Consider the following 115,343-nt stretch of genomic DNA (forward strand, 5'->3'; position numbering starts at 1 on the left):
GAGGATGGCGAGCTTTGTGATTCCAATCATCTCTGCACGGGTGAGGTCGTTTGCGACTTCGCCGTCCGTGACGGTAGCGATGCTCCGGGCGTGGCTGCGCAGGTTCCACGAAACGAACACGGCCAGGGCACGGTCGGAGTCTGTGGATGATTGGACCGTGTAGCCGTATCGCAGTTCTGGCTCATCTAGTGCCATGTAATGAGCGGTGTCCTTCTTGCCGCTGTTGGGTTCGGTTGGCATTGTGTCTCCTTGTGTGTGATGTCCGGTGTTGCACGTGGGTGGGTCCACGCTGCAGGCGCATAGCCCAGTTACGGCACCGGCTGACCTGGCCGGATGTGCCTGCATCGTTCCCCTGGCCGCGCCTGGCTATCTCGCCGCGGCAGGGGTGGCGTTGACGTGGACCTAGTGGACGGCGAGGGGTTCGCACCTTCCGTCCGGCCTTTCAGGTCCGTCCCCGGGAGAAGAAGAGCAGGGGTGGAAGCCATGTGGGGCCAGGGCATCTATGGCGCCGTCCGTGCGCGCCGCCGGCAGAACAGGTATGGGGCCGGCGACGCGAGTCATCATCTTCAGTTATGGCGGTTTTCACGGCTTTTCCTTGCCGCCGCCGACTCCCGGAGGGGTCGGCAAGTCTTTTAGAGATCCAGCGCGCGGATGGCGAGCAGGACGCCGCCGGCGGCAGCGGCGAGCGCGATGGTCTGGGGCCAGGGGGCGGCGTAGAAGCCGGGCCCGCAGGCCAGGTAGAGGAAGGATGGGATGAGGAGGATGGCGGCGAGGATGCCGGCGATGCGCTGTCGGGTCATGGTGTGGGGTCCTTTTCGTGTGGTGGACGGATGGTGGTTAGTCGCCGGGGAGGGTACCGACTCGGGGCTCATAGGCGTAGCGTTGCCACATGCGCAGCTTGGCGACGGGGTAGAGCACCCGACGGCCTTGCTTGATGTAGGCGGGGCCGACCTGGTGGCGCTCGTCGGACAGGGAGCGCCAGTTGGCGAGGGTGCGTGGGTGCACGTGCAGCAGGTCGGCCACCTGGCGTGGGGTGAGGGTGGTCACCAGGTCGCTCACCGTGTCTCCTTGGCGTGGGCTCGGATGGTGTCCAGGACGATGGTGGCGATGGCGGTAGTGTCGATCTCGACGGCCAGGCCGGTTTCGGCGTAGCCGTCCGCGCGGCGGAGCCTGAGGTCGAGCAGGTCGCCGTCGAGGGAGTTGATCCAGGAGGCGGCGGTGCGGATGAGCTGGTCGCGGATGGCCAGCTCGAGGTCGGCCCGGTCGGTGTCCTCGCCTGCCGTGGCTGGCATGTCGGCGAGCGCACCCAGCCAGTCGGCGGCCTGGTCGGTTTCACATGGATCCTCGTCGAGAGGCCTCAGCCCGGCGAGGACCATGGTGATGTGGCTGATGCGTTCGGCGGCCCCGGTGGCCGCCTCGTGGGCGGCGATGAGCCGGTCCTCGATGGCCTGGCAAGCCAGTCGTGCATCATGCCCCGCGGGGGTGGCGGCAGCGAGGGCGTCCTGGTGGATGGCGCGGTAGGCTTCCAGCTCGTCCCTGTATTCGGCGACTGCCTTGTCGAGCTGGGGGAGGCGCTCCTGGAGGGCGTCTCGCTCGGCTTCGAGGGTTTCACGCTGAACTTCGGTGAGGTTGGTCATGTCTTCTTCTCCTTGGCGGTCGATCAGTGTCGGATGGGCTTCATGAGCTTGGTTACCGGGGCTCCGGTGGCTATGGACAGCTGGGCCAGCTGCCGCACGTTGAAGGGGTAGGCGTCCGGATGTTCCAGCTGTCTGATCAGCGTGGTGCGGGGGATGCCGGACCGGGTCGCCGCCCCTGCCTTGGTCAGGCCGGCCTTCTCTATGGCCTGGGCGACATTGTCGGCTACCTGCTCTGCGTATCTCGTGATGTCCATGCTTGACATTGTACTGCCCAATTGGGCAGTAAGTCAAGACGGCGTGTTGCCCATTTGGGCAGCATGTTTGGAGAGAAGGGCGTCTATACTGACCATATGGACATTAATGAAGCGACGGCCATGGCTCTCTCGGCAGAGAGATCAGCGGCCCACATGACAATCAAGAGACTCGCAGAAGAATCCGGAATACCGGAAAGGACGCTGATTCGCATACTCAAAGGGGAGCGGGATATCAACGTCATCCAGATAGCCCGAGCCTGCGCCGTCCTGGGCCTTTACCCCCACGAGCTCATAGAGGAGGCAGAGAAGTACATGGAGCGCAGCGGCAGGGAAGAGCGGGCCGCCTGGATTGCCGCCCACCCCGAACTCGTCACCAAGGCCGCCAAGAAGGGCGACACCGAGGTGGAGCAGGAAGCATACGAGGAGCAGCCGTAAGTGGGTGCCATCGAGATTGAGGCATTGCGATGGGCCGACCTATGGGACCTGCCCATAGCAGACGAGCACATCCAAGGCATGTGGATACCGGACGACCGGATGATCATCCTCGACAACCGCCTCACCGATACCGAGCGCAAATGCGTCCTCGCCCATGAGGTCAGCCACGCCCGACACGGAGACGGCGGATGCCAGGAGGACAAATGGGCCGAGCGCAGGGCCGACATGGAGGCCGCCGGCATGCTCATCGACCCCACGCACTACGCAGCCCTCGAGACCATCTGCGACAACCCCGTCTGGCTCGCCCACGAGCTCGACGTCATGCCCTGGGTCATCCACGCATTCCGCGAGCGCCTCCACCACAACCCGGCGCTCGCCATCCAATAAGCAAAAAGCCCCGACCATGAGGCCGGGGCAAGAGACGGAGGGGGGTTAGCGGTGGGCGTTGATGATGTCGACGAGCGCGCGGATATCCTTTTTGGAGCCGCCGATGCGCTGCAGGCGCAGGGTGCCCATGTGCACGGTGATGCTGCGGGTGGCGACGTCCACGTCCTGGATAGCCGAGTAAAAGATCGTGTCGGTCCTGTGGGTCAGACCCAGAGTGAGGACCTTGGGGTGGCGGATCTCGATACGGTTCTCGTAGGCGCTGACTCGCTCGTTTCCGACGCGGTATTGCAGCAGCGGCTCTTCCTTGGTCTTGGCCATGGCGTTGCTCCTTCTCCTAGTGCCTACTTTGGCTGGTCCCCAGTATACCCATAAAAAGACAGCGAGCGCGTCGGCCGGATACCTGATGGCGCTCGCTGGCATCGATAGAGATGCGCGTCTCATCGTAGCAGGCGCGCGGGAAGGTGGTCGTCATGGCCAGTATCACACAGTACAAGACCTCCAGTGGCGTCAAGCGGTGGAGGGTGGATTATCGCAAGCCGGGAGGCGGCGGGCAGTACACGAAGCGGGGCTTTGCGCGGAGGAAGGATGCGGAGGCGTGGGCGGCCGAGCATGTGGTGACGGCGATCGCGCAGGGCTCGTATGTGGATCCGGTGGACTCGAGGACGACGGTGGGTGCGCTCCTGCCCGCCTGGCTGGAGAAGAAGCGGTTGGCGTGCAAGCCGAGCTATCTGGATGACCTGGAGGACTCGGCCCGCGTCTACGTGCTGCCCGCCTGGGGGCATGTGGCGTTGAGGGATGTGACCAGGTCGGGCGTGCAGCGGTGGGTGTCGGACATCGCCTCCGGGCGCTTCGAATCGGCGGAGCGGCAGGGGAGTGCGGCGCGCCTGGAGGGCAAGCCGAAGAGCGCGAGCGTGGTCAAGCGCGCCTACGGGGTCCTCGCCGGGGTACTGGATGACGCGGTTGCCGACCGCCTGGTCGCAACTAATGCCGCCCGGGGCGTGACCCTGCCGCGCAAGGAGAGGAGCCGGCACGTGTACCTGAGTGCGCCCGAGCTGTTCCGTCTCGCGTCTGAGTGCGGGGAGCGTCGCAGCCTGGTGCTCACGCTGGGGTTGACGGGGATGCGGTGGGGCGAGGCCACGGCCCTGCTGGTCGAGGACGTCGACCGGGCACGCCGCAGGATCTCGGTCACCAAGTCAGCCACGCAGGTGCGCGGCAAGGTCGTCATCGGTTCGCCGAAGACCTCGGAGGTGCGGTCGGTGTTCTACCCGGCGATGCTAGACGACATCCTGCCCCTGGCCGGGCGGCACGACGACAGCCTCCTGTTTTTCGATCCTGATGGCCTGCCGGGCGGCTATGTGCGCCAGCTCAAGAGCCCGAAGGCGGAAGGCTGGTTCGCCAGGGCGTGCGACGCGGCCGGGCTGCCCAGGATGACGCTGCACGACCTGCGGCACACGGCGGCGAGCCTCATGGTCTCCACCGGCGCCTCCGTCAAGAGCGTGCAGCGGCAGTTGGGACACGCCAGCGCGGCGATGACCCTGGACGTCTACGCCGACCTTTTCGACGCGGATCTGGAGTCCGCGGCGGCCGGGATGGAGGAGCTGCTGCGCTCCCTGGATGTTGGCGCTTTGTTGGCGCCCCGACCGGGTGCGGCGGCCTAGATTGGCGTGATTCCGCCCCTGCGGGCGCAACGGCGTGCGGGTTCAAGTCCCGCTCCGGACACCGCCAAAGGGCCGGTCCCAATCGGGGCCGGCCCTTTTCGTTGTCCGTCAGGAATAGTGGCGCCCGTACCGCGGTTTATCCTGATGGATGCCTAGCATGAAGGGCATGGCCGACCGAAAGGAGAGTGGCATGAAGGATACGGAGTGCCTGTTCTGCAAGATCGTGGATTGCGAAGTTCCCAGCGAGAAGGTATACGAGGACGCCACCACGTATGCATTCAAGGACATCAACCCCAAGGCGAAGGTCCATGTACTGGTGGTGCCCCGAGAGCATTACCGTAACGTGGATGAACTGGCCAAGGCCGACGCCCAGCTGCTTGCCCACATGGTCGAGGTCGCGCAGACCATTGCGGACCGTGAATATGACGGCGCGTACCGGCTCATCTTCAACACCGGCGAAGAGGCGGGCCAGACGGTGTTCCACGTCCATGCCCACGTGCTGACCGGCGAGCCGCTCGACGAGTGAACCCGACACGGACGGACGGGCGGCAAGACCGACAGAGCATGAATCACGACGACGAAGAGGTGCGGTGGCGACTACAACACGAACGGTGAGGATTCCCGAGACGCTGGACTCCCTACGGGTATTCGGGCCTTACGACGAGAACATCCGCGAACTCGAACGCGAGTTCCCGGACATCACGATCCACATCCGCGGCAACGAAGTGACCATCCGCTCGACGACTCGGCGTGGCGAGGAACAGGCCAGCGAAGCGCAGGACATCGTCAACCTGCTGGTCGATGCCGCCTATGACGCACCGCTGGACGCCCATGCGCTGCGACGCATGCTCGACCAGCGCGTCCTGACCCACGACATCAGGGATGAGGCTCCGGGCACGGGCCGCCAAAGCGAAGCCATCCGCCGGGCCAGGCGCGAACACAACGGCACCGCACGGGATGCTCACGCCACCTACCGCAAGCCCCGTGACGGCAATGCGATCGCCTACGCCAACGGCTACCCGGTACGCCCCAAGACCGCCGGACAGGCAGCCTACGTCCACGACATCGCCACCCACACCATCACTTTCGGCATCGGACCTGCCGGCACGGGCAAGACCTACCTGGCGGTCGCCAAGGCCGTGCAGGCCTTCGAAGAAGGCAAGGTACGCCGCATCATCCTGACGCGTCCGGCCGTGGAGGCGGGGGAGAACCTCGGCTTCCTGCCGGGCACCCTCAACGAGAAGGTCGACCCGTACCTGCGCCCCCTCTACGACGCCCTGTCGGACATGCTGGGCGCCGAACGCATGAAGCACTGCCTGGACGACGGCACCATCGAGGTCGCACCCTTGGCCTATATGCGCGGACGCACCCTCAACGATGCCTTCGTCATCCTCGACGAAGCACAGAACACCACCGTCCAGCAGATGAAGATGTTCCTCACCCGCCTGGGCTTCAACACGACCATGGTCGTCACCGGAGACGTCACCCAGGTCGACCTGGCCCAGGGCCAGTCGGGCCTGGTCTCCATCGAACGCATCCTGGGCGCGATCGACGACATCGCCTTCGTCCACCTGGACGCGCAGGACGTGGTCCGCCACGAATTGGTCGGACGCATCGTCGCCGCATACGAACGCCACGACCAACACCGCCAACAGGACCAGCACACAGTAGGGAACCACACAGCATGAGCGTCGAAGTCACCAACGAAACCGAATGGGTCATCGACCCGAAGACCTTCTCCGACCTGGGCATCTGGGTCATGGACCAGATGAGGGTGAGCACCCAGTCCGACCTCGCCATCATGTTCGTGGACCCAGAACCCATCGCGCAACTGCACGACAAATGGATGGGACTGCTGGGCCCCACCGACGTCATGAGCTTCCCCATGGACGAACTGCGCCCCGGCGACCAGGGCACCGTACCGGTAGGCATCCTCGGCGACATCGTCATCTGCCCCTGGGTCGCCGCACAGCAGGCCGCCGCCGCGGGACACAGCACCATGGAGGAGATGATGCTCCTGACAATCCATGGCATCCTGCACCTGATCGGCTACGACCACCGCACCGCCGAACAGGAACGCCAGATGTTCGGCCTGCAGCGACAGCTGCTCCTGACCTTCTTCGCGATGCATCAGGGTACCGCCTGGAACGCCACCCTGCCTGAGGATGCCGTCGACGCGCTCGCGGCATACGAGGAACGCTTCGGCAGCGACCGGCAGCTGGGACATTGAAAGACAACCTTCACGGAAACGAGGCATGACGTCGATGAGTGAACAAGCCGCCATAGTCACGGCTGTCGTCCTGGGGGCCATGGCCATCGTACTGGCATGGCTGGCCCTGATGATGGCGGGACTGGAGAGCGCAGTGGCCCGGGTCACCCGGGCAAGCCTGAACAACCTCATGATCGAGGCGCAGACCGACCCCGAACTGTCCGCCTTCAACCGCAACAAGCGCGTCAGGAAGATCCACACGGTGCAGCGCGTCATCGCCAACCGCAATGTCGCAGCCAATTCATGTGCCTTCTTCCGCATCTTCGCGAATGTGCTCATCGGCGTGCTGGTGACCGTGGTCATGAGCCTGTTCTCCCAGCCTGTCTGGCTGGACCTCCTGGTGGGTTTCACGGGAGCACTGCTGGTGGCGCTCGTCTCGGTGCTCGTACGGCCAAGGACCGCCGGCTCGAACCGTCCCATGGAGCTCATGCTCAGGCATGCCTCCCTCGTGTCGGCGGCCACCAAGGTCACCCCCTTCACCCGCCGTCGCCATCACGAGGGCGCATCACGCCGACAGGCGGAACCCTCCGACGACGAGGAACTGGAGAAAATCCAGCTGGAACAGGGCAAGGCCGCCATCGACCGACTCGTCGAGAGCAACCGCTTCGACCCGGAGGTGTCGGAGATGCTGCGCAACGTACTCATGCTGTCGGATACCCTGACCCGTGAGATCATGGTGCCGCGCACGGACATGATCTGCATCGAGCGCGACGAGGACCTGCAGGACTTCCTCAAGTTGTGTTCCCGCTCCGGCTTCTCACGGGTTCCCGTCATCGGTGCCGACCTCGACGATTTGCTCGGCGTGGCCTACCTCAAAGACGCGGTCCGCGCCACCTCCTTCAACCACGAGGCGTTCGCTCGAAGCGTGGAATCCATCATGCGCAAACCCATGCTGGTGCCCGAATCCAAACCCGCCGACGACCTCTTCCACGAAATGCAGCAGACACGCAACCACGTGGCCATGGTGTGCGACGAATACGGCGGCATCGCCGGCATGGTCACCATCGAGGACGCCATCGAGCAGATCGTGGGTGAACTGGACGACGAGCACGACCGGGCGCAGCATGCCGACCCCGAGCAGATCGGCTATCGCACCTGGAGCATGCCGGCACGCACGTCCATCGCCGAGCTCGAGGAGATCTTCGAGGTCGACCTGGACGAGAACGACGTCGACACCGTCTACGGGCTCCTGACCAAGCTCCTGGGACGCGTGCCCATCGTGGGATCCAGCGCCGTCACCCACGGATTGCAGCTGACCGCCGTGGACTCGGCAGGCCGGCGCAAGAAGGTGTCCACCATCGTGGCCGAACCCGTCCCGGCACGGCAGGATAATGACGGACAGGCCGGCGACCAAGCGCCGGAAGAGGACGGCAAGGACCAGGAACGGAACGAATCATGAACGACACACAGCAACAGGCCGGCGACGCCACCCCCTACAAGTCCGGATTCGTGGCAGTCGTGGGACGCCCGAACGTCGGCAAGTCCACCCTCATCAACGCCCTCATCGGCACGCGCATCGCCATCGCATCCTCACGCCCGGAAACCACCCGCAAGGCCATCCGTGGGGTGTTGACCGAGGAACACGCGCAGATGGTGCTCGTGGACACCCCCGGCATCCACCGGCCTCGCACCCTGCTCGGCCAACGGCTCAACGACGTCGTGGACGAATCCCTCGCCGACGCCGACGAAATCGCCTTCCTGCTGCCCGCCGACCAGGAGATCGGCCCCGGCGACAAGCGCATCCTGAGCCGTTTGCGCTCCCAGTTCGCCACCAAGCGCGAGGACGGCACCTTCCAGTGGAAAGTGCCCCTGATCGCCATCGTCACCAAGATCGACGAACTGACCCGCGAACAGCTCATCGACAAGCTCATCGCCATCAACGAGTTCGCCGACTTCGCCGACATCGTGCCCGTCAGCGCCCTCAAGGACGACAACCTGGAGGAAGTGCGCAACGTGCTGTTCGAGCACCTGCCCGAAGGACCCCAGATGTACCCAGCGGACCAGCTCACGGAGGAACGCCCCGAGGACACGATCGCGGAGCTCATCCGCGGCGCCTTTCTCGAGGAACTGCATGACGAGCTGCCGCATTCCCTGGCGGTGGTCGTCGACGGGATCGAATACCCGCAGGACAACGAGTCGGGGGAGCAGTACGCCGGCAAGGCGCGCGTCATGGTCTCCATCTACGTGGAACGCGACTCGCAGAAGGCCATCATCATCGGACACAAGGCCGAACACCTCGTCTACGTCAAGAAGAAGCTGCGCACCGCCGTCAACCGCCTGGTCGGGCAGAAGGCACAGCTCGACATGCACGTCAAGGTCGCCAAGAACTGGCAGTCCGACCCCAAGAAGCTCGACCGCCTCGGCTTCTGAAAGATTCGGGCCCCGGACGAACCGTGAAGTTCGTCCGGGGCCCGACCCGTTACGGGGACTGGGATCCCGGCCGGATCAGTGCTGGGCTGCTGCCTCCGGCTTGCGGGTGGTGTACATCTGCGTGTTGAGCAGGGTGGCGTAGCGCTTGAGGACCTTCGGGCGGATCACCTTCATGGATGCGGTCATCAGGCCGTTCTCCTGGGTGAACTGCTCGGGCAGGATGATGAACTTGCGCACGGACTCCGCACGGGAGACGCCCTCGTTGGCCTTGTCGACCCACTTCTGCACCTCGGCGCGTACGGCCGCGTTGTCGGCGGCCTCCTGCATGGTCATGTCCGGGTTGAGGCCCTTGGAGCTCAGCCAGGGGCGCACGGCCTCGTCGTCCAGGGTGATGAGGGCGGAGATGAACGGGCGCTTGTCGCCCAGCACCAGGGCCTGGGAGACCAACGGGCAGCGCTGGATGACTTCCTCGATGGGGCCGGGGGAGACGTTCTTGCCGCCGGCGGTGATGATGAGGTCCTTCTTGCGGCCCGTGATGTACAGGAAGCCGTCGTCGTCGAGACGTCCCAGGTCGCCGGTGATGTACCAGTCGTCCTTGGCGAAGGAGGTCTCGGTGGCCTCGTCGTTCTTGTGGTAGCGCGGGAAGACCGCGGTGCCCTTGACCTCGATCTCGTTGCCTTCGCCGATGCGCACCTGGAAGCCGGGGAAGGGAATGCCGACCGAACCCTGGTGGTACGGCACGCTCAGGGGGTTGAAGGCGCAGGGCGCGGTGGTCTCGGTCAGGCCGTAGCCTTCGTACACCGGGATGCCTGCGCCGCGGAAGAAGGCCATGAGGTCCGGGTCGAGGGGAGCGCCGCCGGTCACGATCCACTTGGCGCAGCCGCCGAGGGCGTCACGCACCTGGGCGTACACCAGCGGGTCGAAGGCGTTGCGGCGCATCGTGGCGAAGCGGGAGGCGTGGCCCTTGTCGCTGAGCTCCTCCATGTACTTCTGCGCGGCGACGACGGAGGCGGCGAACACGCGGCCCTTGGGACCTTCGCCGGCCTTCTGCGAGGCGGCGTTGTAGACCTTCTCGAGCACGCGGGGGACCACGATCATGATATGCGGGCGTGCCACGCGCAGGTCGGCGGTCAGCGTCTTGATGCCGTTGGCGATGTACAGGTGGATGTCCGAGGCCACGCAGATGTAGTTGATGGCGCGGGCGAAGGAGTGCGCCTGCGGCAGGAACAGCAGCACGCGGTTGCGCTTGTCGTGCAGCAGGTCGGGCATGTACGTGGGCAGGTTCGTGGCGGTGGCGCAGTAATGCTCGTGCGTCATCTCCACGCCCTTGGGGGCGGAAGTGGAACCGGAGGTGTACACGATGGAGCACATGTCGGTCTTCCTGATCGAGTCGATGCGTTCGTCGAGCTGCTTGTCGGTGACGTTGCGGCCGTATTCCTTCAGTTCGTCCATGGCGCCGGTCTCCATGCACATGATGTGCTTGAGCGTGGGGCATTCGCGTTCGGCGAGCTTCGCCTTGACGCGCATGTCCTTCGTCTCGACCATGAGCAGGATGGCGTCGGAGTTGTTCACGATGTTGCGGATCTGCTCGTCCGAATCGGTGTCGTAGACGGTGGCGAGCACGCCGCCGATGGCGACCACGGCCGCGTCGAACACGTCCCACTCGTAGGAGGTGTGGCACATGAAGGCCACGCCGTCACCCTTCCTCAGCCCCAGGTGCATGAGGCCCTTGGCCACGGCGCGGATGTCCGCCAGGGTCTCGTTGCCCGTCTTGGACACCCAGTCGCCGTTGCGCTTGAACGTGTAGAGCGGTTCGTTGCCCATGCGGTTGGCACGGTCCTCGTAGATGCGGTAGATCGTGTAGTTGTCCGGCAGGGGGCCGTTGCCCTCGGTGCTGGCGGTGATGAAGCCGGAGTCGGCGTCGATGTAGGTGGTCGTCGGACGGTCCGGACCCCAGAAGTCCACGCGGGGCAGCTCCTCGTAGTTGTGATGCTGGAGCATGGCCTCCGGATCGACGTAATCCGGCTCGTCGGCCGCGTCGCTGATGGGGTGCTTGAAGTCCCCGCCGAGGCGCAGCATGCGTTGCGTGGCGTCCGATGCTTGTTGTCGGACCTTGTTGAAAATGGACATGAAGTGCTCCTTGTGACTTGCCGAACAGCCGGAAAAATCCTTGTGCTTCCTTGCATATTAATGGGTCGGGGACGTTCCGTCACCTTACGGTTGCGTAGGAAAACCGCGGTTTTCGCAGGGTTTCGGGATGTTGGGCGCCAAAAATACTCGGTGGGCTAAAACGTTCCAGCCCGGTGAAAACGTGCGCAACCCATTCGAAAGGTGGACGGCCGGCGCTGTCACGCAGGCGTTTCGTTACACTGGTGGGCGTATGTTCACCATCCCGCATTGGGCGGGATGCATAGAAAGGGTTCACATGGCCGAACAAGCAGAAGGCACCGTGGTCTTCGGTGTGTTCAACGAGACCTCCGGGACCGAATCCCGCGTCGCGTTGACACCGGACATCGTGGCACGGCTGCGCAAGTCAGGCGTCACATGCCTGGTCGAGCACGGCGCGGGCGATGCCGCCGAATACACCGATGCCGACTACATCGCCGCAGGCGCGCAGGTATGCGACGCCGAAACCATCCTCGAGGACGCACAGGCCCTGGGCTTCGTCGACCGTCCGGGCGAGGCGCTCATCTCCCGCATGAAGCCGGGCACCTGGGTCATCGGCATGCTCGGCTCGTTCACCGACAACGAGTACGTCGAGACCTTGGAGAAGGCGGGCGTGACCGCAGTGGCAATCGAACGCCTCCCGCGACAGCTCAGCTCCGCCCAGTCGATGGACGAGATGACCTCGCAGAATTCCGTCATGGGCTACAAGGCCGCCCTCGTGGCCGCCAACGCCTATGGCTCCTTCCTGCCGATGATGACCACCGCGGCCGGCACCATCCGCCCCGCGAAGGTCCTCATCCTCGGCGCGGGCATCGCCGGCCTGCAGGCCATCGGCACCGCCAAGCGCCTCGGCGCGGTCGTCACCGCCTACGACGTGCGTCCCGCATCCAAGGACGAAGTCGAGTCCCTGGGCGCCAAGTTCCTCGACCTGGGACTGGACCTGTCCGCCGGCCAGGGCGAAGGCGGCTACGCGCGTGCCCTGTCCGCCGAGGAGCAGGCCGCGCAGCAGGCCGCGGTCGACGAGAAGGCAGCCGGTTTCGACATCATCATCACCACCGCGAAGGTGCCGGGGCGCAAGCCCCCCCGTCCTGCTCACCGAGCGCGGCGTGGCGGGACTGCACCGCGGTGCCGTGGTCGTCGACTGCGCGGCCAGCGACCTGGGCGGCAACGTCGAGGGCTCCACCGTCGGCCAGATCGTCACCGAAGATGGCGTCAAGGTCATCGGTGCGCCGTACCTGGCCAGCGAGGTCGCCACCACGGCGTCCAACCTCCTGAGCCGCAACGTGGCCGACATCCTCACCCACTTCATCGTCGACGGCGCGCTCGCGGTGCGTCCGGACGAGGAGCTCGACCAGGCCATGATCGTCGCGGGACACAAGCCGCTCAACGCGCAGAAGGAGGCGTAACGCATGCCGTCGCTCGTCATTTCCGTCACCCTGTTCATCCTCGCCCTGCTCATCGGCATCGAGGTCATCGGCAAGGTGCCCGCCACCCTGCACACCCCGCTCATGTCGGGCGCCAACTCCATCCACGGCATCGTCATCGTCGGCGTCGTCATCGTCGCCGCGGAGGCCGACACGCCGCTGAGCTTCGTGTTCATCTTCCTGGCCGCCGTGCTGGGCACCATGAACGTCGTCGGCGGCTACGTGGTCACCGACCGCATGCTCGAGATGTTCAAGTCCGACAAGAAGAACGAAGGAGGAGCCAAGTAATGCAGGCAACCACTACCGCCAGCGCCATCGACATCGTCGCATGGTTCGTGTACCTGCTCGCGGCCGTCATGTTCGTGATGGGCCTGCACTACATGAACTCGCCCAAGACCGCCCGCAAGGGCAACTTCATCTCCGCGGCCGGCATGGTGATCGCCGTCGTCATGGCCTTCGTCAAGCTGTTCGTCCAGCATGACCTCATCCACAGCTGGGTCGCCATCGGCCTGCTCGTCGCCGGCATCGCGGTCGGCGCCGTCGCCGGCGTCTGGTCCGCCAAGAAGGTCAAGATGACGGACATGCCGCAGCTCGTCTCCGTGTTCAACACGGTGGGTGGCGGCGCGGCCGCGCTCGTGGCCCTCAACGACATCCTCGCCGCCGAGGGCACCCCGGCCCTGGTGGTGCTCATCACCGCAGGCCTGGGCGTCATGATCGGTTCCGTGACCTTCACCGGCTCGCTCATCGCGGCGGGCAAGCTGCAGGGCATCGGCTGGGTCAAGAAGCTCAGCCTGCCCGGCAAGAGCGTGTGGAACGTGCTGTTCGCCCTGCTGACCGTCGCCTCCCTGGTGATGCTGTGCGTCATGCCGGGCCAGCGCCTGCTGTGGTCCGTGCTGACCACCGTGTTCGCTCTATGCTACGGCCTGGTCTTCGTCATCCCGATCGGCGGCGCGGACATGCCCGTCGTCATCTCCATCCTCAACGCCTGCACCGGCACCGCGGTCGCGATGTCCGGCCTGGCGATCGACAACGTGGCGCTCATCGTGGCCGGCGCGCTCGTCGGTTCCGCCGGCGTGACGCTGTCCGTGCTCATGAGCAAGGCCATGAACCGTCCGCTGCTGAGCGTGCTCGCCGGCGGCTTCGGCGGCTCCGACGGCGCCGCCGGTTCCGCCGACGGCCCCGAAGGCACCATGAAGGAAACCTCGGCGGACGACCTGGCCGTCCAGCTCGTCTACGCCGACAAGGTCATCTTCGTGCCCGGCTTCGGCCTGGCGCAGGCGCAGGCACAGCGTGAGCTGGCCGACCTGGGCGAGCTGCTCAAGGAGCACGGCGTCGAGGTCGAGTACGCCATCCACCCGGTGGCGGGCCGCATGCCCGGCCACATGAACGTGCTGCTCGCCGAGGCGAACGTGCCGTACGAGGAGCTCGTGGACCTCGACGACATCAACCCGCAGTTCCCGTCCGCGAACGTCTCCCTGGTGGTCGGCGCCAACGACGTGACCAACCCGGCCGCCCGCAAGCCGGGCACGCCGGTGTCGGGCATGCCGATCCTCGACGTCGACAAGTCGCAGAACGTCGTCGTGATGAAGCGCGGCCGCGGCAAGGGCTACGCCGGCATCGAGAACGAGCTGTACTTCGAGCCGAACACGCAGATGCTCTTCGGTGACGCGAAGGCCGGCCTGCAGGCCGTCATCGCCGCCGTCAAGGAGCTGCTCGCCTGAGACCCGGCGAACCTGCACACCACGGAAGGGCCCCTGTCGGTGACCATGGTCACCGACAGGGGCCCTTCCGTAAATATCTATCTCTTGGCTTGTTGTGCGATGGGGAAGTGACGTGCCAGGAAGCGGTCGATGGCCTGCCAGTAGGCGTGCGGGTCGGTCTCGACCTGCGCGGTGTGCACGGCGCCGTCGACGACCAGGCATTCGCCGTCCGTGCCGCGGTACGCCTGCCGCAACCGCCGGGCACTGCGCGGGTCGACGATGACGTCGGCGCCGCCCTGGGTGAAGAACGCCGGCACCGTCATGCGACGGACCGCGGCCAGCACGTCGGCGTCATGCAGGTCGGCGCCGGCACGCAGGCGCAGCAGCAGGTCCGCGCACCATGCCATGGGGCCGGTGCTCCATTGGGGGATGCGCAGGGCGGATGCCAGCGAACGGCACAGCTGGCGGGTGGCGTCCACGTAGGCGCTGTCGGCCACCACTGCCGCGATATGGGGCGCGATGTGGCGGTCGCCGACCGCCAGCAGCACGGTGGCCGCCCCGAGCGAGTTGCCGTGCAGCAGGATGCGTGCCTGGGGGTCGTGGGCCACGATTCGGTTCACCCACTGCATGAGGTCGCGCCGTTCCAGCGCGCCCATGGTCACGTAGCGTCCCTCGCTCAGTTCGTGGGCGCGCTGCGCCGGGCAGACCACGGTGAAGCCGAGCCGGGCGTAGTGCAGTGCCCAGGGTGCCGTCTCCTCGGGACTGCCGGTGTACCCGTGCATCACGATGGCGTAGCAGTGGGGCAGGGGATGGGCGGTGTCCGGGTCGAGCCGCCAGGCGTGCAGCATGAGCCCGTCGTAGCTGCGCAGCCGCATGGCCTGGCGCGTCTGCAGGAACCAGGAGGTGGCGGCGCCGTCACTGTGCCGCCAGCTGTCGTCGAAGCGCGTGAACCGCGGATCGCTCTTGTGTGCGAAGGTCGACAGGGGAGAGCGGCTGTCGAGGGCGATGGAGAACAACGCCACGCCGGCGGCGGCCGTGTAGGAGGCGACGCCGAGCGCACCGAGCGCCAGGGCCGTGGCGGCCTTCCCGGCCGGATGGCGCCGGTCGTGTCCGTGTGCCTGAGCCTGATGTCGCATATGCCGGTTCCCTGCCTTTCCGCCGTCGGTATGTCTTCCCTGATTGTACCCGGGAAGGGGCCGTCGGCATTGTCCGAGCAGGCTACTACGGTAGAGACGTTGCTTTGGCGAGGGAAGGCACCGACCGGTGCGCTTCCGTCATCGACTCGGCATTCAGGACCTGCCCTTGGCATGCCCTTCGGTCCGACGATGCGCCGAAGCGGAACATACTACCAAGGAGAACACACCCATGGCCAACAACACCATCGTCCTCGAAGGCGAACTGCGCACCGAGTTCGGCAAGGGCCCGGCCCGCCGCATGCGCGTCGCCCAGCAGATTCCCGCCACCATCTACGCCGGTGGCGAGCAGCCGCTCTACGTGAAGCTGCCGATGAAGGACACCACCCTGGCCCTGCGCCACACCAACGCCCTGATCACCGTCAAGTTCGGTGACGAGTCCCGTCTGGTGGTCGTCAAGGAAGTGCAGCGCAACCCCGTCAAGCGCATCGTCGAGCACGTCGACTTCTACGAGGTCAAGGCCGGCGAGAAGATCGACGTCGAGGTCCCCGTGTTCGTCGAGGGCACCCCGAAGGGCGGCGCCGTGGCCTTCGTGGACATCCAGCAGCTCAAGGTGCGCGCCGATGTCGCCAACCTGCCGGAGCGCATCGTGGTCGACGTCGACGACCTGGAGGCCGGTTCCCGCATCTTCCTCAAGGACCTCGCCCTGCCGGAGGGCGTGGAGCTGGACATGGCGGACACGGACGAGTCCGTCGTGACCGTCGAGGTCCCGGAGGAGGCCCCGGCTTCCGAGGAGACAGAGGTCGCTCCCGACGCCGTGCCGGCCACCGCCGAGAAGGACGACACAGCCAACGCGTGATCCCGGGCCGCCTCGCGGCGGCCTGTCCGACATGCGGAAGGGGGCCCGGACACCTTGCAGGTGTCCGGGCCCCTTCCATGTGGATGCACCGCACCCGTTGGCACGCCGTCGCCGGCCGGGCGCCCGATGCCGTCTCCGGACCGCACGACGGACCAGGACACGGTTCAGTATGTGAACGCAACCGGCGTATTGGTAAGGGGGTCGTGCCAAAGTAGTGAGCCAAGTCAGGCGCCAAAAGTGCTGGTGACCAACCAAACCATAGGAACACCGATATTCAACTGAAGAAGCAAGCATCATGACCACGCAATCCCATCACGACCCCGCATACCTCGATTCCCTCGCCGAGCGCTTCACCGTCCTGCCGAACGACAATCCGGCATCCGACGCCAAGCGCGAGGGGCTCATCGACAAGCCGGCGTTCGGACAGGTCTTCTCCGACAGCATGGCGCACATGAGCTGGACGAAGGGGGAGGGCTGGTCCGACCGGCGCATCGAACCGTACGCCCCGATCAAGCTCGATCCGGGCGCCTCCGTGCTGCACTACGCACAGGAGGTCTTCGAAGGCCTCAAGGCATACCGTCATGCCGACGGCTCCACCTGGCTGTTCCGCCCCGACGCGAACGCCGAACGCATGCAGAATTCCGCGAAGCGCCTCTACCTGCCGGAAGTGTCCGTGGACGACTTCCTGGCATCCTGCGCCGCACTGGTCCTCCAGGACCGCAAGTGGGTGCCGACGCGCCGCGAGTACACGCTGTACCTGCGTCCCTTCCTCTTCGCTTCCGAACCCTTCCTGGGCGTGCGCGCCCCGCAGGAGGTCGACTACTGCGTGATCGCCTCCCCGTCCGGCCCGTACTTCCCGGGCGGCGTCAAGCCGGTGAGCATCTGGGTGGAGGACAAGTTCTTCCGCACCGGCCCCGGCGGCACCGGCTTCGCCAAGTGCGGCGGCAACTATGCCGCCTCCCTGGTGGGCGAGTACCGTGGCATCGACCAGGGCTGCGAGCAGGTGTGCTTCGTGGATGCCGCCACCAAGACCTACCTGGAGGAGCTGGGCGGCATGAACATGATGGTCGCGCACAAGGACGGCCACGTGGAGACCCCGAGCCTCAACGGCAACATCCTGCCGGGCGTCACCCGCCGCTCCATCATCCAGCTGCTCGAGGATTCCGGCCATGACGTCGTCGAGAAGATGATCGTGCTCCAGGAGCTGCTCGACGACATCCGCTCCGGCGAGGTCACCGAGGTCTTCGCCTGCGGCACCGCTGCCATCATCACGCCGATCGGCCGCTTCAAGAGCGAGGACTTCGACGTGACCGTCGGCGACGGCGAGCCGGGCGAGCTGACCATGAAGCTGCGCGACGAGCTGCTGGGCATCCAGATGGGCGAGATCGAGGATCCGCACGACTGGATGTGGAAGGTGTGCTGAGTACACTTCGTAACCATGCGACAGGGGATGGCCATCCGCAGGCGCGGACGGCCATCCCCTGTCCCGTATTGCAGCCCCGAGCAGAAAGCGCATGGCATGGAAACAGCACTCCAGACCTCACCGTTCATCCAGGGCGTGGAATACCTGGCCATCTTCTTCTGCGGCATGGGCGGTGGACTGGCCGCGGTACGCAAGCAGTACGACATGTTCACCATCATCATCACCGCCTGGCTGACCGCTTTGGGCGGCGGCATCATCCGTGACGTCCTGCTGGGCGCGGTGCCCCCGGTGGGCATCTCCGACCGGGTCAGCGTGCTCACCGCACTGGCCGCGGGCTGCGCGGTGGCGGTCTTCCATCCGGAAGTCGACAAGATGAAATGGTCCATGCTCGCCATCGACGCGCTCGCCTTGGGACTGTTCGCCGTCAACGGCACCAGCAAGGGCCTCATGTACAACACCAGCGGCATGACGGCGGTGTTCCTGGGCACTTTCACCGCAATGGGAGGCGGCCTGATCCGCGACATCCTGCTCAACGAGGTCCCGATGGTGATCCGCGACCGCCACTGGTACATCATGCCCGCGGTGCTGGGCAGCATGCTCACGGTGCTGGCGTGGCGCTGGCAGGCACGGGGCGCCATATCCCTGCAGGTGGAGATGGTGTTGGACATAGTGATCGTGTTGCTGGTGGTGGCGATGCGCATCTGCTCGGTCGCCTTCGACTGGCAGCTGCCCGGCGCGGTGCCGCGCAGCCGGGTGCACCTGCCGGCCGTGAGGTTCCGCCAGGTGCATCACCGCGACGGGACGCACACCATCCAGAAGGCGTCACCGGACGGGGAGCGCCACGAGGGGACACGATGAGCGTTGCAACGCAAACGGGTCGGCCCCGTCCACGGTACCGTGGACGGGGCCGACCCGTTTGCGTCCAAGCCGATGGGGCCGGAATCACATGGCGTTGATCTGCACCGCGAGGCTGGACTTGCGGTTGGCGGCGTTGTTCTTGTGGATGACGCCCTTGCCGGCAGCCTGGTCGAGCTTGCGGGAAGCGATCGCGAACATGGCCTGCGCCTTCTCCTTGTCACCGGAGGCGATGGCCTCGCGGGTGTGACGGATGGCGGTCTTGAGCGCCGACTTGACGGCGACGTTGCGCTTGTGCGCCTTCTCGTTGGTCAGGACGCGCTTCTTCTGCGACTTGATGTTTGCCACTCTGTATTCTCCAAACGACGATTACTATAAGGACATACAGCAGAAAAGAGTAACATGGCGTGCGGATAAAACGCGCGCGCCGTCCCGCGGCCCACTTGCCTTGCGGTATGGATAGAATACAACGGCATCGCGGAACAGACGAAGCGGGAAGGACCATCGTGAGCGAACAACACAACCAGCCTGGATTCACCGACCAGTCACTGATCCGCAATTTCTGCATCATCGCGCACATCGACCACGGCAAGTCCACCGTCGCCGACCGCATCCTGCAGCTGAGCGGCATCGTGCCCGAACGCGAGATGCGCGACCGGTTCCTCGACCGCATGGACATTGAGCAGGAACGCGGCATCACCATCAAGAGCCAGGCGGTGCGCGTGCCCTGGACCTTCGACGGCACCGAATACACGCTGGGCATGATCGACACCCCCGGCCACGTGGACTTCACCTACGAGGTGTCCCGCGCCCTGGCCGCCTGCGAGGGCGCCGTGCTGCTCGTGGACGCCGCGCAGGGCATCGAGGCGCAGACCCTGAGCAACCTGTACATGGCGATCGACCATGACCTGACCATCATCCCGGTGCTCAACAAGATCGACCTGCCCAGTGCGGAACCGGACAAGCACGCCGAGGAGATCGCCGGCCTGATCGGCTGCGACCCGTCCGAGGTGCTGCGCGTCTCCGGCAAGACCGGCGAAGGCGTCAAGGAGCTGCTCGACCGCATCGTGGTGGACGTGCCCGCCCCGCACGGTGACCCCAAGGCGCCGGCGCGCGCCCTGATCTTCGACTCCGTCTACGACTCGTACCGCGGCATCGTCACCTACATCCGCATGGTCGACGGCGAACTGCGCAGCCGCGAGAAGCTGCACATGATGGGCGTGGGCTCCACCTACGACCCGATCGAGATCGGCGTGATCAGCCCGGACATGGTGCCCACGCGCGCCCTGGGCGCCGGCGAGGTCGGCTACGTAATCACCGGAGCGAAGGACGTCAGCCAGTCCAAGGTGGGCGACACCATCACCTCCGCCAAGGACGGCGCCACCGAGCCACTGCCCGACTACCGCGACCCGCAGCCCATGGTGTACGCAGGGCTGTTCCCGATCGACAACGCCCAGTTCCCCGAACTGCGCGAGGCGCTGGACAAGCTCAAGCTCAACGACGCGGCGCTCGTCTACGAGCCGGAGACCTCCGTGGCCCTCGGCTTCGGCTTCCGCTGCGGCTTCCTGGGGCTGCTGCACATGGAGATCGTCTCCGAACGCCTCAGCCGCGAGTTCGGACTCGACTTGATCTCCACCGCGCCCAACGTGCCCTACGAGGTGACGGCCGAGGACGGCACCGTGCACCGCGTGACCAACCCGAGCGAGTTCCCCGAAGGCAAGATCAAGAAGATCGTGGAGCCGATGGTCGCCGCGGACATCATCACGCCCAAGGAGTTCATCGGCGCCGTCATGGACCTGTGCCAGGACCACCGCGGCATCATGGGCACCATGGAGTACATCTCCACCGACCGCGTGGAGATGCACTACCGCATCCCCCTGGCCGAGATCGTCTTCGACTTCTTCGACCAGCTCAAGAGCCGCACCAAGGGCTACGCAAGCCTCGACTACCACGAGGACGGCGAGCAGGCCGCGGACCTGGTCAAGGTGGACATCCTCATCCAGGGCGAGAAGGTGGATGCGTTCAGCGCCATCGTGCACCGCGACAAGGCATACAGCTACGGTGTGATGATGACCAAGAAGCTGCGCGAGCTCATTCCCCGCCAGCAGTTCGAGATTCCCATCCAGGCAGCCATCGGCGCGCGCATCATCGCCCGCGAGAACATCCGCGCGCTTCGCAAGGACGTGCTCGCCAAGTGCTACGGCGGTGACATCACCCGCAAGCGCAAGCTCCTGGAGAAGCAGAAGGCCGGCAAGAAGCGCATGAAGATGCTCGGCCACGTGGAAGTGCCCCAGGAAGCCTTCGTCGCCGCCCTGGCAACGGGGGAGAGCGCCAACGACCGCGACACCAAGGACAAGATCCGCGCGGCGCAGAAGTCGGAGGGGTGAACCCAAGACGAACTCGCGCGAGCCAGTTTGCTGACATGTTCTTGGAATCAAAGACAGGCATGGTTCTTGCTGTTGGGTGTGCAAGCCAGACAACAAGGACCATGCCTCCTTTTGCCCCCAGAGAAGCATGAAGAATCCAGGGGTTATAGGCCAAAAGTGCGTCCGAAGATTGGTTGTGGCATGGTCCCAGGTGATGTCAGTCCTGAAGCATGCGGACACGTCGAGGTCTCACGTCCCTCTTCTTCGTTGAGAGATATCTTTTGAGGCTGCATGGCACGGTATAGGTATCGACAAAAGGGCGGAATTCCGCCCTTTTGTCGAAAGCGGATACTGGGTGCATCCCTGATTTTGGTATCTCTCAACGCCGTGGGGGTCGTTGTCGTCGGCATGTCGCATCGGATATGCGTCAGGACGTTGCCCGGCGACTACGAGCATGCCAGAAGACCGATGGGTCCGATGCCTCAAGGTGGTTTTGAAACACACTTTTTATCTATTATCCCGACTTTTGAATACAGTTCTGCGTTACATCCTTGTGATGCCTCTCGGATACCCTCCGGATACCTTGCCGGACGGTGCGCCTAATGCGAATCAGGCCAGTTAGCAAACAAGGTGGCTTGCACTATCTAATTGGCAGCAAACCCTCACCCTCACCGGGCATGCCAATCGTTCGGATGATGGAATCACAGCCGTTGTCCGGCTGAGGGCATGGGGGTGGCTCAGGCACGGGAGGGACGATCGTAGTAGATGTCTGTGCATCCGGATTGTGCACAATTCGCGTTGTGTCAATCGCTACGGTCCACCAACCGGCCAATGAATTCCTTCGCCGGCAAGGAGCAGGACTTCAATTGCTAGATGAACGGCATCGGGGAGGGTCGGGGAACGGTTCTGTTGATCGCTGCTTTTAGAGGTGGTCTTAATTGGCAGGGGAAGTTTGGAATTCTGCTTGGCGATATTTGGAAGTGTAAGTTTGCACTAGGCGCTTTGCTCAGGTCATCGCCGGACGGTACCGTTCGAAACTGTTTCGAAAGGTACCGTCCTGCAGACGATACGGACCGCTGTCAGTGCAGTGTCCGCAACAGCAGTTCGTCGTGGGTGACGATCACCAGTGCACCCCGATATTGGCTGAGCAGTGCGGCAAGCGCCTGCTTGCTCGACAGGTCCAGATGGTTCGTCGGTTCGTCGAACACCATGATCTGCGGACGGTTGACCAGCCCCATCGCGAGCATCAGCTTGCGCCGTTCGCCGGCAGACAAATCCGCTGCCGACAGCAGTGTTTCCGGCTTGCCGTTCAGTGCGGCGAAATGCCGGATGATGTGCTGCCGTTCGTTCGCCGCATGCTCGTCGAACCGGCGGAGCAACGTTTCGGCGTCCGGCGTATGCTGCGTGCAGACCAGCTGCGGGACGTCGGCATCCAGTGAACGCAGCAGCGCGGTGAGCACGGTGGTCTTGCCGGCGCCGTTCGCGCCGGTGATGGCCAAGCGGTCCTGCGGGCCGACGCTGAGTTGCGGAATCTCGACTCCGGCGGCGTCCGTGACGGTTTCGATATGCAGACGGGAACCGTCCGGCATCGCACGGTTGACCGGCACGATGGTCGTGGCATGATCGTCGGCCGGGTCGAACGGCAGGATCTGCGCGTCCAGATGCAGCAGTTCCCGTCGACTGCTCGGCTCGATATCGACGGCAAGGTCGCCGTCGTATCGTTTCGCGGCAACGCTGATGCCCTGCGCAGCTTGCCGGGCCTCGGCAATCCGGCCGGCCAATTGCCCGGCGCTGCGCCCTACGCCGCCATCCAAGCCCCCTCTCGCGAATTTCTTCGCCTTGCAGGCGTCATGGTCCTTGCGATCCGGCGTGCGCAGGATCTTTGCGGACACCTGCCGCACCTTCTCCTGACGTCGCCTCTGTTCGTCAGTGAGCCGCCGCACCTCCTGCCGGCGTTGCCGCAGTTGTTGCTGTCGTGCGGCGTTCCGTACGTCGAGCTGCCGGGAGATGTCATCCCAGTTTCCTTCGAACAAGTCGATCACCGTATGGTTGCCGTGATCGGTATGCACGCGGTGCAGCAGATAGCTGTGGGAAGCAAGCCGGTCGATGACGGTGACGTCGTGCGTGATGACGATGCCGATGCCGCCGAACCGCCGCAACGCCTCGATGACGGCATCGCGGACAGGCGCATCGAGATGGTTCGTCGGCTCGTCGGCAATCAGCAGTTCAGGATCGACCGCCAGAGCGCATGCCACCTGCAGTTTCTTGCGCTCGCCACCGGAGAGCGACTCCCAGCGGTACGGCCAGTCGTCGGCAATGGCGAGCAGCGTGCGCAGCCGCATCGTTTCCGGCGACCAGTCGGCGGCGAAATCATCGAGGTTGGGCGGTCGCCGATCGGTCTGCTGTTCGATCCAGGCAGCACGCAGCGAAGCGGGGGAGATGCCGCCGGTTTCCGGCTTGAGTTCGCCGGCAGCCAGACGGCACAGCGTCGTCTTGCCGATGCCGTTGTCTCCGAGCAGCGCCGTCCAGCTGGTCGAAAACGTTGCGGAGAGCCCGGTGAACAGCGGTTCTGCCGCTGTCGGCGGCGTATAGGAAAGGTCAGTGATGTGAATATGCTGCAACATAAGCACCTCGTGGGATACTCAAGGCGCACCGCTTGGGCCGGCCTTTCCGCAGCGGGATACGGTTGTCTGCGAAAAACAGGGAAAAGGAGGAACCGATGCAAGAGGCAGGCTGACGCGAAGCGGTGCGCACGGTGACGCGCACGGTTCCGGCAGTCAGCTCTTCAAGATCCTTGTGTTCCTTTCGGGAGGGACTTCCTGGCATATCGGAAATCCTGTTTTCTTCGCACCACTATACCTATACCATTGGTCGTGGCAGAAGGCTACGACTCGGCCATCTGCCGTTTGGCCGATATCGCGAAGTAGGTGTGGCTGTACAGCGGCATTTTGATCTCGCGGGTATTCCAAAGTGCCAGGAAATCCTCGGCGCGGACGGTACGGTTATGGGTGGGTTCGCTGCAGTTCACCAGTTCCGGCAACGATTCGGCGAGGAACAGATGATCGGCATCATAGCCGACTACCGGCACGTAATGCAGCCATTTGCGCTCGGAACGCACCCGAATCAAGACGATGACCGGATCGCCTTTCGCCACTTCCGCCTTCAGCACGTTGAGGTCGCCGCGACAATACCGCACGCCGTAGCCGAGGCCTTCAAAAAACCGTACGATGCCTTTCGGATACACGTATCCGCCGGTCATTTTCCCGGGAAGCCGCCGGTAGATTTCCGCCCCATTCGCTGACGTATCGCCATGATGGCGCAGCAGATAGGCGCTCGCATATCCGGAACAGTTCAGCGCATCCTGCGAATCAATGCGGTTGGGCGTGTCAATCAGAAAACTCGACGGCGGCGTCGACCGGGACCGTACGCGGTGCAGGCGACCCATCAGCCGGATATCGACGATCGTCGTGATGGCGAACCACATTAGGAACCCGGCGACCACGAACGCAAAGACAACAAGGATGAACATCAATACCGGATGCATTGGTATCCTTTCGATTTCCGCTCTCTGCCGTGCCAGTATGGGTACGTTTTCAGTCTAGCAAACCGTAATCGTGGTGCTTTGGCCACTGATCACGGAAGTGGGGTCCCGGGTTGTGCAATCGGCGCAAGGATGCGGATGCCAGGGCGAAATGGGAAATAACGAGGATCATGACTTCCTCTCGACTCTCCAGCCACCGTCGGCGGATGCATGCGTGGCTTGTGGCATTGATCGGCTTGTCGTTTTTCGCCATCGGACTTCCCGAAGCACTGCTGGGGGCGTCGTGGCCGGCGATGGGAGGCGGCTTGCACGCGCAGCTGGCCTCCGTGTCGTTCATCGCGATCGTCATCTGCGCGGCCAGCGTGGCGAGTGCCCTGTTCGCACGGCGGATCGTGCGGCGTCTCGGCATGGGGAACACCGTCGTCTGTTCCGTTGTCGTGGCCGCGATCGGTTGTGCGGGGTTCGCGTTCGCCGATGGCCTGTCGTGGCTGCTCGTATTCGCCGTTCCCTATGGGGCTGCGGCGGGTCTGCTCACGGCTTCGTTGAATGCGTACATCGCCCCGCGCTATGCGGCTCGGCACATCGACTGGCTGCATGCAACCACGGCGGCCGGTGCGACGGGCGGCCATGCAATCCTGGGAGCCGTCATCGCGCTGATTGTCACGCTCGTGCCATTCCCCGGATCATGGAAGCATGCCGCCGGGCCGATCCTGCTCGGACTCGGCTGCGCCCCGATCAACCCGGCCGTCGTCCATCTGGTGCCGCGCATCTACGGCGTTGCGAATACCGCGACGGTCATCGGTCTGCAGACGGCGGCCATCTACGGCGGCACGCTGATCACGCCTTCGGCATTCGGCATCATCGCACACTACCATTCGACGTCGTTCCTGCCATGGTATCTGGCGATCTTCACCGCGTCGACGATCATGGCCGGACTGGCCACGCGACGCCAGCTGCACGTCGACGGCACCGACGGTGGCAGCCAAGGTGCCGGTCGATAGGCGGGGACCGTGCCGCGACTGGTGCCAGCCGTGCCGACGTGATCGGGAAGGTGTGGTGCGGCGAGCATTTCCGGCAGTAGACGGTATCATGGGGATCTTGACACCGGTGCAGGGCATGGCAGGATGCCACCCATTGTCCGGAGGAAGGATGACCATGGCGGACTCAAAGGAGAAGATGCTGCGGATTGCGCTGCTGCAGCTTTTGCCGGAAGGCGACACGGCACGCAACCTGGCCAAGGGGATTGCGGCATGCCATACGGCCAAACAGCAGGGAGCGGATATCGCACTGTTCCCGGAAATGTGGAGCAGCGGGTACCGGATTCCGGAAGACATCGGCGAACTCAAGGACCTGGCCGTCGACGGCAACGGCGCGTTCGTGCAGGCGTTCGCCGAACTGGCTCGCGAACTCGACATGGCCATCGGCATCACGCTGCTCGAACGCTTCGAACCACTGCCGCGCAACACGATCGTGCTCTTTGATCGGCACGGCAACGAAGTGCTGCGATACAGCAAGGTACACACCTGCGACTTCTCCGATGAAATCCGCCTGACTCCCGGCGATGTGTTCCATACGGCCGACCTCGACACGCACGTCGGACCGGTGCGCGTGGGTTCGATGATCTGCTTCGACCGCGAGTTCCCCGAAAGCGCACGACTGCTCATGCTGCAGGGCGCGGAAGTCGTGCTCGCGCCGAACGCCTGCCCGATGGACATCAACCGGCTCTCCTGCCTGCGCACACGCGCCTACGAGAACATGATGGCCATCGCCACATGCAACTACCCGGCATCCCACCCGGATTGCAACGGCCACTCCACGGTATTCGACGGCGTGCCATGGGTGGAGGGTGAGCCGGGCAGTCGGGACATGTGCGTGCTCGAAGCGGCCGCGGAGGAGGGGATTTACATGGGTGTGGTCGATTTGGGGATGCTGCGCTCGCATCGGTCCCGTGACGTGATGGGGGATTCCTACCGGCATCCGAGGTTGTATGCTGCGCTGGTGGATGGGCATACGCGCGAGCCGTTCGTCAGGGGTGACGCGCGTCGCTGAGTGTGTGGGCTCGATGTCCCTTCAGCAACTGGAAACACGAATGGTTTTGGGACGTTGATTGTGGGACGTGGAAACAGTTCGCAATACGCTTTGCGGCGGCGTGTTAGGAATATGCCGTAAACGGCACCATGCGGTTTACAGGCGTCGTTTCTTTAGGGGCTAACTATCCAATGCGACAGGCTACTTTCCGGAGATTACTCAATGTGCGAACAAATGTTCCATACTGATTGTACCGAAGAGATTGTGAAAGTCGGATTACTGGTATCCGAACCGGAGGGTTTGAAGATGGTTCCCAACAAGCAAAATAATTATAAGAATGGATCCAATAAGTCAAAATGCTGCTATAATAGTGATTTCAATTGCAGTAATTGAAGTATTTGTTTTATTTCCTATTATGTGTCAAGCTGGTTCCGGGAAAGCGCTCCTCGAATGGCCTAACTGGCTAAGTTTCGGCACTTTTGTTCTTGCTGTATTGGCGGGAGTAGTCGCCCTTAAGGAGTATCGGCGGCACGATGAAGAGAAGTGGCAACAGGACCGTGCTTATGTGCAGGTAAGTTACATGTACTATAACCGGATTCTGTGTGTTTGTGTCGGAAACACGGGCAAGACCATCGCGAAAGATATCCACGTAACATTTGATCCACGGTTGACACCTCCAGACGCCGACGGGATTGACGATTTTCCTCGAAGCTATTTCGAGAGGGGCTTACACGGAAGAAACATATCTCTTCTTGTTCTAGGACAGCGTTACCTGTTCTACGTGGACTTAAGCAAGGATGTAGTGCGTCATGTGGAAGAAAGAAAACTCCCCAAGACAACTACCGCACTGGCAACATATTACGATTTACGAGGATATAGCCAGTCGGAGCCTTGTACTCTGGATCTGGATGATTCGAGATACAGCCTCGAAGAGGATACGGTTCTTCATCAACTGACTCGAATGGCCCAATATCAAAAAGAGCTGCTCCAATACGTTAAAAACTTAGTCGCGCGAAGAGGCTCCGCTGATAATGGTACCGATGCTGTCGAAGGATGCCTTGCCGTTTCAGTCCTAGTGCTCTTTAACCCAGTCCATGAGTTCAGGTGTCTTGGACCAGTAGTTGACACCCCAGTTGTCGAAGTTCCATTCGTCCATATAGTCGTTGCATTCGAAGTCGATGTAATAGATCAGATCGTCATGCACGATGAAGTTCGTCGGGAAATAGTCGATGTTCAAACCCGCATCCTTGAGGATCGCAGCCATCTGCCGGACTTGCTCGACATATTCGGGGCGCATGCGGTCGGCGAGTACCAAGTCGAGGATGGTAGGACCGTCCACATACTCCTTGACCAGCCGCTCTGCGTCAACGTCCACGTCAATCATGGCAGGAATTCGGATACCGGTCGACTTGAGACGCTCGTAATCGTGGATCTCGGCTTGGATCTTGTCGCCGAACGAATAGTAGGAGCACGGCTCGTGGTGGATTTGCTTGAGGGTCACCTGGGTGGCAGGATCGTCTTGCCGATGGGCCAAGTACGAATAGCCTCCCTTGCCGTGCCCCAACAGCTTGGTGATGATGTAGGGGATGCCGTTCACGATGTGTGTTTCAGGTAACTCCATGTTGGCTCTTTTCGTCCAGGAAGTGCTGGAAGCAAGTATAGGGCATCGGTGGGTTATAGGACAAAAGTGTGTCTGGCTAGTGTTCGTGGAATGCGTTCCGGTCAATGCCGGTCCCGTAGCGTGCAGGCATGCTGTCGGGGTCGCGTAGGTCTTGCGGTGCGTATTGCCACGCATGCTGGTACCAGTCGGCCAGTTCCTGCTGGCCGAGCTCGTGCGCGGCCAGCCACGCGTCCGATTTCGGGTGTGCGATCTGCTGGTGGCACCACCAGCAGATCGCCTTGATCCTACGGGCCAGTGACAGGCCTCGATGGTCACGCAGCATCTGGCGGATACGCCCGTTGAGGGACTCGACGCGGTTGTTTGTTTGTGTTCAATAGATGTTGGACAGCGTGATCACTGGATTTGAACAGTATCGGCGTTCATTTTGGTCGGTGGCGTCAGTGCCTGAAAGGCACATCGGTGCCGCCGGTTTCCTGAATGGATTCCCGAGTGCTAGCAACCGTCTTCGAGGTTCCCGGGAGGAAAGGAATGACGACACCGATGTGTGTGCAACAGCGTATCAGGCAACTTGACCGGCAGGGCAGGACCCATACCGGCATCGCCCAGGAACTGGGCATCTCGCGTATGACCGTGGTCAAGTACGCCAATCGTGAGGACTGGTCACCCAAGCCTTCCGCACGTAAGGATCGACGGGCCACGAAGATGGACGGTTACGAGGAAGTAGTGGACTCGTGGCTACGTGCCGACCTGTCGCGTCGTCCCAAGCAGCGGCGCATACCGCCGTGCGCATCCATGAGCGCCTGGTCGCGGAATATGGGTTCGAAGGCTCGTATCCGTGCGTGCAACGCTGGGTCAAGCGCTGGCACGAGGAACATCGTGCCGAGCGGGACGGTTTCGCCGAACTGGTATGGCCGCCCGCATCGGCGCAGGTTGATTTCGGTCAGGCCGACGCGTCGGTTGCCGGCGTGGAGCGCGTGGTGCATTTCCTGGTCGTGAGTCTGCCGTATTCGAATATGCGCTTCGTGGTCGCGTTGCCTGGCGAGGGAGCTGAATGCGTGTGTGCCGGCTTGCAGCAGGTCTTCGAGCATATCGGCGCAGTGCCCTCGCTGTTGGTGTCCGGTCAATGCCACGGGCGTGGGCAGGCGCAAGGCGGACGGCAGTGTCACGCTCACGCGTCTGTTTGCGATGATGATGGCTCATTACGGGTTCGAGGCAAGGTTCTGCAACCCGTATTCGGGCAACGAGAAAGGCAGTGTGGCCAACGCGGTCGGGTTCGTGCGCCGCCACCTGATGGTTCCCTTGCCGGCGGCCGAGAGCTACCATGCGCTGGGCGAGGCATGGCTCGCACAATGCGACGCGTTGGCCAGCCGGGTTCATTATCGCAAGGACCAGCACCTGTCCGATTTGTTCGCCACCGACCTGGAACACATGCTCGCCCTGGCCGCCAGTCCGTTCGACCCGTGCGACTGGCGCTGGTTGCGCGCCGACCGTACCGGCACCGTCACGGTGGGCCGTGACCGGTTCCTGGCCGGCCCGAAATGGCATGGCATGCGCCTTGAGGTCGGGGTGCGTGCCATGCCATGTCGAACTGCGCGGCCCCGTGGGCGAACCGATCCACACGTTCGACCGACCTTGGGGTACGGGCGAAAAGACCCAGATCGAACCGGCCAGCCTCTTGGAGCTGCTGGCGCGCAAGCCACGTTCCTGGCAGCAAAGCCTGATCAGGAATCGCTTCCCGGATGCGTTGTTCCCTGCTTGACCACATGGCCGACGCGGACCGGCGGGCCCTGATGGACGACTTGCACCATGTCGTCACTGTCTTCCGGGTTCGATGCGACCGTGCAGGCCGCGGACGAGATCATCACCGCGGGACGCGTGCCCGAGCGCGCCAGCCTGGAGACCTATGCCCGGCGCATACGGCAGGGGGCGGCCAGCGGTGGCATTGATCCTCGTGCGGCTACGACCGATTCATGAAGGAGTAGAAGGACATGAACAGCACCACCACGGCAACATCGCACGCGCGCGGTGGACGCATTCTGGTCAAGGCCAAGTCCGAAACCGTGCTCGAATTGGCCCGTGGCCTGCCACTGACCCGGGCCGTCCTGGTCCGGGCGGTCGAGGATGCCGCACCAGGCCAGCTTGGTTTCCTCGCGCAGGTACTGGCTGCCGAACACGCCGCACGTGCCGTTGCCAAGCGCCAACGACTGGACCGGCAGGCCGGGTTCTCGCAACGCAAAAGCCTGGACGGTTATGACCGGGGCATGGCCAGTTTCCCGCCCGACTGGGGACGCGCGCAGTTGACCAGCCTTGAGTTCATCGACCACGCCGAGGACCTCGTGCTCTACGGGGACGTGGGATGCGGCAAGACCCACCTGGCTATCGCCCTGGGCATCCAAGCCTGCCAGCAAGGCATCCCCATCAGGTTCTTCACTGCTTCTTCGCTGATCATGCAACTGCGCCAGGCCAAGGCCCGCGACAGGCTCGAGCGCGAGCTGACCGCCATCGGCAAGGCCCGACTGGTCATCATCGACGAACTGGGCTACCTACCCATCGATATCGAAGGGGCCAGACTGCTGTTCCAGGTCATCGCAGACTCCTACGAGAAGCGCAGCCTGGTGTTCACATCCAACCTCGGGTTCTCCAGGTGGGCGGACGTGTTCGGTGACGGTGACATGGCAGCGGCCGTGATCGACCGCATCGTGCACCATGGCCGTATCATCCGTTTCCACGGTGATTCGTATCGCAACACCCACGCCCTGATGAAGTAAACCCAACCAACATGACAAGGAAACCGGCAAGACGATCGAAACGTCCAGAACAGACGACGAGAGTGTTCAATTCTCGTGATTACGCCGACCACACCAATTTGACAAAACACACCGGTACGTGCCGTCGGGGATGCAACGCACTTCCGCGTGCCGGCGATGCCGGTCAACAGCGCGCGTGAAGACCTTCTCCTTGCTCTCCCTGGACAAGGGCGGATGGACCTGGGTGCCCTCGAAGGCGGCGAGCAACTGCTTGGCCAGGTCGACGTCCAGGGCGAACAGTTCGCCGGTGCCTACCCGGGCCTTGGCGAAGATCTCATCGATGCGCTGTTCCTTGGCGTCGTAGTCCTCGACCTCAATGGCGAACTCACGCTTGAGGCCGGTCGCGTTCGCATACCCGTTGCCCTCAAGGAAGCGCATGCGCTCCCGGTAGTTGCCGGTGCCGGTCTTGCCAATCTTGACCAGGCCTGAAACCGCGGTCGACATCAGATGGATGATTCCCTGGCCATGCGCATCTCCCTGCTTGACGACCTGTACCCGGTCTCTACGCTAGCATCGGCTAACTTACCCTCACCTGTTTCGGGTGGATTTCCCTACTGCTGTCATGACCTTGAATCGGCCCTGACTCGCGAGCGGCATCGCCGGTAGTTGCCACTGTGCAGGGCGGGCTGCCGGTCAAGTCGGTTGATTCTCTTCTTCGGTCCGCACGATGCCGGGCCGTAGTGTTTCAGGCCGTCGAAGGTTGTGGGGCCATCTTGTATACGGGCCACGCATACCGGTCAGGTACCACGGCAAGTGTGCCGTGTTTGGCGGGGAAGGGGAGGAAGCGGGGTACGCTCCGGTGCCGTCTGCATGCGGCAGGCTAGCTCGGAGCGTACCCATTGCGGGATCCGATTCGTGACGCTCAGGCCATCCCGATGCTCCAGCATGGGGTTCCTGCCAGGTAAGGGGTCAGGAGATGCTCCAGCGTATCGCGTTGCGAGACTGCCCGCTGCTCCAGGAACGTGGAATCAAGCTGGTCGTCCTCGAGGTACTGGTTGACGACCCACCCGTAAGGGGTGATGCCGGCACGGGCAAGGTCGTCGGCAAGTTCACGCGCTTCCAGGATGGGTGTGGATTCGGGCAGTGTCACCAACAGGGGGACGGTGAGCTCGTGGTCGCGCAGGCGGTTCAAGGCAGTCAGTTGCCCGTTGCCGTCTTCCCGGTATCCCGATTGGCGCATCAGTTCCCGGTGGTAGGAACTGGTCGCGTCCAGCAGCAGCAGCGTATGTCCTGTGGGCGCCGTATCCACCACTACCCATTTGCGGTCGGATTTCTCCAGCACCTCGGAGAAGGCACGGAACACGGCCACCTCCTCGGTGCAGGGGCTGGCGAGGTCCTCCTTCAGTTGCGCAAGCGCGACAGGATCGAGTCCCTTGCCGGTGTGTTCGAGTACTTCCTGGCGGTAGTCCTCGACAACCCGGACCGGATCGATGCTGCGTATTTCCAGGGTGTCGTACTCGTCGGCCAGGGATGCGTTGAGATGCGATGCGGGGTCGGTGGTGGCGAGAAGGACGGGTAGTCCACGGCGTGCCAGGGATACCGCGATGGCCTGGGCGACGGTTGTCTTGCCTACGCCGCCCTTGCCCATCGCCAGGACGATACGAGGCTTGTTGGAGGCAATGTCGTCCACCAGCGTCTGCAATCGTGCGGACGCTGCAAGGGTGATGTCCCTGTCAAGGAGGCTTGCCCCGGCTCGCGGCCCTTCGACATGAGGGGGCGTCCGAAGGGGCTGCGGTTGGATTGCGCCAAGTTCCCTGGCTCCCATGACGGGAGACGCGCACATCTCGATTCCCATCACAGGCAGTCCGCGCAGCGAGGGGAACTCGTCTGCCATGCCGGCGAGCATGGCCTGCTCGCGGTCATGCATCCGCTTGAGGAGGGAATCCTGCCCGGTGTCTGGAAGCAATCCATTGACGACCAAAGCCGTAGCCTTCACTCCCAGGCGGGAGAGCTCGTTCGCGGACCGGTCGGCCTCCGCCAGGGTGGAATGGCTGGACCGAGTGACCAGCGTCAGCGTGGTCTGGTCTGGATCCGCCAAAATCCTGACGGCCTGCTCGTAATCGCTGCGTTTCTTGTCGAGGCCCGACAGAGGGCCGAGGCATGACGCGTCCCCGGCGCCGCGCTGGATGAACGACGACCAGTCACCGGGAAGAGCCAGCAGGCGCAGCGTATGTCCTGTGGGAGCCGTGTCGAAGACGATATGGTCGTATCGTTGACGATAGTCGGGATCGGCCAGGAAATCCACGAAACGGTTGAAAGCCGCGACCTCGACCGTACAAGACCCTGACAGGGTCTCGGCAGCCTCGGCAAGGACGTCGGCGGGAAGCAGGCCCCGTACGGGAGCGAGGACGGACTCACGATACGCCTCGGCCTCTGCTTGGGGATCTATCTCGATGGCATCGAGTAACACGGATTCCGTGTCACTCGCAATCAGGTCACCCAAGGGGGTGATGGCGGAACCGATGGGCCGACCGAATACCTGTGCAACATTCGATGCCGGGTCGGTGGACACGAGTAGCACGCGTTTGCCCGAGCGTGCCAGACTGATGGCAGTCGCACAGGAAACCGTGGTCTTGCCCACGCCTCCCTTGCCGGTGAACATCAGGAAAGGCGTATGTGGCGGCCATTCGTTCAGCAGCATGACGCACCCCCGCAGCGGCACTGGCGAGAGGCGGCCGGAGTCTCGGTTGCGTTCGCGTCCGCACCATCCCTGTTCCAGGCGCGAACCTGGGAAATGGTCGGATAGGAGCCGTACTGGACCAGTGTTCCGTCGACCACCACTGCAGGCAATGCCTGCGTTCCCTTGGTCTCGAGCAGTTTCGCTATTGCCGGCTCCTGCGCGAAGTCCAGGGGAGCGGTGGAAGGATTGTGGCGCGTGATCTCGATGCCTTCCTCCTGGGCTGCTGCGATCATGGCACGCGCGTCGACCAAGGCCGGGTCGACCTCTTCTCCGCACACGCCCGAGGAACAGCACAGGGACGGGTCATAGATATGGATTCGGGACATGGTGTACCTCGTCTTTCTTTACATATCGACAAACGTCGATATGAAAGAGAGTAAACTTCGTATCGAAGTTTGTCAATATGTGATAAGGTGGTGGGCATGTCGCCAGAAAACAAGAACCGGAAAATGGATGATTGGATTGTCGCTCGTGCCTCCCAGTACAAGGCGTTGGGGGACTCTACCCGGCTGCGCCTCGTGCTCATGGTGCGCGATGCGGCACCTTCCCCGGTATGCACCTGCGACCTTCCGGAAATCTTCGGGATGGGCCAGTCGACGCTTTCGCACCATCTGGGCAAATTGGTGGATGCCGGGATACTCGACCGTGAACAGCGCGGACGGTGGGCATATTTCACGCTCGATGAACAATTCGATGCCTCCATGCTGGGGCATAGCGGGTTCATCCACCCAGCGGATGCCTCTCGGGGGGATTGTTGTTCATCTCGCAAGGACGCCGATGGGACCGTCACCGTACTCTTTGCGTGCCGTCGCAATTCCGGGCGCTCCCAGATCGCTGCCGCTATCGCGCAGTCGATGGCACCCTCCGGGATGCGCGTGCTGTCAGCAGGCAGCGAACCGGCGCACGAGGTCGACCCCCTGGTGGTGCAGGCCCTTGGCGAAATCGGGTTGAAGCCATTGTCGTCCCCCAGCAAGCTCGATCCGACCGTGGTGAAAAACGCCGACTGGGTGGTGACGATGGGGTGTGGGGAAAGCTGCCCCTATTTCCCGGGAACCCATCGCGAGGACTGGGCTGTTCCCGACCCCCACACGCGCGACATCGACGAGGTGCGAGACATCGTGGCCCGAATGCAAGGGAAGGTAGCTGACTTGATGGCGCGAATCGAGAAAAACCAGGAAAACCGGGAAGGCCAAAACGGTCAGGAAGAATAGGGGCTGCGAGAACCACTACGCGCAGCCATCGCCTCTGTCTCGCCGACTTCGCGGAGCAAAAGGAAGTCCCGGCCCGCGCCATTTTCCCCGGCTGGTGGCGAAACGAGCTGTCCTGTGCCGGTCCCTTGAAGGCAGGGGGCGGGCTGCGGACCTGGTCTATGTCCCGGAAGACGGGAAGCCGGTCAAGGACATCCAGTCTTAAGGATTACCGGTAGTTCGGGTAATAGCGCATTAAAATGAACCCAATAAATATAAGCGTCATCCTAACAATTATCTCGAAAAACTCAAAGGCGACCTAGCTGGTCGCTACAGCATCAGGGTGCCGCCAATACCGTTTGATATGCACTTGGAGCGACATAGAACAGGAGGCACAGGACTGCGACGACTGCCACGACGAGCACGTTCCTCGTCACCCCGGGCGAGATCCTCCAGGAGGCGTTCATGGAGCCCCATGGCATCACCGCCTACCGGCTCGCCAAGGCCACGGGCCTGAGCGAGACCGCCATTGGCCAGATTGTCAAGGGCAAGCGTGCCATCGCCGTGCGCCCCGCCTGCCGTTTTCACCCGAGAAACCAACAGGTGACGCACGGGCCAACACGCCGCCCATTTGCACGTGACGCCGCGTCATATGGTGTGCTGAGAGTCTTGAAAGGAGGCAAGCCATTGTCCGAATCCACCACCTACACCACGGGCCAGGTCGCCCAACGCTGCGCCGTCTCCGTGCGCACCGTCCAGTACTACGACCGCAAGGGGCTGCTCAGCCCCACCTCGGTCACGTCCACCGGGCGGCGCCTGTACGACGAGACTGCCGTGCGCACGCTCGAGTACATCCTCATGCTCAAGGAAACCGGGCTCAGCCTCGCCGCGATCCACACGGTCCTGGAAAGCCCCTACAGCATGAACATGCTGCAAGACATCCTGGGACGGCAACGCGACGAACTGGCCGGAGACATCGAGGAAGCGAGTCGCAAGATCGCGGCGATCGACGCCCTGAACGCCGACCTCGCCCTGCACGGCACGCTCACGATGGCGGACCGAACGGACATGGCAGACTATATGGCCAATACATCATCATCCCGTCGTTTCTTCATGCGCATGCTTCTCGTCGGCATCCTGGCCGACGTCGCATGGATCGGCACCCTCGTGTGGGCCATCCGCACCCACATGTGGTTCATCTTCGTCATCGGTGTCGTAGTGGCGCTCGCCATGGTGGTACCGATGACCCTGAGCTACTACCGCCACGTCGTCTACTGGGATCCGGCCAGCGGCACGGAGTTCAAGCCGCGCTTCTGGCCATGGTTCTTCGCCAGCCACACCTTGCATACCCGTAAGCTCAAGGCGCCGGGCAGCAGCGAGAAAACCTGGTGCGTCGAACACTTCCGTGCCACGCCGCACGCAGGCGAACGGTAAAGATTCGGGCGTGCGCCCATCAGGACGATCGTGCCTCCGACTCGAGGACTTCCACCCGCTGCTCCACCTGCCGAAGCCGGTTGCGCAGCGCGTTCTCCACGTCGATGCCGGCGCCGTCCGCCTCGCGCACGAGTGCGAGCATCGCGTCGGCGATCCGTTCGGTATCGTCGGCCGGTGCGGGCAGTGCGAACGCGTCGGCGAGCGCGTCCGCGTCCGGCGCCTTGCGGATGCGGGAGGCGACCTTGGCGGCGCGGGGGAGTGCGCCCTGGGCGTGGGAGATGCCGTCGAGCACGCTGTCGCGCTGCTTTTCCTGCTGCTTCATCTTCTCCCACAGTGCCAGCGTCTCCTCGCCGGTCAGCTCCCCGCCGTCCGTGTCGTCGGCGAACAGGTGCGGGTGGCGGGTGATGAGCTTGTCGACAAGCCGGTCGCATACCTCGTCGAGTGTGAACGGGTCGTCCGGGTCCTCGGAGCACACCTGTGCCTGGAAGACGGACTGCAGGAGCATGTCGCCGAGTTCCTCGCGCATGTTGTCCCGGTCGTCGGTCTCCAGCGCCTCGATGTATTCGTAGGTTTCCTCGAGCAGCGGCTTGATGAGGGAGCGGTTCGTCTGTTCGCCGTCCCAGGGGCAGCCGCCCGGCCCGTGCAGGACCTGCACGATCGCCTGGACGCGCTCCAACGGGCCGGCCGCGTCCAGTACCGGCTTCAGCTTGGGGGAGTTGCGGAAGCCTTCGGGCAGTTCGTAGGTGTCATGTGTTGTTGTGTCGTTCATGCCCACGATTGTCGCGCAGCGCGCTGACGTGCCGTGGTCATCGCCGCGGATTTGGATTGCTGTCGTATGGCCTAAGAAGTTCTAAAAGGTTCTAGGGCGAATTTGCGCTACGGTTGTTGTGGCTGCTGGTAGCGTTCGGGCAGCAGGTGGGGCAGGATGCGCTGGTCGTCACTGGCATGTCGACGCAAGCGCAGACACACTGTGTCTTGAAGGGCATGGGCCCCTGATATCTGTGGACTGAACGCCCCACACAACAAGAACCGTGCCCGTCCCTTGAAGACAGGCACACAAAACCAGTGAGCGTAAGTTCGCCCTGACAGGTCCAAGCGCTTCTCGGAACTTCCCATGGGTTCCGACGGCACCGGTCATGCACCCGGTACGCTAGATTGGGACCCATGTTCGAGGTCTACGTCCATGTTCCCTTCTGCCTGCGCCGCTGCGGCTACTGCGATTTCAACACCTACACCGCCACCGACCTCGGCCAGGGCGCCTCGCGCGGCAACTACGCCACGCAGGCCATACGCGAAATGCGCCTGGTACGCGACTGGCAGACAGCACACGGCATCCACGAACCACCAGCCTCCTCCGTCTTCCTCGGCGGCGGCACCCCCACCATCCTGCCCGCCGCCGACCTGGCACGCATGGTCGACGCCGTCCGCGACCTATGGGGCCTGACGACGGACGCGGAAATCACCACCGAAGCCAACCCCGACACCGTCGACGCCGACTACGTACGCGCGCTCGCCGACGCCGGCTTCACCCGCATCTCCTTCGGCATGCAATCCGCCGTCCCGCACGTGCTGCGCATCCTGGAGCGCACGCACACGCCGGCCAACGTCGCAGCCGGCGTACGCGCCGCACAGGCGGCCGGCCTGCGCGTGAGCGTCGACCTCATCTACGGGGCACCGGGGGAGAGCCTCGACGACTGGCACACCAGCGTCGAAACCGCACTCGCCCTGGGCGTCGAACACCTGTCCGCGTACGCGCTGACCGTCGAACCGGAGACGAAGATGGGCAGGAAGATCGCCGCTGGCACGCTGCGCGCCCCCGATGACGACGACGAAGCAGCCAAGTACCAGATCGTCGACGAACTGTGCCGCAAGGCCGGCCTGGCATGGTACGAGATCTCCAACTGGGCGGTGCCCGGCCAGGAAAGCCGACACAACCTCGGCTACTGGAGGAACATCGACTGGGCCGGCATCGGCCCCGGCGCACACAGCCACTACGCCCAGACGGGCGAGGACGGGGTACGCGCCTGGGACACCCTGCACCCGCGCGCCTGGAGCGCCGCCATCAACGACGGCCGCATCCCCTGGGCAGGCAGCGAACGCATCGACAAGGCCGCCGACCTCGAAGAGCGCATCATGCTCGGCCTGCGCCTGCACGAAGGCCTCGACCTGGCCGACATCGAACACCGCGCCGGCCGCGACCTGCACGCGCTCGCCGACGCTCTCGAACGGGAAGGACTGGCAGCCATGACGCCCTCGGGGCGCATGGTCGCCACGCTGCGCGGCCGCCTGCTCAACGACACGGTCATCGAACGCATCTTCGACGCCGTGCTCTGAGCACGCCGAACGCCACCCGTCTCACATTGTGAGTGAAATGCCCACGGACGGCCGTCCCGACATATGGCGGTAACACCCCGCCCCCTACAATGCTCGAGACGCAGCTTGCCCTGTCATGCCCGAAACGGCGCGCCATTCCACGGTTTTCGCGATGTGGACCCGTGTGCCGCCGTGAAAGGCGCGACTGGTAACCTGTGCTGGCAAACTTCAACAGGGGATGGGCTCTCCCCGCGACGAGAGAGGTGATTGCGGTGACACACACTCCGCTAGACTTGACGATCCATCGCCCGGAAGGCATGTACGACCCGGCCTCCGAGCATGATGCCTGCGGCGTGGGCATGGTCACCACCCTCAACGGCAAGCCCGAACGCAAGATCGTCGACGACGCCATCGAAGTGCTCGTCAACCTCAACCACCGTGGCGCCGTCGGCGCCGAGGAGAACACCGGCGACGGCGCGGGCATCCTCATGGCCATGCCCGACGAGTTCATGCGCGCCACCGTCGACGCCGACCTGCCCGCAGCCGGCCACTACGCCGCCGGCATCGCCTTCCTCGACCGTGACATCGCCGTCTGCGGCCAGCAGGAACAGGCCATCGCACGCATCGCCGCCGAGGAAGGCCTGGCCGTGCTCGCCTGGCGCCAGGTCCCCACCGACCCCAACGGCCTGGGCCTGCAGGCACTTGCCAGCATGCCCGCGTTCAAGACGCTGGTGCTGGCCGACCCGGACGGCCGTCTGGGCGGCATCGAGCTGGACCGGCGTGTCTACCATGTGCGCAAGCGCGCCGAGCATGAGGTCGGCATCTACTTCGCCTCGCTGTCCTCGCGCACCATCACCTACAAGGGCATGCTCACCACCATGCAGCTCAAGCCCTTCTTCCCGGACCTGTCCGACGAACGCATGAAGACGACCATCGCGATCGTGCATTCGCGCTTCTCCACGAACACCTTCCCTTCCTGGCCGCTGGCACAGCCCTTCCGTATGCTCGCCCACAACGGCGAGATCAACACCATCCAGGGCAACCGCAACTGGTTCACCGCCCGTCAGGGACGACTCAAGTCCGAACTGCTGGGCGACATGGCGGACCTCCTGCCGATCCTGACGCCCGGCTACTCCGATTCGGGCACCTTCGACGAGGTGCTGGAACTGCTCAACCTGGCAGGCCGTTCCCTGCCGCATGCCGTGCTCATGATGGTGCCGCCGGCCTGGGAGAAGGACCCGGGTCTCGACCCCGACGTGCGCGCCTTCTACGAGTACAACAACTCCCTGATCGAACCGTGGGACGGACCGGCCGACATCGTCTTCACGGACGGCACGCTGGTCGGCGCCGTCCTCGACCGCAACGGCTTCCGTCCCGGGCGCTGGCAGGTCGACGACGCCGGCTACGTGGTCCTGGCCTCCGAGGCGGGCGTGCTGCCCCAGGTGCCCGACGGTTGCGTCGTGGCCAAGGGCCGCCTGGAACCCGGCAGGATGTTCCTCATCGACACCGCCGCCGGCCGCATCATCCCCGATGCCGAGATCAAGCACGACCTGGCCACGCAGCACCCCTACCGTGAGTGGGTCGAGGACAACTCCGTGGACATGGCCGACCTGCCGCGCCGTGAGCACATCAGCTACTCCGACCAGTCGGTGCACCGCCGCCAGCGCGCCTTCGGCTATACGCAGGAGGAGCTCAAGCTGGTGCTCACTCCCATGGCCAACACCGGCAAGGAGCCGCTGGGCTCCATGGGCAACGACACGCCCCTGTCGGTGCTGTCGGGCCGCAGCCGCATGCTCTTCGACTACTTCACCCAGAAATTCGCACAGGTCACCAACCCGCCCCTGGACTGGGAACGCGAGAAGATCGTCACGTCCATCGAATCCGCGATCGGCCCGGAGCCGAACCTGCTGGAGGACTGCGCGACCCACGCCAAGAAGATCGTGATCGCGCAGCCGGTGATCGACAACGACGAGATGGCCAAGCTCAAGCGCATCAACCGTGCCCGCCAGCTCGACGGCTACTACCAGCCGTACGTGGTCAAGGGCCTGTATGAGGTGACCGGCGGCGGCGACGCCCTGGCGCGCCGCCTCGAGGAGATCTTCGCGGAGGTCGACGAAGCCATCGCGCAGGGCTGCAACTTCCTGGTGCTCTCCGACCGTGACTCCGACCACATGATGGCGCCGATCCCGTCGCTGCTGCTCACCTCGGCGGTGCAGCACCACCTGCTGCGCCGCCAGACGCGCACTCAGATCTCCATGGTCGTGGAGGCCGGCGACGTGCGCGAGATCCACCACGTGGCGTTGCTCATCGCCTACGGTGCGGCCGCCGTCAACCCCTACCTGGCCTTCGAGTCGGTCGAGGAACTGGCGCGTACCGGCTTCCTGGCGGTGGACGGCGAGCGCGGCATCGCGAACCTGCGCCAGGCGCTGTCGACCGGCGTGCTCAAGATCATGAGCAAGATGGGCGTCTCCACCATCATGAGCTACCGCGGCGCCCAGCTGTTCGAGGCGGTCGGCCTCAACAGCGACGTCATCGACGCCTACTTCACCGGCACCGTCTCCCGCGTGGACGGCTGCGGCCTGGACGAGCTTGCCGAGGAGGTGGCGATCCGCCACCGCGAGGCGTACCCGAACCAGTGGTCCGCGCGTCCGCACCGCGAACTGCCCACCGGCGGCGACTACAAGTGGCGGCGCACCGGCGAGGAGCATCTCAACGACCCGGAGGCCATCTTCCTGCTGCAGCAGTCCACGCAGCGCGGCGACTACGCCATGTTCAAGCAGTATTCCGCACACGTCAACGACACGTCGAACCGTCTGATGACGCTGCGTGGCCTCATGAAGTTCAACCATGTGCGTCCCGCGGTCGACATCAGCGAGGTCGAACCGGCCAGCGAGATCGTCAAGCGGTTCTCCACGGGTGCGATGAGCTACGGCTCGATCTCCAAGGAGGCGCATGAGACGCTCGCCATCGCCATGAACTCCATCGGCGCACGCTCCAACTCGGGTGAGGGCGGCGAGTCGACCGAACGGCTCAACGACCCGCTGCTGTGCTCGAAGATCAAGCAGATCGCCTCGGCGCGCTTCGGTGTGACCAGCGACTACCTGGTGCATGCCACGGACCTGCAGATCAAGCTCGCCCAGGGCGCCAAGCCCGGCGAGGGCGGCCACCTACCCGGCGCCAAGGTGCCGCCGTGGATCGCCAAGGTGCGCCATGCGACCCCCGGCACGGAGCTCATCTCCCCGCCGCCGCACCATGACATCTACTCCATCGAGGACTTGAAGCAGCTGATCAACGATGCGAAGATGAGCAACCCGAAGGCCCGCATCCACGTCAAGCTCGTCTCCGAGTTCGGCGTGGGCACCATCGCCGCCGGCGTCGCCAAGTGCCATGCGGACGTGGTGCTCATCTCCGGCTATGACGGCGGTACCGGCGCGGCGCCGCTCAACGCGATCCGCCATGCGGGCACGCCGTGGGAGATCGGCCTGTCCGAAACGCAGCAGACGCTCATCTTGAACGGTCTGCGTTCGCGCATCACCGTGCAGTGCGACGGCGAGCTCAAGACGGGCCGTGACGTGATCGTCGCGGCGTTGCTGGGCGCGGAGGAGTTCGGCTTCGCGACGACCGCGCTCATGGTGGAGGGCTGCGTGATGATGCGCGCATGCCAGAAGAACACCTGCCCGCAGGGCATCGCCACCCAGGATCCGGAGCTGCGCGCCCGCTACACCGGCAAGCCGGAGCATGTGATCAACTTCATGATGTTCATTGCCGAGGAGGTGCGTGAACTGCTCGCCGAACTGGGCTTCCGCACCCTCGAGGAGGCGGTCGGCCACGTGGAGTGCCTCGACCAGGACGAGGCCATCAAGCGGTGGAAGTCCGCCGGCGTGGACCTGGCCAACGTGCTCATGCAGCCCGGCCCGGTGCCCGGCACGGTCCTGCACCAGACCATCGAGCAGAACCACGAACTGGACAAGGCGCTCGACAACGAGCTCATCGCCCAGGCAGCCCCGGCGCTGGAGCGTGGCGAGCACGTGGACATCGCCATGGACATCCGCAACGTGAACCGTACGCTGGGCACCATGCTCGGCTACGAGATCACGCGCCGTACCGGCGAGGCGGGCCTGCCCGACGACACGGTCGAACTGACCCTGCACGGTACCGGCGGCCAGTCCATCGGCGCCTTCATCCCACGCGGCGAGACCCTGCACATCGTCGGCGAGGTCAACGACTACGCCGGCAAGGGCCTGTCGGGCGGCTCCATCGACATCCGCGCCCCGCACGACGTGACCTACGACCCGCACGAGAACGTGATCGCCGGCAACGTGCTCGGCTTCGGCGCCACCTCCGGCACCATGTTCGTGGCCGGCCGTGCCGGCGAACGCTTCGGCGTGCGCAACGGCGGCGCCACCTTCGTGGTGGAGGGAGTCGGAGACCACGGCTGCGAATACATGACGGGCGGCACCGTGGTGATCCTGGGGCCCACGGGACGCAACCTGGGTGCCGGCTTCTCCGGCGGCCACGTGTACGCGCTCGACCTGGACATGGACAAGGTCAACCCGCAGGCCGCGGCAGGATCGCTCCTGTTCGAACCCTTGGACGACGAGTCCGCCGACACGGTGCGCACCCTGGTCCAGGAGCACGTGGCGCGCACCGGTTCCGCCTTCGCCCAAGGATTGCTGGACGACTGGGAGCAGGCGAGGGGACGCTTCACGCACATGGTGCCGCGCATGTTCGTCGCCATGACCGAGGCCATGGCGCAGGCCAAGGCCGAGCATATCGATTTCAATGAGCCCGGGGTGTGGGAACACACCTACGAGCAGGTTATGGAAGGAGCGCGCTGACATGGGAGATCCACGTGGATTCCTCAAGGTTCGCCATCGTCACGAACTGGCCGAACGCCCCGTCGAGGAGCGGATCAAGGATTGGAACGACGTGCATGCCGAATCCGGCCTGCAGCCGTGGACCAAGGAACAGGCGGCGCGCTGCATGGACTGCGGCACCCCCTTCTGCATGTCGGGCTGTCCCCTGGGCAACATCATTCCCGAATGGAACGACCTGGTGCGCATGGGCCAGTGGCAGGAGGCATACGACCGCCTGTCCATGACGAACAACTTCCCGGAAGTGACGGGCAGGATCTGCCCCGCCCTGTGCGAGTCGGCCTGCGTGCTGGGCATCCACCAGCCGCCCACCATGATCAAGAACGACGAGTGCACGATCATCGACCAGGCGTGGGACCTGAAGTACGTCAAGCCGCTGCCTCCCGAACGCACCAGCGACCAGACGGTCGCCGTGGTCGGCTCGGGACCCGCCGGCCTGGCCTGCGCACAGCAGCTGACCCGTGCCGGACACACCGTCGTCGTCTACGAACGTGACGACGAGGTCGGTGGCCTCATGCGCTACGGCATCCCGAACTTCAAGCTCGAGAAGGGCCTGCTCGACCGCCGCGTGGCGCAGATGGAAGCCGAGGGCACCCGATTCCGCACGAACGTGGAGGTCGGCAAGGACATCAGCTGGGACGAACTGCAGTCGCGCTACGACGCCGTGGTCGTCGCCATCGGCTCTACCGTGCCGCGTGACATGAAGCTCCCCGGCCGTGAACTCGACGGCATCCATTTCGCCATGGAATTCCTGCCGGACGCCACACGGCGCATCTACGGCAAGAAGCCGGTGCACGACCTGACCGCCAAGGACAAGCACGTGGTGATCATCGGCGGCGGCGACACGGGCTCCGACTGCCTGGGCACCTCCATCCGCCAGGGCGCCAAGGACGTCACCGTATTGCAGATCATGCCCCAGGAGCCGACCTCGCGCCCGGACAGCCAGCCGTGGCCCACCTTCGCACGCCTCTACCAGAAGACGAGCTCCATGGAGGAGGGCGGCGAGTACGTGTACAACACGGATTCGGTCAACTTCGTGGGCACTCCGGAGCAGGAGGCGAAGGTCAGCATCGAAACGGGCACGCAGACCGAGGGCTTCGTCGCCGACGAGCACGGCCACGTGACCGGACTGAAGGTCGTGTCCGTCGCCCCCGGCGACGACGGCCCCTTCACCCGCCAGCCGGGCACCGAACGCGTGCTGCCGGCCGACCTGGTGCTCATCTCCGTGGGCTTCCTGCACCCGGACACCGACACCCTGCTCGAACAGTTGCCGGTGGAACTCGACGGACGGGGCAATGTGGCACGCGACGACTCGTATGCCACGAGCCGTGACGGCGTGTTCGTGTGCGGAGACGCGGGACGTGGCCAGTCGCTGGTGGTGTGGGCGATTGCGGAGGGCCGCTCCTGTGCGGCTGCGGTCGACCGCTACCTGACCGGCGCCACGGAACTGCCTGCGCCGATCGTCGCCTCGCAACGTCCCATGGCCCTGCCGCGCCGCTGAGATACCCCTTGGTTGCCTATGGGCAAAGTGGGTCGGTTGCGCTACAGTGGTCGGCAGTTGTGTCTGGACACGCTCATGAAGGAGAAATCGAATGGCAAACCGTGCACAGCGCCGCGCAAAGGGCGGCGCCCCGCAGGCCGGCAGCCGCAGCCATGGCGGCATGATTGACGAGGCGTCGCTGCAGGACAGGTCGCTGCGCCTCAAGGAAGGCCGCAAGGGACCGTGGAAGCCGACGAGCAGTGAGCTCAAGAAGTACGAGGAAATCGCGATGGGCACCGACCCGAACGATTTCGACCCGCCGTCGGTCATCCACGCACCCCACTCGGTGCGTAACTGGTTCCGCCTGTTCGCATGGATCCTCATCGTCGTGGCGGCCATCGCGTTCTTCGTGATCATGTGGCTGCCGCAGCGTCCCCTGTGGGCGATCATCACGGTGGTGGCCGCGCTGGCGGTGGGCGTGCTCAGCCTGTTCTTCGTGTCCGGCAACCCCAGGAACAACCCGAACCTCGACCAGAACGGCACGGCCGTGTGAGCCACCGTGACCCCAAGGTCCCATGGACGAGGGGCCTGTCCCATCCGATCGTGGGACAGGCCCCTCGTTGCGTCAGGGCCCGGCCGGGAAGAAAAAGGGGGAGGCGCATCCCATTGCGGATGCGCCTCCCCGGGTCGTTGTCGGGAAATGCTTACTTGAGCTTGGCGACCTCGGCGAGGATGCGCTCGACCTGGCCGCTGACGTTCACGTCATAGTCGGCGTAGGCGATCTTGCCCTCGCCGTCGATGACGAAGGTGGAACGGATGGGGGAGTACTCGCGCTTGCCGTCCTTCTCGGACTCGGTTACGGTGCCGTACAGCTTGTGCGCCTCGTACTCGGGATCGCTCAGCAGGACGAAGTTGATGTCGTCCTTCTCACGGAACTCCTGCAGTGCGGGGATGTCGTCGCCGGAGACGCCGATGACGACGGTGTTCTCGTCCTCAAGACGGTTGAGGTTGTCACGGAAGGCACAAGCCTCCACGGTGCAGATCGAGCTCATGGCCTTCGGGTAGAAGTAGAGCACGACGTTCTTGTGCTTGAAGTCCGCGAGCGCGTAGTGCTTGTACTCGTCGGATTCGAGTTCGAAATTGGGGGCGGTGTCGTCTTTGGCCAGGCGAATGGCGTTATGTTCACTCATGCCCCAACCATAAGCCCGGCCCCCACGGACGACGACGCAAATACGCGGTGAGGGGAACCCGCCCGACGGAACGCGCAGCATGAACTATGCGCCATGCCAATGACCGCATGATGGGCCCGCGACGGCCCGCGACGACGCCGGCACGCTACGGTGGTCGCCAACGACATCTCGGAGACCGGCGGAACGAAGGAGCAGCATGGACGACATGACACCCGCATTGCGGCTGGACGGCGTGGAACTGCGCCGCTACGGGCGCACGATCCTCACCGACGTGAACCTCACCGTGCCACGCGGCGGGAAATGGATCCTGTTCGGCCCCAATGGCATCGGCAAATCCAGCCTCGTACGGATGATGAGCTCACGCGGTTTCCCCTCCCAAGGCACCGTGGACATCCTCGGCAACCGCCTGGGCAAGGTCAACGTGTTCTCCTACCGGCACCGCATCGGCCTGTGCTCGGCGGAACTGCAACGCTCCCTGCCCGCTTTCGAGGATCCCCTCGACGCGGTAGTCACCGCACTGACCGCCACCACCGGCCGCTGGAAGGACACGTACGGCGAGGACGACTATGCGCAGGCGCGTCTGCTCATGCGTCGTTTCGGCATCGAATACCTCATCGGCAAGCAGATGGCGAACCTGTCCGAAGGGGAACGCACCCGCGTCATGATCTGCCGGGCGCTCATGGCGGACGCGGACCTGCTGATCCTGGACGAACCCACCACCGGACTGGACCTGGGCGGACGCGAAACCACCCTGCACGCCCTGGACCAGCTGGGCACCCAGGGCGACGGGCGCACCGTGGTCGTGGTCACGCATCGCCTCGAGGAAATCCCCGCCGGCTTCGACCACGTGGCCATCATGGGCCGCACCCAAGGCAACGAAGCCGACGCCATGGCCAACCGTGTCGCCGGCACCGACCCCGCACCCGGCACCATCGTATACGCCGGCGACCTGGACCACGGCTTCACCTCCGCACGCCTGTCCGCACTGTTCGGCCTGGACCTGACCGTCCACCACGACGGCGGACGCTGGGCAGCCTGGGCGCGCCCCTGACCTCGATGTCAGACGCGCGCGTAGCGTGGGGGAGAGGAGCCGTCGCCAGGAAAGGAGGGCCGCCCATGCACGCCATCGACGTCGCCAACCAGCTGCTTGCCGCCCACGGCACCCGGATACCGTTGACCAACCGGCGCATCAACAAGCTCGTCTACTTCACCCAGGTCGAAGCATTGCGGCGTACCGGCCGGCCACTGTTCGACGACACCATCGAAGCGGCCGTCTGCGGCCCCGTCATCCCCACCGTCCGTGACGCCTTCAGCCAATACGGCACCAACCAGGTCGCCAAACCCACCGCGCCGCCACCCGACAACGCGACGCTCGCCGACCTGACCGGCCGGGCCAAGGCAAGCTATCGATCCCGTGGTCGACGCCATACGGAACGCCCTGCCACTGGTTCCGGTACCGTTACCACCCGAAGACGACGCCATGGTGACGCGACGCGCGTCATGGCAGCGCATCATGCGCAACTGCTGCATCGCCCTGAGCGGCGCATTGGGTTTTGTCGGCGACGACGGCATGTCGATGACCTTTGAGCCGACCAAGCGCACGATTACGTGTCATGGGGAGACCCACAGCCTGGACGGTGTGCACGTGAGCGTGGAGGACGGTGCGGTCCTGCAATCCCGCGTGGCCTTCACCCGCCTGCTGGCCCTGGGTGTCTTCGCCCTGGCCGTGCCCAAGCTCAAGGGCGGCGACGCCTACGTGGCAGTGCAGGGTCCTGATTTTGCGTGGGTGGCTCACGTTGACCGCAAGCATGTCGCCGGCGCCCTGAACTTCGCCAACGCAGTGAACCAGGTGGCCGAGGATCGCTGACCAGGGACGACTGCACGACTAGAATGATCCCTGATTCCGCCATGACGACGTGGCGGGGAAGGGAACCACCATGCGCCTGACCGACCTGACCATCGACAACCACACCCGCGTCGCCGACTGCCACCTCGACATACGCCGCCACCTGGTACTCGTCGGCACCAACGACTCAGGCAAAAGCTCCCTGCTGCGCTGCCTCGACCTGCTCCTGGGCGCCGACACCGCCACCCTGTACGCCGACATCAGCGCCGGCGACCTACGAGACCCGCACCAGCCACTGCGCATCGAAGCAACCTTCACCGACCTCGACCCCGACCGGCGCACCCTGTTCGGCCTGGCCGGCCACGCCACGACCATGCACGTCACCCTGACCGCCACCATGCACGACGACGGACAGACCCTGACCATTCGACGCACCATCGACGGCACCGACATGACCGTGCCGCGACTGCACGCCATCGGCTGGACCATGTTCGACCCGACTGACCCCGACACCACCCGACACATGACCGACCGACTCCTGGACGACCTCGACCTCGACGACCTGCCACGGCGCCTCGAACCCATCAGCACACAAGCCGACCAGGCGCTCGCCAACACGCCGCAACTGAACCAGCTGCGCGACAGGATCGCCGAACAGCTTACCGCCGCACTGCCCGGACGCTTCCAACGCAACAACCTCGCCTTCAGCGTCGGCAACCTCCTGGAACACCTCACCCTCGAACTGCACCGCAAGGGCCGTCCACGCAACCTGTGGGCACAATCCAGCGGCATGCGCACCGGCGTGGCCATCACCCTGCTGGACGCCCTGGACCGGGACACGCAACTCATCGGCATCGACGAACCCGAAACACACCTGCACCCCGCCAGCCAACGCAACCTCGCCAGGCTCCTCGCCCAAGGGCGCTCGCAGAAGATCATCGCCACGCATGCGCCGGACATCATCAGCGCCTTCGACCCCGACCAGGTGACCGTCATCCGCGCCGACGGCCACTGCGTACAACCCGACCGTGACTTCCTCGACGATGACGCACGCACCATGCTGCACCTGTGGGACGGCAGCCGCATCGAACCGTTGACCGCGAACCGGGTCATCGTCGTCGAAGGCGTCACGGACCGCATCCTGGTGGAACGGTGCGCCGACGTGACCGGCCGCAGCCTGGACGCGTCCGGCACCACGCTCCTGCAAGCCGACGGCTGGGGCAACATGGACGCATGGCGTCGCCTGCTGGGCGACCACGGCTACCGCATCCCCATGGTCCAGCTCATCGACGCGGACGCCGCCGACACCACCGCCTCACAGTTGCACACCACCGTCGACCGGCTGGCCGAGCATCACGTGCATGTCAGCCACCCCGACCTGGAAGGCGAATACGTGCACGCCCTGGGCGCCGACACCACCTGGCAGGCACTGCACGAAGGCAACCATTTCAAACCGTCCGAACTGCGCACCCTGGACGGTTTGCGCGACCAAGGCAGCCTCGACGAGGAACGCGTGGCCGCATTCTGCCGCACCCCCAGGCACAAGACCGCCGCCATCCTGGCAATCCTGCCCTTCGTCGACGCCACCGTGGCCCGCAGGATCGGCAGCATCGAACGACTCCTCGCAGACAATGCCGATTCGCGTCTCGGCTGAATCAGACAACGCCGACTAGACTCAGGTCATGATCCCAAGAGACAGCCAACGGAGGGAACATGGCCAAGACCACTGATTCGACCGCATTGTCCGCGATGCTTGCCGACGACGGCACCATCCTCGAGGACGACCAGGCACACGCCTACATCCACTACTCGCTCGGCCTGCTCTACGGGGCAGCGGTCGGCAGCATCCTCGGCCAGCCCTACCATGGCAAGCAGCGCGGCACCTTCACCTGCACCGGCATGGACACGCCACCCGCCAAGCGCATGTACTCGGCACGCACCGCACTCATGCTCGCCACCTTCGACTCCCTGACCAGCCACGACGTGCAGGTCGACCTCAAGGACATGCTCGACCGGTACGCCATGTGTCTGGCCGGCGGCGACTACACGCCCAACCTGGTGCCTCCCTTCGGCGCCAAGGACCTGGCCCGCGCCTTTGAAGAGAACACCGACGCCGACGACATGGACAGCGGCGCCCTACTGCGCGTCGCACCCTGCGCCATGTTCGGCATCGACGACGAACAGGTGCGCGCCATCGCATCCCTCGCACCCGCCGACCAGGACACCGAACTGGCCTGCGTACGCTTCGTGCACATCCTACGCGACCTCATGCTCGGCAACCCCGTACGCGAAACCCTCACCGGCCACGGCTACGACCGCATCTGGGAGCGTGGCACCGACACCATCATCACCGACGGCGGCACCACCAAGGACATCCTCGAAGCAGCCCTGTGGTGCATGTCGACCACCGACGCCTACGACGACTGTGTCCTGACCGCCGTCAACCTCGGCGGCAAGACCGCATGGACCGCCGCAGTGGCCGGCGCGCTCGCCGGCATCGTCTACCTGTTCGACGACGAGCTCGACGAGGGCATCCCCGCCGATTGGACGAGCATGCCCGGCGCGCAATGGTTCCCGCAGGTCATCGCAGGCACCGCCAACGACGAGGGCGACCCCGAGAAGCTCATGCGTGAGGGTGACCTCATGCGCGAGGGCGCATCCGGCAGGGATGGCTACGAGAAGGCGTTGGAACTGTACCGCAACGCGGTGAGCATCGTGTTCAACCATGCCACTGCGGACAATCCGCAGGCCGTGCTTCTCGTCGCCGCGCTGCACGAGCGCATCGGCATCGTGCACGAGAGCATTTCCAAGCTGCCCCGTTCCGCATTCGCCAAGCGTACTTGGCAGCAGGAGACCGATGCGCGCGACAACTACGCCACCGCCTACCAGGCAGCCGGCGATGCGCTCAAGCTCGGCCTGGACGGCGAGGAAGCCAAGGAGGCGACCGACATCGCCAACCGTGCCAGCAAGGGCGTCGAACGCATGAATGCCGTCCTGGCGCAACGCTGAGCGTCCCCGTGGCCACCACGGAACCGCGACCAAGGAGGCGTCGATGATCAACATCCTGCCCGGGATCCTCATCGGCGCCTTCGTCAGCTTGGTCGGCGGTGGAGGGGCATTCTCGTCATGGGCGCCCTCGTCCTGATCTGCAACCTGCGCCGCAAGGCCGCCGAAGGGGACCGTGCCGACACGCATCCGGCCGGTGCCTCCCTGTTCGGCGTGCTGAGCGGACTCATGGTCGGTGTCGGCGGACTGTCCGGAGGCACCACCACGGTCGTACTAGCCGTCATGTCCGCCGTGGGCTTCACCACCCATCTGCTGGCCTCCACCATAGCCTGGCAGGTCGGCGCCACCCTCACGGTCGGCGCCGTCATCGGCAGAGTCCTCACCCCCGCTCCCGCTCGCCCGCCTCGACATCCGTCGCCATGACCGCCCCTGGGCATCCTCCTGGGCTGCGTCATCGTGTTCTTTGGCACGAAGATGCTGCTGGGCCTCTAGGGCGGATTTGCATTACGGTCGTTGTGGCTGTTGGTGGTGTTCGGGCAGCACGGGTGGCGCAAACGTGGGCGTGGTGCCGTGGAAAGGCGCGGGCCCCTGTTGTTCGGTTTGAGCTTGAACACCCCTGACGGCATGAACCGTGCCCGTCCTTTCCCAAGCTGGACATGAAAGCCAGTCAGTGCAAGTCCGCCTTGGAAATACCACGGAAAACAAGGGATCCCTCCGGTGGATCCCTACGGGAACCTGCACGACTCCGTAAGGATTCGTCACCCCGGTCCGTCGTTGCGGCGAATCCTTACGGGGACGTGCCGGGTTCTGTAAGGATTCGTCGTTCTGGTCCGTCTTCACGACGAATTTATACGGGAACCTGCCCGGTCCCGTAGGGATCTGTCGTCCCGGCATCTCGTTACGGCGAATCTTTACGGGTTTGCGCCAAACCCCGGGCATATCCTCCGCCGGCTGCCTTGCGCTTTCGGTCGTGGACGCCCGGGTTGCCGGGTGTGCTGGCCCGGGCAGACGGATTGTTGCGGTATCCGGAACGTGCTTGGCCATCGATCTATCCGTGGTGGTGTGTCTGGGAGGCGGTGGGCACGGTATGGTTCGTGCGAAGGCCAGGTACATCGCATCGAGACGGACATGGACACGGAAACCAGTTAGTGTAAGTTCGCCCTAGGATGCCGCCGCCGGCCGGTCCCATAGATGGGACGGACACGTCACTACGCCGGCCGGTGCACTACCATGGGTCACGACCAGACCGGCACCGTACAGGCATACAGAACGGAGTACCCATCCATGGCCGAGGATCCGACCCCCACACTCGACGACTTCGACACGTGGCTCGACCGGCAGGAACAACACCGCCACGACCTCGCCGCACGCCTCCTCGACATCATCATGGACACCCTCACCACCGCAGCCGTCGGCAACGCGGTCGCCACCCCCTACCAGGGGCGTCGACGCGACAGCTACACCTGCCCCGGCATGCCGGCCGACACCACGCTGCCCTACGGGCCGAGCGTCGCAGCCATGCTCACCACCATCGCCACCCTCATCGACGACCCCAACCCCACCGCCGACGAGCTCAAGGACGCGCTCGACGACTGCATGCAGTACGGCACCACCACCGCCGACGGCGAACCATGCGCCGACGGACTGTCGAACCTGACCCAAAGCGACTGCCTGATCCGCGTGGCACCCTTCTTCCTGTTCAATGCCGACGACCAGCAGATCACGCAGGCATGCGCCATCACCGACCCCGACGGCGCCTGCGCCGACGCCGCCATCCGACTCGTGGACATCCTGCGCGCACTGGCCCAAGGCGACGATCCGGACGACATCATGGACAACTACGGCTACGGCGACCTGGCCAGCCAGCCACGCAGCCAGGTCCACGCTGACGGCACCGCCGAACACACGCTCGAAGCGGCCCTGTGGTGCCTGGCCACCACGCACAGCGCAGCCGACTGCATCTGCGCCGCCGCCAACCTCGGCGGCCACGTCACCCAAGCCGCCACCATCGCCGGCATGTGCGCCGGACTGCGCTACCTGGGACAGCCAGCCGGCGAACTGCCCGACCAGTGGATCGAACAACTCGACGGCCTCGACGCCCTGATGGACGCCGTCGCCGGCGACGAGGACGACCTGCCCAGCAGCGACGAACTCGTCGACGAAGCACAACGCTACCTCACCGGAAACGGCGTGGACAAAGACCTCGACGAAGCCATCGACTGCTACGAGGAAGCACGCACGTCACTGCGCGCCGAACACGACACGCCCACCGCAGCCGACCTCCTGCGCGACGCCGACATCTGCCTGCGCATCGCCCGCATCTGGGAAACCAAAGCCAAGGAAACACACTCGGCATTCTTCAAACGCACCTACACCAACGAAGCCGAAGCACTCCACTGCTACGTGCAAGCCCTCGACGCCGCACTCACCGCAGCCGACCTCGCTACCGACGGCACCACACGTCGCCAAGCCAAACTCCTCACCGACCAGGCGCGCGTCGGCGCACAACGCATCGAACACATCATCGACACGGACTGAACACGACAACCGGCATGCCCCTCGGGCAGACAGGAATCACCGCTCCTGCCGTTCTAGGGCCATGCCGCGACGCTTACGTTCAAGCATGCCGAAATTACACGCCACGGCAACCAACGCACCCACCAGCACGCCAGTCACCGACGCACGGCACCACGCCACCACGCGACAACCCGCCGCCATGCTCCAACAACTCCAAGGACACCGTCACCATGTTCACCGCAATCACGATGAAATAATGACTGAACATGAGCAACAACGAACGCGTCACACGCTCATGGTCACACAACACATGCAACTGCAGCACATAACAGCCGAACATCACCAACAACAACACCATCACCAACACGGCATCCACCGTCAAACGAGACACGTCGAAATACCCCGCAGTACCCACCACGCCCTCACCAAACGTGAGAATGGTCAACAACTCGAAACGCTCCGTCAAATGCGGAAAACTGATCACCGACACATCAAAATGCCCCCGCAGCCCAAACAGCAGGAAAGCGCCGGCCAACACCGCCACCAAGTCAAGCCAGAACACGACAGACTGCGCACCCGCCAACGCACACAGTCACGCCGCCGCATACAAGGCACACACCACCGCCAATATCACCAGCGAATTGCGCGCAGCCGCAGCCCGGGCACCGCCCCTCCAGGCACGCACCACATACATCACACCCACACACAGCAGCATCACCAGCATTGAGGCACTGAACGCCACCGGCGCCTGCAACCAGCCGACAGTCAACGTATTCGCCATATACGTCGCCGCAACCATATTCGCTGCAGTCAACCCATACTCCCACCACGACCACTACGCATACCTGTTCACGTAATTCGTCAAATACAACCACGACTGCAAAATGATGAACGCAGCCAACACATACCGCGCCAACTCACCCGCCTCCAACGAACGGGCATCCACCACCGACTCCGTCAACCGGGCAATCGCATACACGTAAATCAAGTCATAGAACAGCTCAATAAGCTCCACACGACGATGACGCACTTCCACCACGGCAACACCTTTCCCACAAACACGGAAAACGCGACACGCACCACAAACGCCGAGGGGAACACGCTTCACGATACGACTCGGCACACCAGCCTACACCAACCCCACAGGCAGCCAATCGTGTACAGTGGACACACACCCCACACGGGGCACCTCACAACCAACAGCCGGCAGAACAAGGAGCGCTCGCATGCGTCGAGGACCGCTACAGGCGGGGGAGAAGGTCCAGTTCACGGACCGCAAAGGCAACAAGATCACGGACCAGCTGCGCGCCGGGCAGGTCACGCAGACCTCGCACGGCATCATCCTGCATGATGCGGTGATCGGCAGCAGCGAAGGCAGCGTGGTCACCACCGTCACCGCCAAGCGGGAGGACCAGTTCAACCGACAGCATCCCGAACGTGACGCCAACAAGCCGTGGAAGGGGTCGCGCGCCATCGGAGGCTGGGAATTCACCGTCATGCGGCCGCGCTTGGCGGACTACGTGCTGTCCATGCCACGCGGTGCGCAGATCATGTACCCCAAGGACATCGCGCAGGTCATCCAGCTGGGGGACATCCGCACCGGCATGCGGGTGCTGGAATCCGGCGCAGGCTCCGGCGCCATGAGCATGAACCTGTTGGATGCCGTCTCGCCGGAAGGCGAACTGACCACCATCGAGCTGCGTCCCGAGTTCGCGAAGGTGGCCGAAGCCAACGCCGCCATCTACTTCGGGCAGCGCCCGCAGTGGTGGGACCTGCGCACGGGGGACTTCGACTCCGTGGCCGCCGGGCTTCCGGAACATCATTTCGACCGCATCGTGCTGGACATGCTCGACCCATGGAACCGGCTCGAACAGGCATGGAGGGTCATCGCCCCCGGCGGCGTGCTCACCGCCTACGTCACCACCACCACGCAGCTGAGCCGCCTTGCCGAGGCACTGCGGGAGTCGGGGCAGTGGACCGAACCCATGGTGCAGGAAACCATGGAGCGCTCCTGGAAGGCGCAAGGGCTTGCGGTGCGCCCCGACCACCAGATGATCGGGCACACCGGCTTCCTGGTCATCGCACGGGCCATGGCGCCCGGCTACGAGGCGTTGCGCAAGCGCGAACGGCCCACCAAGGACACCACCACCGACATCGACGAGCTGAGTGCCGAGCAGCGTGCCGACGAGCTCGAGGAACTCGAACTGCGTGACATCTCCGACCGCAAGCTGCGCAAGGTCCTGCGCGACCTCGACGCCCAGGTCGGAGCCTTGGGACAGTAAGGAAGATGTACGTCCTCAGCCGTGGGACGCAAAAAGGGCGTGCGCGGCGCGGACGGCACCTATAATGGGCCGCATGCCCCGCAATCCATGCGTGGTGCGGCATCAATCCCGACGACAAGAAAGTGCAAGGTCATGGCCAACCAACTCAAGAAAATCGCCAAGCAGGCAAAGGGATACAAATACGTCCTCCTGGTGATGCGCCATGCCAAGACCGAAGCCTTCAACGCGCATGGCGACTTCGAACGTGAACTGCAGGACAAGGGGCTCAAGCAGGCCAAGAAAGTCGCCAAGGCGTTGGAGGCGATGAACCTGGTGCCCGACCAGATCGACTGCTCGAATGCCGTGCGCGCCCGCCAGACCTGCGAACGCATGCTCAAGGTGTTCGGGGACGGGCCGAAGGTCAGCTACGTCAAGGCGCTCTACGACGACGGCATGCAGGCCGTCTTCGACGCCTTGGGATCCTGCAAGGACAAGCGTCGTGTCCTCATGGTCATCGGCCACGAGCCGACCGTGTCCATGGCCTGCCAATGGCTGGCGGGCAAGCAGTCCGCACAGGAGAACCTCGACCTGCTCAACCTGGGCATGGGCACCGCCACCGTGGCCGTGTTCGGCTCGAATGCGCCCCTGCGCAAGTGGGACACCCATGACGCGGACCTCATCGGCCTGCTCAACCCGAAGGATCTCTGAGTCATAGGTCCAACTGATGACGGGATGGGCGGCTATAAGCTGCGTTTATGGCCACGCTTCGGAAACCGCTATGACGGATTGGTGGAATCATACGGTTTGTACGCACGAATCCTGCTACTGTGAGTCGCGTTGCATACACGTACCCAGTCATGGAGGAATTCATGAGCGTTCCCACGTCCATCTCCGGTTTCCCGCGCATCGGCCGCAACCGCGAGCTCAAGAAGATCATCGAGGCGTATTGGAAGGGCAACGCAAGCCTTGACGATGTGCGCCGGGTGGGCGCCGAGCTGCGTGAAAGCCACTGGAAGCTCGAACAGGCCGCCGGCATCGACCTCATTCCCAGCAACGACTTCTCGCTGTACGACCAGATGCTCGACACCGCGATCCTGCTGAACGTGATCCCGTCACGCTACCGTCGGCTCGGCTTCGACAATCCCGAGGAGACGCTCTTCGCCATGGCCCGCGGCTACCAGGGGGAGCGCGGCGACGTGACCGCACTGCCCATGAAGAAGTGGTTCACCACGAACTACCACTACCTGGTGCCGGAATTCGACGTTTCCACCGAGGTGAAGCTGGGCAGCACCAAGCCCTTCGACGAGTACACCGAGGCCAAGGAGAAGCTGGGCATCGAAACCAAGCCGGTGCTCATCGGCCCCTACACCTTCCTCAAGCTGGCCCGCACCACCGATGCGCAGGAGCTCACCATCGACGAGGGACTCATCGACGCGGTGGCCGGCGTGTATGCACAGGTGGTCTCCAGGTTCATCCCGCTGGGTGCGCAGTGGATCCAGTTCGACGAGCCCTCCCTGGTCATGGACAAGACCGAGGCGGACATCAAGCTGTTCAAGTCCCTGTACTCGCGCATCCTGCCGGCACGCCAGGGCCGCATCAGGATCCTGCTCAACACCTATTTCGGCAACATCGCCGACGTGTACGAGACCGTCAACCTGTTCGCCTTCGACGGCGTGGGACTCGACCTGGTGGAGGGACGCGAGGAGAACCTCGCCGCAGTCGACCGCTACGGCGTGGCCGAGGCGACCACCCTGTTCGCCGGCGTGGTCAACGGCCGCAACATCTGGCGCAACGACTATGCGCGCAGTATCGCCCTCGTCCAGGCGCTCCGGCAGACCACCGACAAGGTGGCGGTCGCCTCGGCATGCTCGCTGCTGCACGTGCCCTTCAGCACGGCAGGGGAGGAGCAGCTCGGCCAGGACGTGCTCAGGCACCTGGCCTTCGCCCTGGAGAAGCTGGAGGAAGTACGCCAGATCGCCGACCTGGTCGACCTGAACGACGACGCCCTCAAGGCGTCCGACATCCTCAAGGCCAACCAGCTGCTCTTCGACGGCAGCCGCGTGGCGCGCGACCAGGAAGTCGCCGACCGCGTCGCCGCCCTGGGGCAGGAGGATTTTACCCGCCATCCGGCCCGTGCTGAACGCCAGAAACTCCAGCACGAGACCCTGGAGCTGCCGCCGCTGCCCACCACGACCATCGGCTCGTTCCCGCAGACGCGCGAAGTGCGTGCCGAGCGCGCCCGCCTGCGCAAGGGCGAGATCAGCCAGGACCAGTACGACGAGTTCATCAGGAACCAGATCGACGAGGTAATCCGCCACCAGGAGCAGATCGGCCTGGACGTGCTGGTACACGGCGAATTCGAACGCAACGACATGGTCGAATACTTCGGCCAGAACCTCAACGGCTTCCTGTTCACCAAGAACGCCTGGGTGCAGTCCTACGGCACCCGGTGCGTCAAGCCGCCGCTGGTCTGGGGCGACGTGTCCCGCGCACGTCCCATCACCGTGCAGTGGAGCTCCTACGCCCAGTCCCGTACGTCCAAGCCCATGAAGGGCATGCTCACCGGCCCGGTGACCATCCTCAACTGGTCCTGGCCGCGCGAAGACATCACCCATGAAGAGCAGACGCAGCAGCTGGCGCTGGCCATCCGCGACGAAGTGCTGGACCTGGAGGCTGCCGGCATCCCCGTCATCCAGATCGACGAGGCCGCCTTGCGTGAGAAGCTGCCGCTGCGCCGCTCCGACTGGCACGCCAAGTACCTGGACTGGGCCATCCCCGCCTTCCGCCTGGTGCACTCCGCCGTCAAGCCCACCACGCAGATCCACACGCACATGTGCTACTCCGAGTTCAACGACATCATCGAGGACATCGACGCCATGGACGCGGACGTCATCTCCTTCGAGGCCTCCCGCGGCGACCTGGTGGTGCTGGACGCCATCCATGACGCCCGGTTCGAGACCGAAGCCGGCCCCGGCGTCTATGACATCCACTCGCCCCGCGTGCCCTCCACCGAGGAGCTGGTGGCACGGCTCGGCGAGATCCTGGACAAGATGGACGTCTCCAAGGTGTGGGTCAACCCCGACTGCGGTCTCAAGACCCGCGGCAACGAGGAGACCTGGCCCAGCCTGGAACGCATGGTCGAAGCCACGAAGATCGTGCGCGAACGCCTGTAACCGTCGTCATCCACCCGGTGAGGACCGGCGTGGCGGCACTGCATGCCGCCACGCCGGCATCGCCATACCCCATGCCACACTGCCGGAGGAACGCCATGCCCATCTTCTCCCTCGAGATCTTCCCGCCGAAACGCACCGCCCCCGTAGGCACCATCTACGACACCCTCGACGGCCTGCAGGGCCTCAAGCCGGCCTTCATCTCCGTGACCTACGGCACCGGCAGGAGCGCGGACCGCACCGCCACGGCACGCATCGCCCATACGGTGCGCAGCGAGTACGGCATCGACGCGGTGGCGCACCTGACCGCCCAGTACCTGGACGAGGACGCGGCGCTCGAAGCCCTCGACATGTTCGACCAGGCCAAGGTCAGCGGCATCCTCGCCCTGCGGGGCGACCGCGACCCGGAGCGCGAACCCGCAGGCGTCTTCGCCCATGCCAGCGACCTGACCTCCTTCATCCGGGAACACCGTCCGGACATGAAGGTGTACGGCGCCTGCTACCCGGAGAAGCATCCGCAGGCAGCCACCCTCCAGGAGGACGTGGACAACCTCAAACGCAAGGTCGACGCTGGCTGCACGCACCTGATCTCGCAGCTGTTCTACGACAACGAGGACTTCCTGCGCTTCCGCGACCTTGCCGTGGCCGCCGGCGTGGACGTGCCCATCGAGGCCGGCATCATGCCCGTCACCAACCAGCGCTCCGTCCTGCGCATGGCCAACATGTGCCAGTCGCGGATCCCGCCGGCACTGGCGCGCATGCTGGAACGGTGGGCCGACGAGCCGGCCACGCTCAAGGACGCCGGCATCCTCTACGCCTCCCAGCAGATCGGCAACCTCGTGGCCAACGGCGTGGACGGCGTGCACCTGTACACCATGAACCGTCCCTGCGTGAGCCGGCGCATCTGGGCGAACGTACGGTCCCTCTTCGACCAGGCGTAGGTGGGCAGTGGCTTCCCGGCGTCAGGAAAACACGGTACTGTAGTCGCGTATGGACCAACAAGGCACGACTTCCATCACCACGCGCGAGATCATCCATGCCGGCATGCAGGAGATCAGCCGTTCCAGACAACTGCTGCAGGGCCTGTCCGATGACGGCGTCACGGACGGCCAGCTGCGCGGGATGCTGGAGCAGCTGGCGCAGGTGGCGGACCCGGACGCCGCCCTGTCCCGCTTCGTGGACATCCGCAGCCAATACACCCAGTACGGCCATCCGCTGCGCGACTACCTGACGGACGGGGACCGCACGGGGCGCCTCCTGGCCACGCTGGGCGCCTCCAACGCCATGGGCATGCTCATGCGCACCCGGCCGTCCCTGATCGAGGCGGCCACCGGCGATCCCGGGCAGGCGTTGCAGCCCACCAGGCAGGAGCGGATCCGCGCCATGCTGGATGCCATCGGCGTGACGGAGGACGAGGGAAGACCTGTCGCGACCCGGGACCTGGCGACCGGTACGAACGCGTTGCGGCGCACCTACCGCAACCAGCTGGCGGCCATCATGGCGGCAGACGTCACCGCCGTCGACCCGATCGCCGTGCAGCCCGCCATCAGCCGCGCCCTGTCCGACATCGCCGACGCCGCGCTGGAAGGCGCCCTGGCCATCGCACGCCGGGAGGTGCCGGAAAGCGGCAAGGTCCGTTTCGCAGTCATCGGCATGGGCAAGCTGGGGGCCCAGGAACTCAACTACGTGTCCGACGTGGACCTCATCTACGTGGTTGAACCCACCATGGACACCGTCGGCGGTCAGTCCGAGCCGTCCATCGGCGACGAACGGCTCACCCGCATAGGCACGAAGATGGCCACCGTCCTGCAGAAGGTCTGCCAGTCGGTCATCGCCGGCACCACGGAGCCGGCACTGTGGTCCATCGACACCGCGCTGCGGCCCGAAGGCAAGGACGGTCCGCTCGTGCGCCGCCTGGAAGCCCACCGTGCCTACTACGGGCAGTGGTCGGAGAACTGGGAGTTCCAGGCGCTGCTCAAGGCCCGTGCCGTCGCCGGCGATGCCGCGCTCGGCGACTCGTACATGCAGATGGCATCCTCCTTCGTATGGCAGGCCGCCAAACGGGAGAACTTCGTCAACGACTGCCAGAACATGCGCGAACGGGTGGAACGGCTGATCGCCCCGGCACTGCGCGACCGCGAGATCAAGCTGGGTCGCGGGGGACTGCGCGACGTCGAATTCACCGTGCAGATGCTCCAGCTGGTGCACGGCCGCACCGATGCGTCGCTGCGCGTGCGATCCACGCTGGACGCGCTGCAGGCACTCTCCGAAGGCGGCTACGTGTCCCGCCGGCAGGCCAAGGAACTCAGCTGGGACTACCGGTTCGAACGCGTCCTGGAACACCGCCAGCAGATGTGGCAGCTCAAGCGCACCCACCTGTTCCCCGACCTGGGGCCCGGCAGCGACGGCGGCCTCGAGAAGAAACGCAACGTGAGCGTGGACGAACTCAACCGCAACGAGGAACTGCGCCGGCTCGCCCGCGCCGTGTCCATGCGGCCCGAGGAGCTGGTGGAACGCTACGACGAGACCCGGCGCCAGGTACGCCACCTGCACAACGACATCTACTACCGGCCCATGCTGCCCATCAGCGCCACACAGCCCGACGAAAGCGTCATACTGTCCCCGGAGGCGACCATGGCACGCTACGAGGCCATCGGCTTCGCCGATCCAGAAGCCGCACTGAGGCATGTACGCGCCCTGACCGACGGCGTGACACGAGCCGCCAAGATCAACCGCATCCTCCTGCCGGCCGTCCTGCGCTGGCTGGGGGAGGGCCAGAACCCGGACATGGGACTGCTGTACTGGCGCACCCTCGAGGAGCATTTCGGACAGGAACACGAATACCTCGGCTTCCTGAGGGACTCACCCAACGCGGCCCGGCGCCTGTGCCACGTCCTGTCCAATTCGCGCTTCCTGGGCGATTCGCTGAACAAGTCCCTCGAATCGATCACCTGGCTGGGTCACGACGACCTCCTGACGCCCCGCACGCGCGAGGCGCTCGACACGCAGTGCGCCGCCGTGACCGGCCGGTACTCCGAGGGCATGCGCGAATGCGCCACGGCATTGCGGGCCATCCGCCGCCACGAGATCGAGCGCATCGGCCTGGGATGGATGAGCGGCGTGGACGACGACCGCTGCATGCTCACCGGCATGACCGACGTCTACGATGCCATCCTGGACGCCGCCCTGCGCTGGTCCATCGACGCGCAGCTCACGGAATCAGGCATCGAGCAGGCGCCCGCCGCCATCACCATCATCGCCATGGGCCGCTACGGCGGCCGCGAAGTCAACTTCAGCTCCGACGCGGACATCATCATCGTCTACCGGCCGGCTGCCGGCGCCGACGAAGCCACGGCGAACCAGTTCGCACGCAAGGTGCAGGAAAAGCTCAGGTCCCTCATGCAAGGCCCCGTCACGCTGGAACCGAAGATCGAACTCGACATGGACCTGCGACCCGAAGGCAAGAACGGCCCCATGGTCCGCTCCTACGCCTCCTGCGAGGAGTATTACCGCAGCTGGTCCAGCACGTGGGAACGCCAGGCGCTGCTGCGTGCACGCCATGCCGCGGGGGACGCGCAACTGGCATGGGACTTCCTGGACAACATCGCCGACCCCATGCGCTACCCGGACCGGCCGCTCACGCCGGAGGAACTGGGGCAGATACGTCGTCTCAAGGCACGCATGGAAGCCGAGCGGCTTCCACGCGGCGTACGCCGCGACCGGCACCTCAAACTCGGCAAGGGCGGCCTATCCGACGTAGAGTGGACCGTGCAGCTCCTGCAGCTCCAGTACGCCCACGACATTCCCGAACTGCGCGTCAACTCGACCATGGCCGCACTGGATGCGTTGGCCTCCCATGGGCTCATCGACGGGGAGGACGCCGCGATCCTGCGCGAGGCATGGCAGATGTGCACCGATGCGCGCAACGGCAACTACCTGTGGAGTGGCCGGGCCAACCAGGCCGACATCCTGCCCACCGACGTGTACTCGCTCGGCGGCATCGCGGTCTACCTCGGGTACGACGCCAACCGCGGCCAGCGTTTCGAGAACGACATCCTCGCCGTGATGCGCCGCGCCAGGGACGTCACCGAACGGCTGTTCTACGGCAACGAGCAGGAACGCCCCTGACGGATGCCGACGCTTCGCATAGCGGGCACGTGGCTTGCCACGTTGCCGGCAGCTGTTATCGTTGATTAGGTCACACACGCATGGCCACCTTTGACATCCAACGAAAGGTGCACCGTTGAATATGCATGCACAGCCTCCCGTGGACCGCTCCATGGTCGGGATGAGCGTCATCACCCTGGACAGCCTGTCCGTTCCCCAGATCCAGGACCTGCTCCACAAGGCCCGCTACATCGACGCCCACCGCCGCCAGGTGGCCCACACCTGCGAAGGTCGCGTCCTGGCGACGCTGTTCTACGAACCCAGCACCCGCACCCGCCTGAGCTTCGAGACGGCCATGCTCAGGCTCGGCGGCCAGGTCATCGGCTTCGCCGGCGCCCAGCTCGCCTCCGTCACCAAGGGCGAATCGATCAGCGACACCCTCAAGACGGTCTCCAACTACGTCGACGTCGTCGCCATCCGCCACCCCAAGGAGGGTGCGGCACTGGTCGCGTCGCGTGCCGCGTCGGTGCCCGTCATCAACGCCGGCGACGGCGGTCACATGCATCCCACGCAGACCCTCGCCGACCTCGCCACGATCCAGTCGCGGTTCGGCCGCATCACCGACCTCACCGTCGGCCTATGCGGAGACCTCACCTTCGGACGCACCGTCCATTCGCTCATCGAGACACTGTGCCGCTTCGGCAACGTACGCTTCGTGCTCATCTCCCCGAACGAACTGAAGACGCCCCAGTACGTCCTCGACCGCATCAGGCAGACGCCATCCTGCTCGTATGTCGAGGTCAGCGACCTCAGCGAGGTCATCGGCGACCTCGACGTGCTGTACATGACGCGCGTGCAGAAGGAACGCTTCTTCAACGAGGACGACTACCTGCGCCTGCGCGACACCTACATCCTCGACGAGACGAAACTCTCCCTGGCCAAGGACGACATGGCGGTCCTACACCCCCTGCCGCGCGTCAACGAGATCGCCACTGAGGTCGACTCCGACCCGCGTGCCGCCTACTTCGAACAGGTCAGGAACGGCATGCTCATGCGCATGGCATTGGAAAGCTCGGTCCTGGGCGACGACCTGCCCGGGTACGAACCGCTCGAGACACGGACGTTGGAGGTCTGAACCCATGGAAGTCACCAGCATCATCAACGGCATCATCATCGACCACGTCCCCGCCGGCAGCGCCCTCAAGGTCCTCGACTACCTCGACGTGGACCCGTCCAGCGCCCGCCTGGCATTGATCATGAACGCATCCAGCGAACGCTACGGACGCAAGGACATCATCAAGATCGAGGACATCGGCAGCGACGACATCGACCTCGACGTGCTCGGCCTGGTGGCACGCACCGCCACCGTCGGCATCGTGTGTGGCGGACGGATCGTCGACAAGCTCAGGCCGGTCCTGCCTGAACACGTCGTCAACATCATCACCTGCGCCAACCCGCGCTGCGTGACCACCACGGAGCGAGGCATCGACCAGATGTTCCACCTCATGCACACCGAACGCGAGGAGTACCGCTGCGACTACTGCGATGAGGAGGCCCAGTTCTGATGGCATTGACCCTCCACGACATCACCGTATGGGACACGGGGGAGACCATCGACCTGGTGGTCCCCGACGAGGGCCCCGACCGGGACATCGCAGCCGACGACCTCACCTTGGCGCCGGGCCTCGAGGACCCGCACGTCCACTTCCGTGACCCGGGGCAGACCGACAAGGAGGACATGGTCACCGGCTGTGCCGCGGCGGCGGCCGGCGGCTACACGAATGTCCTGATCATGCCCAACACCGTGCCCGCCATGGACGGCGAGACCGTCCGACGCGGCGAACTCGGCGCCGGCGAGGTGCTGGATGCAGGGTACGACACGGTCATCGACTATCTGCAGCATTACGAACAGGTCCACCGGGTGACCCTGCCGGTGCGGTACGAACTGTGCGTGGCGGCCACCAAGGGACGGGCCGGTCTCGAAGCCAGCGACCCGGAGGACTGGGCGTGGTACCTGCCCTATCATGGGGACGGGAAGGACGCCGCACAGATCGCCCACCCGGTCACCGCCATGAGCGACGACGGATCCGCCGTCCCCGAAGCGGTGCTGCGGCAGGTGCTGTCCAACTGCGAGCGGACCGGACTCTACCTCATCGAACATTGCGAACACCACGACACCGGTGCGGTCAACGCAGGCCCCGTTGCCGAACGACTCGGCGTGCCCGGCATCCCCGAGGACACCGAGCTGCGGATCGTGGCGCGGGACATCGAACTGGCCCGCGAAACCGGCGTGCACATCCACTTCCAGCACGTGAGCACGGCCATCTCCTTCGACGCCATCAGGAAGGCCAAGCAGGAGGGGCTGCCCATCACCTGCGAGACCGCACCGCATTACGTGGCGTTGTGCGACGAGGACCTGCTGCGGTATGGCACCCTCGCGAAGATGAACCCGCCGCTGCGTTCCGCCGCGGACCGCGAAGCCACCATCGCCGCCGTCGCGGACGGGACCGTGGACCTCATCGCCACGGACCACGCGCCACACACCCTCGCCGAAAAGGCCGCAGGATTCCTCGACGCCCCCAACGGCATCATCGGGCTGGAATGCGCCTACGCCGTCTGCCACAAGGCATTGGTCGACTCCGGCGCCATCGACGACGCCAGGCTCATCGAGCTCATGTCGGTCGCCCCCGCACGGCTCATGGGCCACAAGGCGACCGACATCGCCGGTTTGCTGGACCACGCGCCCGCCCAGGGCGCCAAGCGCGTCCTCGACCTGCGGTCCGTGCCCGGGGCGGACCTGGTGGACCTCGTGGTGCTGGATACCCGCCGTTCCTGGACCGTCGACCCGGAGGCATTCCGTTCCAAGGCACGCAACACCCCGTTCGGCGGATGGCAGGTCACCGGCATGCCGATGGCCACCATCGTCGGATCCCGTCTCATGTCCGCACGTTGGTAAGGAGCACAGGCAAGCATGGACCGTCTCATTGAAGCCATCGAGGCAGCACAGAACCCAAGCGTCGTGGGCCTGGACCCCACGCCGGCGCTGGTGCCGCCCCAAGTAGTCGATTCCTTCGCCGAGGAAGTCGCCGACCAGGTGGAGGACCCCCGGGAACTGCGGGCCACCCAGCTGTCCGTGGCGTACTTCGCCTTCAACTGCGCGATCATCGACGCCGTCGCCGACATCGTCCCCGCCGTCAAGCCGCAGATCGCCATGTACGAGGCGCTCGGACCGGCCGGCGTCGACGTCTACACCATGACCTGCGAATATGCGCAGCAGCAGGGACTGTACGTCCTGGGGGACATCAAGCGCGGCGACATCGGATCGACGGCCGCCGCCTACGCCGCCCACCTGGCAGGCGTCGCGGGAGGGGAGGAGCCGTTCGACGCATGGCATGAGGATGCCGTCACCGTCAACCCCTACCTGGGTTCGGACGGCATCGTCCCGTTCACGGATGCCGCCAAGGCCGCCGACAAGGACCTGTTCGCCCTGGTGCGCACCTCCAACCCCTCCAGCGTCCAGCTCCAAGAACTGGAGCTTGCGGACGGACGGCGCGTATATGAGCACGTCGCGGCCCTGGTAGAAGAGTGGGGTGCCGATTCCATCGGACGATTCGGCTACTCCCGGGTGGGCGCCGTCGTGGGCGCCACCCACCCGGACGAGGGCAGGGCACTGCGTGGGGCCATGCCCCACACCTTCTTCCTGGTGCCCGGATACGGCGCGCAAGGCGGCACCGCGCAGTCGGTCGCCGGCATGTTCGACCGCAACGGCTCCGGCGCCATCGTCAACTCCTCGCGCGGCATCATCGGCGCCTGGCTCCGGTCGGAACGATGGGACGACTCCATGGAGGCGTCCGAAGCCCTGGAGCTGGTCGCGCAGTGCGCACGCGAAGCGGCCCTCGACATGCGCGACCAGCTGCGCGTCGCCATCCCCTAACAACACGGACCTGGTCATCACATCAACAGCAGGAGAGGAAGCATCAGTGACCACCGCATCATTCATACCCACCACGGCACAGGCCACGGCCGCCGGCTACTATCCGCCGCGACGCACCGTCGAAGTCACCGGCGTGCGCCAGCTCGCCCAGGGCGTGTTCCGCTTGACCTTCCGTGATGCCTTCATCGCGGAGCATGCCAAGCCGGCACAGTTCGTGAACCTCTACTCGCACAACCCGTTGCACATGTCGCCGCGTCCCTTCGGCGTCGCCGATGTGCACGGCGACGAAGTGGCCGTGATCTTCGCCGTCGTGGGCTACGGCACCGACGAATTCAGCCGCATGCAGGCCGGCGACCGGATCGACGTGCTGGGCCCCTTGGGCAAGTCCTATGACGTCGGTGCCGATGCGCATTACGTGCTGGTCGGCGGCGGCCTGGGCATCCCGCCGCTCCTGCGTGCGGCACAGGTCCTGTCCGCACGCGAGGACGCCACGGTGACCACGGTGTTCGGATACCGCAACGAGCATTTCGCCGACGAGTTCGTGGCACCCTTCGCAGATCGGGCCCTGGCCATCGACGAGTCGGAAGGCAACGTGATCACGCTGCTCGAACGCATCGAGCACGAACTCAGGACCGGGCAGCGGCCCGTGACCATCCTGTCGTGCGGACCGCTGCAGATGCTCAAGGCAGTGTCCTCCTGGGCGGCCAACCGGGACATCGCCTGCCAGTTCAGCCTCGAGGAACGCATGGGCTGCGGCTACGGCACGTGCGTGGTGTGCGTGGTGGACACGGTCGACGGACGGCAGAAGGTCTGCGTGGACGGCCCGGTGTTCACGCCCGAACAACTCGGCTGGACCGAATGAGGGGAGTGGAGACAATGAACGAGCAAGCATCCATGGATATCTACGCACCGCACGCATGGCGCCACGGCACCATGGTCGCCGGCGTGCGATGGAAGAACCCCGTCGGCACGGCCTCGGGAACCTTCCAGCTCGCTGCCGTCGGCAATTTCTACGATGTCGCCCAGCTGGGCGCGGTGAGCACCAAGGGCGTCTCCACGGTGCCGTGGGAAGGCAATCCCGCACCGCGCACCGCGGAAAGCCCGGCAGGCACCGTCAATGCCGTCGGCCTGCAGAATCCCGGCGTGGATACCTATTTGGTCGACGAATTGCCCAAGCTCAAGGCCTTGGGTGCCACGGTCGTGACGAACGTCGCCGGCCATTGCGATGACGACTACGCTCAGGTGGTGGAGAAACTTGCGGATTCGCCTGCGGACATGCTGGAAATCAACGTGAGCTGCCCGAACGTGAGCCATGGCGGCATGTCGGTGGGCACCGATCCGGTGGCCCTGTCGCATCTCATCGAGCGCCTGCGCAAGATCACCGACAAGCCCATGGTCGTCAAGCTCACGCCGAACGTCACTGACATCGCCGGCATCGCCCGCGCGGCCGTCGAATCCGGCGCCGACTGCCTGAGCATGATCAACACGCTGGTGGGCATGCGCATCGACATCAGGACGGGCGAGCCCATCATCTCCAATGTCACCGGCGGCGTCTCCGGACCGGCGGTCTTCCCTGTCGGTCTGGCCTGTGTGTGGAAGGTCCGTCAGGCGTTGCCGGACATCCCGATCATCGGCATCGGCGGCATCGACTCGGGGGAGAAGGCACTTGAGTACCTGTATGCCGGCGCCAACGCCGTCGAGGTGGGCGGCGCCGCGCTGGTGGAACCGACTGCACCGCTGCGCGTCGCGCATGAACTGGAGCTGTTGCTCGACGCCCGCCCGGAACTGGCCGACAAACTCGCCAAGGGCGACACCTGGCGCTGAGAGAGGAAGGAGCACCATGACCATGTTCGAGACCCTCGATCACCGTTTCACCAGGTTCCTGCTGGAATCAGGGGCCCTGAAATTCGGTGAGTTCACCCTGAAGTCGGGCCGCAAGTCGCCGTATTTCATCAACGCCGGCGCCTTCGACGACGGACGCAGGATCGCCACGTTGGGTGCCTTCTACGCGGAGAAGATCCAGACGGAGATTGACAACGAGCGGCTGCCGGTACGCATCGACACCATCTTCGGCCCCGCCTATAAGGGCATCCCCCTGGCGGTCACCACCGCAATCGCCATGCAGCTCAACTATGGCGTCACCTGCGGCTACACCTTCGACCGCAAGGAACGCAAGGACCATGGCGACGGCGGTCTCATGGTGGGCAAGCCGTTGGAGGACGGCGCCAACGTCCTGCTGGTGGACGACGTGATGACCGCCGGCACGGCCGTCCGTGAGGTCGTTCCCAAGCTCAAGGCGCAGGCCGACGTGAACATCGTCGGCCTGGTGCTGTCGGTCGACCGCATGGAGAAGACCAAGGACGCGGACGTCTCGGCAGTCCAGGCGGTGCAGGAGGAGTTCGGCTTCCCCGTACTTGCCATTGCCAACGTCCGCCAGATCTTCGACGCCGGACGGCAACTGGCCGATCCGGCGGGCGATGGCATGGTCGTCGACGACGCCATCGCCCGCGCAGCCGAGGAATACCTGGACCAGTACGGCGCATGAACGAATGGCGGTGTGCGTCCCGACACATGTGTCGGGACGCACACCGCCATGTTCCGTACCAGCTGACCGGAAAGAAGGAAGACGTGCCGCAGGCAGTGCTCTATACCGATTTCGACGGGGTGATCAACGCCTTCGGCACCATGTCAAGACCGATCACGGCCCATGACGACACCGCGTTCGGTCTTGACATGGCCAAGACGATATGCGTCGCTGAAGGGCACGCCTATCTGGTGCAATGGTCAGGGGAACTCGTGGCTGCCATGGCGGAGCTGGCCACCGCCGGCTTGGTGGAACTGGCATGGCTCAGCACCTGGCAGCCCTTCACCGGCAGGCTCGAACAGGCATTGGGGTGGGACCATGTCCCGGTCGAGACGGTCCGCTGGTATGATCCGGTGACCTTGGCACACCTGCGGGACGGCAAGTTCGCCGCCATCCAGTCGCGGGCACGCCATGAACAGTTGCAGCAACGGCCGTTGCCCATCATCTGGGTCGATGACGAGGAGTGCACGCCGCAGCGCCGTGACCTGCTGCAGGGGATGGGACTGCGGGTTCCGATGCTCATGGTCCGTCCCGACAGTCGCATCGGCATCTCGCGACGGCAGTGGTCCCTCATCGTGGATTTCCTGAGCACACCGGAACGGTACGGGCAGGTCACCCTGGACGAGGAAGCGACCGCCTCGTCACACGACGGCCACTTCGGCTACTGACGGTCGGACCACAGCATCTGCGTGGCATTCGCATCCGCCAGGTTGACCATCCTCGTCAGCGGCACCACGAAGTCGTGGCCGAGTGGCGTGAGGGAGTATCGCACCTGTGGGGGAGCGGTGTTCCCGATGACATGACGGCGCACCAATCCGTATTTCTCGAGATACTTGAGGTTCTGTGACGCCATGCGTTCGCTGATGCCACCGATGGCGCGGCATAGTTCGCTGAACCTCAGGTCCCCGGATTCAAGCGCCAGCAGGATGAGTGAGCCCCACTTGCTTCCGATGACGGAAAGGGGGAAGCGCAGAGGGCAGGTCTTCTCGAAAATGTCATAACGAGCCATAGAAGTATCATAACTTTGTCTTACGATAAGTAAGGTACTTACTCTAAGTAAGTATTCTTTCCACTCCACCACTGCCATCGAAAACAACACTGATGTAATTTACCAGCACAGAGCACAGAGTGCCACTTCCGTCGGACATGCCGATGCCCCTGCAAGGGGATTCCTCGCAGGGGCATCGGCGTAGTCGAAACCTCAGTCCTCGATGATGTCGTATCCGTGTTCGGACAGGACTTCCCGGAGCTTCTCGAGGTAGGTGAGGGCCGGTTTGCTCAGCTTGGCCCGTTCGTGGTTGATCCATCCCACCAGCATGGTCTCCTCGCATTCCAAGGGCACCGTCACGATCTTCTCGTTGTTGAGGTCGCCGTTGTCGATGCCGGTGCACACCGTATATCCGTTGAGGCCGATGATGAAATTGAGGATGGTGGCACGGTCGGTGACGTTGATCTGCTTGGGTGAGTATTCGGGCCACACGGCCTCCTCCGCAAAGTAGAAGCTGCCTTCCTCGCCCTGCTCGTACTGGATGAAGGGGAACGGCTTGAGGTCGTCCATGGTGACGGTCTTCTTCATGGCGAGGGGGTTGCCCCGGGAGATGAAGACATGCAGGGGTGCCCGGAACAATGGATGGAACTCCAGGTGCTTCTCCCGCAGCAGCTTGCCGATGACCTGCTTGTTGAAATCGGAGAGGTAGAGGATGCCGATGTCGGAACGCATGGTGGCTACCTGGTCGATGATGTCACGGGTGCGGGTCTCCCGGATGGTGAACTCGTATTCGTCGGACTTGATGGACTCGATCATCTTCACGAAGGATTCCACTGCGAACATGTAATGCTGGGTGGAGACCGAGCAGAGCTGCTTGCGCGGCTTGGCGTTCTTGTACCGTTCCTCGAGCAGGGCGGCCTGGTCCAGTACCTGGCGTGCGTAGGTGAGGAACTCGGCACCGTCCACGGTCAGGGAGATGCCCTGGGAGGAGCGTTTGAAGATCTCGATGCCCAGTTCGTTCTCGAGGTCCTTGACGGAGGAGCTCAGGGCCGGCTGGGAGATGTAGAGTGCGTGGGATGCCTCGTTCATGGAGCCGCATTCCACGATCTTGACGATGTACTTGAGCTGCAGCAAGGTGGTCATGGGCGTTCCTCGTTTCCTTCCAATACGTGCAGGTCCTCCAGGTCGGCGCGGACCTGTGCCGCGTCATGGAACCGGAGGGCATGCCACCCGACCGTCCGGGCGCCTTCGACGTTCCTGGCGGTGTCGTCCAGGAAGAGGGTATGGCCGGGGTCGAGTCCGAAGCGTGCCTGTGCGAGTTCGTAGATGGCGGCATCCGGCTTGTGCAGGCGTTCGACGCCGGAGACCACGGTGTCCTCGAGCAGTCCCTGCAGGACGGGGAAGCGTTCGAAGGCGAAGTGGAAGGTCTCGGACGACCAGTTGGTCAGTCCCCAGGTCCTGATGCCTGCCGCCCGCAGGTCGGTCAGGAGCGTTTCCATGCCGGGCACCATGCTGGGGAGGGCATCGCCATAATGCGCGATGTAGTAGGCGAAGACATCCGCGATGTCCTGCCCGTGGTCTGCCTGGACCATGGGCAGGATGTCAGCGAGGAGCATGCCGCCATCCATGCGGTCCTCGTAGTCGAAGAACCCGTAAGGGTCGTCGGGCGCCACGATCGCATCGACCAGTTCCTTGGGATAGTGGCCGTCCAGTGCGGCACGACACTGCCAGTCGACGAGGACACCGCAGAAATCGAAGACGACGTCGGTGATGGTTGGTGGTACTGCCATGACTGCCTTTCCAGACGGTGGGGTGTGGTCCTTCGCGGTCCAGTGTACCGTCTGGGAGGCAACATGGGGCCATCCGGCTCACATATGGTCAAGTACGTCGAGCAGGTCCGTCACGTTGCGTACGTCGCGTACCACCTGGCGGGCGCCATGGCGGTTGGCCACGATGCCGGGCGTGGCATCCACGCCGTATTCCCCGGCGATATGCGGGTAGATCGTCGCGTCGTACAGTTCGGCCCGCACGTTCGTGTTGGCGGCGGCCAGCCGCTGTGCGGCATGGGCCGCCCGCGCGCATTCGTCGCCGTCAAGCGAGACGAGCAGCATCAGGTCCACCGGGTCGTGGATGGCTTCGATGCGTTTCGTCTCCTCCTCGGACAGGGGCTGGCCGGGCCCGGCCGCGTTGAACAGGCCCATGACGAAGGGGTGGAACTGCCGGCCGGCAGGCACGCCATGGAAGGCCAGGCCGGCCGGACCCAGGACGCCGTTCCCGTCGACGTTCAGCACGCGTACCAGGGGAGTGGCGTAGGGAAGGTTGCTGGACAGGTCCACCACGTGGTGGCCGTCGATGCCGAGTCCGGTGACCTGCTCCTCGATGGTCAAGAGCCGTCCCTGCGAGATCGTCACAAGGGCATGCGCCATGGTGCGCAGCAGGAGCGCCTCGGACGAGCGGTCGAGCTGGAGCTGCAGCGTAAGGGGACGATCCATGCGTGCGCACTCGACGCGTATCTTGCGGATCGACTCCTCGCCGAAGAGCTCGGGCCACAGGAAACGTGCGGCATCCAGCGCCGCAGCGCCGTCAGTGGGATGCTGGTCCATGTGATGGGTCTCCTTTTCGTATGTTCGGGTGGTTCAGGCGAACTGGGCGGTGGTAATCAGCAGGTCGAAGGCGTCGGGGAGGGCGTCGACCACGTCCCCGGCGATGATGGGGTGTCCGATGGCCTGTTCGTGGGAATCCTCGGCTTGCTCGCCGACCAGCCGGGGTTGCTGCCATGCGTGCTGGTCGCTGTGGGATGCGAGTGCCGCCGCCAGCGAGTGGGTGTACACGGCGCCGGCCACGGTCGTCGTCATGACTTCGGGGTGCCGTTCCAACCAATCCGCGTGGGAGGCCAGGAAGGCGCCGATGATGCCGGCCAGGACGTCGCCGGCGCCGGCGGTGGCCAGCAGGGATGGTGCACGTCCGCACATCAGTACCCGGGGGGAACCGGAACCGTCTGCGCCGACCACCAGCGTGTGGTCGCCCTTGAGCAGCACGGTGGCGCCGGTGGCCTCCCATGCGCGCAAGGCGCAGTCCCTTGGGCGCGCCGTGACGTCGTCGACGGCGGTGGGGGTGCCGAGGCGGGTGAGCAGCGCCGCCATTTCCCCGGCGTGCGGAGTGAGGACCACCTGCGGCGGCACCCGCTGCGGCAGGAGGTCCAGGGCGCCGGCATCCACGACGATGGGCGGCATGGCCTGTGCACGGCGGTCCGTGCCCGGGTCGCCGGTGAGTGCGTAGTGCTGCAGGAGTGCGCCGATGGCTTCACGCTGGATGTCTTCGCCGTGGTCGTGGGCATGGTCGGGAATGCCGCTGCCGACGACCCACGCCTGGACGTGCCCCTTGCCGAGGACCGCCTCGGGCAGTCGCTGGAGGACGAGGTCCTGTGCGCGACGGGGGCCGAGGTAGCGGACCATGCCGGTGTTGGATCGGGCTGCGGCGGCGGTGCCCAGTACGGCCGCCCCGGGGTATTCGACGGATCCGGTGATGAGCCCGACGACGCCGCGGTCGTACTTGCCGTCGGTGACGTCGGGAATGCGGATGGCCTGCTGGGCGTGGCCGCGGTGGATGAGCTCGACTGCAGGCCGTGCCTGGTCCAGGTCGAAGTCGAAGTCGACCAGGTCCGTGCGGCCGCATGCGCCGGCGGCCGGCGGCAGCATGGCGCATGGCTTGAGTGCGCCGAACATGACGGTGATGTCTGCGGGGATGTAGGGGCCGGGCAGGGTGCCGTCGTCCACGCCGACGCCCGAGGGCGTGTCCACTGCCACGACGAGGGGAAAGGTCAGGGCGGTGGCGTCCTGGGGGAGTGCGGGGTGCGTCGGCGCCCGCCGGTCGTCGGTGCCGAGTGCCTCGGCCATGGCGGCGGGAATGCCCCGCAGGGCTCCTTGCACTCCGATGCCGGTCATGGCGTCGATGAGGATGTGGCTGCGGCGGGCATGGTCGATGGCCTTCGCCAGCCGTGCACCCGCTTCGCCGGAGGAGAAGCCGGTGGGGGCTCCGGGAATCTGCGATGACGGGTCGAGGGGGAAGACATGGCCGCCGTTCTCCATGAAGGTCAGCAGTCCCTCCTCATGCAGTTGCGGTCCCGTCGCAATGGCCGTCACATGCAGTCCCTGGGATGCGAGGATGGCTCCGGCGAACAGCCCGTCGCCGCCGTTGTCCCCGCCGCCGACCAGCAGCGTGATGCGCAGTTGCGCCCCCTGCCATCCCTGCTCGTGGATGGTGTCGATGACGGTCTTGGCGATGGCGTTGGCCGCCATGCGCATGAGGGGGACGCCTTCGTCGAGCAGCGGACCTTCCATGGCACGTACGGCGGCGACGTCGTAGGCGTTCGTGGTGAGTGTGATGTCATGCTCTTCGCTGGTCATCGGCGGGCTTCCTTCGGTCGTGTCATGCGTGGCACGGATGCGCCACATGCTCCTACTCTAGTACCCGGGAAGCTGCCTGCGGTCCGTGGTTCAGCCATGGGCCGGCGAGGGGCGCCATAGGCATTGCCGGGCACCTTCCGCGCCCATTCCGCTGAGGACGATATGCAATGCCATTGCCGGGAGCCACCCTAGAATGGGAGCGAACATACATGGCGGGCGCGCCACGAGAGTGCGCCGGCATCTGGAAAGGACTATGTCATGTGCACTGCCGTACGGTTTACCGATGACAAGGGCAATATGTACTTCGGCCGCAACCTGGATTGGAGCTGCGGCTATGGCGAGAAGATCGTCTACACGCCGGCCGACTACGCCTGGTCGCCGGCCTTCAACGCCGAGGACCGCAACCATGCGGTGATCGGCACCGGCATCATCGTCGAGAACACCCCGCTGTACTTCGACTGCGCGAACGATGCCGGCCTGGCCGTCGCCGGCCTGAACTTCCCCGGCTACGCCCAGTACGCCGAGGACAGCGTGAACTTCTCCACGAACGTGGCCGCCTACGAGTTCCCCCTGTGGGTTGTCCGCAGCTTCACCACTGTGGACGAGGTCGCCGAGGCCCTCAAGAACGTCACCATCGTGGCCAAGCCGATCAACGACCAGTACCCGGTCTCCATGCTTCACTGGATCATCGGCGACGCCACCCGCAGCATCGTGGTGGAGTACACCGCCGATGGCATGCACGTGTACGACGACGACGTGGACACCCTGACCAACCAGCCGGAGTTCCCGTACCACCGCGCCAACCTCATCAACTACGTGAACGCCGACCCGAAGCCGATCGACGAAGCCAAGTGGGGCAACGCCACCCTCAAGGCCTGGGGTGCCGGCCTGAGCGCCCACGGCCTGCCGGGCGACCCGAACTCCACGTCCCGCTTCGTGCGCGCCGCCTACTCCAACGCCCACTACCCGGCCAAGGAGGGCGAGAAGGACAACGTGACCCGCCTGTTCAAGACGCTGTCCAGCGCCGCCATGGTGGAGGGCAACTCCATGATGGACAACGGCCAGTACGAGAAGACGATCTACACGGGCGGCTATTCCACCGCCACGAAGACGTACTACCTGAACACCTACGACGACCCGACGATCGTGGCGTACCCGGTGTCCGAGTTCGACGCCTCCAGCAACGAGCTGCAGTCCAAGTGAGCCGCGTCCGTGGCATTGCCACGACGCTGACCCATGGAGAACGGCCCGCAGGCGGACGGCCTGCGGGCCGTTCTCCATATCTGCCGGTAGGAATGGATGGTGCGAGGGCACCGCCGGCGCCCAAGGACGGAAGGGACAGCGTACATGTTCGAGGAACTGCACAGGAAAATGAACCGCTTCTGGAACAGCGACCGGACCCTCGAACAGACCGATCCGCAGTTCATACGGCTCTTCTCCGAATTCGCCTACGACGAGGTCGTGCACGAACCAGCGGCCAACGACCCGAGGCTCGACGGCCCCGACCGCAGCATCGCCATCATCGCCGCCATCATCGGCGCGCAGGGCATGGACGCCTTCGACATGATGCTGCCCGTCGCCTACGGCGCCGGGGTGAGCTCCGTCCAGCTCAAGGAAATCATCTACCAGGCCACCGCCTACGTCGGCCTTGCCCATGCCCTGCCCTACCTCAAACGGCTCAACGCCTTCCTCGAAGCACACAACGTCGCGTTGCCGCTGGAGAACCAGACGCAGGTAGCGGACGAGGACCTCGCCGAACGGGGCGCCCGGGAACGCCAAGCCGTGTTCGGCGAGCGCGATGGCGCCGGTGACGGCGTGCCTGAGCATATCGACCGTTGGGTCGATGCGTATTGTTTCGGTGCGTACCATACGCGTTCGGGGTTGTCACGGGAACAGCGTGCCATGGTCGCGGTGTGTCTGCTCATGGGGCAGGGTGGGTGTGATGCGCAGTTGGGGGAGTGTCTGAGGGGCAATCTGGTCGTCGGCAATGATGGGCGGTATCTTGTGGCTGTCATGTCCCAGTGCCTGCCGTATGTCGGGTTCCCGCGTGTGCTTGATGCCTTGGCGTGCCTGCGTGGCGTCGTTACGGAGTCGCGGGACTGAAATGGAAAGGAAAGGCCTCATGGAGGATCAGGGGTCGTCGGTGCAGTCGCTTGCGCCTCGGACGGAGCCGGAGACGCCGCAGGTGCGTGAGGAACGCAAGCATGCCGGTGCGGCGGTGAAGGCGGCACTGCTGGCGAATATCGGCGTGGCAGTCGCCAAGTTGGCTGCCGCGGTGTTCACCGGTTCGTCGTCGATGCTGTCGGAGTCGGTGCATTCGATTGCGGATTGTTCGAATGAGGTGGTGCTGATCATCGGCGACCGGGTGTCCCGGCACCGCATGAATACGGTCCATCCGTTCGGCTGGTACCGCACGAAGTACTTGGCGTCGTTCGTGGTGGCGACGTTGCTGTTCTTCGTGGGCGGGTTCTTCTCCACGAGCGAGGCGGTCAAGAAGCTGGTGGCGGTGTCTGGCGACCCGGTGCTGCGTGATGCGAACCGCATGGAGTTGCTGGTGGCCTTGGCGGTGGTGGTGGTCAGCGCCTGCCTGGAGGGCTATGGGTTGCATCAGAGCATGAAGGAGGCCGATGAACGCATGGAGCGTACCTGTACGCCGAGGATGGGGATGTTCCGGTTCTGGAAGCATACGAAGTCGGCGGAACTGGCGTCGGTGATCATGGAGGATACCCTGGCGCTCATCGGCTTGGCGTTTGCGTTCCTGGGCATTGGTGCGGCCATCGTGTTCGATGATGAGATCTATGATGCCGCCGGCGGTCTGTGCGTGGGTGTGCTGCTGATGGTGGGTTCCCTGTTCCTGGCGTACAAGTCGGGTTCGTTGCTCATCGGCGAGTCGGTGGATGCGTCGACGAGGGAGCGCATCGTGGGTGCCGTGGAGGCGACGCCTGGGGTGGAACGCCTGATCAACATGCAGACGGTGCACATGTCGGAGGACAATGTGCTGCTGTGCGTGAAGGTGCAGACGTCGAAGCTGGACCGCGACTATGACGTGCAGACGGTCGACAAGATCGAGCGGAACGTACGTGAGGCGTTGCCGTGGTTCGATTTCGAGATCTATGTGGAGCCGGACATCGTGCGTGCCGGACGCTAGGTGCGGCTTACCGCATGTAGGAGGGCGGTGCCCGACGTTTCCGTCGGGCACCGCCCTCCTACATGCGCGGGGCAACGAGGCGGGTGTGGCTACTCTTCGGCGACGAGTTCGAGGTAGGTGTCGTTCCAGAGGTCTTCGTCGCCGTCGGGCATGAGCAGGACCCGTTCGGGGCGCAGTGCCTGCACTGCGCCTTCGTCGTGGGTGACCAGCACGATGGCGCCTTCGTACTTGCCGATGGCTTTGAGGATTTCCTCGCGGCTGGCGGGGTCGAGGTTGTTGGTGGGTTCGTCGAGCAGGAGCACGTTGGCGCGGCTGGTCACCAGGGTGGCCAAGGCGAGCCTGGTCTTCTCGCCGCCGGACAGGACGCGGGCGGGTTTGAAGGCGTCGTCACCGGAGAAGAGGAAGGAGCCGAGGATGGAGCGTGCCTGGGTGTCGTTGAGTTCGGGTGCGACGGCGCGTAGGTTGTCCAGGACGGTGGCGTCCAGGTCGAGGGTGTCGTGTTCCTGGGCGAAGTAGCCGATCTTGGCGCCGTGGCCGTAGTCGACCTCGCCGGTGTCGGGCTGGTCAAGGTGGGCGAGCAGGCGCAGCGTGGTGGTCTTGCCGGCGCCGTTGTAGCCGAGGATCACGACGCGCGACCCCTTGTCGATGGCGAGGTTGACGCCGGCGAAGACGATGTTGGAACCGTACGCCTTGGAGATGTCCTTGGCCATGATGGGGGTGCGTCCGCATGGTGCGGGTTCGGGGAAGCGGATGTCGGCGACCTTCTCCTGCCTCTGTGCCTCGGAGGTTTCGCTGAGCAGTTTCTCGGCGCGACGCATCATGTTCTGTGCGGCGACGGCCTTGGTGGCCTTGGCGTGCAGGCGGATGCCCTGCTTCATAAGGCGTTCGGCCTTCTTCTCGGCGACTTCGCGTTCACGGCGCCGGCGTTCCTCGTCGACGACGCGCTGGTTGAGGTACGCCTTCCACCCCAGGGAGTACATGTCGATCTGTCCGAGCTGTGCGTCGAGGTGCCAGACCTTGTTGACGACTTCGTCGAGCAGTTCCGTGGAGTGGGAGATGACGAGGAAGCCGCCCTCGTAGTTCTTGAGGTAGCCGCGGAGCCATTCGATGGAGTCGGCGTCGAGATGGTTGGTCGGCTCGTCGAGGATGAGGGTGTCCGCGTCGGAGAAGAGGATGCGCGCCAGTTCGATGCGGCGCCTCTGGCCACCGGAAAGCGTGCCCAGGGGGCGTTCCATGACCTCCTGGGGCAGTCCGAGGCTCGAATCCATGGCCCGCGCCTCGGCCTGCGCCGCGTATCCGCCGGCCTTCTCGAAGTCCTGCATGGCCTTGTCGTAGCGGTTCATGGCCTTCGTCATGACGTCCGGGTCGGGGTCAGTCATGTCTTTCTCCGCCTTGCGGATGCGCTTGATGATGGCGGCGATGTCACGTGCGCTCATCATGCGGTCCAGGGCGCTTTGTTCGGGGTCGGCGGCGTGGGTGTCCTGCGGCAGGTAGCCGAGCTTGCCGGAGACGCGAACGGTGCCCGCAGTGGGCAGCATGTCACCGGTGATGACCCTGGTGAGGGTGGTCTTGCCGGCGCCGTTGCGGCCGACAAGGCCGATCTTGTCCCCCTTGGCGACATGGAAGTCGGTGGGGTGCAGCAGCGTGCGTGCACCGATCTGAATCTCGAGTCCTTGTGCGTCGATTGCCATATGCCTGGTCGTGTCCTTCGCCTTGTCGCGTCAGCAATGGGTGCGCCCGTCGTCCTTCCATGTCGGAAGGACGACGGGCGCATTGCCCGCACACCATCATAGGGGCGCCATGCCGTACCGTCCAGTCAGCCGGCGGCGAGGGACCTACTGGTCGTCATCGTCGGTGTCGGCGTCATCGCCGGCGTGGCTTTCGATGACCATCGGACCGTCATGGGTACGGGTGCCGTCGGCAGGCGCATGCGCCCGGGCATCCAGGTCGGTCAGCCGAGGGGAGAAGCGGGACCATGGCACGTACATGAGGAGCATGGCGAGCGTGGCCAGGATGATGATCAGCACGGCAGTGACCTTGGAGACATCCATGAGGCGGAAGGCGATGCCCACCACGGACCAAACCGTCACCAGACCGTACACCCAGTCATGGTTCATGAAGCGCAGCGCGCAGGCGAGCGCCAGCAGCAACGCGGTCACCACCACGGTGGCGACCGCCTGCCCGGTGGAGGACAGGGGACCGTCCTTGGACAGGTAGTAGGTGGCGGCCCTGGCGATGTCGACGACGCATTCGACCATGATCCATGCGCCCCACAGCGAGAAGGGGATCCAGTCGATCCAGCCGTCGCCCTGGCGGCGGGAGAAGAAGAACAGCGCCCCCACGAGGACGGCTTCGACGAGTACCAGCGTGATGGCCGTGGGGTAGGATTCCACTTGCCAGGCGATCTGCCAGGCGATGCCCACGAGGCAGGCGGCGATGAGCAGGAGCACGGGCACGGTGAGTCCCATGAGGGTGCCGCCCTTGGGGGCCTTGCGGTGTTCGTGGGATTGGCGCAGCAGCCACAGGGCCGCCAGGACGAAGATCGGCACCCATATGAGTTGCACGTAGGGTTCGGGGGAGAACCAGGCGTAGACGGAACGTTTCCCGTCGTTGCCGAGTATGGAGCGCAGGAGCCCGGACACGGCGAGCGCCGTGCATGCCGCGAATGCCGCGAGGGATGCCCAGGCGACGATGAGTTCGGTGTCGCGTGGGCCGCGTCCCGGGGTCCTGGCCGGGTGTGTGTCGTGGGTGGTCATGGTCGTCATGCTCCTTGTGTGGGTGGCCGTGTCGTTACGGCGCCGGTGATGTCGGTTTCCACAGTAGGCGTCGTGTGCGTATCGTGCATGTCGGCCCGTGGTGTCGCACCGTGGACGGCATGTCGAACAATTGTTCGACATTGCGCCCGCGGTGCAGTATTCTGGGGGATGTCGTACTCTCGCTGTCATTGGAGGAATGAGTGACGGAACAACGTCATACCGCAGTGCCCGCGCCGGTCATCGAGCGCGTGATGTCGAGCGATGCTTTCCTGGCCAAGGAGCTTGCCAAGGCTCCCTTGCTTGAACGGGACGGTTCGCTGGTGGCTGACATCGGCCGGTTGCCGAAGGACCTCAAGATCGTGATCCAGGGGGCGCGGGAGCACAATCTCAAGAACGCGAACCTGGAGTTCCCGCGCAATCGCATGGTGGTGTTCACCGGCCTGTCGGGTTCGGGCAAGTCATCGATGGCCTTCGACACGTTGTTCGCGGAGGGCCAGCGTCGCTATGTGGAGTCCCTGTCGGCGTATGCGCGCCAGTTCCTCGGCCAGATGGACAAGCCGGACGTGGATTTCATCGAGGGCCTGAGCCCTGCGGTGTCCATCGACCAGAAGACCACGAACCGCAATCCGCGTTCCACGGTGGGTACCATCACCGAGGTGTATGACTACCTGCGTCTGCTGTTTGCACGTACCGGCATTCCGCATTGTCCCGTGTGCGGCGCGCAGGTTGCCGCGCAGACGCCGCAGCAGATGGTCGACCGGCTGCTGGCGCTGCCTGAGGGCACCCGGTTCCAGGTCCTGGCTCCCGTGGTGCGCGGCCGCAAGGGCGAGTTCGTGGAGTTGCTGGACCTGCTGCGGTCGGACGGGTATGCGCGTGCCATCATCGACGGGACGATGCACCAGCTGTCCGACGACATCAAGCTGACCAAGCAGAAGAAGCACACCATCGAGGTGGTCATCGACCGTCTGGTGGTCAAGGACGGGATCCGCCAGCGCCTGACGGATTCGGTGGAGACGGCGCTGCGCCTGGCGCACGGTGTCATGGCCGCCGATTTCGTGGACCGGGATGCGGACGATCCGCAGCGGCAGATGCCGTTCTCGGAACGCATGGCCTGTCCCAACGGGCACGCGTTGGAACTCGACGAGATCGAACCGCGCACCTTCTCCTTCAACGCGCCGTACGGCGCCTGCCCGGTGTGCACGGGCCTGGGCTTCTCCCTGGACATCGACCCGGAACTGGTGGTGCCCGACCCGGACAAGAGCCTCAACGAAGGTGCCATCGAACCGTGGATGATGACCAAGAGCACCGGCGACTACTACCGTCACCTGCTGGAGGGCCTGGCCGACGAACTCGGGTTCAGCATGGACACCCCGTGGAAGGACCTGCCCAAGGACGTCCGCCACGCCATCATGTACGGCAAAGATTTCAAGGTGACCGTCTCCTACCGCAACCGGTGGGGGCGCATGCGTGAATATTCCACGGGATTCGAAGGCGTGGTGCGGTCCCTCATGCGCCGCCACGACGAGACGGATTCCGACCAGCGCAAGGAATACTACGAATCGTACATGCGCGAAGTGCCCTGCTCGGCCTGCGACGGCAAGCGACTCAAGCCGGAGGTCCTCGCGATCACGGTGGACGGCAAGTCCATCGCCGACGTGTGCGACATGGCCGCCCAGGCCGGCCTGGAGTGGATCAACCACCTGAACCTGACGGGTGCCGCCGCGCAGATCGCCGGGGAAGTCGTCAAGGAGATCCGCGCACGACTGGGCTTCCTCAACGACGTCGGCCTCAACTACCTGACCCTGTCGCGTGCCGCCAAGACCCTGTCCGGCGGTGAGGCGCAGCGCATCCGTCTGGCCACGCAGATCGGATCGGGACTCGTGGGCGTCATGTACGTACTCGACGAACCCAGCATCGGCCTGCACCAGCGTGACAACGCACGGCTCATCGACACGCTGCACCACCTGCGTGACCTGGGCAACACCCTCGTCGTCGTCGAACACGACGAAGACACCATCACCGGTGCGGACTGGGTGGTGGACATCGGCCCGGGCGCCGGCGAACATGGCGGCCGCGTAGTGTATTCCGGCCCCGCCGACCACCTGGTCGACGCGCCCGACTCCATCACCGGCGACTACATCGCCGGACGACGCCGCATTGCCATCCCCGCCACGCGCCGTCCCGTGGACCGCAGTCGGCAACTGACCGTCGTGGGAGCCCGCGAGAACAACCTCAAGAACCTCACCGTCGACTTCCCGCTCGGCGTATTCACCTGCGTCACCGGCGTCTCGGGATCGGGCAAGTCGACCCTGGTCAACCAGATCCTCTACCCGGTCCTGGCGGACAGGCTCAACGGGGCACGCATCGTCCCCGGCAAGCACACCCGCGTCACCGGCGTGGAACTGTGCGACAAGGTCATCCACGTCGACCAGAACCCCATCGGACGCACGCCGCGCTCCAACCCGGCCACGTACACGGGCGTGTGGGACAAGATCCGCGCCCTGTTCGCCAAGACCCCCGAAGCGCAGGTACGAGGATACGGTCCGGGGCGTTTCTCCTTCAACGTGAAGGGCGGACGGTGCGAAGCCTGCCACGGCGACGGCACCCTCAAGATCGAGATGAACTTCCTGCCGGACGTGTACGTCGAATGCGAGGAATGCCATGGCAAGCGATACAACCGGGAAACCCTCGAGGTGACCTACAACGGCAAGACCGTGGCCGATATCCTCGACATGCCCATCGCCGAAGCCGCCGACTTCTTCCGTGCCTACACGGGCATCTCCCGCTACCTGGACACCCTCGTGCAGGTCGGCCTGGGGTACATCCGCCTCGGGCAACCCGCCACGACCCTCTCCGGCGGCGAATCCCAGCGCGTCAAGCTTGCCACCGAACTGCAGCGCCGTTCCACAGGCAAGACCGTGTACATCCTCGACGAACCCACCACCGGCCTGCACTTCGAGGACGTCAACAAGCTTCTCGGCGTCCTGCAAGGCCTGGTGGACAAGGGCAACACCGTCATCGTGATCGAACACAACCTGGACGTGGTCAAGTCCGCGGACTGGATCATCGACCTCGGTCCCGAAGGCGGCGAAGGAGGCGGCACCATCGTCGCCCAGGGAACCCCGGAACACCTCGTGCAATGCGATGGGTCCTGGACCGGCCAGTTCCTCAAGCCGCTGCTCGACAGGGACCACGCATGAGCGTCTTCGAACGCCACGCGCCCGGCACGTGGGCGCGTACGGCGCAAGGACTCATCGCCGCCCAGGAGGGTGCGGGCACCGACGGCACGAACGCCAACGGGGCGCCCCTCCTGGGCGACAGCCGCGACCTGTTCCGCCCCAAGACATCCGACATCCCCACCCAGCCCGGCGTCTACAAGTGGCGCGACGCTGACGGCCAGGTCATCTACGTAGGCAAGGCCAAGAACCTGCGCAACCGGCTGTCCAACTACTTCCAACCGCTGCACCAACTGCACCCCCGCACCCAGACCATGGTGCTCACCGCACGCAGTCTCGAATGGACGGTCGTCGGCACCGAACTCGAGGCACTCACCCTCGAATACACGTGGATCAAGGAGTTCGACCCCCGGTTCAACGTGGTGTTCCGCGACGACAAGACCTACCCATACCTGGCTGTTTCCGTGGGGGAGGAATTCCCGCGCGTGTGGATCACGCGGTCACGCAAGCAGCGCAACTCACGGTACTTCGGCCCCTACGCCAAGGTCTGGGACCTGCGCAAGAGCCTCGACCGGCTCCTGCGCACCTTCCCCGTGCGCACCTGCACGCCCGCGGTCTTCCGCAAGGCACAGCTGACGTCCCGTCCCTGCCTGCTGGCCTCCATCGGCAAGTGCTCCGCCCCATGCGTGGGACGCATAGACGCCCAGTCACATCGCAGGATGTGCGAGCAGCTCGTCGGCGTGCTCACTGGACGTGTTGGCAGGTCCTATGTCAACCAGCTGACCGCACGCATGAAGGAAGCGAGCGCCGCACTCGACTTCGAGCAGGCGGCGCGGCTGCGCGACGACATTGCCGTGCTGTCCACGGTCATGGAACAGAACGCCGTGGTCCTCGACCAGGATGTCGACGTGGACGTGTTCGGGTTCGCCACCGACGAACTGGAAGCGTCGTTCCATGCGTTCACGGTGCGTTCCGGCACCATTCGCGGCGAACGCAACTGGAGCGTGGAACGTATCGAACAGGTCGACGACAACGAGCTGATGGCCGACCTGATCGTGCGCGTCTATGCGGATATCGCGCGGGAATCCGGCCTGGGGGAGGTCGAGGAAACGCTGGCATCCCCGCAGGCAACGCTGCAGGTCAGCGAACGGCGCAACGCCTTGGCGCCGACGCAGCGGCTGGAGGCGACGGATGCCCGGGCGCGTGCGCAGGCAACCAAGGCCCGCAACGAACGGCAGGGGCAGACGGGCCGCGAGGACCTACTGGAACCGATTGCGCCGATTCCACGCCAGGTGTTGGTGCCGGTGCTGCCGGCACGGTCCGGGGAACTGGCTGCATGGCTCTCGTCGCTGCGAGGTGCCGCGGTGTCGATCGATGTGCCCCGGCGTGGTGCCAAGAAGCAGCTGATGGACCGTGCCGACCAGAATGCGCAGCAGGCGTTGCAGCGCAGCAAGATGAGCCGTATCAGCGACATCGGTGCGCGTACCGAGGCGATGAACGAGATTGCGGACGCGTTGGGCCTGCAGCAGGCACCTTTGCGCATCGAATGCTATGACATCTCGAATACGGTGGGTGGCGCCTACCAAGTGGCGTCCATGGTGGTGTTCGAGGATGGCATCGCCAAGAAGTCGGAGTACCGCCGTTTCGCGATCCGCGGCGACGACGGGCAGGGTGCACTGGATGACCTGGCCGCCCTCTATGAGACGTTGACGCGGCGTTTCCGCCACGGCAACGTCGCCGGTGACAGCGGCGAGAGCCTCGACAACGAACAGCGCGCCCGCGATGCAGGGTCGGACGGGCAGGTGGTGCAGCAGAACACGGATCGTCGGCATTTCGCCTACACGCCCAATCTCATCGTGGTGGACGGCGGCAAACCGCAGGCCATGGCGGCCTGGCAGGCCTTGCATGACTGCGGAGTCACGGACGTGGCGGTGTGCGGCCTGGCGAAACGCCTCGAGGAGGTGTGGCTGCCCGAGGACGACTACCCGGTCATCCTCAAGCGCTCCTCGGAAGGCATGTACCTGCTGCAACGGGTCCGTGACGAGTCCCACCGCTTCGCCATTGCCTACCATCGGCAGTCGCGCCGCAAGGGTGCGTTACGTTCCGCACTGGACGGCATCGACGGGGTGGGTCCTGCCCTGCAGAAGAAGCTCCTGGCCGCCTTCGGCTCCGTGCGTGCCATCCGCGCAGCCAGCGTCGAGGAACTCGAGTCCGTCCACGGCGTGGGCCGACGCAAGGCACAGGCCATCCACGACGCCTTGCACGGCGATGCCACCACGCAGACGCAGACCGATCCCTCACGGACACGGGACGTATAATGGGACATCGGCACTGTCACTTCGTGAAAGGATCCTGAGGTCCATGGCACCACGGCACCATGCAGCCGTCCTCGGCAGCCCCATCGGCCACTCCCTCTCTCCGGTACTGCATCAGGCCGCCTACCGTTTCCTGGGCCTGGACGGATGGGAGTACGGCAAGGCGGAGGTCGACGAGGAGCGCCTCGACGCATTCCTGCAGCACCTGAACGGACAATGGGTCGGCCTGAGCCTGACGATGCCGCTCAAGCGCAGCATCATCCCCTACGGAACCCCCCGCAACCTGTGGGCACGTGAACTGGGCGTGGCCAACACCGCAGTCTTCGACTGGCGGCACGAAGGCTCCGGTACGTCCCTGTACAACACGGATGTCTACGGCATCGCCCGCGCCTTCGAACAGTGCGGCGCGGTGGAGGGCACTGGATTGCATGGCCTGATCCTGGGCAACGGGAACACCGCAGCCAGCGCCATGGCCGCCTATGCATCCCTGGGCTGCGTGGATATGGTGAGTGTCGTCGCACGCCATCCGGACCGCAACCCGCAACTGTCCTTGCTGGGGCGGCGCCATGGCCTAGCTGTCGATGTGATTCCCCTGGAGAATGCGCCCGAAGCGTGCGCCCATGCAGACCTCGCCGTCAACACCATCCCCGCCGGCGGCGCCGACCAGACGGCGGCACGACTGCGCCGGCTGGGCATGCACGTGCACGGTACCCTGCTTGACGTGGTGTACGACCCCAGGCCCACTCCGCTCATGCAGGCATGGCGCGCCCAGGGAGGAACCGCGATCGGTGGCGAATGGATGCTACTGTATCAGGCAGTAGCCCAGGTGATGCTGATGACCGGCCGCGCACAGGGGCCGCACTACGACACCCACGGCAACGACCCACGGGACCATGCGCTGGAGGAGGCCATGGCCCAGGCATTGAAGGAGGCACTGTAGATGACCGATGAAAGCAACCATGCCAGTGCACCCGCCGAAGGCTTCGAGGTCATGCTCATCACCGGCATGAGCGGAGCCGGACGCTCCCATGCCGCACACAGCATCGAGGACATGGGATGGTACGTGGTGGACAACATGCCGCCACAACTCATGGTCCCCATGGTCGACATGATGACCTCCAACCCTTCCGGCGTGCACAAACTCGCCGCCGTCATCGACGTACGCAGCCGCGACTACTTCGCCGACCTCAACGCCGTCCTGTCCCACCTGGACGACCTGGGCGTGCGTACCCGGATCCTCTTCCTCGACGCCGACGACGACGTGCTCGTCAAGCGGTACGAGTCCGTACGCCGCCCGCACCCGCTCCAGCACGGCAACCGGCTCATCGACGGCATCCGGGAGGAACGCGAACTGCTGGCGAACCTCGAGGAACGCGCAGACATCGTCATCGACACCTCGCACCTGAGCATCCACCAGCTGTCCACGAAACTCTACAACGCGCTCATGGGGTCGGGACCGACCACCGTCTCCGTGCACATCTTCAGCTTCGGATTCAAATACGGCATCCCCATCGACGCCGACTTCGTGGCGGACGTACGGTTCCTGCCCAATCCCTTCTGGGTGCCGGAACTGCGTGAGCTCAACGGGCTGGACAGTCCCGTCAGCGACTACGTCCTCTCCAGCCAGGGCGCCAGCGACTTCCTCGATGCCTACGAACAGGCCATCCGCATCGCCATCCGCGGATACGCCCAGGAAGACAAGCACTATGTGACCATCGCCATCGGATGCACCGGCGGACAGCACCGTTCGGTGGCCATGAGCGAAGCCCTCGCCTCGCGCCTGCGCGCCCACGGCCTCTCAGTCAGCGTCTCCGCACGGGAACTTGACCGCCAGGCCTGACCGACAAGCCGTGGCGCATGATTCGCCGCACCCAATCATCCACCCCGTGATGTCCACGATGTTCGGTATCACGGATTGGCGGAGGCCCGTCGCGACACGCCGGTTTTCCGTCACGAGCACGAGCATGAACAGGAGGATCCTTTGGCTCTTCTCGATGAAGTCAAAAGCGAACTGTCCGGCATTGACGGGGAGATGCCCGCTGCCCAGAAAGCACAAGTGACGGCCATGCTCCGTTTCGGCGGCGGACTGCGCAAGGTCCAACGCAACATCATCGTGCAGGCGCAGTTCGATTCCCTCGACGCCGCCCAATGGCTGCAGGACGCCATCCTCCACCTCTACGGGCACGAGGCCCTGGTACGGACGGTCGACCATGCTACACCGCATGGCAACGTACGCCGCTACGTGGTCATCGTCGAACGCGGGGGAGTGGCCCTCGCCCTGCAGACAGGGCTCCTCGACCGACAGCGCCACCAGCCGGTGCCTGGACTTCCGCCCGAACTGGCCAACGGCAACATAGCCCAGGTCAAGACCATCTGGCGCGGCGCCTTCCTTGCGCACGGCGGACTGTCCGAACCAGGCAACGCCAGCTACCTGGAGATCGTGTGCCCCTCCAACGAGGCGGCACTTGCCCTGGTCGCCGCTGCACGCCGGCTCGGCATCAGCGCGCATCCACGCCAAGTACGCAGCTCCAAGCGCGTCACCCTGCAGGATCCCGACGCCATCGAGCGCATGCTCAACCTCATGGGCGCGCCCCGTTCGGCACGCGAATGGACCGGCAAGCGTTCGGACGGCGAGACCCGGAGCAAGGCGAACCGTCTCGCCAACTTCGACGACGCCAACATGCGACGCAGTGCCAAGGCCGCTGCCGAAGCCTGTGAGAAGGTCCGCAGGGCGTTCGACATCCTCGGCGACGACATCCCCCCGAACCTCAAGGCCGCAGGGCAGCTGCGCCTCGACCACGTCGATGCCAGCCTCGAGGAACTGGGACACCTCGCCGACCCGCCCATCACCAAGGATGCCGTGGCAGGACGCATACGTCGCCTGCTCCAACTCGCGGAGAAGGTCAACAAACAGGGCGGCCAAGCCGCCAAGTGAACAGGCACGGGGAATGTAGCCTCGTGCTGTAAGATGCGTAAGTGGCGGATCAACAAGCCAGGGGACCCGTGGATCATGCCGGGTTCCGAGAAAGGATCAATGCGATGAAGACACTCAAGGATCTGGGAGACCTCAAGGGCAAGCGCGTGCTGGTGCGCGCCGACTTCAACGTCCCGCTCGACGGTACGACCATCACCGACGACGGCCGCATCAAGGCAGCACTGCCCACCATCGAGCAGCTGCGCAAGGACGGCGCCAAGGTCATCCTCATGGCCCACCTCGGCCGCCCGAAGGGCAAGGTCGTCCCCGAACTCTCCCTCGCCCCGGTCGCCAAGCGTCTGAGCGAACTGCTCGGTTGCGACGTGGTGCTCGCCGAGGACACCTACGGTCCCGACGCCCAGGCCAAGGTCGCTGCCATGCAGGACGGCGACGTGGTGCTTCTCGAGAACGTGCGCTTCAACCCGGAGGAGACCAGCAAGGACGAGGCCGAACGCGCCGCCTACGCCAAGAAGATCGCCGCCCTTGGCGATGTCTTCGTCTCCGACGGTTTCGGTGTTGTCCACCGCGCCCAGGGCTCCAACTACGACGTGGCCGCCGACCTTACCGCAGCGGCCGGTCTCCTGGTCGAGAAGGAAGTCAGCGCCCTGTCGCGCGCCACCGAGAACCCGGAACGCCCCTTCACCGTCGTGCTCGGCGGTTCCAAGGTCTCCGACAAGCTGGGCGTCATCGAGAACCTGCTCGACAAGGCCGACCGTCTCGTCATCGGCGGCGGCATGGTGTTCACCTTCCTCAAGGCCAAGGGCTATGAGGTCGGCACCTCCCTGCTCGAGGAAGACCAAATCGACAAGGTCAAGGGCTACATCGAGACCTCGGCGAAGAACGGCGTCGAGCTCGTGCTCCCCGTGGACATCGTCGTCAACAAGGGCTTCCCCGCAGGCGACACCCCGATCGACCCGAAGGTCGTGCCGGCAGACCAGATGCCGTCCGGCGAGATGGGCCTCGACATCGGCCCCGAGTCCTGCAAGCTCTTCCACGACAAGATCGTGGATTCCAAGACCGTGGTCTGGAACGGACCGATGGGCGTGTTCGAGGTGCCGCAGTTCGCCGCGGGCACCCGCGCCGTGGCCCAGGCCCTGGTCGATGCCACCGCCGAAGGTGCGTTCACCATCGTGGGCGGCGGCGATTCCGCATCCGCGGTGCGCAACCTCGGGTTCCCGGAGGACGGTTTCTCGCACATCTCCACCGGCGGCGGCGCATCCCTCGAGTTCCTCGAGGGCAAGGAACTTCCCGGACTGAAGGTCCTGGACTGATCCCCCTCGTATGGCCGTGTGCGGACCGATCCGCACGCGGCCACGCCACATTCCACCTATCCTAGGGACTTTCCGTATGGCATCGTCACGCATACCCATGGTTGCGGGCAATTGGAAGATGAATTTCGACCATCTCGAGGCGACCGCGTTCGTCCAGCGTTTCGCACGTGACCTTCGAGCACGTCGCTTCGACTTCGCCAAGTGCGAGGTGGCGCTCTTCCCTTCCTTCACCTCGCTCAGGTCCATGCAGGTACTGGTGGAATCCGACAACCTGAAGATACGGTACGGTGCACAGACCGTGTCCGTCACCTCCCAAGGCGCCTTCACGGGCGATGTCTCCGCGGACATGATCGCCCGCCTCGGCTGCAGCTACGTCATCGTCGGCCATTCCGAACGCAGGAAGTACCATCCCGAAGACGATGCCAACATCGTGGACCAGGTCCGGGCAGTGCTCGCAGCCGGCATGCAACCCATCCTGTGCGTGGGCGAAAGCCTGGAAGAACGACGCAAGGGCATCGAACTTGACTTCGCGGTGGGGCAGGTGCACGACGTAACCCGAGACCTTTCCGACGCGGAAGCCACCCGGCTCATCATCGCCTACGAACCGGTATGGGCCATCGGAACCGGACTGGTCGCCACCCCGCAGTCCGCGCAGGACGCCGCCCGTGCCTTCCGTGAAGACCTCCGCGCCACCTTCGACGGCCAGGTCGCCGGGACCGTGCGCGTCCTCTATGGCGGATCGGTCACCTCCCGCAATGCCATCGAACTCATCGAGGAACCGGACGTCGACGGATTCCTCATCGGAGGCGCCGCACTCCACGTCGACGAGCTCACCAAGATCTGCATGGAGACATTGGCCATCACATCTTCACAAAAATGACGGGACTTTCTCAACGCCATACGCTATGGTAGTACGAGGAAAAACAAGTTCTGGAGGTTCCCTAGTGTCCGCTATCGCAGTAGTAAAGCTGATTCTGCAGATCGTGCTGGTCGTGCTGTCCCTGATCCTGACCCTGCTCATCCTGATGCACAAGGGCAAGGGCGGCGGCCTGTCCGACATGTTCGGTGGTGGCCTCACGCAGAACGCCGGATCCTCCGGTGTCGCGGAAAAGAACCTGAACCGGTGGACGGTGATCATTGCCTTGGTATGGGTCGCCATCATCGTCGCACTCGGCCTGTTCACCAAGTTCAACCTGGTCTGAGGGCCACAACCCACCGCAAACCCATGGACCCCGGTCGTCGGGAATCCATGGGTTTTCCATATGCGCATTGTCCATATCCCAGGCACGAGGGAGAGGGAACCATCCATGAACCGACCGGTGGTCATCGCCGACCTAGACGGCACCATGCTGCACGACGCACCCACCTTCGAACAGCGTGCACTGTCCACGTACACCATCGATACCGTCGACCGGCTGCACCAGGCAGGCATCAGGCTCGCCATCGCAACCGCACGTCCAGTGAGCACCGGATTGTCCATGGTGAACCAACTACATGCCGACGCATGCATCTACCTCAACGGGGCACTCGTGGATTTCGATCCCGCACATTCCGACTTTGCATCGTTGACCGGCGTCAACGACCACGCCGCAGGACACCTGCGCAAGATCGGCTTCGACTCGGACAAGGCGGCAGCCCTCTGCCGTCGCATCACCGAGTCAATCGGCAACGTGGAGATCGGCATCGTCATGGACGATGTACGGTACACCAATTTCGACGTCACGAAATACTGGACCACCCAGACTTGGCGTCCCTCCGACTTCACCGACGTTCCCCAAGGCACCGCCGACAAGATCATCATCTTCCCGGACAGCGCAGAGCAGGCCGAAGCCATCCGTCCCCTCATCCCGGACGATTTCACCGTCCACGTCTCCGAGGGACGCATGTGGATGCTCATGCATCCGCATGCCAACAAGGAGCATGCCGCCCAACTCCTGTGCCGCAATTGGGGAGTGCAGCCCGACGACCTCGTCGCCTTCGGCGACGACACCATCGACATCGGTATGATGCAGTTCGCGGGGACCGGAGTCGCCGTGAGCAACGCCGACCCAACGGTCCTGGACATCGCCGACGCCATCGCCCCGAGCAACAATGACGATGGCGTCGCCCGATGGATCAATGCCCACATATTGAACTGATGCCATACCGACAGCATCGAAAGTTCAACAAGGCAAGGACCTTAACATGAACCATGTTGAACTCTCTGTCTCTATACTCTCTTCGCGTTGAACCATGTTGAACTCATTTACAAAAGTTCAAGATTGAACCGTGTCGGCATACCGGCTTTGAACCCAGAAAGTCCAATCATCCTGCTACAATGAACCCCGTTGTGTTGAACCAAGGACAGGGAGCACCTCATGACAGCATCGTTTGCGGACAGGCTCAACGAGGCCATGGAACTGCGCGGCATCAAGCAAATCGACTTCGTCCACGCGGCACAGGACCACGGTATCAAGCTGGGGAAGAGCCACATCAGCCAGTACGCCAGCGGCAAGACCAGGCCGCGGGAGGAAATCGAGGCGTTCCTGGCGGCCGTGCTCGGCGTGAACGTCCAATGGCTTGAGGGATACGACGTTCCCATCAATGAACACGTCCCCAGCCTTGCCTCCTACAACAAGAGTTCAACGACTTCAAACATTGAACCGCTGGAGGAAAGTGTTGAACTTGACGAAAGTTCAATTTCCGTCAGTGATACTGTGGCCGCATCCTCGTCTCCGGGGTTCAACGCGGATGTACAGAACCCATCCTTCACGGACATTCCCTCATCAGTGAACCAGGACAACGACAAAGGACACCCCATGGCAAGGACCTTCAGCAAATCCACCAAACTGGACAACGTACTCTACGACGTCCGCGGACCGGTCGTACAGGAGGCAGCCCGCATGGAGGCAGCCGGCACCCACGTGCTCAAGCTCAACATCGGGAATCCGGCTCCTTTCGGGTTCCGCACCCCCGACGAAGTGATCTACGACATGGCACAGCAACTCACCGAGTCGGAAGGCTACTCCGCATCCAAGGGCCTGTTCTCCGCGCGCAAGGCCATCATGCAGTATGCACAGATCAAGGGACTGCCCAATGTCGGCATCGAGGACATCTACACCGGCAACGGGGTGAGCGAACTGATCAACCTGAGCATGTCCGCATTGTTGGACAACGGGGACGAAGTGCTCCTGCCGAGTCCCGACTATCCGCTCTGGACCGCCTGCGTCACGCTGGCAGGAGGCAAGCCGGTCCACTACGTCTGCGACGAACAGTCAGACTGGTATCCGGACCTCGAAGACATGCGCTCCAAGATCACCGACCGCACCAAGGCCATCGTCATCATCAATCCCAACAATCCCACCGGGGCGCTCTATCCGAAGGAAGTCCTGGAGGAGATCGTCCAGATTGCCCGTGAGCACCAGCTCATCATCTTCTCCGACGAAATCTACGACCGGCTCGTCATGGACGGCTTGGAGCATACGTCCATCGCATCCTTGGCCCCCGATCTGTTCTGCGTCACCTACAGCGGCCTGTCCAAGTCGCATATGATCGCCGGCTTCCGCATCGGATGGATGATCCTGTCAGGCAACAAGGCCTTGGCCAGGGACTACATCGAAGGGCTTGACATGCTCACCAACATGCGCATCTGCTCGAACGTGCCGGCGCAAGCCATCGTGCAGACGGCGCTTGGCGGACACCAAAGCGTCAAGGACTACATCGTCCCCGGCGGCCGCATCTACGAACAGCGCGAATACATCTATGAGGCACTCAATTCGATTCCCGGCATCACCGCCGTCAAGCCGAAGGCCGCGTTCTACATCTTCCCGAAGATCGACACCAAGCGCTTCCACATCACCGACGACGAACAGTTTGCCGTCGACCTCCTGCACAACGAGAAACTGCTGATCGTGCAGGGGACAGGCTTCAACTGGCATGCACCTGACCACTTCCGCGTAGTGTACCTCCCGCGAGTCGAGGTGCTCAAGGATGCCGTAGGCAAGATGCAGCACTTCTTCGGCTACTACCGTCAGTAAGCCACTTCCCGTGTGACCGGGAGATGGCTTCGCACCGGTCCCGTCGCAAGCATGAAGGGAGGGGCGCAATCCGCAAGGATCGCGCCCCTCCCTTCATGCGTCATCGTTCACGGGATGATCCGGATGACAAGGTGGACTCCACTCAGCCGTTCACGCGGTCGATGCCGGACTGGACATCCTCGAGCACCGAATCCCAGGACTTGATGAAGGCGGCGACGCCGTCGGCCTCAAGCTTGTCGGTGACATCCTTGAAGTTGATGCCGACCTCGGCCAGCTCGTCCATGACGTCATGGGCCTCGTCGTAGTTGCCGGAGATGATGCCCAGCGTGGCGTCACCGTGATCGGCGACGGCCATGAGGGTCTTCTCAGGCATCGTGTTGACGACATCCTTGGCCACGAGCTCGTCGACATACTTGGTGTCGGAGTAGGCGGCGTTCTTGGTGCCGGTGGAAGCCCACAGCGGACGCTGCTTCTTGGCGCCCTTGGCCTCGAGGTCGGCCCAGCGCGGATCCTCGGCAAACTTCTTCTCGAAGAGCTCGTATGCGAGACGGGCGTTGGCGACGGCCGCCTGGCCCATGAGGCCCTTGGCCTTCTCGGAACCGATTTCCTCGAGCTGCTTGTCGACTGCGGTATCCACGCGGGAGACGAAGAAGGAGGCCACGGAGGCGATGTGCTCCAGGTCATGGCCGTTGGCGGCAGCCTGGGCGATGCCCTCGATGAAGGCGTCGATGACCTGTTCGTAGCGCTCGAGCGAGAAGATCAGGGTGACGTTCACCGAGATGCCCTTGGCCAGGGTGGCGGTGATGGCCGGCAGGCCCTCGAGGGTCGCCGGGATCTTGATCATGGCGTTCGGGCGGTTGACCTTCTCCCAGAGCTCGACGGCCTGCTTCTCGGTGGCTTCCGTCTCATGGGCCAGACGGGGATCGACCTCGATGGAGACACGGCCGTTGACGTAGTCGGAATCCTCGGCAACATCCTTGAAGATGTCGCAGGCGTTGCGCACGTCGGTGGTGGTGAGCTCGCGGATGGCGGTCTCCACGTCGACCTTGCCCAGTTCCTTGAGCTGCTCGTCGTACGGACCGACCTGGCTCAGGGCCTTCTGGAAGATGGAGGGGTTGGTGGTCACGCCGACCACGTTGTCGTTCTTGATGAGCTCTTCCAGGTTGCCGGAGGTGATGCGGGTGCGGGACAGGTCGTCCAGCCAGATCGACACGCCAGCGTCAGAAATCTTCTGGGTAGCTTCAGTCATTGTTTGTTTCTCCTACTTGATTGTTGGATGAAAAATACGGGCCGGTGTTGGCGGCAGGGGAGGGGGCGGGCCTCACGATTGGGCAGACCCGCCCCCTCATGGTTTGGTTCAGCGTGCAGCTTCGATGGAGTCCTTGGCGGCTTCCACCACATGCTCGGCGGTGATGCCGAGGTCAATCATGTTCTGCGCGCCATCGCCCTGCAGGCCGAACTGCTCGATGGAGACAGGCTTGCCATAGGTGCCGAGGTACTTGTACCACGGGGTGGCAATGCCGGCCTCGACGGAGACGCGGGCCTTGACGGAGGCGGGAAGCACGGACTCCTTGTACTCGTCGTCCTGCTCCTCGAACCACTCCATGCAGACCATGGAGACGACGCGGGCCTTGATGCCTTCGCCGGCCAGTGTCTTGGCAGCCTCGACTGCCCACTGGACCTCGGAACCGGTGGCCATGATGATCACGTCCGGGGTGCCTTCGGTGTCGACGAGGATGTAGCCACCCTTCTTCACGCCGTCCTTGGCCTTGTCGGCGGTCTCGGCGAGGGTCGGGACACCCTGGCGGGTCAGCACGAGGGCTGCTGGCAGGGTGTTGTCCTTCTCGAAGAAGGCACGGTACGCCTCGGCGGTCTCCCACTGGTCGGCAGGGCGCACGACCTCGAATTGCGGGATGGCGCGGAAGGAATCGAGGTGCTCGACCGGCTGGTGGGTCGGGCCATCCTCGCCCAGCGCCACGGAATCATGGGTCCAGATGAACAGGTTCGGAATCTCCATGAGGGCGGCCAGACGCACAGCTGCACGCTCATAGTCGGCGAACTGGAAGAAGGTGCCGGAGAACGGTCGGGTGTCGGAGCCCAGCAGGATACCGTTGGTGATGCAGCCGGAGGCGAACTCGCGCACGCCGAAGTGCAGCTGGCGGCCATAGGGCGAGCAGTCCGGCCACTGGGTGGTGGCGTACTTCGCCGGGGCGAAGGACTGGGCACCCTTGATGTTGGTGTTGTTGGAGCCACCGAGGTCGGCGGAACCGCCCCACAGCTCGGGCATGACCGGGGCGATGGCGTTGATGACGTTGCCGGAGGCCTTGCGGGTGGCGACCTTGGCGCCGACCTCGAAGGAAGCCTCGAGCTCGTCGATGGCCTGGTCGAAGCCCTCGGGCAGCTTGCCCGACTTGATGCGCTCGTACAGGGCGGCCTTGTCCGGATTGGCGGCCTTCCACTGGTCGAAGGCGGCGTCCCACTCGGCATGGGCCTTGGCGCCGCGTTGTGCGACCTCACGGGCGTGGGCGAGGGCTTCCTCATCCACCTCGAAGGTCTTGACCGGGTCGAAGCCGAGCAGCTTCTTGAGACCGGCGACGGCTTCCTCGCCCAGGGCGGAGCCATGGGAGGACGGATCGTTGGTCTTGCCCGGGGTCGGCCATGCAATCAGGGTGTCGACCTTGATGAAGTGCGGCTTGTCGGTGACCTGCTCGGCCTTCTCGATGACCTTGGCCAGGCCCTCGATGTCCTCCTTGTAGGAGCCGTCGGGCTGGATGAAGCTGAACTCGTCGGTGTACCAGCCGTAGGCTTCGTAGCGCTTGAGCACGTCCTCGGCGAAGGCGATCTTGGTCTCGCCCTCGATCTGGATGTGGTTCGCGTCGAAGATCACGAAAAGGTTGCCGAGTTCCTGGTTGCCTGCCAGGGAGGAAGCCTCGGAGGAGACGCCTTCCTCGACGTCGCCTTCACCGCAGATGACCCACACCTTGTGGTCGAAGGGGGACTTGCCGGCCTCGGTGTCGGGGTCGAGTAGGCCGCGCTCGAAACGCTGACCGTATGCGAAGCCCACTGCGGAGGCCAGGCCCTGGCCCAGGGGGCCGGTGGTCATTTCGATGCCCGGGGTCAGGCCCACTTCCGGGTGGCCCGGCGTGCGGGTGTCCTTGCCGCCGCGGAAGTACTTGAGATCGTCGAGCGTCACCCCATAACCGGAGAAGTACAGCTGCACGTACTGGGTGAGGGAGGCATGGCCGCCGGAGAGGATGAAGCGGTCACGACCGGCCCAGTCGGGATCGTTCGGGTCGTGCTTGATGAAACGCTGGTAGAGCGTGTAGGCGATCGGAGCCAGGGAAACAGGCGAACCGGGATGTCCGTGGCCGGCCTTCTGCACGGCGTCGGCGGACAGGACCTTCGCCATCTTGATGGCGCGCTCGTCCAGTTCAGACCAGGTGTTATCGGTCATAGGTGATCAACTTTCCTTCCAATACTTCGGGCGTGGCCGTCGCGGCTTGGTGCCGCCCGATTCCATGCCCTTCACATTGCCCTTACATACTAGCCGCCGCAAACGACGAGGCGATTCGCGTTTGGCGTGTTCGCCGCCCATTGCCTTCCACCGGCCATACGGGGCGCCCCATCATGTGCCTGCCGCCATGGCCGTGCATGGGGAAATTTGCTGACAGTGAGAGACTAGCACTCCATGACCAAGAGTGCTTATACAATGGGTCCATATTCTTCATATGCGTTCCGCGTACGGGGACCCCAACGGACGTCATGCCCTCGCGCGCAGTCATGAAGGAGGCTTCGAACCATGACCCAGACACGTCGCATGCAGGTATTGCGCGCCGTCGTCGAGGACTACATCCATACCCAGGAACCCGTCGGCTCGGCCACGCTCATCGGCCACCACGACTTCGGCGTGAGCTCGGCCACCATCCGCAAGGACATGAGCGCCCTGGAGCAGGAAGGCTACCTGGACCAGCCGCATACATCGGCCGGGCGCATCCCCACCGAGTCGGCATACCGCTATTTCGTGGACACGCTCGGCGGGAACGAATCGCTGCGTGCCACCGGAAATGCGACATTGCCGCGCCTGCTCGATGGCGCGGTCAGCCTCCAGGACGCCCTACAGCGTGCAGCACGCGCCGTATCGCACTGCACTGGACAGGTGGCCGTCGTGACCGCCCCCGCACTCCCCAGGTCACGGCTCCGGCATCTCGAACTCATCACTGCCTCATCGCATGCCGTACTGGCCGTGGTCGTCACCGACACAGGCCGGGTGGCGCAACACATCATCTCCATGCCGTCCCTGCCGCAGTCCGACGAGTTGGCCACTCTTTGCTCCGCGATCAACACCCGGTGCGCCACCATGACACTGCACGACACCGCCGAGGCCATCCGTGCCGTCCCGTTGCATGACAGTGACCTGGCGCAATTCGTCTCGATCCTCTCAGGCGCCTTCGAGGACCTCGCCGATGAGGAACACGCCGATGATCTCTTCATGTCCGGCATGTCCTCCCTGGCACGGCAGCGCTCCTCGGCAGCGGACCTTGCGCCCCTGTTCGACACCTTGGAGGAACGCGGTGCGTTGGCGCACCTCATGAGTGCGGTCAGTGCCGCCGCCTCCTCCAGGAGCGACGACGTCGGCGTCGCCATCGGATCGGAGACCAAGACGCCCGGACTGCTGCACGCCGCAGTCATCAGCACCGGGTATGGCAGCACGATGGACGGGGACGGGCCAATCGCCTTCGTGGGCTCCATCGGTCCCACCCACATGGATTATGCAGTGGCCATGGCATCCGTCCGCGCAGTCGCCCGTTACCTCACCTCGTTCCTCTCCCACGGACAGGACGACCCTGACTGACACCGACCCAGGACCCCACCCCATGACACAATGGCATGCCAGCAGACCGGAAGGAATTCGCATTGGCTGACTACTACGAGACACTCGGCGTCGAACGCACTGCAACCGAGGAGGAGATCAAGCGCGCTTACCGCAAGATGAGCCGCAAGTACCATCCCGATCTCACCGGCCCGGAAAACGAGGACAAGTACAAGGAGATCAACACCGCCTACGAAGTGCTCAGCGACCCGGACAAGCGTCGCATGTACGATGCGGGCGTGGACCCCAACGACCCGCGTGGCGGCTCCGGCGGCTTCTCCGGCGGCTTCGACATGGGCGACATCTTCAGCCAGTTCTTCTCGGGTGGCTTCTCCGGGGGCGACGGCCCCATCCCACGGTCACAACCCGGACGGGACACCCTCGAGGCGCTCACCATCGACCTGCGCACCGCCGTGTTCGGAGACACCGTCAACCTCTCCTTCGAGACCCTGGGCACCTGCCAGGAATGCAAGGGGACCGGTTCACAGCACGAAGAGCCGCCCGTCACCTGTGACGTCTGCCACGGCACCGGCTCGGTCCAGCGCGTGATGCGCACCCTGCTCGGCCAGATGATGACTTCCGTACCCTGCGAACGCTGCGAGGGACATGGCACCATCATCCTGCATCCGTGCCCTGCATGCCTGGGACATGGTCGTGCCCACGTCCATCGCGACCTGGGAATCCATGTACCCGCCGGCGTCGAGGAAGGCACCCGCATCCGCTTGGCGCAGCAGGGCGAGGCCGGCGAATGCAACGGCACGCCCGGCGACCTGTATGTGGACATCCATGTACGTCGCGACTCCGACTTCACCAGGGATGGCAACGACCTGCACTGCTGGATCCAGGTTCCCATGAGCTGGGCCGTCCTGGGACACACCGTGGGCGTCAGCACCTTCGACGGGGAACAGCAGGTGGACATCCCCGCAGGATGTCAGAACGAGCAGACCATCGCGCTCAGGCAACTCGGTGTCGGCATGCTCGACGACAATGGCGAGCGCGGCGACCTGGTCATCCATGTGACAGTGCAGGTCCCGACGAAGCTGACCGACGAGGAACGCAGTCTCATCGAGCGGTTCGGCACCTTGCACGACGGGGACGCCCAGTCCGTGGCACAGAGTTCGCGTCCGACGACGCCTGCCAAGAAGGGTCTGTTCAGCAAGCTCAAGGACGTGTTCAGCTAAGTGTCCGATGGACGTCAATGGGGCAGTCCCTGCGAGCGTTTCCCTGCCCGCGGGGACTGCCCCATTGACCTGGCATGGCATCAGGCCAGCAGCGAACGGCACATCTGCCGGTATTGACTGACGTATCCGCCCCCGAAGAACACGCAGTGTCCGACGATGGGGTAGAGCTGCCAGAGCGTGGTGCGTTCCTCGTAGCCCGCCTTGAGCGGATGGACGGACTGGTATCCGGCGGTGATGTCGCTCAGGTAGCGCATGCCGAAGAGGTGGAGCATGGCCAGGTCCTCCTCACGGTGGCCGCCATGCGCCGCGGGATCGATGAGCACGGCCTGCACCTTGCCGTCGTGTCCTTTGGTGTACATGACGTTACCGCTCCAGAGGTCGCCGTGTACGCGTGCGGGCTTGTCTTCGGCGGCTCGTCCGAGCAGTCGGGGCAGGGCGTCGATGACTTCCTGGGTCAGGTCCATGTCGGCGGGGCGCAGGCTGCTGCGTTCGATCCCCATCTGGACCATGGGGCGCAGACGGCCTTCGGCGAGGTAGGTCGCGACGTCGGTCCACGTGCCGGTGTCCATGGGAACGGGGTCCTGGAGCGGACCGAAATAGCAGGTGCCGTCGTATCCTGCCGGGGCGGAGCCGAAGTAGGGCGCCCCGGCGTCATGCATGCGGGCCAGGGCCGCGCCGAAATCGAAGGCCGCCTGGACGGTGGGTTCGCAGGGCCGGATCCGCTCGATGTCAAGATGGTCGCGGCCCCATCCATAGACGTGTACGACTCGCGGACCCCCTTGGGATTGCGCTTCGCCTAGCCATTCAAGCCCCTTGCCCTCGCATTCGAAGAAACCCTGCGGCGCAAACGCCCTGGTCTTGCGGTATGTATCTGCCATGCCGATCTCCTTGCCATAATTACGCTTGTTTTCCCAAGTATTGTTCATGGCCTATCATAGTGGCTGCCCTCGCGGCCTTCGCAAGATACGACAATGGAAAGAGCATCCATGAACCTGATTCAAGCCCTGTTCCTCGGCTTGGTGCAAGCACTCACCGAATATCTGCCCGTGTCGTCGAGCGCGCATGTGCGCATCTTCGGCGACCTCATCCTCGGCCATGATCCCGGCGCGGCATTCACGGCCATCATCCAGATCGGCACCGAGCTGGCCGTCCTCGTGTATTTCCGCCGTGACATCTGGAACATCCTGTCCAACTGGTGCCGTTGCCTGGCGGGCAAGTCCGGCAAGGACTGGCGTCATCGCATGGGGGCGGACAACAGGGATGCGTTGCTCGGCTGGTACATCATCATCGCCACCATCCCGATCCTCATCGCCGGACTGTGCTTCCAGGACGCCATCGAAAGCACCCTGCGCAACCTGTGGGTGACGGTGACCATGCTGCTGGTCTTCGGCGTCATCCTGTGGGTCGTCGACGACCGTGCCCGCCAGGTCAAGTCCATCGACGACCTGACCGTGAAGGATTCCATCCTCTTCGGCATCGGGCAGATGCTGGCGCTCATCCCCGGCGTCTCCCGCTCGGGCGGCACCATCACCTTCGGCCGTGCCATGGGCTACACCCGTGAGGCCGCCGTGCGCTGCGCCTTCCTGATGGCCATTCCCGCGGTGTTCGGCGCCGGCATCCTGGAGGCGGTCAAGGCGGTCAAGGACATGGACGATCCCGCCGTGGCGGCCGCCTTCCCGGGGTGGGGCGTCACGATCGCCGCCACGGTGCTCGCCTTCATCGTCGGCTACATCGTGATCATCGGATTCCTCAAGTTCGTCTCCACGTATTCCTACCGTGCGTTCGCGATCTACCGCATCGCCCTCGCCGTCATCGTCGCGATCCTGCTGCTGTGCGGGGTCCTGCAGCCTTATGAGGGCATGCCCATGAACGCCACGGCGTGATGGCATGTCCCGCAACGACGGCGGCCGCCCACCAAGTGACTTGGTGGGCGGCCGCCGTCGTTGCGGGACATGCCATCGGTCAGGGCAGTTCGCGCAGGTAGGCCTCGGCTTCCTGGACCAGCTGCTCGACCTCCGGGGTGCCTTGCGAGGCGATCTTCCTGGCCGACTCTTTCATGTCGTAGTCGTGTTCCAGCTGCTCCACGTACTGTGCCATGTCGGCGTTGTTGCGCACCATGACGTCCCCGCGGGCATGCCACTGCGCGGCCTTGCCGGCCAGTTCCATGGGGGAGAGGTCGACGCCGACAACCTTCGACAGCGCAGCCAGCAGGTCCACGGTGGCCTGCGGACATGGGTCGCTGCCCAGATACTGCGGCACCGACACCCAGATGGCGTCCGTGCGGTAGCCTTCGTCGACCGCCATGGCGTCCAGCACGTGCGGGATGCCGATGGGTCCACTGTATTCGCTGTCCGTGTCCCAGGCCTTGCCGTCCCGACTCATGTCGAGCGGCAACGGACGGCTATGCGGGGTCTCGGCGAACATCGATCCGAGGGTCACCAATTCGTCGACATCGTACTGCTTGGCGAAATGCAGGCTTTCCTGACAGTATTCCATCCAGTGGTAGTTGGGTTCGGGGCCCAGTTGGGCAAGGATATGCACGTCAGGGGAGATCGTGATGTCGTAGAACGCGGTCTGCGGCCAGAGGATGTGGCGTGTTCCCTGGATGGTGCACTGCATGGGACGCGCCGCCTGGAAATCGTAAAATCCGTCACGGCTGATGTGTCCGACCTCAAGCGAGCGATACTTGGAGACAAGGTGGCGCACCACGTTCATGGCGCTCTGGCAGGCGTCGTTCCACCCGTCAAAGGCCGCGACCATAAAGTATTTCGCTCTGGCTCTTTGCTCGTACATGGTTAATACTGTATCCCTGCGATCGTGGCTGAACCGTGAAGCTCAGCTGCTGGTGAATGACTCAGCGGCTGTTCTCTATGCCAGTATATTTTTCGGGACAACGGCAGGGGCACATGCGTCCAGCATACGGCCACGGCAACGTCCCGCGTCACCCTCGCGGACAATGACGACACGCCGATTTGACAGAGATGAGCGCCTCACTTATAGTTTTCTCTTGTGCTCGAAAGCGGAAGATTTCCTTCTCTTTTGAAACACGCGGACATAGCTTAGTTGGTAAAGCGCGACCTTGCCAAGGTCGAGACCGCGGGTTCGAGTCCCGTTGTCCGCTCTAAGGTCCGAGGAGTGCGACGACCTTTACGGTGGGTTAGCCAAGCGGTTAGGCAGCGGCCTGCAAAGCCGTATAGACGAGTTCGACTCTCGTACCCACCTCCACAACTGAAGATCGGGCGGTTGGCGCAGTGGTAGCGCACTTCCCTGACACGGAAGGGGTCACAAGTTCGAATCTTGTATCGCCCACGCAGCCGGCTTGGCCGGCGGATAACCAAAGAACGGGTGATTGGCGCAGCGGCTAGCGCACTTCCTTCACACGGAAGGGGTCATAGGTTCGATTCCTATATCACCCACATCCAAACCCCACGGACCAGCGGTTCGTGGGGTTTTTGTTTCGGCGTGTCCGTTGGGATTCCCCGGCGTGTCGGGCGTGTCGCAACAAGGGCGTCCATGGTGTGTGTAGCGGCCCGTTTGTATTGGTTTCGGAACCCCGTACAGGCATTTGGGCTACCATTTGGGCTACCCGATTGCCAGACGGTTTCCTTGTCGCATCAGGTTAGAGCATGGCAAGTAACACACATACGACACGCCGAGCCTTCGGTTGCGTGTTGGAGAAAAAAGACAAGAACGGACGGACGATCGGGTGGATGGCGCAATACGCCGATCCGAAAAAGAAACGGCATAAGGTGTACCGTCAGTTTCCCACGGCTGCGTTGGCGCGTGAGTGGTTGGAGGGGGAGGAGTTGCTGGTGCGCGCGTACAAGCGTGGCACGGCGGATTGGACGCACCCCAGGGAACGGGACGCGCGTGAGCGTGCGCGGGGCGTGTTGTTCATGGATTGGGCGGATGAGTGGATGGACAAGTGGGGCCGGTTCAAACCCAAGAGCGCGCGTGAACCGTTGGCGCCCGCCACACTGCGGCGCAAACGCCTGCTGTTGCACCGGGTCAAACAGGTGTTCGGCATGCGTGCCCTGGAGGAGATCGGTGTGGCGGACGTGAACCGGTGGCTGGACACCTGCGGTTTGGACGCGACGCCGAAACGGGAGGCGTACATCATGTTGCGGGCGATCATGCGGTGCGCGGTGCAACCGCCGGACGGGCGGCCGGCGTTGTTGGACCGGTCGCCGTGCATGGCTCCGATTCCACGGCGGGTGTTGTCGGACAAGTCGTTGATGGTGGAGGTCAGTGCGGCCGATGCGGCGCGTATCAAATCGTTCATGCCCGCGTACACGGCCGTGAGTGTGAACGTGCTGCTCGCGTTCGGTTTGCGTATCGGTGAGTTGTGCGCGTTGCGTGTGGACGATTTCGATTTCGACCGCATGGTCGTGCATATCCGCCACAGCATCCGGCGAGGCCCGGATGATACGGGCGAGTTGCGTCTGGCCGAGTTGAAGACGGTGGGCAGCATGGACGCGTTGCCGATCCCACCCCAGTTGGTGCCGGTGTTGCGGGAGCATATCGACCGGTTCACGGATGCGCCGCGGCCGGGGGCGATGTTGTTGCGGCCGGCCAAATCGCGGGTGATGAGCGACCGGACGTTGCGCACGCAGTTGGAGAAGGCCGCGGTGAAAGCGGGCCGTCCTGATGTGACGCCGCATGCGTTCCGCGCGACGGCGATCAGCCGGATCATCCATGAGGGTGGGGAGATCAAGGATGCGCAGTTGTTCGCGCGGCACACCGACCCGTTGGTCACGGTTAGGTTCTATGAGCGTACCCGTGGTGAGCAGACCCGGCGTGAGTTGAGCGAGTTGGCGTACGGGAGCATGTTCACCGCACCCAGGTCGCGCTTGGAACTGGAGCATGAGTATGAGCGGGCGCAACGTGAGTTGGCGCGGTGGGCCGACCGGTGCCGCAGCCTGCACACACTGCTCGAACAAGACACGCCTGGTGGCGTTTCAGCCAACGGTTGACGATAAGGGTGGGGTCGTTCTGATCGGCGGCCCCATCCTTTGTCGTGGTGGTTCACCAGTTGTCGGCGGCGCAGTCGGGGCACAGTTCGCCCAGCAGGCAGCTTGCGCAGATGGCGCAATGGCAGTCCATGCAGTCCATCCCGAACGTGGGGTTGCCGCAATACTCACACATGTTCTCATGCTCCTTGTCGTGCAATGGTTGTTGACGGGATGCGTCCTCACCAATCCATGGTGGTGTGGGCGAGCAGGCGGGCCTGGGTTTGCACCTGCGGGTCGGGGTGTTCGGTGAGGTCACGGGCGGCGCGTGTGGCCAACCGGGGGTCGCCGGCGCACATGGCCAGTATCATCAGTGCGGTCGGCTGGTCCACTGTGTGTCGTGCGCTGGTGGGGTCCATCACCTCGCCCATGTCGAGCATGTGTTGGAACGCGCCCACGGTATTGGTGTGTTCCAGGGAGCGGGCGAACCCGTCCGGGTCGAGGACGGCGAGCTGATCGTACAGGTTCAAGGCCACATCATGCTGTTGCAATCGGGTCAACCCACGCGTGTCCAGTTCCCCGTGGGCGATCATGTCACGGCACGCGCGGCCACGCACGGTCGCATACGGGTTGGTGCGCGCCATATGGGCGACGTCGCACCGATGGCCCCGCATGATCGCCTGTCCCATCATGCGCATCATGTCCTGCACCTGCGGATCGGTGAATCGGCGGGAGCGCACGTCCATGGCGGGCGGCTGCGGTGTGTCGGGCAATGGGGTGATGGGTGGCAGCTGGTGTTCGGCGACCATCTGCCGGTAGGTGCGGGCGCAGCCCAGGGCGTGGAGTCGGGTGTGCAGTTCGTGGGGTGTGTCGCCGTAGTGGTGGGCCAGATGGCGGGTGAGGTCATGGCGTTGCCCATCGGCCAACATGGTGGGGGACACGGCCCCGCGGGTGATGCGTTCATACCATGCACGGCCGCGGGTCAGGCTGTCGGGGTGGTGTAGGGCGGTGCGTTCCAATGCCCGGTCGTCCACTTGGGGGCCGTTGCCGGTGTGCTGGTCCAGGTGGGGCAGGCCGGTGGGTGTGGTGGGGTGTGTGGTGTATTGGCCGCCCGTACCATTGGGCGCGCCTTTGGGTTTGCGTGGCTGCATCATCGCCGCCCTCCTTGCCATGCCAGGGTGGTGCCGGCTTCTATGCCCTTGTGGCGACGGTTTGTCGCATAGCGGGGGGATGGCAAACAAGAGTTCCGATCATGCGAAGGACGGGTGTGATGACACAGCCACGCAAACCCAAGGGCGCGCCGAACAGTGCGGGCGGCCAATACGACACCTACGCGCACACCACACCCACCGGCCTGCCCGCATTGGACGGTGAGCTCGCGTGGGAACGGGAACACGGGGAGGGCGGCCGTGTCGAACAATCGCAACAACCAGCCCCGCCCATTGGTGTGGCCGATGGGGGGTATGGGCGGGTGGACCCGTACCTGCCGTCACCGGTACGCCCCGATCTGGTGGAAGGGACGCGGGTCAACGGCGATCTGGGGGCGATCCCATTGCAGTTCCGTGACCTGACATGGACCGAATGGGATCGGGTGCGGATGGGTGGCGCGAACCTCAACGGCGCGAACCTCACGGAAGCCCGGTTCGACCGGGTGGACGCGCATGATGCGAACTTGGTGCGTGCCGATCTGACCGGCGCCGTCATCCGGAACAGCAGCCTGCGTGGCGTGCGGGCGGCGGGCGTGGATCTGCCCCATGCGCAGGTCACGGACACGGATATGCGCGGCGCCGACCTGCGCAACGCGGATGTTGGTCATGCGGCACTGCGCAATGTGGACCTGTCTGGCGCCCGGGTGGAGGGTGTGGCGTTCCACCGGGCGGACACGTTGTCGAATGTGGATCTGACCGGTACCGGGTTGACCGGTGCCAGCGGCACATTCGATGGGCTTGGGCAGATGAGCGTGGTGTTGGGGGACCGGTCGCAAGGGGTGTGCCGCTATGAGCGGACGGTCGATGGCACCCATGCCGGGTTCTATCCACCCACCCCCGTGGGTGAACCGTTGCGGCACCCGGACATGCAGGCGTCCACCCAACGGGGCGTGTCCCCGGTGTGGGCGTCCCGCCAGGACATGGAGATGGCGGTGCACGCATGGGGGTTGGGGCCGGATGCGGTGCGCGTGTTGGACGCGCACGCCGATTACGAGCATGGGGTGTGGCGGGATACGGACATCGCGTTGTGCGCGGCCACGGTGGACACGATCGGCGGCAAGCCCGTCACACAGTGACCTGTTAGCGGGGTGGGCCGCATAGTCGGCTTGTATGGTCAATACGAGTATGTTGCGTGCCCGGCGTGGGGAGAGCACGGACGAGTGGTACACCACATGGCCGGTCGTGGACCGGGAACTGTCCCGGCACATGGATGGGTTGCGTGGCATGCGGGTGTATTGCAATTGCGATGGGCCGGAGAGCATGTTCGCCCAATGGTTCGCCATGCATTACACCCAATTGGGGTTGGCCGGGTTGCGTCTGTCACGGTTCAACCCGGCCTCGCACACCCTGTTCGACCCGGACGCCAGCGGGGACACATGGGAGTGGGATGGAGCCGGTTGGGTGCATGCACGCTTGCATGGCGACGGGTCGTTCGACAGTGTGGAGTGCATGCGGTTCGCCGCCCAGGCGGATGTGGTGTGCACGAATCCGCCGTTCAGCCTGTTGGGGCAGTACCTGCCGTTGATGGTGGAGCATGCACGGCATGTACTGGTGTTGGGCAACATGAACGCGGTGAAATACCACGGGGTGTTCCCGCTCATGATGGGTGGCCGGTTGCGGTTGGGGTATGACACGGGCCGTATGGGGTTCATGGTGCATGGCGAACGGCCGGCGGTGTTGAGCACCGCACGCTGGTTCACCACCTTGCCCGTGGAACGTGCCCCGTTCCACCCTCAGGGCACGGGGGAGGGGTTGCCGGTGTTCGATGCGCATCCGGATGTGGTGTGTGTGGATCGGTTGGCGTTGCTGCCGGACCGGGCGGGGTTGTATGGGGTGCCGGTGACGGTGTTCGACCGGTTGCCGGACCCGTGTTGGCGGGTGCGGGGGTTGTTCACGTCGGGGACGCATTCGTATGGCATGGGGGCGCCCATGGTGGGTGGCCGGGAACGGTTCGCCCGCGTGCTGATCGAACGCCTCCCCAACTGACCGATGGTGCAAAGGAGTTGATGGTGATGGAGACCGTGGAGGAGCAGAAGGCGAGGATCGCGCGCATGCGGCGCCCGTTCAGCAAGGCGCGGTTGGCGTGCAAGGCCGCCAAGGATGATGTGCAGGCGATCTCGTCGCTGTTGGACATCGCGATGGGGTGGGAGGATGTGCACGATGATGAGGACCAGCGTGTGTTCGACGCGTACCGTGTGGTGTTGGACGATCTGTTCCTGCAGGCGCAGACGAATGTGAGACTGGGTGACGAGTATGCGGATGAGGATGTGCGCCGGGGGGTGCGGACGGCCGGTGAGTTGGCGGATGTGCGCCAATGGTTGAGTTGGGCGCGTTGGTATGGGCTGCCTCAGTTGCATGAGCGGTATCTGCGGCATATGGATGAGGAGTATGACATGGATATGCGGGAGGCCGAATCGTTGGACCGTTCGTGGGACGCATAGTGGGGGTGTGCCGGACGGTTGCCCGGTGTTGGTTCCCCTGGCCCAACTGGTAGAGGCGGCGAGCTCAAACCTCGCTGGTTGCGGGTTCGAATCCCGTGGGGAACACGAAAGAAGCAGTCCGGTCATCGGCTGTGATGCCATATGCATGTGGAGAGGGATGGAGCACCTGACCATCATCCCAACCCCTGGGTTAGGCGGGGGTAGGTGGCCGATTGCCTTCGTGGCCCAGTGGATAGGGCGTCCGCCTCCGGAGCGGAAGGCCGCGGGTTCGAGTCCCGCCGAAGGCACAAAAAGGTACGCCACCCGTCGGGCGTGAGGGACACGACGGGCACCGGACCCATGTGGCGGGTCCCCGCGGCATCCACCTTGTCGTGGCACAGCAAGCGTTTGCGGGTGGTCGCAATGGCGGGCGGTGCCCGTCACATCCGGGCCGGCGGATGGCGTCCAGCGAGTGGGTGGACGCGCAAACCGGCATATAGGCGGGTGGTGCAAATGGCAGCACGACGGTCTTTGGAACCGTATGTTGCAGGTTCGAATCCTGCCCCGCCTGCGAACCATTCACAGAGGTGGGCACGGTCCTGGGTGGATTCTAGTGGTCGTTGCAACACGTCGTTGTGATTATATGTTTCATTGAGCGTATTGCATGGTGTTGAGAAGTTCGATGATCCGTTCGCTTGGCTTGGCCCAGTCCAGTGTTTTGCGTGGCCTGTCGTTGAGCTCGTCGGCCACTGCATCGAGGTAGTCCTGGCTGTAGGCGGACAGGTCGGTGCCTTTGGGGAAGTACTGGCGCAGCAGTCCGTTGGTGTTCTCGTTCGTGCCGCGCTGCCAGGGGCTGTGAGGCTCGCAGAAATAGACCTCCATGTCCAGCGAGGCGGTGATGGCCCGGTGTAGTGCGAGCTCTGCGCCCTGGTCCCATGTCAGGGAGTTGAGCAGCGGCGCGGGAAGCTGGCCCATCTTGGTGATGATGGCCCGTTGCACGTGCTCGGCGTCATGACCGTCGGGCAGTGCGAGCAGGACGGTGTAGCGGGTGGTGCGCTCGACCAGCGTGCCGATCGCGCTCTTGTTGGACGTCCCGCAGATCAGGTCGCCCTCCCAGTGTCCCGGTACGGCACGGTCCTCGATCTGTGCGGGCCGTTCGCTGATCATGACCATCGGCTCGCGGAAGCGCGGCCTGCGCGACTGGCCGTCGCTGCGGGAATGCCTGACTGCGCGCCCCTTCCTGAGGGCGTTGCCGACCTGCCTGCGCAGTTCGCCGCGCGGCTGGACGTAGACGGCCTGATAGATGGTCTCGTGGCATGCTCGCATATGGTCATTATCGGGGTACTCGCGTACGAGGCGGTTGCTGATCTGCTCGGGGCTCCAGTGCCGCCTGAGCCCTGCGGCCACATATGCGTACAGGTCGGTTCCGGGCCTGATCTTGCGCCGCTTGGGACGGGGCCTGCGCGATGCCGCCAGCTGATCGGCGCGGTGCGGTCGGTACCCGCCGTCTGCCGGATGGGCATTGCGGCGCAGCTCGCGGCTGACCGTCGACGCGCTGCGCCCGAGGCGCCGGGCAATGCCGCGCACGCTTGTGCCGGACCGGCTCAGGTCGGCGATCTCGATGCGCTCGTCGATGCTCAGATAGCGCGATGACACAGTGGTTGTGCTGTCTTTCACCCGTCCACCATACCAATCGACCAGAGGCCTTTCGTTGCGTCCGTTCGAACGGGTTCGCCCGTTGCGCCACACCTTTCCCGTGCGCTTGGAGACGCCGACCGCGTGCGCTGCCTGGGTGAAGTTCAGTCCTTCCTCAAGCAGCTGCACGTACCGGGCGCGCCGGGCCTCCTGCATGTCTCGAAGCTTCCCGTACTGCACGCCCTCGAACTCGTATGCCATCGCTGCAACCTCCGATTCCCAAAGGTGTTGCAACGACCACTAGAATCCACCATGTCCCGTGGTGGGTCATGGGTTCCCGATTGAGGTCAACCAAACACCTACCATTCCGAACTGGAAATGTTCGTCACACGACTCATTGAGGTCGGCCAAACACCTACCATTCATGGAGGAGTCGCTCTTCACGCAATCGAAAGCATCGCCTTGCGGGGCGGGTGCGGGGATGGGACGCCACCATTCCGCGCCGTCATATTCGCAACGGACCAGCATGGCGCCATCCGTGAACCGGACGCACAGGTCGGTTGCGATCTCCTGATCGCCATACCCGTTGTCGTAGCGCACCCTGAGCACCGGTTCGGCTTGGGGCCAGGGCAATTGCAGCCGCCCGTCCTCGCTGCCCACGTACAGGACGTCATCGGTGGTGTGCCCGGATTCCTCGATGGCATCCAATGTTTCCTCCAATAGATACATGATTGCGCCCTTTCCCTGTGGCCCTGTAGGTTGGTTGGTTGGTGTCAGTCGGTGTTCCCGTCGAGCATGACCCGTGTGATGTAGTCCAATGTCCGGCCGTGCAATCCCGTGTACAACTGGTCGGCCTCCACCATGATTGCCGCTGTCTCATCGTCCGCGAACTCGCTGGCATTGATCTCGATGTAGTCGAGGGCCTCCGCGTACCCGGTGTCGTCGTGCGTCATGACGGCGATGGTGCCCCTATTGGGTTCGTCCACGATGATAGGGAACGTCAGCCACACCTCCGGCGCGTCCATGAACCGTTGATCGGCGATATTCCAGGAACGTTCGTCCCCCATGTACAGGGCGACCGAATCATCGCCCCTCATTGGCGGGTTGGCTTCGATGGTCTGCACGGTGAAATCGGTCTGGTGCCCGTCCACATACACATGTTCCATGAGCGATTCGACTGCCTGTTCGATGTCGGTGATGCCGGTACGCATTTCGGGTTCCTCCCTGCACGTTCGTTGGTGTGTGTCACCTGCCCCCATGCGTCCCCGCACCGGCCGAGAACAAAGACAGCGCCCCCGGGCCTGCCATGGGCAACGGTCATTGGGGTGTGATGCGCACCGTGGCCGGTTCCTGCATGGATACGGCCACCAGCCAACACACCGGGTACGCCGGCATCTGCAGCTGGCGGTTGCGCAGGTCCCGCAACCGTTGGTACTCGTGTTTCCACTCGTCGAACTGGCGGGCCACCTGTTCGGGGCGAACATCCCCATGGCAGACCGGGCACCGGTTCCACCAGCCGCCACGCACCCCGCAATACTCCACATTGAGCATGGACCGGCACTGGGGGCACTCCACCATCCCATTGGCGGGCTTGTGGGTTTTCCACCACGCCCGGTCACGGGCACGCAGTTTGGCCCGCAACCCCCGTAACCGCTCATCCAATGCGGCATCATCCATGGGTTCGGGGCGCATGGCCTCATCATGGTAGAGCACGGCAGGCAACACCATTCCGTTGGCATGGTCCTGCAACCATTGCACCGCCTGGCCGGTGTCCGCGCACACCACATCCGCGTGCATGGCCACCGGCATGGCATCCAACCCCATGGCATGGCGTTGTTCGGTGACCAGCTGTTGCACCTGCGCCAATGTGGCGTCCGGGCCCAATGTGAGCACTTCCATATTCCACCGCTCCTTGCCCTACCGATCAAACACATTCGAGGGGTGTGATGCGTCCTGTGGTTGGACGCATCAGGCCGGGGCATGACGAACAGCTCGCTTCTGGCCGCGCAAGCGAACGCGGACGATGAATTCTACACACCCCTGTTCGAGATAGAACACGGTTTGGCGCCATACCTGGACCGGTTGCGGGGCGCGCGCATCCTGTTGAACACCAACGACGGGCAATGGAGCATGTTCTGGCAGTACCTGACCGGCCGCTTCCACGAGTTGGGGCTGCGGGAGGTGGTGAGCATGGAGTACAACCCCGATCATGGCACCCTGTTCGCCCAACCCGGCGACACCGGGCGTCTGCACCATTACGACGGACAGCGCATGTGGGTGGAGGACACGCATGACAGCGGCGGCTTCGACGCGCCCAGTGGCCTGGACGCGTTGCGCCACACGGACGTGGTGCTCGGCAACCCGCCCTTCACCCGGTTGCATGACTACGTGCCCCTGTTGTTGGCCGCGCCGGTGGATTGGCTGATCGTCGCGAACATCCACTGCGTGCTGTACTCACGGATCCTGCCCGCGTTCATCCAAGGACAAGTGCGGGTGCGCGCCGGCAACGGGGGCATGTGGTTCAGACTGCCCGAGGGCCACACGCCGCATGCGCGCATGCGGCGTGTGGACACGGATGGGCGGCCCATGGTGCGGGTGACGAACACGGGATGGTTGACGAACATGCCAACCGAACCGGCTGTGTTCACGCCCACCCACCGGTATGACCCGCACACCAACCCCCTGTATGACACGATCGATGCGGTCGACGCGGCCAGCCGCAACCTCATCCCTTGCGATTGGGCGGGGCGGGTGGGTGCGCCGGTGAGCATCCTCAACCGGTGGCCGGCCGGCTACCGGCCCGTAGGGATGCTCAGCACCGGGCACGGCCCCCTGGACCATGGCGCGCCCACCGTCCAGGGGCGCGCGTTGTACAAACGCATCCTGATCGAACCGGGCCCATGGGCCGGCGTGCTAGAGCAATAGGTCGTCATGGACGGTCACGTCCAAAAACACCACCGTCCCATTGTCCACGACGTATCCCAACCGGGGGGCGCTGGGCATGCGGCTGATCGACGTGCGTTGCACCGGCAACCCATGCCAGGTGCGTGTGGGCATGCCGGCGCCGGTGCCCGCACGCAACGGGTGCGTGCCACGCGCGAAGGAACATGTGTCCAACCCCAGCAGCACCTCCACCATCACATCCACCGTCTTCCACCGGTCCGCGCTGTGCGGCCACTGCTCGAACGAGTCCGCATACCGCCATTGGGCCGGCAATGGCCGGGAGGGTTTCTCCGCGGCCGGGATGCGCTGCAACCACCGGTAGCGGACCATATAATCGAGCCGTTCACGCCAGTCCACACTCCACTGGTCCGGGTCGGGCACCAACGCACGCAACCGTTCCAGTTCGCGTTTCTGCTCACGCACCCGTTCGCGCATCTGCCGCATCGGCTGCGTGTCATCCGCCCGCGGCATACGCGCCGGCGTGGAAGAGACGCTGGTGTTGTCGCAGCCCAAAAACCCATGGATCAGGCTGGGTATGTCGTCGCCTTCCATGGGCCGCCAGTAGCGCGAGCGCCCGTCGGGGCGCCATGCGCGGATGGTGCCGGGGGTGATGTATTGGTTTCCGGCGGCTTGGTTGAAGGCGCGTTGCGCGTCCCATTGCAATCGGACGATGTCGCAGACGTGGTTGAACCGTCGGGCGAGGAGGGTCAGGTCGGTGGGGTCCTGGTCGTGGTAGGGGACGATGGCTATCAGGGGGCGGGTGCGGTGGTGGAGGGTTTTGGCGAGTTTGTCGCCGTCCGTCCATTGGTCCAATCGTTGGTACAGTACGGTTGGGGTGTCATTGTGCGCCATGGGGGCTCCTTCGTGTCATAGGGTGTTGCCTCCCATGGGTATGCGTCCGCGTACGTGCGGTCAGGTGGTGGTGGGCATGGTGTCCGCGGATAGGGTTGTGGGGCGTGGGCTTGGTGGGGTGTGGCGGCTGGTGTGGTTCCATGCGCTGGTGATGGCCCATTGCGCCACGGTGCGGGGGATGCGCGCCTGGTCGCGGTGCAACTGTGTGTACAGCCATGCCGTGGGGGATTGGGTTGGGGCCATGAGCCACATGCTGCGGGTGTGTGGGGTGCTGTAGGGGAATGGTTGCCAGAACATGTCGACCATGTGGGGGTTGTGGCTGGTGTGGTCCTGGATGAGCATGAGCATGGCGGTGAGTGCGGTGGGCAGTTGCATGTGGCTGTGTGCGTTGAGGCGTTTGGCGGGCAGGTAGTAGTCCGTGTGCAGGCGTGCTCCACCCAACGTGTCCGCCAATTCGATGGTGCGCATGGGGGTGAGGGTGTGGGGTGCGCGTGTGTGGAACAGCATGCCTGCCTCCCCGTGCACATGCCATCGTTCTAGTAGTGTGAGGAACCCGGTGAAGTTGGTGGTGTCCACGCCCGGGTAATACAGATCCACCAATTGCAGGAGTTCGTTGCGCCACTGCTTGCCCTGCGGCATGGCCAGGGGTTGTGTTCCGGTGTTATGTGTTGGTTTGGTCATGTCGTGGTCTTATGCGTCTGGTCGCGCTCGCATGATGG

Annotated in this window: 103 protein-coding genes, 7 tRNA genes and 2 pseudogenes (1 of these 112 only partly in view); 73 read left to right on the forward strand and 39 right to left on the reverse strand. The window is 64.4% G+C overall.

Annotation, left to right across the window (positions count from 1 at the left end; genetic code table 11):
• The 5 genes from BCUN_RS02055 to BCUN_RS02070 form a co-directional block, all read right to left on the reverse strand.
• Window positions 1-240 carry the 5' portion of a hypothetical protein gene (locus tag BCUN_RS02055; protein WP_033516281.1) on the reverse strand. Its footprint begins 138 nt before the window's first position, so 240 of the gene's 378 nt are visible here — the first part of the coding sequence; the start codon lies at window positions 238-240; its stop codon lies beyond the left edge, outside the window.
• 392 nt (window positions 241-632) lie between these two features.
• On the reverse strand, window positions 633-800 hold the full coding sequence (locus BCUN_RS12125) for a hypothetical protein (RefSeq protein WP_156100111.1): 168 nt from the start codon (window positions 798-800) through the stop codon (window positions 633-635).
• A 37-nt stretch (window positions 801-837) separates the two neighbouring features.
• Window positions 838-1,059, reverse strand: coding sequence for a helix-turn-helix domain-containing protein (locus BCUN_RS12600; protein ID WP_033516280.1), 222 nt, complete (start codon window positions 1,057-1,059; stop codon window positions 838-840).
• A complete protein-coding gene (locus BCUN_RS02065) occupies window positions 1,056-1,637 on the reverse strand; it encodes a hypothetical protein (protein ID WP_033516279.1) in 582 nt (193 codons plus the stop codon). Before BCUN_RS02065 ends, BCUN_RS12600 begins: the two co-directional genes overlap by 4 nt.
• Window positions 1,638-1,660: 23 nt before the next feature.
• Window positions 1,661-1,891 (reverse strand): hypothetical protein, encoded by a 231-nt coding sequence (locus tag BCUN_RS02070; protein ID WP_033516278.1) that lies wholly within the window; start codon window positions 1,889-1,891, stop codon window positions 1,661-1,663.
• A gap of 96 nt (window positions 1,892-1,987) precedes the next feature.
• On the opposite strand from BCUN_RS02070, the gene BCUN_RS02075 reads away from it, so the two are divergent.
• Window positions 1,988-2,326 (forward strand): helix-turn-helix domain-containing protein, encoded by a 339-nt coding sequence (locus BCUN_RS02075; RefSeq protein WP_160257639.1) that lies wholly within the window; start codon window positions 1,988-1,990, stop codon window positions 2,324-2,326.
• The gene (locus BCUN_RS02080) at window positions 2,327-2,713 is read left to right on the forward strand and encodes an ImmA/IrrE family metallo-endopeptidase (protein WP_051920496.1); all 387 of its coding nucleotides are present in this window, start codon (window positions 2,327-2,329) and stop codon (window positions 2,711-2,713) included.
• Window positions 2,714-2,758: 45 nt separating this feature from the next.
• Here the strand turns inward: BCUN_RS02080 and BCUN_RS02085 are convergent, their stop codons facing one another.
• Complete coding sequence (locus BCUN_RS02085) at window positions 2,759-3,031, reverse strand: hypothetical protein (protein WP_033516276.1); 273 nt, start codon at window positions 3,029-3,031, stop codon at window positions 2,759-2,761.
• Window positions 3,032-3,183: 152 nt separating this feature from the next.
• Here BCUN_RS02085 and BCUN_RS02090 point away from each other — a divergent pair, with 152 nt between their 5' ends.
• From BCUN_RS02090 to era, 6 genes are all read left to right on the forward strand, one after another.
• Entirely contained in the window at window positions 3,184-4,371 is a 1,188-nt protein-coding gene (locus tag BCUN_RS02090) for a tyrosine-type recombinase/integrase (RefSeq protein WP_033516275.1), read from the forward strand.
• A 190-nt stretch (window positions 4,372-4,561) separates the two neighbouring features.
• The gene (locus BCUN_RS02095; protein WP_033518413.1) at window positions 4,562-4,897 is read left to right on the forward strand and encodes a histidine triad nucleotide-binding protein; all 336 of its coding nucleotides are present in this window, start codon (window positions 4,562-4,564) and stop codon (window positions 4,895-4,897) included.
• Between the two features lie 64 nt (window positions 4,898-4,961).
• Window positions 4,962-6,059 carry a PhoH family protein gene (locus tag BCUN_RS02100; RefSeq protein WP_051920499.1) on the forward strand — a complete coding sequence of 366 codons (1,098 nt, stop codon included), beginning with the start codon at window positions 4,962-4,964 and terminating at the stop codon, window positions 6,057-6,059.
• Window positions 6,056-6,601: an rRNA maturation RNase YbeY gene (ybeY, locus tag BCUN_RS02105; protein WP_033518415.1), complete on the forward strand. Its 546-nt coding sequence runs from the start codon at window positions 6,056-6,058 to the stop codon at window positions 6,599-6,601. The genes BCUN_RS02100 and ybeY overlap by 4 nt, the downstream gene beginning before the upstream one ends.
• A 34-nt stretch (window positions 6,602-6,635) precedes the next feature.
• Complete coding sequence (locus BCUN_RS02110; RefSeq protein WP_033518423.1) at window positions 6,636-8,039, forward strand: hemolysin family protein; 1,404 nt, start codon at window positions 6,636-6,638, stop codon at window positions 8,037-8,039.
• On the forward strand, window positions 8,036-9,010 hold the full coding sequence (gene era, locus BCUN_RS02115; RefSeq protein ID WP_033518417.1) for a GTPase Era: 975 nt from the start codon (window positions 8,036-8,038) through the stop codon (window positions 9,008-9,010). The genes BCUN_RS02110 and era overlap by 4 nt, the downstream gene beginning before the upstream one ends.
• 75 nt (window positions 9,011-9,085) lie before the next feature.
• On the opposite strand, the gene BCUN_RS02120 is transcribed toward era, so the two are convergent.
• Complete coding sequence (locus BCUN_RS02120) at window positions 9,086-11,140, reverse strand: AMP-dependent synthetase/ligase (RefSeq protein ID WP_034258253.1); 2,055 nt, start codon at window positions 11,138-11,140, stop codon at window positions 9,086-9,088.
• Between the two features lie 295 nt (window positions 11,141-11,435).
• On the opposite strand from BCUN_RS02120, the pseudogene BCUN_RS02125 reads away from it, so the two are divergent.
• The 3 genes and pseudogenes from BCUN_RS02125 to BCUN_RS02135 all read left to right on the forward strand — a co-directional run bounded on the left by BCUN_RS02125 (window position 11,436) and on the right by BCUN_RS02135 (window position 14,321).
• A pseudogene (locus BCUN_RS02125) lies at window positions 11,436-12,582 on the forward strand (NAD(P) transhydrogenase subunit alpha).
• A gap of 3 nt (window positions 12,583-12,585) precedes the next feature.
• Window positions 12,586-12,888 (forward strand): NAD(P) transhydrogenase subunit alpha part 2, encoded by a 303-nt coding sequence (locus BCUN_RS02130; RefSeq protein WP_033518449.1) that lies wholly within the window; start codon window positions 12,586-12,588, stop codon window positions 12,886-12,888.
• Window positions 12,888-14,321 (forward strand): NAD(P)(+) transhydrogenase (Re/Si-specific) subunit beta, encoded by a 1,434-nt coding sequence (locus tag BCUN_RS02135; RefSeq protein ID WP_034258255.1) that lies wholly within the window; start codon window positions 12,888-12,890, stop codon window positions 14,319-14,321. The genes BCUN_RS02130 and BCUN_RS02135 overlap by 1 nt, the downstream gene beginning before the upstream one ends.
• Before the next feature lie 77 nt (window positions 14,322-14,398).
• Here the strand turns inward: BCUN_RS02135 and BCUN_RS02140 are convergent, their stop codons facing one another.
• Entirely contained in the window at window positions 14,399-15,436 is a 1,038-nt protein-coding gene (locus BCUN_RS02140) for an alpha/beta hydrolase (protein WP_051920501.1), read from the reverse strand.
• Window positions 15,437-15,665: 229 nt separating this feature from the next.
• On the opposite strand from BCUN_RS02140, the gene BCUN_RS02145 reads away from it, so the two are divergent.
• The 3 genes from BCUN_RS02145 (at window position 15,666) to BCUN_RS02155 (ending at window position 18,573) form a co-directional block, all read left to right on the forward strand.
• Complete coding sequence (locus tag BCUN_RS02145; RefSeq protein ID WP_033518510.1) at window positions 15,666-16,292, forward strand: 50S ribosomal protein L25/general stress protein Ctc; 627 nt, start codon at window positions 15,666-15,668, stop codon at window positions 16,290-16,292.
• A gap of 295 nt (window positions 16,293-16,587) precedes the next feature.
• Window positions 16,588-17,715 carry a branched-chain amino acid aminotransferase gene (locus BCUN_RS02150; protein ID WP_033518508.1) on the forward strand — a complete coding sequence of 376 codons (1,128 nt, stop codon included), beginning with the start codon at window positions 16,588-16,590 and terminating at the stop codon, window positions 17,713-17,715.
• 96 nt (window positions 17,716-17,811) lie between these two features.
• Entirely contained in the window at window positions 17,812-18,573 is a 762-nt protein-coding gene (locus tag BCUN_RS02155; protein ID WP_033518506.1) for a trimeric intracellular cation channel family protein, read from the forward strand.
• Window positions 18,574-18,657: 84 nt separating this feature from the next.
• Here BCUN_RS02155 and rpsT read toward each other — a convergent pair whose 3' ends face one another.
• Complete coding sequence (rpsT, locus tag BCUN_RS02160) at window positions 18,658-18,918, reverse strand: 30S ribosomal protein S20 (RefSeq protein WP_033518705.1); 261 nt, start codon at window positions 18,916-18,918, stop codon at window positions 18,658-18,660.
• A gap of 158 nt (window positions 18,919-19,076) precedes the next feature.
• Between rpsT and lepA the strand changes: the two genes are divergently transcribed.
• On the forward strand, window positions 19,077-20,957 hold the full coding sequence (lepA, locus tag BCUN_RS02165) for a translation elongation factor 4 (RefSeq protein WP_033518707.1): 1,881 nt from the start codon (window positions 19,077-19,079) through the stop codon (window positions 20,955-20,957).
• A 1,058-nt stretch (window positions 20,958-22,015) separates the two neighbouring features.
• Here lepA and BCUN_RS02170 read toward each other — a convergent pair.
• Complete coding sequence (locus tag BCUN_RS02170; protein ID WP_033516182.1) at window positions 22,016-23,560, reverse strand: ATP-binding cassette domain-containing protein; 1,545 nt, start codon at window positions 23,558-23,560, stop codon at window positions 22,016-22,018.
• A 260-nt stretch (window positions 23,561-23,820) separates the two neighbouring features.
• Complete coding sequence (locus tag BCUN_RS02175) at window positions 23,821-24,480, reverse strand: cysteine peptidase family C39 domain-containing protein (RefSeq protein ID WP_051920504.1); 660 nt, start codon at window positions 24,478-24,480, stop codon at window positions 23,821-23,823.
• 218 nt (window positions 24,481-24,698) lie between these two features.
• Here BCUN_RS02175 and BCUN_RS11255 point away from each other — a divergent pair, with 218 nt between their 5' ends.
• The gene (locus tag BCUN_RS11255; RefSeq protein WP_152598095.1) at window positions 24,699-25,478 is read left to right on the forward strand and encodes an MFS transporter; all 780 of its coding nucleotides are present in this window, start codon (window positions 24,699-24,701) and stop codon (window positions 25,476-25,478) included.
• Between the two features lie 154 nt (window positions 25,479-25,632).
• A complete protein-coding gene (locus tag BCUN_RS02185) occupies window positions 25,633-26,526 on the forward strand; it encodes a carbon-nitrogen hydrolase family protein (protein WP_152598096.1) in 894 nt (297 codons plus the stop codon).
• 1,051 nt (window positions 26,527-27,577) lie between these two features.
• Here BCUN_RS02185 and BCUN_RS02190 read toward each other — a convergent pair.
• Together BCUN_RS02190 and BCUN_RS02195 are read right to left on the reverse strand one after the other, a co-directional pair.
• Window positions 27,578-28,126: a BUD32 family EKC/KEOPS complex subunit gene (locus BCUN_RS02190; RefSeq protein WP_033516183.1), complete on the reverse strand. Its 549-nt coding sequence runs from the start codon at window positions 28,124-28,126 to the stop codon at window positions 27,578-27,580.
• A 76-nt stretch (window positions 28,127-28,202) separates the two neighbouring features.
• Window positions 28,203-28,448, reverse strand: coding sequence for a hypothetical protein (locus tag BCUN_RS02195; RefSeq protein ID WP_051920508.1), 246 nt, complete (start codon window positions 28,446-28,448; stop codon window positions 28,203-28,205).
• Window positions 28,449-28,654: 206 nt separating this feature from the next.
• Between BCUN_RS02195 and istA the strand changes: the two are divergent.
• Both istA and istB read left to right on the forward strand, forming a co-directional pair.
• Window positions 28,655-30,052: pseudogene (istA, locus tag BCUN_RS02200) on the forward strand (IS21 family transposase); the annotation flags it as partial.
• A 62-nt stretch (window positions 30,053-30,114) separates the two neighbouring features.
• Complete coding sequence (gene istB / locus BCUN_RS02205) at window positions 30,115-30,894, forward strand: IS21-like element helper ATPase IstB (protein ID WP_033516189.1); 780 nt, start codon at window positions 30,115-30,117, stop codon at window positions 30,892-30,894.
• A 66-nt stretch (window positions 30,895-30,960) separates the two neighbouring features.
• On the opposite strand, the gene BCUN_RS02210 is transcribed toward istB, so the two are convergent.
• The 3 genes from BCUN_RS02210 to arsD form a co-directional block, all read right to left on the reverse strand.
• Window positions 30,961-31,377, reverse strand: coding sequence for a GIY-YIG nuclease family protein (locus tag BCUN_RS02210; RefSeq protein WP_051920510.1), 417 nt, complete (start codon window positions 31,375-31,377; stop codon window positions 30,961-30,963).
• 418 nt (window positions 31,378-31,795) lie between these two features.
• A complete protein-coding gene (gene arsA / locus BCUN_RS02215; protein WP_051920649.1) occupies window positions 31,796-33,574 on the reverse strand; it encodes an arsenical pump-driving ATPase in 1,779 nt (592 codons plus the stop codon).
• Window positions 33,565-33,939 carry an arsenite efflux transporter metallochaperone ArsD gene (arsD, locus tag BCUN_RS02220; protein ID WP_033516191.1) on the reverse strand — a complete coding sequence of 125 codons (375 nt, stop codon included), beginning with the start codon at window positions 33,937-33,939 and terminating at the stop codon, window positions 33,565-33,567. The genes arsA and arsD overlap by 10 nt, the downstream gene beginning before the upstream one ends.
• Before the next feature lie 96 nt (window positions 33,940-34,035).
• Here arsD and BCUN_RS11745 point away from each other — a divergent pair, with 96 nt between their 5' ends.
• Together BCUN_RS11745 and BCUN_RS02230 are read left to right on the forward strand one after the other, a co-directional pair.
• On the forward strand, window positions 34,036-34,824 hold the full coding sequence (locus tag BCUN_RS11745) for a metalloregulator ArsR/SmtB family transcription factor (protein WP_081895468.1): 789 nt from the start codon (window positions 34,036-34,038) through the stop codon (window positions 34,822-34,824).
• Between the two features lie 441 nt (window positions 34,825-35,265).
• Window positions 35,266-36,234 (forward strand): MerR family transcriptional regulator, encoded by a 969-nt coding sequence (locus BCUN_RS02230; protein WP_081895469.1) that lies wholly within the window; start codon window positions 35,266-35,268, stop codon window positions 36,232-36,234.
• Window positions 36,235-36,253: 19 nt separating this feature from the next.
• Here the strand turns inward: BCUN_RS02230 and BCUN_RS02235 are convergent, their stop codons facing one another.
• Window positions 36,254-37,012, reverse strand: coding sequence for a nucleoside triphosphate pyrophosphohydrolase (locus tag BCUN_RS02235; protein ID WP_420796462.1), 759 nt, complete (start codon window positions 37,010-37,012; stop codon window positions 36,254-36,256).
• A 386-nt stretch (window positions 37,013-37,398) separates the two neighbouring features.
• Between BCUN_RS02235 and hemW the strand changes: the two genes are divergently transcribed.
• The 4 genes from hemW (at window position 37,399) to BCUN_RS02255 (ending at window position 45,454) form a co-directional block, all read left to right on the forward strand.
• Window positions 37,399-38,568 (forward strand): radical SAM family heme chaperone HemW, encoded by a 1,170-nt coding sequence (gene hemW / locus BCUN_RS02240; RefSeq protein ID WP_033516195.1) that lies wholly within the window; start codon window positions 37,399-37,401, stop codon window positions 38,566-38,568.
• 296 nt (window positions 38,569-38,864) lie between these two features.
• Window positions 38,865-43,385, forward strand: a complete 4,521-nt coding sequence (gltB, locus tag BCUN_RS02245; protein ID WP_051920653.1) for a glutamate synthase large subunit — start codon at window positions 38,865-38,867, stop codon at window positions 43,383-43,385.
• 1 nt (window position 43,386) lies between these two features.
• Complete coding sequence (locus BCUN_RS02250; RefSeq protein ID WP_033516198.1) at window positions 43,387-44,922, forward strand: glutamate synthase subunit beta; 1,536 nt, start codon at window positions 43,387-43,389, stop codon at window positions 44,920-44,922.
• A gap of 91 nt (window positions 44,923-45,013) precedes the next feature.
• Window positions 45,014-45,454 carry a membrane protein gene (locus BCUN_RS02255; protein WP_033516199.1) on the forward strand — a complete coding sequence of 147 codons (441 nt, stop codon included), beginning with the start codon at window positions 45,014-45,016 and terminating at the stop codon, window positions 45,452-45,454.
• A gap of 151 nt (window positions 45,455-45,605) precedes the next feature.
• On the opposite strand, the gene BCUN_RS02260 is transcribed toward BCUN_RS02255, so the two are convergent.
• On the reverse strand, window positions 45,606-46,091 hold the full coding sequence (locus BCUN_RS02260) for a peroxiredoxin (protein ID WP_033516200.1): 486 nt from the start codon (window positions 46,089-46,091) through the stop codon (window positions 45,606-45,608).
• Window positions 46,092-46,287: 196 nt separating this feature from the next.
• Here BCUN_RS02260 and BCUN_RS02265 point away from each other — a divergent pair, with 196 nt between their 5' ends.
• From BCUN_RS02265 to BCUN_RS02295, 7 genes are all read left to right on the forward strand, one after another.
• Window positions 46,288-47,142 carry an ABC transporter ATP-binding protein gene (locus BCUN_RS02265; RefSeq protein WP_033516202.1) on the forward strand — a complete coding sequence of 285 codons (855 nt, stop codon included), beginning with the start codon at window positions 46,288-46,290 and terminating at the stop codon, window positions 47,140-47,142.
• A 65-nt stretch (window positions 47,143-47,207) separates the two neighbouring features.
• Window positions 47,208-47,678, forward strand: a complete 471-nt coding sequence (locus BCUN_RS11260) for a Panacea domain-containing protein (protein WP_051920512.1) — start codon at window positions 47,208-47,210, stop codon at window positions 47,676-47,678.
• Complete coding sequence (locus BCUN_RS02275; RefSeq protein WP_152598097.1) at window positions 47,662-47,958, forward strand: hypothetical protein; 297 nt, start codon at window positions 47,662-47,664, stop codon at window positions 47,956-47,958. The genes BCUN_RS11260 and BCUN_RS02275 overlap by 17 nt, the downstream gene beginning before the upstream one ends.
• A gap of 70 nt (window positions 47,959-48,028) precedes the next feature.
• Window positions 48,029-49,591, forward strand: coding sequence for an ATP-dependent nuclease (locus BCUN_RS02280; RefSeq protein ID WP_033516203.1), 1,563 nt, complete (start codon window positions 48,029-48,031; stop codon window positions 49,589-49,591).
• Window positions 49,592-49,650: 59 nt separating this feature from the next.
• On the forward strand, window positions 49,651-50,946 hold the full coding sequence (locus tag BCUN_RS02285) for an ADP-ribosylglycohydrolase family protein (protein ID WP_033516204.1): 1,296 nt from the start codon (window positions 49,651-49,653) through the stop codon (window positions 50,944-50,946).
• Between the two features lie 117 nt (window positions 50,947-51,063).
• A complete protein-coding gene (locus BCUN_RS02290; protein WP_051920516.1) occupies window positions 51,064-51,366 on the forward strand; it encodes a hypothetical protein in 303 nt (100 codons plus the stop codon).
• A gap of 861 nt (window positions 51,367-52,227) precedes the next feature.
• Window positions 52,228-53,481 (forward strand): ADP-ribosylglycohydrolase family protein, encoded by a 1,254-nt coding sequence (locus BCUN_RS02295; RefSeq protein WP_160257636.1) that lies wholly within the window; start codon window positions 52,228-52,230, stop codon window positions 53,479-53,481.
• A 94-nt stretch (window positions 53,482-53,575) separates the two neighbouring features.
• Here the strand turns inward: BCUN_RS02295 and BCUN_RS02300 are convergent, their stop codons facing one another.
• Genes BCUN_RS02300 through BCUN_RS11750 form a run of 3 tightly spaced genes read right to left on the reverse strand, consistent with a single transcriptional unit; the run spans window position 53,576 to window position 54,499 of the window.
• Complete coding sequence (locus tag BCUN_RS02300; RefSeq protein ID WP_160257637.1) at window positions 53,576-54,022, reverse strand: low temperature requirement protein A; 447 nt, start codon at window positions 54,020-54,022, stop codon at window positions 53,576-53,578.
• A gap of 30 nt (window positions 54,023-54,052) precedes the next feature.
• The gene (locus BCUN_RS11265) at window positions 54,053-54,241 is read right to left on the reverse strand and encodes a hypothetical protein (protein WP_152598098.1); all 189 of its coding nucleotides are present in this window, start codon (window positions 54,239-54,241) and stop codon (window positions 54,053-54,055) included.
• 54 nt (window positions 54,242-54,295) lie between these two features.
• Window positions 54,296-54,499 (reverse strand): low temperature requirement protein A, encoded by a 204-nt coding sequence (locus BCUN_RS11750; RefSeq protein WP_160257638.1) that lies wholly within the window; start codon window positions 54,497-54,499, stop codon window positions 54,296-54,298.
• A gap of 187 nt (window positions 54,500-54,686) precedes the next feature.
• On the opposite strand from BCUN_RS11750, the gene BCUN_RS02310 reads away from it, so the two are divergent.
• From BCUN_RS02310 to BCUN_RS02370, 13 genes are all read left to right on the forward strand, one after another.
• On the forward strand, window positions 54,687-55,742 hold the full coding sequence (locus tag BCUN_RS02310) for a tRNA (adenine-N1)-methyltransferase (RefSeq protein WP_033516209.1): 1,056 nt from the start codon (window positions 54,687-54,689) through the stop codon (window positions 55,740-55,742).
• A gap of 132 nt (window positions 55,743-55,874) precedes the next feature.
• Window positions 55,875-56,429, forward strand: a complete 555-nt coding sequence (locus BCUN_RS02315) for a SixA phosphatase family protein (protein WP_033516210.1) — start codon at window positions 55,875-55,877, stop codon at window positions 56,427-56,429.
• Window positions 56,430-56,590: 161 nt separating this feature from the next.
• The gene (gene metE, locus BCUN_RS02320; RefSeq protein ID WP_033516211.1) at window positions 56,591-58,894 is read left to right on the forward strand and encodes a 5-methyltetrahydropteroyltriglutamate--homocysteine S-methyltransferase; all 2,304 of its coding nucleotides are present in this window, start codon (window positions 56,591-56,593) and stop codon (window positions 58,892-58,894) included.
• 95 nt (window positions 58,895-58,989) lie between these two features.
• Window positions 58,990-59,832: a methylenetetrahydrofolate reductase [NAD(P)H] gene (metF, locus tag BCUN_RS02325; protein ID WP_033517567.1), complete on the forward strand. Its 843-nt coding sequence runs from the start codon at window positions 58,990-58,992 to the stop codon at window positions 59,830-59,832.
• A gap of 49 nt (window positions 59,833-59,881) precedes the next feature.
• Entirely contained in the window at window positions 59,882-63,019 is a 3,138-nt protein-coding gene (locus BCUN_RS02330) for a bifunctional [glutamine synthetase] adenylyltransferase/[glutamine synthetase]-adenylyl-L-tyrosine phosphorylase (protein ID WP_033517569.1), read from the forward strand.
• 151 nt (window positions 63,020-63,170) lie between these two features.
• Window positions 63,171-64,133, forward strand: a complete 963-nt coding sequence (pyrB, locus tag BCUN_RS02335) for an aspartate carbamoyltransferase (RefSeq protein ID WP_051920657.1) — start codon at window positions 63,171-63,173, stop codon at window positions 64,131-64,133.
• 4 nt (window positions 64,134-64,137) lie between these two features.
• The gene (locus BCUN_RS02340; RefSeq protein WP_033517573.1) at window positions 64,138-64,563 is read left to right on the forward strand and encodes an aspartate carbamoyltransferase regulatory subunit; all 426 of its coding nucleotides are present in this window, start codon (window positions 64,138-64,140) and stop codon (window positions 64,561-64,563) included.
• Complete coding sequence (locus BCUN_RS02345) at window positions 64,563-65,954, forward strand: dihydroorotase (RefSeq protein WP_033517574.1); 1,392 nt, start codon at window positions 64,563-64,565, stop codon at window positions 65,952-65,954. Before BCUN_RS02340 ends, BCUN_RS02345 begins: the two co-directional genes overlap by 1 nt.
• A gap of 15 nt (window positions 65,955-65,969) precedes the next feature.
• Entirely contained in the window at window positions 65,970-66,932 is a 963-nt protein-coding gene (pyrF, locus tag BCUN_RS02350; protein WP_033517575.1) for an orotidine-5'-phosphate decarboxylase, read from the forward strand.
• Between the two features lie 46 nt (window positions 66,933-66,978).
• On the forward strand, window positions 66,979-67,794 hold the full coding sequence (locus BCUN_RS02355) for an iron-sulfur cluster-binding protein (protein WP_033517576.1): 816 nt from the start codon (window positions 66,979-66,981) through the stop codon (window positions 67,792-67,794).
• Window positions 67,791-68,756 carry a dihydroorotate dehydrogenase gene (locus tag BCUN_RS02360; RefSeq protein WP_033517578.1) on the forward strand — a complete coding sequence of 322 codons (966 nt, stop codon included), beginning with the start codon at window positions 67,791-67,793 and terminating at the stop codon, window positions 68,754-68,756. The genes BCUN_RS02355 and BCUN_RS02360 overlap by 4 nt, the downstream gene beginning before the upstream one ends.
• Before the next feature lie 22 nt (window positions 68,757-68,778).
• Window positions 68,779-69,477 (forward strand): orotate phosphoribosyltransferase, encoded by a 699-nt coding sequence (gene pyrE, locus BCUN_RS02365; protein WP_033517580.1) that lies wholly within the window; start codon window positions 68,779-68,781, stop codon window positions 69,475-69,477.
• 83 nt (window positions 69,478-69,560) lie between these two features.
• Entirely contained in the window at window positions 69,561-70,184 is a 624-nt protein-coding gene (locus tag BCUN_RS02370) for a hypothetical protein (protein ID WP_051920522.1), read from the forward strand.
• Here the strand turns inward: BCUN_RS02370 and BCUN_RS02375 are convergent.
• From BCUN_RS02375 to BCUN_RS02395, 5 genes are all read right to left on the reverse strand, one after another.
• Window positions 70,178-70,525, reverse strand: a complete 348-nt coding sequence (locus BCUN_RS02375; protein ID WP_033517089.1) for a winged helix-turn-helix transcriptional regulator — start codon at window positions 70,523-70,525, stop codon at window positions 70,178-70,180. The two genes, BCUN_RS02370 and BCUN_RS02375, sit on opposite strands and share 7 nt — an antisense overlap.
• A gap of 192 nt (window positions 70,526-70,717) precedes the next feature.
• Complete coding sequence (locus tag BCUN_RS02380; RefSeq protein WP_033517087.1) at window positions 70,718-71,647, reverse strand: LysR family transcriptional regulator; 930 nt, start codon at window positions 71,645-71,647, stop codon at window positions 70,718-70,720.
• Window positions 71,644-72,294, reverse strand: a complete 651-nt coding sequence (locus BCUN_RS02385) for an HAD family hydrolase (RefSeq protein WP_033517085.1) — start codon at window positions 72,292-72,294, stop codon at window positions 71,644-71,646. Before BCUN_RS02385 ends, BCUN_RS02380 begins: the two co-directional genes overlap by 4 nt.
• Window positions 72,295-72,372: 78 nt before the next feature.
• On the reverse strand, window positions 72,373-73,107 hold the full coding sequence (locus tag BCUN_RS02390) for a hypothetical protein (RefSeq protein ID WP_051920524.1): 735 nt from the start codon (window positions 73,105-73,107) through the stop codon (window positions 72,373-72,375).
• A gap of 33 nt (window positions 73,108-73,140) precedes the next feature.
• On the reverse strand, window positions 73,141-74,910 hold the full coding sequence (locus BCUN_RS02395) for a bifunctional ADP-dependent NAD(P)H-hydrate dehydratase/NAD(P)H-hydrate epimerase (RefSeq protein WP_033517083.1): 1,770 nt from the start codon (window positions 74,908-74,910) through the stop codon (window positions 73,141-73,143).
• Window positions 74,911-75,168: 258 nt separating this feature from the next.
• Here BCUN_RS02395 and bsh point away from each other — a divergent pair, with 258 nt between their 5' ends.
• From bsh to BCUN_RS02410, 3 genes are all read left to right on the forward strand, one after another.
• Entirely contained in the window at window positions 75,169-76,113 is a 945-nt protein-coding gene (bsh, locus tag BCUN_RS02400; RefSeq protein ID WP_033517081.1) for a choloylglycine hydrolase, read from the forward strand.
• A 144-nt stretch (window positions 76,114-76,257) separates the two neighbouring features.
• On the forward strand, window positions 76,258-77,013 hold the full coding sequence (locus BCUN_RS02405) for a carboxymuconolactone decarboxylase family protein (RefSeq protein WP_033517079.1): 756 nt from the start codon (window positions 76,258-76,260) through the stop codon (window positions 77,011-77,013).
• Window positions 77,014-77,032: 19 nt separating this feature from the next.
• On the forward strand, window positions 77,033-78,058 hold the full coding sequence (locus BCUN_RS02410; protein ID WP_051920526.1) for a cation diffusion facilitator family transporter: 1,026 nt from the start codon (window positions 77,033-77,035) through the stop codon (window positions 78,056-78,058).
• An 89-nt stretch (window positions 78,059-78,147) separates the two neighbouring features.
• On the opposite strand, the gene BCUN_RS02415 is transcribed toward BCUN_RS02410, so the two are convergent.
• Both BCUN_RS02415 and BCUN_RS02420 read right to left on the reverse strand, forming a co-directional pair.
• Window positions 78,148-79,749 carry an ABC-F family ATP-binding cassette domain-containing protein gene (locus tag BCUN_RS02415; protein WP_033516390.1) on the reverse strand — a complete coding sequence of 534 codons (1,602 nt, stop codon included), beginning with the start codon at window positions 79,747-79,749 and terminating at the stop codon, window positions 78,148-78,150.
• A 144-nt stretch (window positions 79,750-79,893) separates the two neighbouring features.
• Entirely contained in the window at window positions 79,894-80,814 is a 921-nt protein-coding gene (locus BCUN_RS02420) for a hypothetical protein (RefSeq protein WP_152598111.1), read from the reverse strand.
• A gap of 251 nt (window positions 80,815-81,065) precedes the next feature.
• On the opposite strand from BCUN_RS02420, the gene uvrA reads away from it, so the two are divergent.
• The 10 genes from uvrA (at window position 81,066) to BCUN_RS02470 (ending at window position 94,566) form a co-directional block, all read left to right on the forward strand.
• Window positions 81,066-84,014, forward strand: a complete 2,949-nt coding sequence (gene uvrA, locus BCUN_RS02425; protein WP_051920659.1) for an excinuclease ABC subunit UvrA — start codon at window positions 81,066-81,068, stop codon at window positions 84,012-84,014.
• The gene (uvrC, locus tag BCUN_RS02430; protein WP_051920530.1) at window positions 84,011-86,308 is read left to right on the forward strand and encodes an excinuclease ABC subunit UvrC; all 2,298 of its coding nucleotides are present in this window, start codon (window positions 84,011-84,013) and stop codon (window positions 86,306-86,308) included. Before uvrA ends, uvrC begins: the two co-directional genes overlap by 4 nt.
• A gap of 43 nt (window positions 86,309-86,351) precedes the next feature.
• Window positions 86,352-87,245, forward strand: a complete 894-nt coding sequence (locus BCUN_RS02435) for a shikimate dehydrogenase (RefSeq protein WP_033516389.1) — start codon at window positions 86,352-86,354, stop codon at window positions 87,243-87,245.
• Complete coding sequence (gene rapZ / locus BCUN_RS02440) at window positions 87,246-88,145, forward strand: RNase adapter RapZ (protein ID WP_033516388.1); 900 nt, start codon at window positions 87,246-87,248, stop codon at window positions 88,143-88,145. It abuts the gene before it with no gap.
• A 141-nt stretch (window positions 88,146-88,286) separates the two neighbouring features.
• Complete coding sequence (gene whiA, locus BCUN_RS02445) at window positions 88,287-89,240, forward strand: DNA-binding protein WhiA (protein ID WP_033516387.1); 954 nt, start codon at window positions 88,287-88,289, stop codon at window positions 89,238-89,240.
• 104 nt (window positions 89,241-89,344) lie between these two features.
• On the forward strand, window positions 89,345-90,550 hold the full coding sequence (locus BCUN_RS02450) for a phosphoglycerate kinase (RefSeq protein WP_033516386.1): 1,206 nt from the start codon (window positions 89,345-89,347) through the stop codon (window positions 90,548-90,550).
• Window positions 90,551-90,626: 76 nt separating this feature from the next.
• Window positions 90,627-91,430, forward strand: coding sequence for a triose-phosphate isomerase (tpiA, locus tag BCUN_RS02455; protein ID WP_033516385.1), 804 nt, complete (start codon window positions 90,627-90,629; stop codon window positions 91,428-91,430).
• A gap of 73 nt (window positions 91,431-91,503) precedes the next feature.
• Window positions 91,504-91,752, forward strand: a complete 249-nt coding sequence (gene secG, locus BCUN_RS02460) for a preprotein translocase subunit SecG (protein WP_033516392.1) — start codon at window positions 91,504-91,506, stop codon at window positions 91,750-91,752.
• A 105-nt stretch (window positions 91,753-91,857) separates the two neighbouring features.
• Window positions 91,858-92,688, forward strand: a complete 831-nt coding sequence (locus BCUN_RS02465; protein ID WP_033516384.1) for an HAD-IIB family hydrolase — start codon at window positions 91,858-91,860, stop codon at window positions 92,686-92,688.
• A gap of 219 nt (window positions 92,689-92,907) precedes the next feature.
• Complete coding sequence (locus tag BCUN_RS02470; RefSeq protein WP_238552289.1) at window positions 92,908-94,566, forward strand: aminotransferase class I/II-fold pyridoxal phosphate-dependent enzyme; 1,659 nt, start codon at window positions 92,908-92,910, stop codon at window positions 94,564-94,566.
• A gap of 142 nt (window positions 94,567-94,708) precedes the next feature.
• Here the strand turns inward: BCUN_RS02470 and tal are convergent, their stop codons facing one another.
• Both tal and tkt read right to left on the reverse strand, forming a co-directional pair.
• Complete coding sequence (tal, locus tag BCUN_RS02475; RefSeq protein WP_033516383.1) at window positions 94,709-95,815, reverse strand: transaldolase; 1,107 nt, start codon at window positions 95,813-95,815, stop codon at window positions 94,709-94,711.
• Window positions 95,816-95,923: 108 nt separating this feature from the next.
• Window positions 95,924-98,020 (reverse strand): transketolase, encoded by a 2,097-nt coding sequence (tkt, locus tag BCUN_RS02480; RefSeq protein ID WP_033516382.1) that lies wholly within the window; start codon window positions 98,018-98,020, stop codon window positions 95,924-95,926.
• A 345-nt stretch (window positions 98,021-98,365) separates the two neighbouring features.
• Between tkt and hrcA the strand changes: the two genes are divergently transcribed.
• Window positions 98,366-99,418: a heat-inducible transcriptional repressor HrcA gene (gene hrcA / locus BCUN_RS02485; protein WP_033516381.1), complete on the forward strand. Its 1,053-nt coding sequence runs from the start codon at window positions 98,366-98,368 to the stop codon at window positions 99,416-99,418.
• A 62-nt stretch (window positions 99,419-99,480) separates the two neighbouring features.
• Window positions 99,481-100,617 (forward strand): molecular chaperone DnaJ, encoded by a 1,137-nt coding sequence (gene dnaJ, locus BCUN_RS02490; protein ID WP_033516380.1) that lies wholly within the window; start codon window positions 99,481-99,483, stop codon window positions 100,615-100,617.
• Window positions 100,618-100,697: 80 nt separating this feature from the next.
• Here dnaJ and BCUN_RS02495 read toward each other — a convergent pair whose 3' ends face one another.
• On the reverse strand, window positions 100,698-101,495 hold the full coding sequence (locus BCUN_RS02495; RefSeq protein WP_033516379.1) for a fructosamine kinase family protein: 798 nt from the start codon (window positions 101,493-101,495) through the stop codon (window positions 100,698-100,700).
• Between the two features lie 108 nt (window positions 101,496-101,603).
• Between BCUN_RS02495 and BCUN_RS02500 the strand changes: the two genes are divergently transcribed.
• Window positions 101,604-102,500: an undecaprenyl-diphosphate phosphatase gene (locus BCUN_RS02500; protein WP_033516378.1), complete on the forward strand. Its 897-nt coding sequence runs from the start codon at window positions 101,604-101,606 to the stop codon at window positions 102,498-102,500.
• A 79-nt stretch (window positions 102,501-102,579) separates the two neighbouring features.
• Here the strand turns inward: BCUN_RS02500 and BCUN_RS02505 are convergent, their stop codons facing one another.
• Window positions 102,580-103,377, reverse strand: coding sequence for a PAC2 family protein (locus BCUN_RS02505; protein WP_081895475.1), 798 nt, complete (start codon window positions 103,375-103,377; stop codon window positions 102,580-102,582).
• Between the two features lie 288 nt (window positions 103,378-103,665).
• Here BCUN_RS02505 and BCUN_RS02510 point away from each other — a divergent pair.
• The 5 genes from BCUN_RS02510 to BCUN_RS02530 all read left to right on the forward strand — a co-directional run bounded on the left by BCUN_RS02510 (window position 103,666) and on the right by BCUN_RS02530 (window position 105,590).
• A tRNA-Gly gene (locus BCUN_RS02510) sits at window positions 103,666-103,738 on the forward strand.
• Between the two features lie 30 nt (window positions 103,739-103,768).
• Window positions 103,769-103,842: transfer RNA gene (locus BCUN_RS02515), tRNA-Cys, on the forward strand.
• A gap of 12 nt (window positions 103,843-103,854) precedes the next feature.
• Window positions 103,855-103,926: transfer RNA gene (locus BCUN_RS02520), tRNA-Val, on the forward strand.
• Between the two features lie 34 nt (window positions 103,927-103,960).
• A tRNA-Val gene (locus tag BCUN_RS02525) sits at window positions 103,961-104,033 on the forward strand.
• A 294-nt stretch (window positions 104,034-104,327) separates the two neighbouring features.
• Window positions 104,328-105,590 (forward strand): tyrosine-type recombinase/integrase, encoded by a 1,263-nt coding sequence (locus tag BCUN_RS02530; RefSeq protein ID WP_033518700.1) that lies wholly within the window; start codon window positions 104,328-104,330, stop codon window positions 105,588-105,590.
• A gap of 218 nt (window positions 105,591-105,808) precedes the next feature.
• On the opposite strand, the gene BCUN_RS02535 is transcribed toward BCUN_RS02530, so the two are convergent.
• Window positions 105,809-106,720, reverse strand: coding sequence for a hypothetical protein (locus tag BCUN_RS02535; protein WP_034258259.1), 912 nt, complete (start codon window positions 106,718-106,720; stop codon window positions 105,809-105,811).
• 116 nt (window positions 106,721-106,836) lie between these two features.
• Between BCUN_RS02535 and BCUN_RS11270 the strand changes: the two genes are divergently transcribed.
• The 6 genes from BCUN_RS11270 to BCUN_RS02565 all read left to right on the forward strand — a co-directional run bounded on the left by BCUN_RS11270 (window position 106,837) and on the right by BCUN_RS02565 (window position 109,765).
• Entirely contained in the window at window positions 106,837-107,850 is a 1,014-nt protein-coding gene (locus BCUN_RS11270; RefSeq protein ID WP_051920532.1) for a pentapeptide repeat-containing protein, read from the forward strand.
• A 34-nt stretch (window positions 107,851-107,884) separates the two neighbouring features.
• Window positions 107,885-108,760 carry an adenine-specific methyltransferase EcoRI family protein gene (locus BCUN_RS02545; RefSeq protein ID WP_081895479.1) on the forward strand — a complete coding sequence of 292 codons (876 nt, stop codon included), beginning with the start codon at window positions 107,885-107,887 and terminating at the stop codon, window positions 108,758-108,760.
• Between the two features lie 35 nt (window positions 108,761-108,795).
• On the forward strand, window positions 108,796-109,215 hold the full coding sequence (locus tag BCUN_RS02550; protein ID WP_152598212.1) for a hypothetical protein: 420 nt from the start codon (window positions 108,796-108,798) through the stop codon (window positions 109,213-109,215).
• 31 nt (window positions 109,216-109,246) lie between these two features.
• A tRNA-Leu gene (locus BCUN_RS02555) sits at window positions 109,247-109,320 on the forward strand.
• A gap of 109 nt (window positions 109,321-109,429) precedes the next feature.
• A tRNA-Arg gene (locus tag BCUN_RS02560) sits at window positions 109,430-109,502 on the forward strand.
• A 190-nt stretch (window positions 109,503-109,692) separates the two neighbouring features.
• Window positions 109,693-109,765, forward strand: a tRNA-Gln gene (locus BCUN_RS02565).
• Between the two features lie 77 nt (window positions 109,766-109,842).
• Here the strand turns inward: BCUN_RS02565 and BCUN_RS02570 are convergent.
• From BCUN_RS02570 to BCUN_RS02585, 4 genes are all read right to left on the reverse strand, one after another.
• Window positions 109,843-111,045, reverse strand: coding sequence for an IS30 family transposase (locus tag BCUN_RS02570; RefSeq protein WP_033518135.1), 1,203 nt, complete (start codon window positions 111,043-111,045; stop codon window positions 109,843-109,845).
• Window positions 111,046-111,156: 111 nt separating this feature from the next.
• Complete coding sequence (locus BCUN_RS02575) at window positions 111,157-111,558, reverse strand: hypothetical protein (RefSeq protein WP_051920536.1); 402 nt, start codon at window positions 111,556-111,558, stop codon at window positions 111,157-111,159.
• Window positions 111,559-111,602: 44 nt separating this feature from the next.
• On the reverse strand, window positions 111,603-112,040 hold the full coding sequence (locus BCUN_RS02580) for a hypothetical protein (protein ID WP_033518126.1): 438 nt from the start codon (window positions 112,038-112,040) through the stop codon (window positions 111,603-111,605).
• Between the two features lie 106 nt (window positions 112,041-112,146).
• Window positions 112,147-112,728, reverse strand: coding sequence for a hypothetical protein (locus BCUN_RS02585; protein WP_033518124.1), 582 nt, complete (start codon window positions 112,726-112,728; stop codon window positions 112,147-112,149).
• Between the two features lie 81 nt (window positions 112,729-112,809).
• On the opposite strand from BCUN_RS02585, the gene BCUN_RS02590 reads away from it, so the two are divergent.
• Entirely contained in the window at window positions 112,810-113,754 is a 945-nt protein-coding gene (locus BCUN_RS02590) for an adenine-specific methyltransferase EcoRI family protein (protein ID WP_034258260.1), read from the forward strand.
• On the opposite strand, the gene BCUN_RS11275 is transcribed toward BCUN_RS02590, so the two are convergent.
• Window positions 113,743-114,624 (reverse strand): hypothetical protein, encoded by an 882-nt coding sequence (locus BCUN_RS11275; RefSeq protein ID WP_051920538.1) that lies wholly within the window; start codon window positions 114,622-114,624, stop codon window positions 113,743-113,745. The genes BCUN_RS02590 and BCUN_RS11275 overlap by 12 nt on opposite strands.
• 60 nt (window positions 114,625-114,684) lie before the next feature.
• On the reverse strand, window positions 114,685-115,305 hold the full coding sequence (locus BCUN_RS02605; RefSeq protein ID WP_152598180.1) for a hypothetical protein: 621 nt from the start codon (window positions 115,303-115,305) through the stop codon (window positions 114,685-114,687).
• Window positions 115,306-115,343: the final 38 nt, after the last annotated feature.

The sequence above is a fragment of the Bifidobacterium cuniculi genome, assembly GCF_000741575.1.
In the GTDB taxonomy this organism is placed as follows: Bacteria; Actinomycetota; Actinomycetes; order Actinomycetales; family Bifidobacteriaceae; genus Bifidobacterium; species Bifidobacterium cuniculi.

Excerpts from the sequence above, each read along its gene's own strand:
- BCUN_RS12125 (WP_156100111.1), bottom strand. The coding sequence starts at position 800 with ATGACCCGACAGCGCATCGCCGGCATCCTCGCCGCCATCCTCCTCATC.
- BCUN_RS02065 (WP_033516279.1), bottom strand. The coding sequence starts at position 1,637 with ATGACCAACCTCACCGAAGTTCAGCGTGAAACCCTCGAAGCCGAGCGA.
- BCUN_RS02070 (WP_033516278.1), bottom strand. The coding sequence starts at position 1,891 with ATGGACATCACGAGATACGCAGAGCAGGTAGCCGACAATGTCGCCCAG.
- BCUN_RS02075 (WP_160257639.1), top strand. The coding sequence starts at position 1,988 with ATGGACATTAATGAAGCGACGGCCATGGCTCTCTCGGCAGAGAGATCA.
- BCUN_RS02085 (WP_033516276.1), bottom strand. The coding sequence starts at position 3,031 with ATGGCCAAGACCAAGGAAGAGCCGCTGCTGCAATACCGCGTCGGAAAC.
- BCUN_RS02090 (WP_033516275.1), top strand. The coding sequence starts at position 3,184 with ATGGCCAGTATCACACAGTACAAGACCTCCAGTGGCGTCAAGCGGTGG.
- BCUN_RS02095 (WP_033518413.1), top strand. The coding sequence starts at position 4,562 with ATGAAGGATACGGAGTGCCTGTTCTGCAAGATCGTGGATTGCGAAGTT.
- ybeY (WP_033518415.1), top strand. The coding sequence starts at position 6,056 with ATGAGCGTCGAAGTCACCAACGAAACCGAATGGGTCATCGACCCGAAG.
- BCUN_RS02110 (WP_033518423.1), top strand. The coding sequence starts at position 6,636 with ATGAGTGAACAAGCCGCCATAGTCACGGCTGTCGTCCTGGGGGCCATG.
- era (WP_033518417.1), top strand. The coding sequence starts at position 8,036 with ATGAACGACACACAGCAACAGGCCGGCGACGCCACCCCCTACAAGTCC.
- BCUN_RS02120 (WP_034258253.1), bottom strand. The coding sequence starts at position 11,140 with ATGTCCATTTTCAACAAGGTCCGACAACAAGCATCGGACGCCACGCAA.
- BCUN_RS02130 (WP_033518449.1), top strand. The coding sequence starts at position 12,586 with ATGCCGTCGCTCGTCATTTCCGTCACCCTGTTCATCCTCGCCCTGCTC.
- BCUN_RS02135 (WP_034258255.1), top strand. The coding sequence starts at position 12,888 with ATGCAGGCAACCACTACCGCCAGCGCCATCGACATCGTCGCATGGTTC.
- BCUN_RS02140 (WP_051920501.1), bottom strand. The coding sequence starts at position 15,436 with ATGCGACATCAGGCTCAGGCACACGGACACGACCGGCGCCATCCGGCC.
- BCUN_RS02145 (WP_033518510.1), top strand. The coding sequence starts at position 15,666 with ATGGCCAACAACACCATCGTCCTCGAAGGCGAACTGCGCACCGAGTTC.
- BCUN_RS02150 (WP_033518508.1), top strand. The coding sequence starts at position 16,588 with ATGACCACGCAATCCCATCACGACCCCGCATACCTCGATTCCCTCGCC.
- BCUN_RS02155 (WP_033518506.1), top strand. The coding sequence starts at position 17,812 with ATGGAAACAGCACTCCAGACCTCACCGTTCATCCAGGGCGTGGAATAC.
- BCUN_RS02170 (WP_033516182.1), bottom strand. The coding sequence starts at position 23,560 with ATGTTGCAGCATATTCACATCACTGACCTTTCCTATACGCCGCCGACA.
- BCUN_RS02175 (WP_051920504.1), bottom strand. The coding sequence starts at position 24,480 with ATGCATCCGGTATTGATGTTCATCCTTGTTGTCTTTGCGTTCGTGGTC.
- BCUN_RS02185 (WP_152598096.1), top strand. The coding sequence starts at position 25,633 with ATGGCGGACTCAAAGGAGAAGATGCTGCGGATTGCGCTGCTGCAGCTT.
- BCUN_RS02190 (WP_033516183.1), bottom strand. The coding sequence starts at position 28,126 with ATGGAGTTACCTGAAACACACATCGTGAACGGCATCCCCTACATCATC.
- BCUN_RS02195 (WP_051920508.1), bottom strand. The coding sequence starts at position 28,448 with ATGCTGCGTGACCATCGAGGCCTGTCACTGGCCCGTAGGATCAAGGCG.
- istB (WP_033516189.1), top strand. The coding sequence starts at position 30,115 with ATGAACAGCACCACCACGGCAACATCGCACGCGCGCGGTGGACGCATT.
- BCUN_RS02210 (WP_051920510.1), bottom strand. The coding sequence starts at position 31,377 with ATGTCGACCGCGGTTTCAGGCCTGGTCAAGATTGGCAAGACCGGCACC.
- arsA (WP_051920649.1), bottom strand. The coding sequence starts at position 33,574 with ATGCTGCTGAACGAATGGCCGCCACATACGCCTTTCCTGATGTTCACC.
- arsD (WP_033516191.1), bottom strand. The coding sequence starts at position 33,939 with ATGTCCCGAATCCATATCTATGACCCGTCCCTGTGCTGTTCCTCGGGC.
- BCUN_RS11745 (WP_081895468.1), top strand. The coding sequence starts at position 34,036 with ATGTCGCCAGAAAACAAGAACCGGAAAATGGATGATTGGATTGTCGCT.
- BCUN_RS02230 (WP_081895469.1), top strand. The coding sequence starts at position 35,266 with ATGGAGCCCCATGGCATCACCGCCTACCGGCTCGCCAAGGCCACGGGC.
- hemW (WP_033516195.1), top strand. The coding sequence starts at position 37,399 with ATGTTCGAGGTCTACGTCCATGTTCCCTTCTGCCTGCGCCGCTGCGGC.
- gltB (WP_051920653.1), top strand. The coding sequence starts at position 38,865 with ATGTACGACCCGGCCTCCGAGCATGATGCCTGCGGCGTGGGCATGGTC.
- BCUN_RS02250 (WP_033516198.1), top strand. The coding sequence starts at position 43,387 with ATGGGAGATCCACGTGGATTCCTCAAGGTTCGCCATCGTCACGAACTG.
- BCUN_RS02255 (WP_033516199.1), top strand. The coding sequence starts at position 45,014 with ATGGCAAACCGTGCACAGCGCCGCGCAAAGGGCGGCGCCCCGCAGGCC.
- BCUN_RS02260 (WP_033516200.1), bottom strand. The coding sequence starts at position 46,091 with ATGAGTGAACATAACGCCATTCGCCTGGCCAAAGACGACACCGCCCCC.
- BCUN_RS02265 (WP_033516202.1), top strand. The coding sequence starts at position 46,288 with ATGGACGACATGACACCCGCATTGCGGCTGGACGGCGTGGAACTGCGC.
- BCUN_RS11260 (WP_051920512.1), top strand. The coding sequence starts at position 47,208 with ATGCACGCCATCGACGTCGCCAACCAGCTGCTTGCCGCCCACGGCACC.
- BCUN_RS02275 (WP_152598097.1), top strand. The coding sequence starts at position 47,662 with ATGTCGATGACCTTTGAGCCGACCAAGCGCACGATTACGTGTCATGGG.
- BCUN_RS02280 (WP_033516203.1), top strand. The coding sequence starts at position 48,029 with ATGCGCCTGACCGACCTGACCATCGACAACCACACCCGCGTCGCCGAC.
- BCUN_RS02285 (WP_033516204.1), top strand. The coding sequence starts at position 49,651 with ATGGCCAAGACCACTGATTCGACCGCATTGTCCGCGATGCTTGCCGAC.
- BCUN_RS02290 (WP_051920516.1), top strand. The coding sequence starts at position 51,064 with ATGGGCGCCCTCGTCCTGATCTGCAACCTGCGCCGCAAGGCCGCCGAA.
- BCUN_RS02295 (WP_160257636.1), top strand. The coding sequence starts at position 52,228 with ATGGCCGAGGATCCGACCCCCACACTCGACGACTTCGACACGTGGCTC.
- BCUN_RS11265 (WP_152598098.1), bottom strand. The coding sequence starts at position 54,241 with ATGGCGAATACGTTGACTGTCGGCTGGTTGCAGGCGCCGGTGGCGTTC.
- BCUN_RS02310 (WP_033516209.1), top strand. The coding sequence starts at position 54,687 with ATGCGTCGAGGACCGCTACAGGCGGGGGAGAAGGTCCAGTTCACGGAC.
- BCUN_RS02315 (WP_033516210.1), top strand. The coding sequence starts at position 55,875 with ATGGCCAACCAACTCAAGAAAATCGCCAAGCAGGCAAAGGGATACAAA.
- metE (WP_033516211.1), top strand. The coding sequence starts at position 56,591 with ATGAGCGTTCCCACGTCCATCTCCGGTTTCCCGCGCATCGGCCGCAAC.
- metF (WP_033517567.1), top strand. The coding sequence starts at position 58,990 with ATGCCCATCTTCTCCCTCGAGATCTTCCCGCCGAAACGCACCGCCCCC.
- BCUN_RS02330 (WP_033517569.1), top strand. The coding sequence starts at position 59,882 with ATGGACCAACAAGGCACGACTTCCATCACCACGCGCGAGATCATCCAT.
- pyrB (WP_051920657.1), top strand. The coding sequence starts at position 63,171 with ATGGTCGGGATGAGCGTCATCACCCTGGACAGCCTGTCCGTTCCCCAG.
- BCUN_RS02340 (WP_033517573.1), top strand. The coding sequence starts at position 64,138 with ATGGAAGTCACCAGCATCATCAACGGCATCATCATCGACCACGTCCCC.
- BCUN_RS02345 (WP_033517574.1), top strand. The coding sequence starts at position 64,563 with ATGGCATTGACCCTCCACGACATCACCGTATGGGACACGGGGGAGACC.
- pyrF (WP_033517575.1), top strand. The coding sequence starts at position 65,970 with ATGGACCGTCTCATTGAAGCCATCGAGGCAGCACAGAACCCAAGCGTC.
- BCUN_RS02360 (WP_033517578.1), top strand. The coding sequence starts at position 67,791 with ATGAGGGGAGTGGAGACAATGAACGAGCAAGCATCCATGGATATCTAC.
- pyrE (WP_033517580.1), top strand. The coding sequence starts at position 68,779 with ATGTTCGAGACCCTCGATCACCGTTTCACCAGGTTCCTGCTGGAATCA.
- BCUN_RS02375 (WP_033517089.1), bottom strand. The coding sequence starts at position 70,525 with ATGGCTCGTTATGACATTTTCGAGAAGACCTGCCCTCTGCGCTTCCCC.
- BCUN_RS02380 (WP_033517087.1), bottom strand. The coding sequence starts at position 71,647 with ATGACCACCTTGCTGCAGCTCAAGTACATCGTCAAGATCGTGGAATGC.
- BCUN_RS02385 (WP_033517085.1), bottom strand. The coding sequence starts at position 72,294 with ATGGCAGTACCACCAACCATCACCGACGTCGTCTTCGATTTCTGCGGT.
- BCUN_RS02390 (WP_051920524.1), bottom strand. The coding sequence starts at position 73,107 with ATGGACCAGCATCCCACTGACGGCGCTGCGGCGCTGGATGCCGCACGT.
- BCUN_RS02395 (WP_033517083.1), bottom strand. The coding sequence starts at position 74,910 with ATGACCAGCGAAGAGCATGACATCACACTCACCACGAACGCCTACGAC.
- bsh (WP_033517081.1), top strand. The coding sequence starts at position 75,169 with ATGTGCACTGCCGTACGGTTTACCGATGACAAGGGCAATATGTACTTC.
- BCUN_RS02405 (WP_033517079.1), top strand. The coding sequence starts at position 76,258 with ATGTTCGAGGAACTGCACAGGAAAATGAACCGCTTCTGGAACAGCGAC.
- BCUN_RS02410 (WP_051920526.1), top strand. The coding sequence starts at position 77,033 with ATGGAGGATCAGGGGTCGTCGGTGCAGTCGCTTGCGCCTCGGACGGAG.
- BCUN_RS02415 (WP_033516390.1), bottom strand. The coding sequence starts at position 79,749 with ATGGCAATCGACGCACAAGGACTCGAGATTCAGATCGGTGCACGCACG.
- BCUN_RS02420 (WP_152598111.1), bottom strand. The coding sequence starts at position 80,814 with ATGACCACCCACGACACACACCCGGCCAGGACCCCGGGACGCGGCCCA.
- uvrA (WP_051920659.1), top strand. The coding sequence starts at position 81,066 with ATGTCGAGCGATGCTTTCCTGGCCAAGGAGCTTGCCAAGGCTCCCTTG.
- uvrC (WP_051920530.1), top strand. The coding sequence starts at position 84,011 with ATGAGCGTCTTCGAACGCCACGCGCCCGGCACGTGGGCGCGTACGGCG.
- BCUN_RS02435 (WP_033516389.1), top strand. The coding sequence starts at position 86,352 with ATGGCACCACGGCACCATGCAGCCGTCCTCGGCAGCCCCATCGGCCAC.
- rapZ (WP_033516388.1), top strand. The coding sequence starts at position 87,246 with ATGACCGATGAAAGCAACCATGCCAGTGCACCCGCCGAAGGCTTCGAG.
- BCUN_RS02450 (WP_033516386.1), top strand. The coding sequence starts at position 89,345 with ATGAAGACACTCAAGGATCTGGGAGACCTCAAGGGCAAGCGCGTGCTG.
- tpiA (WP_033516385.1), top strand. The coding sequence starts at position 90,627 with ATGGCATCGTCACGCATACCCATGGTTGCGGGCAATTGGAAGATGAAT.
- BCUN_RS02465 (WP_033516384.1), top strand. The coding sequence starts at position 91,858 with ATGAACCGACCGGTGGTCATCGCCGACCTAGACGGCACCATGCTGCAC.
- BCUN_RS02470 (WP_238552289.1), top strand. The coding sequence starts at position 92,908 with ATGACAGCATCGTTTGCGGACAGGCTCAACGAGGCCATGGAACTGCGC.
- tal (WP_033516383.1), bottom strand. The coding sequence starts at position 95,815 with ATGACTGAAGCTACCCAGAAGATTTCTGACGCTGGCGTGTCGATCTGG.
- tkt (WP_033516382.1), bottom strand. The coding sequence starts at position 98,020 with ATGACCGATAACACCTGGTCTGAACTGGACGAGCGCGCCATCAAGATG.
- hrcA (WP_033516381.1), top strand. The coding sequence starts at position 98,366 with ATGACCCAGACACGTCGCATGCAGGTATTGCGCGCCGTCGTCGAGGAC.
- BCUN_RS02495 (WP_033516379.1), bottom strand. The coding sequence starts at position 101,495 with ATGGCAGATACATACCGCAAGACCAGGGCGTTTGCGCCGCAGGGTTTC.
- BCUN_RS02500 (WP_033516378.1), top strand. The coding sequence starts at position 101,604 with ATGAACCTGATTCAAGCCCTGTTCCTCGGCTTGGTGCAAGCACTCACC.
- BCUN_RS02505 (WP_081895475.1), bottom strand. The coding sequence starts at position 103,377 with ATGGTCGCGGCCTTTGACGGGTGGAACGACGCCTGCCAGAGCGCCATG.
- BCUN_RS02530 (WP_033518700.1), top strand. The coding sequence starts at position 104,328 with ATGGCGCAATACGCCGATCCGAAAAAGAAACGGCATAAGGTGTACCGT.
- BCUN_RS02535 (WP_034258259.1), bottom strand. The coding sequence starts at position 106,720 with ATGATGCAGCCACGCAAACCCAAAGGCGCGCCCAATGGTACGGGCGGC.
- BCUN_RS11270 (WP_051920532.1), top strand. The coding sequence starts at position 106,837 with ATGACACAGCCACGCAAACCCAAGGGCGCGCCGAACAGTGCGGGCGGC.
- BCUN_RS02545 (WP_081895479.1), top strand. The coding sequence starts at position 107,885 with ATGGTCAATACGAGTATGTTGCGTGCCCGGCGTGGGGAGAGCACGGAC.
- BCUN_RS02570 (WP_033518135.1), bottom strand. The coding sequence starts at position 111,045 with ATGCAGGAGGCCCGGCGCGCCCGGTACGTGCAGCTGCTTGAGGAAGGA.
- BCUN_RS02575 (WP_051920536.1), bottom strand. The coding sequence starts at position 111,558 with ATGTATCTATTGGAGGAAACATTGGATGCCATCGAGGAATCCGGGCAC.
- BCUN_RS02580 (WP_033518126.1), bottom strand. The coding sequence starts at position 112,040 with ATGCGTACCGGCATCACCGACATCGAACAGGCAGTCGAATCGCTCATG.
- BCUN_RS02585 (WP_033518124.1), bottom strand. The coding sequence starts at position 112,728 with ATGGAAGTGCTCACATTGGGCCCGGACGCCACATTGGCGCAGGTGCAA.
- BCUN_RS02590 (WP_034258260.1), top strand. The coding sequence starts at position 112,810 with ATGACGAACAGCTCGCTTCTGGCCGCGCAAGCGAACGCGGACGATGAA.
- BCUN_RS11275 (WP_051920538.1), bottom strand. The coding sequence starts at position 114,624 with ATGGCGCACAATGACACCCCAACCGTACTGTACCAACGATTGGACCAA.
- BCUN_RS02605 (WP_152598180.1), bottom strand. The coding sequence starts at position 115,305 with ATGACCAAACCAACACATAACACCGGAACACAACCCCTGGCCATGCCG.